Origin of the sequence: Nonomuraea purpurea, from assembly GCF_042650645.1 — a bacterium.
Classification (GTDB): domain Bacteria; phylum Actinomycetota; class Actinomycetes; order Streptosporangiales; family Streptosporangiaceae; genus Nonomuraea; species Nonomuraea purpurea.
The window spans coordinates 1-109549 of record NZ_JBHSBI010000036.1; the positions used below are offsets into that span (position 1 = coordinate 1).

General features: G+C 69.5%; 116 protein-coding genes and 1 pseudogene (1 of these 117 cut by a window edge). 56 read left to right on the forward strand and 61 right to left on the reverse strand.

Annotated elements, in window-relative coordinates; all coding sequences use genetic code 11:
• From ACFOY2_RS45645 to ACFOY2_RS45680, 8 genes and pseudogenes are all read left to right on the forward strand, one after another.
• Nucleotides 1-4356, forward strand: a pseudogene (locus ACFOY2_RS45645) (hypothetical protein); the annotation flags it as partial.
• A gap of 24 nt (nucleotides 4357-4380) precedes the next feature.
• Entirely contained in the window at nucleotides 4381-6630 is a 2250-nt protein-coding gene (locus tag ACFOY2_RS45650) for a fibronectin type III domain-containing protein (protein ID WP_379534409.1), read from the forward strand.
• Between the two features lie 136 nt (nucleotides 6631-6766).
• Nucleotides 6767-7105 (forward strand): hypothetical protein, encoded by a 339-nt coding sequence (locus ACFOY2_RS45655; protein ID WP_379534410.1) that lies wholly within the window; start codon nucleotides 6767-6769, stop codon nucleotides 7103-7105.
• A gap of 225 nt (nucleotides 7106-7330) precedes the next feature.
• Nucleotides 7331-7813: a hypothetical protein gene (locus ACFOY2_RS45660; protein ID WP_379534411.1), complete on the forward strand. Its 483-nt coding sequence runs from the start codon at nucleotides 7331-7333 to the stop codon at nucleotides 7811-7813.
• Complete coding sequence (locus tag ACFOY2_RS45665; protein ID WP_379534412.1) at nucleotides 7813-8280, forward strand: hypothetical protein; 468 nt, start codon at nucleotides 7813-7815, stop codon at nucleotides 8278-8280. The genes ACFOY2_RS45660 and ACFOY2_RS45665 overlap by 1 nt, the downstream gene beginning before the upstream one ends.
• A gap of 70 nt (nucleotides 8281-8350) precedes the next feature.
• Nucleotides 8351-10354: a fibronectin type III domain-containing protein gene (locus tag ACFOY2_RS45670; protein WP_379534413.1), complete on the forward strand. Its 2004-nt coding sequence runs from the start codon at nucleotides 8351-8353 to the stop codon at nucleotides 10352-10354.
• An 86-nt stretch (nucleotides 10355-10440) separates the two neighbouring features.
• Nucleotides 10441-12987, forward strand: coding sequence for a fibronectin type III domain-containing protein (locus tag ACFOY2_RS45675; RefSeq protein WP_379534414.1), 2547 nt, complete (start codon nucleotides 10441-10443; stop codon nucleotides 12985-12987).
• A 9-nt stretch (nucleotides 12988-12996) separates the two neighbouring features.
• Nucleotides 12997-13422 (forward strand): hypothetical protein, encoded by a 426-nt coding sequence (locus ACFOY2_RS45680; protein WP_379534415.1) that lies wholly within the window; start codon nucleotides 12997-12999, stop codon nucleotides 13420-13422.
• A gap of 34 nt (nucleotides 13423-13456) precedes the next feature.
• On the opposite strand, the gene ACFOY2_RS45685 is transcribed toward ACFOY2_RS45680, so the two are convergent.
• Nucleotides 13457-14191: a hypothetical protein gene (locus ACFOY2_RS45685; protein ID WP_379534416.1), complete on the reverse strand. Its 735-nt coding sequence runs from the start codon at nucleotides 14189-14191 to the stop codon at nucleotides 13457-13459.
• 136 nt (nucleotides 14192-14327) lie between these two features.
• Here ACFOY2_RS45685 and ACFOY2_RS45690 point away from each other — a divergent pair, with 136 nt between their 5' ends.
• A complete protein-coding gene (locus ACFOY2_RS45690; protein WP_379534417.1) occupies nucleotides 14328-14687 on the forward strand; it encodes a hypothetical protein in 360 nt (119 codons plus the stop codon).
• Between the two features lie 88 nt (nucleotides 14688-14775).
• Complete coding sequence (locus tag ACFOY2_RS45695; RefSeq protein WP_379534418.1) at nucleotides 14776-15216, forward strand: hypothetical protein; 441 nt, start codon at nucleotides 14776-14778, stop codon at nucleotides 15214-15216.
• A gap of 219 nt (nucleotides 15217-15435) precedes the next feature.
• Here the strand turns inward: ACFOY2_RS45695 and ACFOY2_RS45700 are convergent, their stop codons facing one another.
• Nucleotides 15436-15897 carry a hypothetical protein gene (locus ACFOY2_RS45700; protein ID WP_379534419.1) on the reverse strand — a complete coding sequence of 154 codons (462 nt, stop codon included), beginning with the start codon at nucleotides 15895-15897 and terminating at the stop codon, nucleotides 15436-15438.
• A gap of 427 nt (nucleotides 15898-16324) precedes the next feature.
• Between ACFOY2_RS45700 and ACFOY2_RS45705 the strand changes: the two genes are divergently transcribed.
• From ACFOY2_RS45705 to ACFOY2_RS45740, 8 genes are all read left to right on the forward strand, one after another.
• Nucleotides 16325-17134 carry a hypothetical protein gene (locus ACFOY2_RS45705; RefSeq protein WP_379534420.1) on the forward strand — a complete coding sequence of 270 codons (810 nt, stop codon included), beginning with the start codon at nucleotides 16325-16327 and terminating at the stop codon, nucleotides 17132-17134.
• Nucleotides 17131-17802, forward strand: a complete 672-nt coding sequence (locus tag ACFOY2_RS45710) for a hypothetical protein (protein ID WP_379534421.1) — start codon at nucleotides 17131-17133, stop codon at nucleotides 17800-17802. Before ACFOY2_RS45705 ends, ACFOY2_RS45710 begins: the two co-directional genes overlap by 4 nt.
• Nucleotides 17802-18101 (forward strand): WhiB family transcriptional regulator, encoded by a 300-nt coding sequence (locus ACFOY2_RS45715; RefSeq protein WP_379534422.1) that lies wholly within the window; start codon nucleotides 17802-17804, stop codon nucleotides 18099-18101. Before ACFOY2_RS45710 ends, ACFOY2_RS45715 begins: the two co-directional genes overlap by 1 nt.
• Before the next feature lie 167 nt (nucleotides 18102-18268).
• Nucleotides 18269-18430: a hypothetical protein gene (locus ACFOY2_RS45720; protein WP_379534423.1), complete on the forward strand. Its 162-nt coding sequence runs from the start codon at nucleotides 18269-18271 to the stop codon at nucleotides 18428-18430.
• Nucleotides 18427-19854, forward strand: coding sequence for a zinc finger domain-containing protein (locus ACFOY2_RS45725; RefSeq protein ID WP_379534424.1), 1428 nt, complete (start codon nucleotides 18427-18429; stop codon nucleotides 19852-19854). Before ACFOY2_RS45720 ends, ACFOY2_RS45725 begins: the two co-directional genes overlap by 4 nt.
• Nucleotides 19855-19887: 33 nt before the next feature.
• On the forward strand, nucleotides 19888-20040 hold the full coding sequence (locus ACFOY2_RS45730) for a hypothetical protein (protein WP_379534425.1): 153 nt from the start codon (nucleotides 19888-19890) through the stop codon (nucleotides 20038-20040).
• A complete protein-coding gene (locus tag ACFOY2_RS45735) occupies nucleotides 20033-20629 on the forward strand; it encodes a hypothetical protein (protein ID WP_379534426.1) in 597 nt (198 codons plus the stop codon). Before ACFOY2_RS45730 ends, ACFOY2_RS45735 begins: the two co-directional genes overlap by 8 nt.
• A complete protein-coding gene (locus ACFOY2_RS45740; RefSeq protein ID WP_379534427.1) occupies nucleotides 20626-20883 on the forward strand; it encodes a hypothetical protein in 258 nt (85 codons plus the stop codon). The genes ACFOY2_RS45735 and ACFOY2_RS45740 overlap by 4 nt, the downstream gene beginning before the upstream one ends.
• 88 nt (nucleotides 20884-20971) lie before the next feature.
• On the opposite strand, the gene ACFOY2_RS45745 is transcribed toward ACFOY2_RS45740, so the two are convergent.
• The gene (locus tag ACFOY2_RS45745) at nucleotides 20972-21190 is read right to left on the reverse strand and encodes a hypothetical protein (RefSeq protein ID WP_379534428.1); all 219 of its coding nucleotides are present in this window, start codon (nucleotides 21188-21190) and stop codon (nucleotides 20972-20974) included.
• A 252-nt stretch (nucleotides 21191-21442) separates the two neighbouring features.
• Here ACFOY2_RS45745 and ACFOY2_RS45750 point away from each other — a divergent pair, with 252 nt between their 5' ends.
• Nucleotides 21443-21904: a hypothetical protein gene (locus ACFOY2_RS45750; protein ID WP_379534429.1), complete on the forward strand. Its 462-nt coding sequence runs from the start codon at nucleotides 21443-21445 to the stop codon at nucleotides 21902-21904.
• Between the two features lie 3 nt (nucleotides 21905-21907).
• On the opposite strand, the gene ACFOY2_RS45755 is transcribed toward ACFOY2_RS45750, so the two are convergent.
• Nucleotides 21908-22591: a GntR family transcriptional regulator gene (locus ACFOY2_RS45755; RefSeq protein ID WP_379534430.1), complete on the reverse strand. Its 684-nt coding sequence runs from the start codon at nucleotides 22589-22591 to the stop codon at nucleotides 21908-21910.
• 177 nt (nucleotides 22592-22768) lie between these two features.
• Between ACFOY2_RS45755 and ACFOY2_RS45760 the strand changes: the two genes are divergently transcribed.
• The 4 genes from ACFOY2_RS45760 (at nucleotide 22769) to ACFOY2_RS45775 (ending at nucleotide 27967) form a co-directional block, all read left to right on the forward strand.
• Nucleotides 22769-23035 carry a hypothetical protein gene (locus ACFOY2_RS45760; RefSeq protein WP_379534431.1) on the forward strand — a complete coding sequence of 89 codons (267 nt, stop codon included), beginning with the start codon at nucleotides 22769-22771 and terminating at the stop codon, nucleotides 23033-23035.
• Nucleotides 23032-24195 carry a hypothetical protein gene (locus ACFOY2_RS45765; protein ID WP_379534432.1) on the forward strand — a complete coding sequence of 388 codons (1164 nt, stop codon included), beginning with the start codon at nucleotides 23032-23034 and terminating at the stop codon, nucleotides 24193-24195. The genes ACFOY2_RS45760 and ACFOY2_RS45765 overlap by 4 nt, the downstream gene beginning before the upstream one ends.
• A gap of 49 nt (nucleotides 24196-24244) precedes the next feature.
• Entirely contained in the window at nucleotides 24245-26419 is a 2175-nt protein-coding gene (locus ACFOY2_RS45770; RefSeq protein ID WP_379534433.1) for a hypothetical protein, read from the forward strand.
• A 150-nt stretch (nucleotides 26420-26569) separates the two neighbouring features.
• Complete coding sequence (locus ACFOY2_RS45775) at nucleotides 26570-27967, forward strand: hypothetical protein (RefSeq protein ID WP_379534434.1); 1398 nt, start codon at nucleotides 26570-26572, stop codon at nucleotides 27965-27967.
• A 95-nt stretch (nucleotides 27968-28062) separates the two neighbouring features.
• Here ACFOY2_RS45775 and ACFOY2_RS45780 read toward each other — a convergent pair whose 3' ends face one another.
• Both ACFOY2_RS45780 and ACFOY2_RS45785 read right to left on the reverse strand, forming a co-directional pair.
• Complete coding sequence (locus ACFOY2_RS45780; protein ID WP_379534435.1) at nucleotides 28063-28293, reverse strand: hypothetical protein; 231 nt, start codon at nucleotides 28291-28293, stop codon at nucleotides 28063-28065.
• A gap of 28 nt (nucleotides 28294-28321) precedes the next feature.
• Nucleotides 28322-29074: a hypothetical protein gene (locus ACFOY2_RS45785; protein WP_379534436.1), complete on the reverse strand. Its 753-nt coding sequence runs from the start codon at nucleotides 29072-29074 to the stop codon at nucleotides 28322-28324.
• A 110-nt stretch (nucleotides 29075-29184) separates the two neighbouring features.
• Here ACFOY2_RS45785 and ACFOY2_RS45790 point away from each other — a divergent pair, with 110 nt between their 5' ends.
• The 5 genes from ACFOY2_RS45790 to ACFOY2_RS45810 all read left to right on the forward strand — a co-directional run bounded on the left by ACFOY2_RS45790 (nucleotide 29185) and on the right by ACFOY2_RS45810 (nucleotide 31649).
• Nucleotides 29185-29523 (forward strand): hypothetical protein, encoded by a 339-nt coding sequence (locus ACFOY2_RS45790; RefSeq protein WP_379534437.1) that lies wholly within the window; start codon nucleotides 29185-29187, stop codon nucleotides 29521-29523.
• A gap of 55 nt (nucleotides 29524-29578) precedes the next feature.
• On the forward strand, nucleotides 29579-30139 hold the full coding sequence (locus tag ACFOY2_RS45795) for a hypothetical protein (RefSeq protein WP_379534438.1): 561 nt from the start codon (nucleotides 29579-29581) through the stop codon (nucleotides 30137-30139).
• A gap of 53 nt (nucleotides 30140-30192) precedes the next feature.
• Entirely contained in the window at nucleotides 30193-30450 is a 258-nt protein-coding gene (locus ACFOY2_RS45800) for a hypothetical protein (RefSeq protein ID WP_379534439.1), read from the forward strand.
• A gap of 13 nt (nucleotides 30451-30463) precedes the next feature.
• Nucleotides 30464-30886 (forward strand): hypothetical protein, encoded by a 423-nt coding sequence (locus ACFOY2_RS45805; protein WP_379534440.1) that lies wholly within the window; start codon nucleotides 30464-30466, stop codon nucleotides 30884-30886.
• 67 nt (nucleotides 30887-30953) lie between these two features.
• Complete coding sequence (locus ACFOY2_RS45810) at nucleotides 30954-31649, forward strand: hypothetical protein (RefSeq protein ID WP_379534441.1); 696 nt, start codon at nucleotides 30954-30956, stop codon at nucleotides 31647-31649.
• A 17-nt stretch (nucleotides 31650-31666) separates the two neighbouring features.
• Here the strand turns inward: ACFOY2_RS45810 and ACFOY2_RS45815 are convergent, their stop codons facing one another.
• Nucleotides 31667-32221 carry an HNH endonuclease gene (locus tag ACFOY2_RS45815; protein ID WP_379534442.1) on the reverse strand — a complete coding sequence of 185 codons (555 nt, stop codon included), beginning with the start codon at nucleotides 32219-32221 and terminating at the stop codon, nucleotides 31667-31669.
• A gap of 182 nt (nucleotides 32222-32403) precedes the next feature.
• On the opposite strand from ACFOY2_RS45815, the gene ACFOY2_RS45820 reads away from it, so the two are divergent.
• Nucleotides 32404-33192 (forward strand): ParA family protein, encoded by a 789-nt coding sequence (locus ACFOY2_RS45820; protein WP_379534443.1) that lies wholly within the window; start codon nucleotides 32404-32406, stop codon nucleotides 33190-33192.
• The gene (locus ACFOY2_RS45825; RefSeq protein WP_379534444.1) at nucleotides 33189-34025 is read left to right on the forward strand and encodes a hypothetical protein; all 837 of its coding nucleotides are present in this window, start codon (nucleotides 33189-33191) and stop codon (nucleotides 34023-34025) included. Before ACFOY2_RS45820 ends, ACFOY2_RS45825 begins: the two co-directional genes overlap by 4 nt.
• A 55-nt stretch (nucleotides 34026-34080) precedes the next feature.
• Here the strand turns inward: ACFOY2_RS45825 and ACFOY2_RS45830 are convergent, their stop codons facing one another.
• The 6 genes from ACFOY2_RS45830 to ACFOY2_RS45855 form a co-directional block, all read right to left on the reverse strand.
• The gene (locus ACFOY2_RS45830; RefSeq protein ID WP_379534445.1) at nucleotides 34081-34335 is read right to left on the reverse strand and encodes a hypothetical protein; all 255 of its coding nucleotides are present in this window, start codon (nucleotides 34333-34335) and stop codon (nucleotides 34081-34083) included.
• Between the two features lie 74 nt (nucleotides 34336-34409).
• Nucleotides 34410-35003, reverse strand: coding sequence for a hypothetical protein (locus ACFOY2_RS45835; RefSeq protein ID WP_379534446.1), 594 nt, complete (start codon nucleotides 35001-35003; stop codon nucleotides 34410-34412).
• A 281-nt stretch (nucleotides 35004-35284) separates the two neighbouring features.
• On the reverse strand, nucleotides 35285-35788 hold the full coding sequence (locus ACFOY2_RS45840; protein ID WP_379534447.1) for a hypothetical protein: 504 nt from the start codon (nucleotides 35786-35788) through the stop codon (nucleotides 35285-35287).
• A 60-nt stretch (nucleotides 35789-35848) separates the two neighbouring features.
• Complete coding sequence (locus tag ACFOY2_RS45845; protein ID WP_379534448.1) at nucleotides 35849-36571, reverse strand: helix-turn-helix domain-containing protein; 723 nt, start codon at nucleotides 36569-36571, stop codon at nucleotides 35849-35851.
• A gap of 107 nt (nucleotides 36572-36678) precedes the next feature.
• Nucleotides 36679-37146: a hypothetical protein gene (locus ACFOY2_RS45850; protein ID WP_379534449.1), complete on the reverse strand. Its 468-nt coding sequence runs from the start codon at nucleotides 37144-37146 to the stop codon at nucleotides 36679-36681.
• Complete coding sequence (locus ACFOY2_RS45855) at nucleotides 37143-38537, reverse strand: phage major capsid protein (protein WP_379534450.1); 1395 nt, start codon at nucleotides 38535-38537, stop codon at nucleotides 37143-37145. Before ACFOY2_RS45855 ends, ACFOY2_RS45850 begins: the two co-directional genes overlap by 4 nt.
• 204 nt (nucleotides 38538-38741) lie before the next feature.
• Here ACFOY2_RS45855 and ACFOY2_RS45860 point away from each other — a divergent pair, with 204 nt between their 5' ends.
• Complete coding sequence (locus ACFOY2_RS45860; RefSeq protein WP_379534451.1) at nucleotides 38742-39239, forward strand: LGFP repeat-containing protein; 498 nt, start codon at nucleotides 38742-38744, stop codon at nucleotides 39237-39239.
• Nucleotides 39240-39582: 343 nt separating this feature from the next.
• Complete coding sequence (locus ACFOY2_RS45865; RefSeq protein ID WP_379534452.1) at nucleotides 39583-40290, forward strand: HNH endonuclease family protein; 708 nt, start codon at nucleotides 39583-39585, stop codon at nucleotides 40288-40290.
• 85 nt (nucleotides 40291-40375) lie between these two features.
• On the opposite strand, the gene ACFOY2_RS45870 is transcribed toward ACFOY2_RS45865, so the two are convergent.
• The 14 genes from ACFOY2_RS45870 to ACFOY2_RS45935 all read right to left on the reverse strand — a co-directional run bounded on the left by ACFOY2_RS45870 (nucleotide 40376) and on the right by ACFOY2_RS45935 (nucleotide 66795).
• Nucleotides 40376-41905, reverse strand: a complete 1530-nt coding sequence (locus ACFOY2_RS45870) for a 2'-5' RNA ligase family protein (protein WP_379534453.1) — start codon at nucleotides 41903-41905, stop codon at nucleotides 40376-40378.
• Nucleotides 41906-42072: 167 nt separating this feature from the next.
• Entirely contained in the window at nucleotides 42073-42549 is a 477-nt protein-coding gene (locus ACFOY2_RS45875) for an IPT/TIG domain-containing protein (protein ID WP_379534454.1), read from the reverse strand.
• 185 nt (nucleotides 42550-42734) lie between these two features.
• The gene (locus tag ACFOY2_RS45880; RefSeq protein ID WP_379534455.1) at nucleotides 42735-43013 is read right to left on the reverse strand and encodes a hypothetical protein; all 279 of its coding nucleotides are present in this window, start codon (nucleotides 43011-43013) and stop codon (nucleotides 42735-42737) included.
• Nucleotides 43010-43204: a hypothetical protein gene (locus ACFOY2_RS45885; protein WP_379534456.1), complete on the reverse strand. Its 195-nt coding sequence runs from the start codon at nucleotides 43202-43204 to the stop codon at nucleotides 43010-43012. Before ACFOY2_RS45885 ends, ACFOY2_RS45880 begins: the two co-directional genes overlap by 4 nt.
• 13 nt (nucleotides 43205-43217) lie before the next feature.
• The gene (locus tag ACFOY2_RS45890) at nucleotides 43218-57278 is read right to left on the reverse strand and encodes an SNF2-related protein (protein ID WP_379534457.1); all 14061 of its coding nucleotides are present in this window, start codon (nucleotides 57276-57278) and stop codon (nucleotides 43218-43220) included.
• Nucleotides 57279-57356: 78 nt separating this feature from the next.
• Nucleotides 57357-59717 carry a phage portal protein gene (locus ACFOY2_RS45895; RefSeq protein ID WP_379534458.1) on the reverse strand — a complete coding sequence of 787 codons (2361 nt, stop codon included), beginning with the start codon at nucleotides 59715-59717 and terminating at the stop codon, nucleotides 57357-57359.
• A gap of 15 nt (nucleotides 59718-59732) precedes the next feature.
• Nucleotides 59733-59954, reverse strand: a complete 222-nt coding sequence (locus ACFOY2_RS45900) for a hypothetical protein (RefSeq protein ID WP_379534459.1) — start codon at nucleotides 59952-59954, stop codon at nucleotides 59733-59735.
• Between the two features lie 87 nt (nucleotides 59955-60041).
• Nucleotides 60042-60479, reverse strand: a complete 438-nt coding sequence (locus tag ACFOY2_RS45905; RefSeq protein ID WP_379534460.1) for a hypothetical protein — start codon at nucleotides 60477-60479, stop codon at nucleotides 60042-60044.
• A 316-nt stretch (nucleotides 60480-60795) separates the two neighbouring features.
• Nucleotides 60796-62514 carry a hypothetical protein gene (locus ACFOY2_RS45910; protein WP_379534461.1) on the reverse strand — a complete coding sequence of 573 codons (1719 nt, stop codon included), beginning with the start codon at nucleotides 62512-62514 and terminating at the stop codon, nucleotides 60796-60798.
• A gap of 175 nt (nucleotides 62515-62689) precedes the next feature.
• Nucleotides 62690-63964, reverse strand: coding sequence for a DNA-directed RNA polymerase subunit alpha C-terminal domain-containing protein (locus tag ACFOY2_RS45915; protein WP_379534462.1), 1275 nt, complete (start codon nucleotides 63962-63964; stop codon nucleotides 62690-62692).
• 124 nt (nucleotides 63965-64088) lie between these two features.
• Complete coding sequence (locus tag ACFOY2_RS45920) at nucleotides 64089-64586, reverse strand: RusA family crossover junction endodeoxyribonuclease (RefSeq protein WP_379534463.1); 498 nt, start codon at nucleotides 64584-64586, stop codon at nucleotides 64089-64091.
• 431 nt (nucleotides 64587-65017) lie between these two features.
• A complete protein-coding gene (locus tag ACFOY2_RS45925) occupies nucleotides 65018-65581 on the reverse strand; it encodes a hypothetical protein (RefSeq protein WP_379534464.1) in 564 nt (187 codons plus the stop codon).
• Between the two features lie 17 nt (nucleotides 65582-65598).
• Complete coding sequence (locus ACFOY2_RS45930) at nucleotides 65599-66255, reverse strand: hypothetical protein (RefSeq protein ID WP_379534465.1); 657 nt, start codon at nucleotides 66253-66255, stop codon at nucleotides 65599-65601.
• 6 nt (nucleotides 66256-66261) lie between these two features.
• Nucleotides 66262-66795, reverse strand: coding sequence for a hypothetical protein (locus ACFOY2_RS45935; RefSeq protein WP_379534466.1), 534 nt, complete (start codon nucleotides 66793-66795; stop codon nucleotides 66262-66264).
• 352 nt (nucleotides 66796-67147) lie between these two features.
• Here ACFOY2_RS45935 and ACFOY2_RS45940 point away from each other — a divergent pair, with 352 nt between their 5' ends.
• Nucleotides 67148-68533: a hypothetical protein gene (locus ACFOY2_RS45940; protein WP_379534467.1), complete on the forward strand. Its 1386-nt coding sequence runs from the start codon at nucleotides 67148-67150 to the stop codon at nucleotides 68531-68533.
• A gap of 1 nt (nucleotide 68534) precedes the next feature.
• Here the strand turns inward: ACFOY2_RS45940 and ACFOY2_RS45945 are convergent, their stop codons facing one another.
• On the reverse strand, nucleotides 68535-70484 hold the full coding sequence (locus ACFOY2_RS45945) for a hypothetical protein (RefSeq protein ID WP_379534468.1): 1950 nt from the start codon (nucleotides 70482-70484) through the stop codon (nucleotides 68535-68537).
• Between the two features lie 265 nt (nucleotides 70485-70749).
• Nucleotides 70750-71007, reverse strand: a complete 258-nt coding sequence (locus tag ACFOY2_RS45950; RefSeq protein ID WP_379534469.1) for a hypothetical protein — start codon at nucleotides 71005-71007, stop codon at nucleotides 70750-70752.
• 241 nt (nucleotides 71008-71248) lie between these two features.
• Between ACFOY2_RS45950 and ACFOY2_RS45955 the strand changes: the two genes are divergently transcribed.
• Nucleotides 71249-72259: an NAD-dependent epimerase/dehydratase family protein gene (locus tag ACFOY2_RS45955; protein ID WP_379534470.1), complete on the forward strand. Its 1011-nt coding sequence runs from the start codon at nucleotides 71249-71251 to the stop codon at nucleotides 72257-72259.
• Here the strand turns inward: ACFOY2_RS45955 and ACFOY2_RS45960 are convergent.
• A complete protein-coding gene (locus ACFOY2_RS45960) occupies nucleotides 72256-73629 on the reverse strand; it encodes a hypothetical protein (protein ID WP_379534471.1) in 1374 nt (457 codons plus the stop codon). The genes ACFOY2_RS45955 and ACFOY2_RS45960 overlap by 4 nt on opposite strands.
• A gap of 230 nt (nucleotides 73630-73859) precedes the next feature.
• On the opposite strand from ACFOY2_RS45960, the gene ACFOY2_RS45965 reads away from it, so the two are divergent.
• From ACFOY2_RS45965 to ACFOY2_RS45975, 3 genes are all read left to right on the forward strand, one after another.
• Complete coding sequence (locus tag ACFOY2_RS45965) at nucleotides 73860-74540, forward strand: SAM-dependent methyltransferase (protein ID WP_379534472.1); 681 nt, start codon at nucleotides 73860-73862, stop codon at nucleotides 74538-74540.
• On the forward strand, nucleotides 74537-74833 hold the full coding sequence (locus tag ACFOY2_RS45970) for a hypothetical protein (protein WP_379534473.1): 297 nt from the start codon (nucleotides 74537-74539) through the stop codon (nucleotides 74831-74833). The genes ACFOY2_RS45965 and ACFOY2_RS45970 overlap by 4 nt, the downstream gene beginning before the upstream one ends.
• A 1155-nt stretch (nucleotides 74834-75988) precedes the next feature.
• The gene (locus tag ACFOY2_RS45975; protein ID WP_379534474.1) at nucleotides 75989-77215 is read left to right on the forward strand and encodes an MFS transporter; all 1227 of its coding nucleotides are present in this window, start codon (nucleotides 75989-75991) and stop codon (nucleotides 77213-77215) included.
• On the opposite strand, the gene ACFOY2_RS45980 is transcribed toward ACFOY2_RS45975, so the two are convergent.
• Complete coding sequence (locus tag ACFOY2_RS45980) at nucleotides 77212-77910, reverse strand: class I SAM-dependent methyltransferase (protein ID WP_379534475.1); 699 nt, start codon at nucleotides 77908-77910, stop codon at nucleotides 77212-77214. The genes ACFOY2_RS45975 and ACFOY2_RS45980 overlap by 4 nt on opposite strands.
• 68 nt (nucleotides 77911-77978) lie before the next feature.
• The gene (locus ACFOY2_RS45985) at nucleotides 77979-78722 is read right to left on the reverse strand and encodes a hypothetical protein (protein ID WP_379534476.1); all 744 of its coding nucleotides are present in this window, start codon (nucleotides 78720-78722) and stop codon (nucleotides 77979-77981) included.
• Between the two features lie 253 nt (nucleotides 78723-78975).
• Here ACFOY2_RS45985 and ACFOY2_RS45990 point away from each other — a divergent pair, with 253 nt between their 5' ends.
• Both ACFOY2_RS45990 and ACFOY2_RS45995 read left to right on the forward strand, forming a co-directional pair.
• Nucleotides 78976-80334 carry a hypothetical protein gene (locus ACFOY2_RS45990; protein ID WP_379534477.1) on the forward strand — a complete coding sequence of 453 codons (1359 nt, stop codon included), beginning with the start codon at nucleotides 78976-78978 and terminating at the stop codon, nucleotides 80332-80334.
• A 541-nt stretch (nucleotides 80335-80875) separates the two neighbouring features.
• Nucleotides 80876-81286: a hypothetical protein gene (locus ACFOY2_RS45995; RefSeq protein WP_379534478.1), complete on the forward strand. Its 411-nt coding sequence runs from the start codon at nucleotides 80876-80878 to the stop codon at nucleotides 81284-81286.
• Nucleotides 81287-81641: 355 nt separating this feature from the next.
• On the opposite strand, the gene ACFOY2_RS46000 is transcribed toward ACFOY2_RS45995, so the two are convergent.
• The 6 genes from ACFOY2_RS46000 to ACFOY2_RS46025 all read right to left on the reverse strand — a co-directional run bounded on the left by ACFOY2_RS46000 (nucleotide 81642) and on the right by ACFOY2_RS46025 (nucleotide 86009).
• The gene (locus ACFOY2_RS46000; RefSeq protein ID WP_379534479.1) at nucleotides 81642-82091 is read right to left on the reverse strand and encodes a hypothetical protein; all 450 of its coding nucleotides are present in this window, start codon (nucleotides 82089-82091) and stop codon (nucleotides 81642-81644) included.
• A 1159-nt stretch (nucleotides 82092-83250) separates the two neighbouring features.
• Nucleotides 83251-84420 carry a tyrosine-type recombinase/integrase gene (locus ACFOY2_RS46005; RefSeq protein WP_379534480.1) on the reverse strand — a complete coding sequence of 390 codons (1170 nt, stop codon included), beginning with the start codon at nucleotides 84418-84420 and terminating at the stop codon, nucleotides 83251-83253.
• A complete protein-coding gene (locus ACFOY2_RS46010; RefSeq protein WP_379534481.1) occupies nucleotides 84417-84551 on the reverse strand; it encodes a hypothetical protein in 135 nt (44 codons plus the stop codon). Before ACFOY2_RS46010 ends, ACFOY2_RS46005 begins: the two co-directional genes overlap by 4 nt.
• Nucleotides 84551-84808 carry a hypothetical protein gene (locus ACFOY2_RS46015; RefSeq protein ID WP_379534482.1) on the reverse strand — a complete coding sequence of 86 codons (258 nt, stop codon included), beginning with the start codon at nucleotides 84806-84808 and terminating at the stop codon, nucleotides 84551-84553. Before ACFOY2_RS46015 ends, ACFOY2_RS46010 begins: the two co-directional genes overlap by 1 nt.
• Entirely contained in the window at nucleotides 84805-85617 is an 813-nt protein-coding gene (locus ACFOY2_RS46020; protein ID WP_379534483.1) for a hypothetical protein, read from the reverse strand. The genes ACFOY2_RS46015 and ACFOY2_RS46020 overlap by 4 nt, the downstream gene beginning before the upstream one ends.
• Nucleotides 85614-86009, reverse strand: coding sequence for a hypothetical protein (locus ACFOY2_RS46025; protein WP_379534484.1), 396 nt, complete (start codon nucleotides 86007-86009; stop codon nucleotides 85614-85616). Before ACFOY2_RS46025 ends, ACFOY2_RS46020 begins: the two co-directional genes overlap by 4 nt.
• Nucleotides 86010-86270: 261 nt before the next feature.
• On the opposite strand from ACFOY2_RS46025, the gene ACFOY2_RS46030 reads away from it, so the two are divergent.
• The 3 genes from ACFOY2_RS46030 (at nucleotide 86271) to ACFOY2_RS46040 (ending at nucleotide 87310) form a co-directional block, all read left to right on the forward strand.
• Nucleotides 86271-86567 (forward strand): type II toxin-antitoxin system Phd/YefM family antitoxin, encoded by a 297-nt coding sequence (locus ACFOY2_RS46030; protein ID WP_379534485.1) that lies wholly within the window; start codon nucleotides 86271-86273, stop codon nucleotides 86565-86567.
• Complete coding sequence (locus ACFOY2_RS46035) at nucleotides 86564-86812, forward strand: hypothetical protein (RefSeq protein ID WP_379534486.1); 249 nt, start codon at nucleotides 86564-86566, stop codon at nucleotides 86810-86812. The genes ACFOY2_RS46030 and ACFOY2_RS46035 overlap by 4 nt, the downstream gene beginning before the upstream one ends.
• A 222-nt stretch (nucleotides 86813-87034) precedes the next feature.
• Nucleotides 87035-87310: a hypothetical protein gene (locus ACFOY2_RS46040; protein WP_379534487.1), complete on the forward strand. Its 276-nt coding sequence runs from the start codon at nucleotides 87035-87037 to the stop codon at nucleotides 87308-87310.
• A 93-nt stretch (nucleotides 87311-87403) separates the two neighbouring features.
• Here the strand turns inward: ACFOY2_RS46040 and ACFOY2_RS46045 are convergent, their stop codons facing one another.
• Nucleotides 87404-89026, reverse strand: a complete 1623-nt coding sequence (locus ACFOY2_RS46045) for a hypothetical protein (RefSeq protein WP_379534488.1) — start codon at nucleotides 89024-89026, stop codon at nucleotides 87404-87406.
• Between the two features lie 138 nt (nucleotides 89027-89164).
• Here ACFOY2_RS46045 and ACFOY2_RS46050 point away from each other — a divergent pair, with 138 nt between their 5' ends.
• The 7 genes from ACFOY2_RS46050 to ACFOY2_RS46080 all read left to right on the forward strand — a co-directional run bounded on the left by ACFOY2_RS46050 (nucleotide 89165) and on the right by ACFOY2_RS46080 (nucleotide 93756).
• A complete protein-coding gene (locus ACFOY2_RS46050; RefSeq protein WP_379534489.1) occupies nucleotides 89165-89866 on the forward strand; it encodes a hypothetical protein in 702 nt (233 codons plus the stop codon).
• A 44-nt stretch (nucleotides 89867-89910) separates the two neighbouring features.
• Nucleotides 89911-90417 carry a hypothetical protein gene (locus ACFOY2_RS46055; RefSeq protein WP_379534490.1) on the forward strand — a complete coding sequence of 169 codons (507 nt, stop codon included), beginning with the start codon at nucleotides 89911-89913 and terminating at the stop codon, nucleotides 90415-90417.
• A complete protein-coding gene (locus ACFOY2_RS46060) occupies nucleotides 90417-91487 on the forward strand; it encodes an MAB_1171c family putative transporter (protein ID WP_379534491.1) in 1071 nt (356 codons plus the stop codon). The genes ACFOY2_RS46055 and ACFOY2_RS46060 overlap by 1 nt, the downstream gene beginning before the upstream one ends.
• Nucleotides 91427-92062, forward strand: a complete 636-nt coding sequence (locus ACFOY2_RS46065; protein WP_379534492.1) for a hypothetical protein — start codon at nucleotides 91427-91429, stop codon at nucleotides 92060-92062. The genes ACFOY2_RS46060 and ACFOY2_RS46065 overlap by 61 nt, the downstream gene beginning before the upstream one ends.
• A 10-nt stretch (nucleotides 92063-92072) precedes the next feature.
• Nucleotides 92073-92195, forward strand: coding sequence for a hypothetical protein (locus ACFOY2_RS46070; RefSeq protein WP_379534493.1), 123 nt, complete (start codon nucleotides 92073-92075; stop codon nucleotides 92193-92195).
• A gap of 456 nt (nucleotides 92196-92651) precedes the next feature.
• Complete coding sequence (locus ACFOY2_RS46075) at nucleotides 92652-92915, forward strand: hypothetical protein (protein WP_379534494.1); 264 nt, start codon at nucleotides 92652-92654, stop codon at nucleotides 92913-92915.
• 571 nt (nucleotides 92916-93486) lie between these two features.
• Nucleotides 93487-93756 carry a hypothetical protein gene (locus ACFOY2_RS46080; RefSeq protein ID WP_379534495.1) on the forward strand — a complete coding sequence of 90 codons (270 nt, stop codon included), beginning with the start codon at nucleotides 93487-93489 and terminating at the stop codon, nucleotides 93754-93756.
• Nucleotides 93757-93775: 19 nt separating this feature from the next.
• Here ACFOY2_RS46080 and ACFOY2_RS46085 read toward each other — a convergent pair whose 3' ends face one another.
• On the reverse strand, nucleotides 93776-94108 hold the full coding sequence (locus ACFOY2_RS46085; RefSeq protein WP_379534496.1) for a DUF2829 domain-containing protein: 333 nt from the start codon (nucleotides 94106-94108) through the stop codon (nucleotides 93776-93778).
• On the reverse strand, nucleotides 94105-94881 hold the full coding sequence (locus ACFOY2_RS46090; protein ID WP_379534497.1) for a peptidoglycan recognition protein family protein: 777 nt from the start codon (nucleotides 94879-94881) through the stop codon (nucleotides 94105-94107). The genes ACFOY2_RS46085 and ACFOY2_RS46090 overlap by 4 nt, the downstream gene beginning before the upstream one ends.
• Before the next feature lie 483 nt (nucleotides 94882-95364).
• On the opposite strand from ACFOY2_RS46090, the gene ACFOY2_RS46095 reads away from it, so the two are divergent.
• On the forward strand, nucleotides 95365-95496 hold the full coding sequence (locus tag ACFOY2_RS46095; RefSeq protein ID WP_379534498.1) for a hypothetical protein: 132 nt from the start codon (nucleotides 95365-95367) through the stop codon (nucleotides 95494-95496).
• 351 nt (nucleotides 95497-95847) lie between these two features.
• Here the strand turns inward: ACFOY2_RS46095 and ACFOY2_RS46100 are convergent, their stop codons facing one another.
• The 13 genes from ACFOY2_RS46100 to ACFOY2_RS46160 form a co-directional block, all read right to left on the reverse strand.
• Complete coding sequence (locus ACFOY2_RS46100; protein WP_379534499.1) at nucleotides 95848-96033, reverse strand: hypothetical protein; 186 nt, start codon at nucleotides 96031-96033, stop codon at nucleotides 95848-95850.
• The gene (locus ACFOY2_RS46105) at nucleotides 96030-96443 is read right to left on the reverse strand and encodes a hypothetical protein (RefSeq protein ID WP_379534500.1); all 414 of its coding nucleotides are present in this window, start codon (nucleotides 96441-96443) and stop codon (nucleotides 96030-96032) included. The genes ACFOY2_RS46100 and ACFOY2_RS46105 overlap by 4 nt, the downstream gene beginning before the upstream one ends.
• Nucleotides 96444-96493: 50 nt before the next feature.
• Entirely contained in the window at nucleotides 96494-96892 is a 399-nt protein-coding gene (locus ACFOY2_RS46110; RefSeq protein WP_379534501.1) for a hypothetical protein, read from the reverse strand.
• A 74-nt stretch (nucleotides 96893-96966) separates the two neighbouring features.
• Nucleotides 96967-97653, reverse strand: a complete 687-nt coding sequence (locus ACFOY2_RS46115; RefSeq protein ID WP_379534502.1) for a hypothetical protein — start codon at nucleotides 97651-97653, stop codon at nucleotides 96967-96969.
• Nucleotides 97654-97776: 123 nt separating this feature from the next.
• Complete coding sequence (locus tag ACFOY2_RS46120; RefSeq protein WP_379534503.1) at nucleotides 97777-98307, reverse strand: hypothetical protein; 531 nt, start codon at nucleotides 98305-98307, stop codon at nucleotides 97777-97779.
• Between the two features lie 102 nt (nucleotides 98308-98409).
• Nucleotides 98410-98916, reverse strand: a complete 507-nt coding sequence (locus ACFOY2_RS46125) for a hypothetical protein (protein ID WP_379534504.1) — start codon at nucleotides 98914-98916, stop codon at nucleotides 98410-98412.
• A gap of 69 nt (nucleotides 98917-98985) precedes the next feature.
• Nucleotides 98986-99300, reverse strand: a complete 315-nt coding sequence (locus tag ACFOY2_RS46130; RefSeq protein ID WP_379534505.1) for a hypothetical protein — start codon at nucleotides 99298-99300, stop codon at nucleotides 98986-98988.
• Between the two features lie 56 nt (nucleotides 99301-99356).
• Nucleotides 99357-99743, reverse strand: a complete 387-nt coding sequence (locus ACFOY2_RS46135; protein ID WP_379534506.1) for a hypothetical protein — start codon at nucleotides 99741-99743, stop codon at nucleotides 99357-99359.
• An 85-nt stretch (nucleotides 99744-99828) separates the two neighbouring features.
• Nucleotides 99829-100164: a hypothetical protein gene (locus ACFOY2_RS46140; RefSeq protein ID WP_379534507.1), complete on the reverse strand. Its 336-nt coding sequence runs from the start codon at nucleotides 100162-100164 to the stop codon at nucleotides 99829-99831.
• 267 nt (nucleotides 100165-100431) lie between these two features.
• The gene (locus tag ACFOY2_RS46145; protein WP_379534508.1) at nucleotides 100432-100896 is read right to left on the reverse strand and encodes a hypothetical protein; all 465 of its coding nucleotides are present in this window, start codon (nucleotides 100894-100896) and stop codon (nucleotides 100432-100434) included.
• A gap of 148 nt (nucleotides 100897-101044) precedes the next feature.
• Entirely contained in the window at nucleotides 101045-101185 is a 141-nt protein-coding gene (locus tag ACFOY2_RS46150) for a hypothetical protein (RefSeq protein WP_379534509.1), read from the reverse strand.
• A gap of 213 nt (nucleotides 101186-101398) precedes the next feature.
• Nucleotides 101399-101953 carry a hypothetical protein gene (locus ACFOY2_RS46155; protein WP_379534510.1) on the reverse strand — a complete coding sequence of 185 codons (555 nt, stop codon included), beginning with the start codon at nucleotides 101951-101953 and terminating at the stop codon, nucleotides 101399-101401.
• Nucleotides 101954-102021: 68 nt separating this feature from the next.
• Nucleotides 102022-102969, reverse strand: coding sequence for a hypothetical protein (locus ACFOY2_RS46160; protein WP_379534511.1), 948 nt, complete (start codon nucleotides 102967-102969; stop codon nucleotides 102022-102024).
• A 175-nt stretch (nucleotides 102970-103144) separates the two neighbouring features.
• Here ACFOY2_RS46160 and ACFOY2_RS46165 point away from each other — a divergent pair, with 175 nt between their 5' ends.
• From ACFOY2_RS46165 to ACFOY2_RS46190, 6 genes are all read left to right on the forward strand, one after another.
• Nucleotides 103145-103417 (forward strand): hypothetical protein, encoded by a 273-nt coding sequence (locus ACFOY2_RS46165; RefSeq protein ID WP_379534512.1) that lies wholly within the window; start codon nucleotides 103145-103147, stop codon nucleotides 103415-103417.
• A gap of 96 nt (nucleotides 103418-103513) precedes the next feature.
• Nucleotides 103514-103762, forward strand: coding sequence for a hypothetical protein (locus tag ACFOY2_RS46170; protein WP_379534513.1), 249 nt, complete (start codon nucleotides 103514-103516; stop codon nucleotides 103760-103762).
• Between the two features lie 80 nt (nucleotides 103763-103842).
• On the forward strand, nucleotides 103843-104577 hold the full coding sequence (locus ACFOY2_RS46175; RefSeq protein ID WP_379534514.1) for a DUF6573 family protein: 735 nt from the start codon (nucleotides 103843-103845) through the stop codon (nucleotides 104575-104577).
• Nucleotides 104578-104633: 56 nt separating this feature from the next.
• Nucleotides 104634-105476 (forward strand): hypothetical protein, encoded by an 843-nt coding sequence (locus ACFOY2_RS46180; RefSeq protein WP_379534515.1) that lies wholly within the window; start codon nucleotides 104634-104636, stop codon nucleotides 105474-105476.
• Nucleotides 105477-105549: 73 nt separating this feature from the next.
• Nucleotides 105550-105984, forward strand: a complete 435-nt coding sequence (locus ACFOY2_RS46185; RefSeq protein WP_379534516.1) for a hypothetical protein — start codon at nucleotides 105550-105552, stop codon at nucleotides 105982-105984.
• A gap of 211 nt (nucleotides 105985-106195) precedes the next feature.
• Nucleotides 106196-106366, forward strand: a complete 171-nt coding sequence (locus tag ACFOY2_RS46190) for a hypothetical protein (protein ID WP_379534517.1) — start codon at nucleotides 106196-106198, stop codon at nucleotides 106364-106366.
• 232 nt (nucleotides 106367-106598) lie between these two features.
• Here the strand turns inward: ACFOY2_RS46190 and ACFOY2_RS46195 are convergent, their stop codons facing one another.
• From ACFOY2_RS46195 to ACFOY2_RS46225, 7 genes are all read right to left on the reverse strand, one after another.
• A complete protein-coding gene (locus tag ACFOY2_RS46195; protein ID WP_379534518.1) occupies nucleotides 106599-106757 on the reverse strand; it encodes a hypothetical protein in 159 nt (52 codons plus the stop codon).
• Nucleotides 106758-106836: 79 nt separating this feature from the next.
• Nucleotides 106837-107382 (reverse strand): hypothetical protein, encoded by a 546-nt coding sequence (locus tag ACFOY2_RS46200; protein WP_379534519.1) that lies wholly within the window; start codon nucleotides 107380-107382, stop codon nucleotides 106837-106839.
• A 53-nt stretch (nucleotides 107383-107435) separates the two neighbouring features.
• Nucleotides 107436-108077: a helix-turn-helix domain-containing protein gene (locus ACFOY2_RS46205; protein WP_379534520.1), complete on the reverse strand. Its 642-nt coding sequence runs from the start codon at nucleotides 108075-108077 to the stop codon at nucleotides 107436-107438.
• 19 nt (nucleotides 108078-108096) lie between these two features.
• Nucleotides 108097-108846, reverse strand: coding sequence for a 6-pyruvoyl trahydropterin synthase family protein (locus ACFOY2_RS46210; RefSeq protein ID WP_379534521.1), 750 nt, complete (start codon nucleotides 108844-108846; stop codon nucleotides 108097-108099).
• Nucleotides 108847-108952: 106 nt separating this feature from the next.
• Entirely contained in the window at nucleotides 108953-109120 is a 168-nt protein-coding gene (locus ACFOY2_RS46215) for a hypothetical protein (protein ID WP_379534522.1), read from the reverse strand.
• Entirely contained in the window at nucleotides 109117-109413 is a 297-nt protein-coding gene (locus tag ACFOY2_RS46220) for a hypothetical protein (protein WP_379534523.1), read from the reverse strand. Before ACFOY2_RS46220 ends, ACFOY2_RS46215 begins: the two co-directional genes overlap by 4 nt.
• A gap of 63 nt (nucleotides 109414-109476) precedes the next feature.
• Nucleotides 109477-109549, reverse strand: the end of a protein-coding gene (locus ACFOY2_RS46225; RefSeq protein WP_379534524.1) for a hypothetical protein. The gene runs 167 nt beyond the window's last position; only the last 73 of its 240 coding nucleotides appear in the window; its start codon lies beyond the right edge, outside the window — the gene reads right to left on this strand; it ends in the stop codon at nucleotides 109477-109479.

Genomic DNA, 109549 nt, shown 5'->3' on the forward strand with positions numbered 1-109549 from the left:
TTGGCGGCGCTGATCGTCGGCTTCTCCGGGGTGGGGACGGCGTTGGGGGCGCTGTCGCAGGCAGACAAGCAGTCGGCGGCGTCGGCATCGTCGGCGGCGCAGGCCCGCGAGGCGGCCGCCGAGAGGATCAAGAACGCTGAGCGGGCGATTCGGGACGCGGCGCACGCCCGCATGCTGGCGAACGAGCGGGTCGGCGACTCCCGCGACGCCACGGTGGAGGCGGCCAAGGCAGTCGAGCAGGCCGAGGCCCGCGTCCGCGAGGCGGTCGAACGGGTGGCCGAGGCACGTCAGCGGGTCGCGGACGCGGTTGCCGCGGCGGCGGACCGGCAGGAGCAGGCCGCGCGCCGGGTCGAGATGGCCGAACGCCGGGTGGCCGAGGCGCAGCGCGCCACGCAGCGGGCCACGGAAGACCTGAACGAGGCCAGGAAGCAGGCCAAGGAGCGGCTTGAGGATCTTGCTCTGGCGGCGCGTGGCGGGGCTCTGGATGAGGAGTCCGCCAAGATCGCCATCGAGCGGGCCAAGGAGCGCTTGGAGAAGGTCAACAAGGACCCGTTCGCCAGTGACCTGGACAAACGCGAGGCGGATCTTGCGTACCGTCAGGCGCTGCTCCGGCTGGATGAGGTCAAGGAGCGCAACGGCGACCTGGCCGAGGAGAAGGCCGAGGCGGACGCCCGAGGCGTTGAGGGGTCCAAGGAGGTCGAGGCGGCCAAGGAGCGCCTGGCCGCCTCGATCCAGGCTGAAAAGGACGCCGAATACGAACTTTCGCAGGCGCGCAAGGACGCGGCGAAATCGGCTGTGGACAGCGCCCGCGCCATCGCCGACGCGCAGCGCGGCGTGGCCGACGCCATGCAGGGGGTGAAGGACGCCCAGGACGGCGTCAAGTCCGCGCAGAAAGCGCAGGTCCAGGCGGCACGCGGTCTTCGCGAAGCCTTGTGGGACCAGATGCTCGCCGTCGAGCGGCTGAAGGACGCCGAGGCCGAGCTGGCCAAGGCCCGCAAGGCTGCCAAGACGGCGGGCCAGACCGGCGGCGGTGGGCCGGATCCGGTCGCCCAGGCTCTGGCCGACCTGTCCCCTGCGATGCGCGAGCTCGTGTTGTACATCCACCGCGAGGTGCGGCCACAACTGCGCGACCTCAGATTGGACGTGCAGGAAGCGCTCGCGCCCGGCATCCAGCGTGGGGTGAAGGCGGCCCTGCCCCTGCTCGGCACCCTGCGCTCCGGCCTGTCTTCCTCCGCCACCGTGGTGGGGGACCTGGCCGAGGAATTCGGGGAGTTGCTCGGATCGCCCGCGTTCTCCGGCTACGTGTCACGGATCATGGGCCGCAACACCGAGGTCATCCGCCTGTTCGGCAAGGCAGGCATCTCCGCGTTCAAGGGCGTCGTGCGGATCATCGACGTGTCGATGCCGTTCGTGATCAAGCTTGCGGACGGGATCGCCCGCGGCGCCGACACCTTCGACAAGTGGACCAAGCGCGTCCGTGAAAACGGCGACATGGAGGAGTACTTCGAGGGGGCTTGGCTCGCCGCGTCCCGGGTGTGGCGGATCATCAAGAACGTCGGCGGCGCCATCGCCGGCATCTTCCGGCCGGGCAAGCAGGCCGGGGGCACGATGCTGGAGGACCTCGCGCAGGCGGCCGAGCGGTTCCACAAGTGGATCGATCAGCCGGAGACTCAGGAGCGGCTGAAGAGGTTCTTCGACGGGCTGATCCCGGTGATGCGGGAGGCTGGCGGGCTGATCAATGACGTCGCCACGTTCCTGGGGAAGATCACCGAGGCGTTGGTCGATGACGGCACCCTGACGGATTTTCTGGCGTTCCTGCGCGGCGTCGTCCAGTGGCTGACGAAGCTGACGGAGATCCCGTTCGTGGGCGACGTCCTGGGCTGGATTTTCGTGCTCGGCCTGGTCGCGATCGCTGTCAGCGCCCTGACGAAGAAGCTGTCGATCCTGGTGAAGGGCATCAAGTTGCTCGGCAAGGCAGGCAAGGGCCTGTCCAAGCTGACCGGCCTGTCCAAGCTGCTCGGCGGCGGCGACGATAACGACGGCAAGGGCGGCAAAGGGAAGAAGGGCGGCGGCCCGGACGTCGACGTGGACCTCGGCGGCGACGGCGACGGTGGGAAGAAGACGAAGGACGCGGCCAAGAACGCCGACAGGCTCGCCGACGCCTACGACGGTGTGGGCCGGTCGGCGGACCAGGCCGGGAAGAAGACGCGCGACCTCGGCAGCGGGATCGACGACACCGGCAAGAAGGCAGACGGCGGGGCGAAGAAGACCGGCGTCTTGTCCAAGGCTCTGGACGGGCTGCGGGGCGTGGCCGGGAAGGTCGGCGTCGGGCTCGGCGGCCTGGCCGGCGTGCTCGGCCTGGACAAGCTCGGCGATATCGGGACGAAGCTCAAGGCTTCCCTGTCCAAGGTGGACCTGACCGGCTCGTTGAAGAAGGTCAACCCGACCAGCCTGATCGCCAAGCCGACCGGGCAGATCAGCACCTCCTCGTGGTTCTCGAAGCTGAACCCGAAGAACCTGATCAGCACGGCCGGGGAGAAGATCAACCCGTCCGGGTGGGTGTCCAAGCTGAACCCCAAGGGGCTGGTGGGGGACGTCGGCGACAAGAAGATCGACCCCGGCGGCTGGATGCAGAAGGTCCGGCCGGACAGCGTGTTCGACACGAAGAAGAAGATCGACGCGTCGAGCTGGTTCACCAAGCTCAACCCGGCGTCGCTGTTCGACACCTCCGGCGGCGGCAAGTCCAAGACCGGTGCGACCGGCACGCCCACCCCCACCAAGACCGGCAAGACCGGCAAGGCGGGCACCGTCGCGAAGGTCGGGGGCGGAACGGCGGCTGTTGGCCTCGCCGTGGCGTCGATGTTCGGCGGCGACTGGATCGACGAGGTCCTGGCCAAGGCCGAGGAGCATCTCGGCAAGACCGGCGCGGGCGCGGCGAAGGGCGCGATCGACGGCGGCCTGATCGGGCAGATCGCCGGGCCGATCGGGTCGTTGATCGGCTCCGTGTACGGCGCCGCGAACGGCGCGGTGAAGGGCGGCGGCGGCAACACGACCGCGGCCGCGCTCGGCTCGGTCGTGTCCGCTCCGATGGCGCTGGCGGCCGGCTTCCTCCCTTCTCCGGAGGAGCTGTCCAAGAAGCTGGGGCCCGCGATCGCGGCGGTCAAGAAGGACTGGGCCGATATGTGGGCGTCGCTGACCGGCCAGTCGAGCACGTACTCGACCACTCTCAGCTCCAAGATCGGAGCCTTCACTACGGGGACGACGGCCAAGTTCGTCACCCTCAAGCAGGACGCGCCCCAGCACGTGAAAGACGCTTGGGCGGCCATCCAGGCGGACATTAACGCAGGTCTGCCGCCCAGCCAGGCTAAGATCGACGCCTTCGCCAAGGCCGGCGGGGCGAAGTTCCTGGACTTGAAGAAGGAAGCGCCGTCGGCGATGCGAGGCATGCTCACCGACATCCAGGCGCACGCGGCCGCGTCACTGCCGATCACCGCGCAGAAGTTCACCGACTTCGCCAAGAACGGGAACCTCAAGTTCGCCGAACTCAAGTCCGGGGCGCCCAAGTCGCTGCAGGAAGCTTGGAAGTCGATCCAGGCGGACGCGGCCGCAGGTCTGCCGCCGAGCAAGGCCAAGATCGACAAATTCATCTCGGACGGCGGGTTGGCGTTCGTCAAGCTCAAGAAGGAAGCGCCCGCGTCGGCGAAGGCCGCGTGGAAGGACGTGACCGACTCCACAACGTCCGGGTTGAAGCCAGCCGAGAGCGGAGTGACCGGCTTCCTGAAGCGGGTGCGCGAGTTCTTCGGAGAAGCCAAGGGCAAGATCAGCTCGGCGTGGTCCGGCGTGGCCGAGGCGGTCCGTCAGCCCATCCAGGGCGTGATCAACAGCCTCTACAACAACGGCATCGTCAAGCTGTGGAACTCGGTGGCGTCCAAGCTGAAGCTGCCCATCCTGCCGACGCTGCAGTTCGCGCTCGGCGGTGTCGTCCCGGGCGGCGGGTACGGGGTGATGCCCGGCTACTCCCCCGGCCGCGACACGATGCTCGCCGCCGTCAGCCCCGGTGAGGCGTGGCTGAGGCCGGAGGCGGCCCGCTGGCTCGGCACCGGCTGGATCAACGCCATCAACACCGCCGCCCGCCGCGGCCACCTTCAACGGTTCGCGAATGGCGGCGTCGTCGGCACCACGGCGGCGGACCTGTATCAGGCGTCGCGGTCGGCGCCGCGGGCTCGCGCGGTCGAACAGCAGCAGGCCACCGGGGTGGGCGGGTCGGCGACGGTGATCGTCAATCCGCAGCCCGGCCAGGACGAGATCCAGATCGGTAACCAGGCGGCGCGGCGCCTCGGCGCGCTGATCCGCTGAACAACTCGAACGAGGGGGGATCAGATGGGGCGCATCTGGCAGAACACCAGTCTCGGCGCCGGCCAAAGCACCTACGAGGTGTCGTTCCCGCAGGCGGCAACGGCCGGGAACCGGATCATCGTCGGCGTCGTGTCGCTTTTCGGCGAAGACGTTCTCTCGTCTGGCTACGAGTTGGTGGCGCAAAGCTTCGGCTACGCCGAAGTGTCCATCTACAGCAAGATCGCGGACGGCGGCGAGACGAGCTTCCGAGTCGATGGCGGCGAGGACAGCGACGTCATCTTGTACGCGGAGGAGCGGGACGACGCCCGTGACCTGCTGTTCCAACACAACGGATACGTCAACGGCGACACGGTCACGCTGAACAGGGTGACGGTGCCGCAGGTCTCGGCAGGCTACGTGTTCGCGGTGGAGGGCAGAATCCCGCCCGCCGTGCAGGGCGGCACGTGGACGCCTGCGCTGGCGGCGGCAGCAGCATCGGGCGGCTACTCCAACACCTTGACGCGCGCCCAGTTCTACGGAGCCGCGATCGGCGCCGCCGGCAACCGCACATACCAGGTCAATTACAGATCAAGTGGACCGACCGGGGTCACGCTCGCGGGGTTCGGCGTCACCGACCCGACCCCGCCGAGCATGCCGCCCGGCCTGCACGCCACCGACGTAGCCGACACCAGCGTGAGCATCGCGTGGAACCCGGCCACCGACAACGTCGGCGTGACCGCGTACGGGCTGTACCGCAACGGCTCCAAGGTGGGCGCCGACCAGACCGGCCGCACCTACACCTTCACCGGCCTGACCAAGGGCACCGTGTACGAGCTCGGCGTGGACGCCCGCGACGCCGCCGGTAACCGCTCTGAACGCTCCACCATCTCCGTGCTGGCGATCACTGACCTCGCGCCGCCGACACCGCCGGAGAATGTGCGGCTGGTCGACCTGGCGCACACCACCGCCACCCTGGCGTGGGATGCCGCCGCAGATGACGTCGGCCTGGCCGGATACGGCCTGTACGTGAACGGCAGCAAGGTAGGAGACGACCATTCCGAGCTGCAGCACACATTCACCGGCCTCGGCCGGGGCCGCGCCTACACGGCAGGCGTCGACGCGGTGGACACCAGCGGCAACAGGTCTCCGATCGTCACCCTCGACTTCACCACGATCGCCGACACGCTGCCTGGCGCTCCTCCCGGCCTGACCGCCACGCCCGGGGTGGAAGAGGTGACGCTGGCGTGGCAGCCCGCCACCGATGACCTCGGCATCGCCCGCTACGAGGTGCTCCTTGACGGGCAGGTGACCGCCGCGACCGCGACGCTCGGCTACGTCATCGAGGGCCTGAACCCGGGCGGCACCTACACAATCGGGGTGCGGGCGGTCGATGACGGCGGCGGCCGCGGCCCGATTGTGGAACTCGAGGTTTCGACGCTGGCGGCGGACTGGACGCCGAACGCAACGCCTGTCTACCGGCTGGAGGGGTGGACGGGCAATGCCCGCGATGCCTATGGCGTCGACTGGGTGGTCGAGCGTGAGGAGGGGTGGGCGTCGACGGCCGATGTGACGCCGTTGGAGGCGGAGTCCGATTCCAGCGACGGCGGGTTCTCCGGCCCGGGTAGCTTCGGCGCGCGGCGGATCACCCTGTCCGGGAAGGCGGTCGCCAACTCGCGGGCGAGCATGCTGGCCGCTCAGGACCGGATCAAGGCCGCCTTGACGCCTCGCGAGCTCGGCACGCTGCGGGTGCAGGAGGGCGGCCTGACCAGGCAGGCGCAGGTGCGGCTCACCGGCGGCGTCGAGATCAGCGACCGGGGCTCGATCGCGTTCGGGTGGGTGCTGCCGCTGCTCGCGCCGAACCCGCGCCGCACGGCTGTGCGCCCGATTTATGACGAGGTGGCGGTCGAGACGCTGCCGGGGTCGGCGTCGATCAGCATCCATATGGCCGGGGACTACCGGTGGATTCCGGCGCAGATCCGCGTGTGGGGGCCTATCAAGGATTTCACCATCACGCATCAGGAGTCGGGGTTGGTGATCCGGACGAAGCCGGGCACGGCGCTGCCCGCCGATTCGCGGTACAGCCTGGACATCGACTTGGCGACGCGGGTGGTGCTCGCGTACGTGCCGCCGGACGTGTACCCGGAGCCGCGCCCAGGCCGTGGCGCGCTCGGCTCGTTCCCGGCCCGGTTCGCCCTGAAGAACGGCCCGAACACGCTCATCTTGGCCGGCGATCCGGTGCCGGGGGCGGCGGGGAGCCCGCGCATGGTGGTCCAGGCGTGGGACTCCTGGCGCTAATCGGCAAGCGAAAGTTCCGCGCCCGCTTACGCAGCTCTGCGCGAGTGAGAAACATCGTGCCATGACGCTATGTAAATGAATTACTACACTGTGTAATATCTTGCTGTCTCGCCGCCTCAACGAAGGAGATCCCCCGATGCGTCTACCCACCGTCGCTGCCGCCGCTCTCACGGCCGCAGCCCTCCTCGCCGGCACTGCCCCCAACGCCTCCGCCGCCCAAGCCGCCGGTGTTCTGAACCTTTGGTCCGGCCTCAACCAGACCGGCCAGGTACAGCCCGTACCGGTACCCGAACGAGAAGGCTGCGTGACCCTCGACTCTCCGTTCCGAGCCCGATCGGCTGGGAACCGCAGCCAGAGCATCGCGGCGCTCTACACCAACGAAGACTGCTCCGGTGAACCAGCAGAGCTTGTCTCACCGGGCCGCCGGACCAGCTTCGCGCGGAATATCAACGTCGAGTCGGTTTCCTTCTCGTGAATCCCATCGGATGATGCCGCCAACGGCTCAGTGGGCGGCGATGACCCGCTGATCCAGTAACGCGCGGGTTTCCAGGTCCTTGGCCCTCGCCGCCCCCTGCTGGCGGCGAGGGCCTCTTCGCATTCCACTTACACCCTGCTGGTCCCTTCGTCTCCCGAGGTGCCCGCGACGTTAGCGGCCCTGCTCGGCATACTCCCTCACCGAGCCAAGCATTCGGGGGGATACATGGCCAAGTACACCGCGCACGCCGACGACGTCGCGTCCGGCACCGCGCAGAAGACCGTCCTGCAGATCGCCAACCCGGTCGCCAACCCTGGTAGCCACCGGATCGCCGTCTACGGCTACCGGATCTCCTACCGGGGCACCAACAGCGCCGCGCAGCCGGTCCGGTCGCTGGTGGCCCGGCAGACCACGGCGGGGGGCGGCGGCGCCGTCCCGCCCATCTCCGTGCCGGCGGTCAAGCTCGATCCGGCGACCCCGGACTCGACCATCACCGCGGTGAAGGGTCCGGCCGCCGTGTGGACGACGGAGCCGACGCTGGGCGACATCGTGATCGGGCAGCGCATCCACCCGCAGGCCGGAGTCAGCGAGTTCATTCCGTTCGGTGACGAGGTGATCGTCGCGCCGGGCGGCTGGCTGGCCGTCGTGGTTGTGGCGGCCGCCACGGTGGACGTGACCGCGCAGCTCTACTGGCGTGAGGGCCACTGATGGGCGAGCTTGTCGAGGACTTCAACGACACCGCGTACGTCGTCAGCATTTCCGGCAACTGGGCCCGATCCACGGTCACGCCGAGGCAGGGGGCGGGCTGTTTCAAGTCCGCCACGATCGGCGACAACGGAACAACCGACTGCACAGTGATCGTCCCGGGCGGGGCGAGCTCGGTCCGGTTCTGGTACCGGGTGTCGTCGGAGGCGAGCTACGACTGGTTCCGGTTCCTCATCGCCGGCGCCGAGAAAACCGAAGTCGCGGCGGCGGGGACGGTCCCCTGGACGCAGTCGCCCGAGTTCGCGGTGACGCCCGGCCAGACGCTGACCTTCCGATACACGAAGGACACCAGCGCCTCATCGGGTGAGGACTCCGCGTACATCGACGACCTCACGTTCACGATCGACGAGATGCCGCCTCGGCCGGTCTCCAACTGGGCTGCGGCAGTCACCCGCGCGTCCCGCTTCTAACCAGAACCCAACCCCCCTCACCCCCCGGCTTTCTGCTGCTCAACCCCCGGATTGGTGAGGTGACCCCGTCATGGCTCGATACGGTCGCGGCTACCCGGTGCCAGCCAGGCGCGTAGCGCCTCCTGTCTCGACGCTGCCGCCGGGGCCGCTCAATGTTCGCGTCACCGATGTCGGCCCGAACTCGGTGACGGTCGCGTGGGACCCGCCCGAGGCGGGCGCGCTCGGGTACGGCATCTACCTCGACGGCGTGAAGGTCGGTATCGACCAGACCGGCACGACGTTCACCTTCACCGGCCTGGTGGAGGGCCGGGCATACCTGATCGAGGTGGACGCGGCCGCCGCCGATGGCCGCTCCGACCGGCTGCAGCTCCAGGTCACCACCCCGGACGTCACCGCGCCCACCGTCCCGGGCGGGCTGACGGTGACGGGCAGGACCAGGACCACGCTGACGGTGTCGTGGCAGCCGTCGAGCGACAACGTCTCTGTGGCCGGGTACGGCATATGGCTGGACGCGCAGCAGCAGGGCGGCGACCAGGGCGGCCGCACCTACACGTTCACCGGCCTGACCGCTGATACCGCCTACCTGGTCGAGGTGGACGCGGCCGACCCGACCGGCAACCGCTCGGCGCGAGCCGAGCTCCAGGCGCGCACCGCGCCGGACATGCCGCCCTCGACGCCGCCGAACCTGCGGCCCACGTCGGTGGATTACACGGCGTTCTCCGCGGCGTGGGATGAGTCGTCCGACGAGGACCCGATCACCGGGTATGACGTCGCCCTCGACGGCGATGTGGTCGCGGTCAACCAGGCCGGGCGGACCGCAACGTTCACCGGCCTGGTGGAGAACAGCGACCATCAGGTGCGGGTGTGGGCCGTCGACCGGCTCGGGCAGCGCACGCTGGTGCCGGCCGAGCTGATCGTGCGGACGCTCGACGACACCCCGCCGACCGCCCCGACGCTCACGGTGGACGCGGCGGAGGAGTCGATCACCGTCGCGTGGAGTCAGTCGAGTGACGACTTCGGGGTGGTTGGCTACCGGGTCGACGTCGATGGGGAGGCGGTCCACTCCACCTCTGGCATGGATTTCACGGTGGACGGGCCCGTGCTGCGGCGGCATACGGTCACGGGGCTGACGGCTGGCCTCGAATACGGGGTGCGGGTCGCCGCCCTCGACACGCTCGGCCAGGAGTCGGCCGACAACACCGTGACTGTGGGCACGCCGCCTGTCCCGTACTCGGCGATCGAGTCGCCGGTCTACCGGATCGGCGCGTGGGCGGGCAACGCGCGGGATGCGTGGGGTGTGGACTGGGTGGTGGAGGACGCGCAGGGGTGGGCGTCCACCCCCGATGTGCGGCCGCGCTTGGCGCGGCTCGGCGGCGTTGATGGGGCGTGGGCGGGGGCTGGCCAGTACGCGTCCCGGGTGGTGACCCTGTCGGGGGTGGCGGTTGCGCCGTCCCGGGCGGCGATGCGGGAGGCCAAGCAGCGGTTCCTCGCGGTGCTGGAGCCGCGCGAGATCGGCGTGCTGCGGGTTGAGGATGTCCTACGCACCATGCAGGCGCGGGTGCGGCTGAGCGACATGCCGCCGCCCCAGGATGACGGGTCGTTGGCGTTCCGGTGGTCGCTGACGGTCAAGGCGACCGACCCGCGCCGGTACGCGGTCGCGCCCGTGTCGGCGACGGCCGTGGTCGCGTCGCTGCCGGGCGAGGCGTCGCTGACGCTGACGATGGCGGGCACGTACCCGCAGATCCCGGCCCGCATGAGGTTGTACGGGCCGATCAAGGATTGGACGATCACGCACGAGGAGTCGGGGACGGTGATGCGGGCCATGACCGGCTCCAGCCTGCCCGCGGACCCCCAATACAGTCTCGGTTTCGATCTGGCGACGAGGCAGGTGTGGGCGTACGTGCCGCCCGAGATCTGGCCAGTTCCTCGGCCTGGCCGGTCGGCGGTGGCGCATCTGCCTGCCTGGTTCATGCTCCTGCCCGGGGCGAACACGCTGACGTTGGCTGGCCAGCCCATCGCCGGGGTGTCGGGGAGTCCGCGACTGGTGGTGGAGGCGTTCGACGCCTGGGTGTGACCCGCCGGAGCTGAGACGACGTTAGCCCCCAGATTCGGGATGATCCGCCGCGCATCTACCCACATCAGCCATCGGGGGGCGGCGGTATGGGATTGGTTCGGATGGCGACGCCGTACACGACGCAGTCGGCGTCTACGTCACACACCTACTCGTTCGGGTCGGTCGGCTACGGCAACCGCATCGTGTTGTTCGTCAACTCGTACGCGGGCGTCAACAGCATCTCGGGCGGCTACACCGAACACGAGTGGACCAGGCACACGTTCGGTATCCGCATGCTGTCTAAGATCAGCATGGGCAGCGATTCGTCGGTCACGGTCAGCGTCTCCGACAGCACCGACCGCATCAGCATATGGATGTATGAGCTGTCGGACGCGGATGTCTTCTACGGCTCCAGTACCGGGTTGACGTCCAGTTCCGCCTATTACGGCGCGTCTGATTTGCCGGACGGGTGCGTGTCGCTCATCGGCTGCGCCGTCTACGTGGCGGGCAGCGACACCTCCACGGTGTCCTGGCCGAGCGGCTACTCCCACAAGGGGTTCGCGTTCCGGGACTGGAACGATGGCGCCCCAAGAAGGGTCTACTCGACCACGGCCGTGAACGAGTACGCGTCCGGGTCGGTGTCGTGGTCGCAGAAGCTCATCAACGGTCTGCCGTCCGCCACGCCGAATTACGCGTGGGCAGCGGGCACGTGGGGGCCGAACCCGGACGAGACCCCGCCCTCGGTGCCGGGGAATCTGCGGCTGACCGGAATGACGCCGACGTCTGTGACGGTGGCGTGGGACGCCTCCACGGACGACAGCTCCGGGGTGGCGGGCTACACGACGTACATCAACGGCGTCGAGAAGGGCACCACCACCAGCCGCACGGGCACGTTCAGCGGGTTGACGGCCGGCGTGTCGGTGACGGTCCAGGTGGACGCCTACGACTATGAGGGCAATCGCTCGGAGAAGGCCGAGCTGGTCGTCACACCGATCAACGACACCACGCCGCCGGTCCCCCCGGTGGTGAAGGTGACCGGGCTCGCCGCCGGGAAGATCACGATCGGGTGGGATACCCCGTTCGATCAGTCCGCGGTGGTGTCGTACGGCGTCCACCTGAACGGGGTCAAGAAGGCCGAGCAGGCCGGTAGGACGTACACGTTCTCCGGGTTGACGGCCGGCGCGGTCTACACGGTGGCAGTGGACGCGCTCGACCTGCTCGGCAACCGTTCCGCCAAGGGATCGCGGACGGTGAAGGCGCAGGCCGACACCACGCCGCCGACCGTGCCCGGCGCGGTGGCCGTGGTCGCCACCTCCAAGACAGCCATCACCCTCACCTGGAACCCGTCCACGGACGACAACGTCGGCGTCACCGGGTACGGCACCTACCTCGGCGGGCTGCGCATCGCCGAGGTCCCCTCCCGCGTCTACACCTTCACCGGGCTGACGCCGGGCGTCACCTACTCGGTCGGCGTCGACGCGACCGACGAACTCGGCAACCGGTCCGCCCGGGTCATGCTCCAGGCCACCACCCTCCAGGACCTGTCCGGCGCGGCCCCGCCATACGAGTACGTCCTGTACGACTGGGACTCTCATCTGCCGCTCGACTCGCTGCCGCTCCAAAACGTGTCGTTCGAGATCACGCTCGGCGGCACCGGCACCCTGTCGGCGGACATCCCGCTGTTCGACGCCGCGTACACGATCGGCCGGATCGCCGCGGCGACAAGGCCTGAACGGACCATGATCCTGGTTTATCGCGGAGAGCAGCTCGTGTGGGGCGGCCGGATCGTGGACCCGCAGGACTACGACAGCGAGTCCGGGGTGTTGAAGATCTCGGCCGAGGAGGTCATCGGCATCTACGGCCACCGGTACGTGGCGTTCACCGGCCCGCGCGCGGGGACGAGATCGGACACGGAGGTGACGTGGCTGCTCGAACACGCTTCCTCGGCAGCCGACCGGCGGTGGCTCACCTACGAGGGCGTGGCCGGCACCGGCACCCCCGTCGACCGCGAGTACCGGTCGGAGGACTTCTCGACGATTCTCGACAAGGCTGCGGAGGTGGCGGCGGCGCCGGGCGGGTTCGACTGGTATGTGAAGCCGGGCTGGGATGCCGTGGCCGACCGGCCCCGGTTCATCCTGCGGCGCATCAACCGTGACAGCCCGCCGGACACGGGCTTGACCCTCGAGTTCCCCGGCAGCGTCAGGAGATTCCGAAGGTCTACGCGGCGTGGTCTGGCGACGAGGACATGGGGGCAGCTTCGCATCCCGGACGGCGGGGTTCTGCTGTCGTCAGTGACCCGGCAGGATCTGCTCGCGGAGGGGTGGCCGCTGATCGAGCAGGCGTGGACGTTCGACGGTTTGACGAGTCAGGCCGCGCTCGACGCGGAGACGAAGCGCGCCTCGGACGCGTCGGGGGGCGCCAAGCAGCTCCTTGAATTCGACTTGGCCATCACATCCGACGTGAGGTGGTGGCAGTGGGAGCTGGGCGGCATGGCACGGGTGGTGGTGACGGACCACCTGTATCCGGCGCTGCCGGACGGGTCGCCGGGCCTGGACCGGAACATGAAGATCGTGTCCTTGAAGGTGCAGCCGGACTCAGATGAGGGCGAGCTGGTGACTGTGACGACCGGCGAACACACCGTCGCCGCCGACTGAGGAGGGCCCATGGCGAAGATTGCGGCGGGTGACCTGCAGCAGGCCGACCTCGTGCGCATGATCTCGGATCTGCGTGCGCGGGTGAAGGCGCTGGAGTTGCAGGCGGCGGTGCGGACCATCCCGTTCGTGCCGGTGGCCGACAGCGTCACCTCGACCACGCTGACGCGGGTCGCCTGGACGACGTTCCCCCGGTCGGGCAGCGCGGTGACGGCGGACGTGTCGCTCACCTTGTCGGGGGCGTCGTCGGCCGAGGTGCAGTTGCGTGCGGACGGAGCGCAGATCGACTCCAAGACCGTGACGGCGTCGGGGACGGTGACCGTGAGCGGCTTCCTGCCGGAGCAGTGGGCGTTCGGCTCGCGGAAGGTGGTGGACGTGCAGGTGAAGGTCAACGCCGGGTCGGCGGCAGTGGCCGTGGTGGGCGGCTCACACCGATAAACCGGTCCGACGCTGGACTTCCCGCGCGGCAAGTTCAGCGTCGGCGACGGGTGGGGCCGCGGACTTCTGGGGTGCGGCCGCGGACGTCACGGCGGGTCCGGTGCGGCTGCTCGTGGATCTCCCAGGCGTAATTGACGGCGTCGAGGATCATCTTCTCCACGTCGCGGTCGGCGTGCTTGTCGATGGCCATGCGGGCGATGACGCCGCCGGGGACGCGGGGCGGGTGTTCGGGGAGGTTGTTGGCGTGGAGCCGCATCCAGAATATGTACGCGCGCTCCCGCTCCTGATCCGGGCCGGGGAACTCCTTCTGCACCTGCGCGCGCAGGGCCTTGACGAACTCTCTCACGGCGGGCTCGGTGGCTTTGCGCAGTGCCTCCCATTCGGTGGCCACGTCTTCGGGCAGGTAGACGCTGACTTTCTTGTGCACGGGCGAATCGGGTCCGGCGCCGAACCGGCCGACGTCGAGCAGCGCCTGCCTGCTGACGTGCGCGTATCGGGCGACGTCGAGCGCCTTGGGTGGCCGCTTCATGAACCGGATGACGGCGGTGGCGATGACGTCACTCAGTGAGCACGGTGGCCGGTCGTCCAGGTTGAAGAACGTGCGCAGCGGGCCGCCCTTGTGCCGGATGCCGGGCAGGGGCCGGTCCTCGTCCAACCGGTCCCGCCACCGGTTGATGGCGGCAGCCTGCGTGCCGGTGAGTTGCCCGGTCGTGTAATGGAAGAGGGCCGGTTTCGTCTCTTCGTCCGGGCTTTGATCGGGACTTTCCACGTGGGAAGTTCACTCCGCCGGCGCGCGGCCGCGCAAGGGGAATCGCCGAATTGGTGGCCGGCGTGGCGACGTAAGCCCGGTTTGTCCCTATCGTGCCGCCCCGACGTGACGGGCCTGACGGTAGTGGGGGTGCGGGATGGCCGACGAGCAGAGCGAGCAGGCTTGGGTGGCGGGACAAGTGGCCGAGGTTCGGCGGATCGCCGAGGTGGGGTTCACCGACGTACGCGGCCAGTTGGCGTTGATCTTGCAGCGGACTGAGCACGGCGAGCGGCGGCACGCCGAGTTGGCCGACACGGTGGCCGAGAACCACCGCGCGGTGTCGGAACGGCTGGACGAGCACGCGAAGGCGATCCAGGCGGCGGCCGAGGAGCGGGCAGCCGAGCGATCGCGGGTGCAGACGATGGCCGACAACGCGAAGCGGTTCTCGACGTGGGTGCCGATCGCCGTGTCGCTCGTGTTTGGCGTGCTCGGCATCGTACTCAAGACGTGGGCCTGACAGGGCTCTGACCTGGGCCGGGCGACGTTAGCCCCCTGCTCGTGCACCATCCCGCCCGGACAGTCCAATCCTTCCGAAGGAGCCGATCATGGTTCACCGTCTTCCGGGCATCCCCGAGGCGCTGCTGCGCGGTGCCCGATCTCTTCTGCAGAACCTGCTCTCCGTTGCGGTCGTGGCCGGCGGCGGCGCGATCGTGACGGCGGGCGACGCCGTCGACGCGGGCACGCTCGGCGTGGTCGGCGGTCAGGCTGCGCTCGCCGCGGTGCTCGCCTACGTGTACAACCGGTTCAAGCCTGCGGGTGCGCCGGGCGTGGGTGAGGTGCCGCTGCGCGCCAACCGGTCGCTGTGGCAGAACGTCCTGTCGGGTGCGATCGTCGCCGGCGGCGCGGCTGCGGCCGGAGTCGCTTCTGGCGATCTGAAGACCATCGGTTTCGCGGTGGCGCAGGCGGCCGGAGCTGCGGTGATCTCCGCGCTGTACAACGTGGCGCGGCCTCTGAAGGTGGAGGACGCCAAGACGGCGGGAATGTGAACCCGTCTTGGGCCGCTTATGATGTGCGACAGACGTGTGGTCCTTTTCCTGGGGCGCCGTCTCGTGCGCGTCCGCCGGACAGGGGTACCGCCTTCGGCCCTTTCGGGGGTTGACTGCCCGCCGGAGTCACGGGCGCGCACACTGATCTTGAACGCGAAGGGCCCTCTCCCTGTGGCTGTGGGGAGAGGGCCCTTTCGTGTGCCCCGGGGAGGGGTCACGTCATAGGCGCGCGGACACCGGGTGTGTGGGGGCCGGCGCGGCTTCGCGCGGGTCGAGGTGGCGGCTCATCCACTGGTCGAGGTGGTGGGCGGCGGTGGCCGGGTCGTCCGGGCATGAGTCATGGATTTCGGCCGGGCAGGTGGGCCGGAGATCGCCCCATAGTCCTTGGGGGTTGTCGACCATGTGGGTCTTGTTGAGGTGGCCGTACTGGCGGACGAAGGTGAATTCGTCCACGCCGAACAGGGCGGCCAGGTCCTCATCGAGGGTGCCGCGCATCGTGTCGGTCATGATGCAGCGGGCGACCACCTTGTTCATGGTCTTGAGGGCGTTGAGCGCTTCCCGGGTTAAGTCGCCGGGTTCGCGGCGGTCGTCGTCCACGGTGGAGACGAGGTTGAGGAGCCGGTTGATGGTGTGCGCGGCCGCGTTGGAGACGCCGAGCCGGGCGACCTGGTCTCCGGTCATGTCCGCTGTGGTGAAGCGAAGTTCAAATCCGTCAGGTGGCTGAGACATGGGAAGAGGGTCTCCTGTGCTTCGGCGTTGGGGGTCGCGTCAGCGTGGTGCGGTGGCACTGCGCAGTAGGCGTTGGTGGTTTCTTGGTGAAGCGTAGAGATCTTATTGCCGGTTGGTAACCCCTTCGCTTATTTGCCCTGGTCGCGGGTCGGCTACTGAGTGATCGTTCAGGAGTTGCGAGACGGCGGGGGCGGGTGTATTGACCGGGTTCGCGTTGGGCTATAGTCTGATCAGACAATAAATGACCCTTATATTTTAAGTTGCTAGAGAGGGAGTAGTTTAGTGTGCCCCGCGCCTCCCCGGCGCGGCTCGAATTCACGGCAGCGGCGGCGGGAGCGGTCCCAACGCCCTGGCGTAGCCCCAGGAAACGGAGAGCGTCTTGACCAGCACCACCCCGCCCAACCCGGTCGTGATGACGCCCGAGGTCGCCGCGAAGCTCCGCGAGCCTTTCGCGGAGGCGAAGATCGGCAAGCTGCCGCGCGTCACCTGCCGCAACTGCTCGAAGAACTACGGGCAGTGCGACCAGCACCAGAAGACTTGGTGCGACGCCTGCAACGGCAAGGTGTCACCGCAGCACATCCACCTCGACTACGTCGGCCACGCCGACACCACCGACCGGTTCCTTGAGGTGGACCCGTCGTGGAACTGGGAGCCGCTCGCGTACGACCAGCGCGGCCTACCCGCATTCGATGAGCACGGCGGCTTGTGGATCAAGCTGACCATCGCTGGGGTTACCCGGCTCGGGTACGGCGACGCGCAGGGCAAGACCGGCGCGAACGCGGTCAAGGAGGCGATCGGTGATGCGTTCCGCAACGGCGGGATGCGCTTCGGTGTCGCCCTCGACCTGTGGCGCAAGGACATGCCGGAGGCCGAGGAGGGCCACCGCCGGGGCGGCCGTGGCCCTGCGGCCGCGCCCCCGCCGCCGCAGGGGCCTGACCCGGTGTGGCTGGTGAACATCATGGCCGAGATCCACGCCGCGACGACCTACGACGAAATGAACACGATCGGCAACCGGATCGACGCTGAGTTCCGTGCTGGTCGGATCGTGCAGGGCGACGACGTCGCCACCGCGCTCGGCGCGGTGTTCATGCCGAAGCGGCAGGAACTGCTCGACCAGCGGAACGCCTCCCGCGCGGCGAACCGCGACGCGGTGGAGACCGAGGCGGTTGCGGAGGCGTTGAGCGCATGAGCACCAACGACGTCAAGGCGGCGGGCTCCACGCCCGCCGCCCCGGCGGCCCCGTCCGGCCGCGCCATCGCCACCGAACTGGCCATGGCCCGCTACCTGGAGAAGCACAAGATCGGCGACGTCATCAAGGACCGGATCGCAACCTTGAAGACCTCCACCGACGATGGCATGCCGCTGCTCGCCCCGGGCGGCACGGAGATCGCCCACATCGCGGGCCAGATCTTCGCGACCGTCACGCAGCCGAAGGTCGGCTACCAGTTCCGGGTCACCGACTCGCCTGCGTTCCAGGAGTGGGTGGAGCAGAACGCGCCCACCGAGGTCGGCCGCACCGTCACCGTGGAGGTGACGGGGAGGGAGACCGACCGCGTGATGGCCGCCCTCGAAAAGTTGCTCGGCCCCGGCCGCGCCCAGCTCACGGTAGAGGTACGGCCCGCGTTCATCACCCTCCTCGGCGACGCCGCAGCCAAGCACGGCGTGACCGCCGATCCCCGCACAGGTGAGTTCGTGGACATCCCCGGCGTGACGATCGTGCCGACCAACCCGTCCCCGACCGTCAAGTTCACCCCTGACGCCGACCAGGTGATCGCCCACGCCTACCGGGCGGGCCTGTTCAGCGGCTCCCGTCTGGCGGCGATCCTCGCCCTCCCGGCCGCCGAGGGCGGCGAGTGATGGCCAGCCGGATCAAGCGGGCCCTGATCTTCCCCGAGTGGCACACCCGGGCCGCCTGCCGTGGCGTGCCCGGCTGGGTGTTCGTCAACGACACCGAGCCGCTCCGGGGAGGCCGCCCCCGCCCCTCGTACAACGAGGCCAAGGCGAAGGCGTACTGCAAGGGATGCCCCGTCCGTGAGCGGTGCCTGGACGAGGCCATCGCCATGGGCGAAGAGGACACCGTCCGAGGCGGGCTCAATTCCGACGAGCTCCGCAAGGAGCGGCAGCGCCGCCGGGGCCTGGCCAGCGCCGCCGCCTAACAGGCTGCGACACGCCCGGGATGCACAAACCTGCTGGGCGTGACCAGCCAAAACACACCGCAGATCTTCGCCGTTGGACGTAAGTCTCGCGACCTGTTTGGGTCCGCGAGCCCGGCAACCCACGCCGGACACCTTCGGTCCCCCACCGAGAGAAAGACCTCCGCAGCATGCTGTTCGACTTCTGGAAGCGCCGCACCACGGCCGCCTCCACCCTGCCCGAGCCGTTCGCCGCGCCCTCCGACACGGAGCTGGCCGGCTGGCTCGCGCACCTCACCGCCGACGACGTTCCCGCCGGACGCCACCCCTACGTGCAGGTGGGCGCCCGATGAGCGACTACTCGGACGGCGGCCACATCGAGATCGACGGGCCTGACGGGTTCCGGATGATCCCGGACACGCTGATCTTCAACAGCGTAATCAAGGACGTCGACGTCCGCCTGTACGGCGTCCTGCTGTGGCACGGCCGCTCCGGCAACGGCATCTTCCCCGGCCGCAAAACCCTCGCGCTGGAGTTGGGCAAGTCCAGCGTCCGCACCATCGACAGCTCGTTCGACCGGCTGCAGGAGCAGGGCTACCTGACGATCACCCCGCAGTGGGACGAGACCGGCGGACAGGACCGCAACCGCTACCGGCTGCACTTCCACCCGCTCCCGCCCGCACAGCGCCAGAAGCGGGAAATCACGCCCGCCATCGACACCCGAACCCTGAAAGACCAGGTCGGCACCGGGGCGCAAAAAATTGCGCGGGGGGTCGGCGAGGCGGCGCAGCCTCATGAGGGGTGCGCAGAAAATTGCGCGGGGGGGAGCGCAACAGATTGCACGGGCCCTGCGCAAAATTCTGCGCACCACAAGAGAAAGGAACCTAAGAGAAAAGAAGAGGAAGGGAAACAAGATCTTCCTCCCGCCGTAGGCGAACTACAGGTAGGTGGGGAGCCGGGCGGCGCGGGCCTGCGGCCCGGAGCAGAACCCGGATCCGCCACCCCCAAGGCAGCAACGACGACCCATCCGGCCGCCGCCGTGTTCGAGCACCTGCCCGAGGAGCTTCGCCGCCGCATCAGCCGCGGGGCGTCCGGCCGCGTGCTGGCCGCGATCCAGCGGGAACTGGCCAACCGCAGCGTCGACCAGCTCGCCGAGCGGATCGAACGCCGCTGGACGTGGTGGCAGCACAAGGGCGAACGGGTCCACGACGCGGTCGCCGCCGCCATCACCATCGTCCAGGCCCGCGTCTGCGCGAACGCCAGGTGCGAGGACGGCCAGGACCTCGACCACGGCGGGGACTGCACCGCCTGCCAGGGTGGGAAGCGCCGCACCGACACACCCCCACCGTCCACGCCGCCCAAAAGCGCACCGGCCACCCCGGCGGTCACGCCTAAGGGCGCCGCGACGCCGACGCCGCCCACTTGGGAGGAGCGCCGCACCGAGCTGGACGAGCTGGCCGCCGCCTCGGCCGCCAACGAGGAGCCCCGCCGCGAGCCCTCCAAGGCCCCTGCGGCGCGCGGAGAGATCGCCAGCAAGGCGATCAAGGACCTCCGGGCGTCCCTGCGCCCCAAGAAGCTCTCACCGCGCGATAAGGAGCTCCAGGCGGCCAAGCAGGTGTACTGCGAGACGTGCGGCGCCGACCAAGGGTTCTGGTGCCTCGACCGCGACCAGCAGGAGATGCCGCACCCGAGCAAGCTCCACCCCGCCCGAGTCCTGGCCGTCCGCGCGAGCAGCCAGCCCGCCGAGCAGCCCGACGCCGAGGAGAACGCCGCATGAGCGCGCCCACGACGCGGACGGTGCGGGTGTGCGATGGATGACCTCGAATTCGCCCGGCTCCGCGCGGAGGTCGCTGACCCCCGGACCGGCTACCGCGCCGGCGTCGACGCCGCCAGCCAGGCCGTCGCGGAAGCGCTCGACAATCTCCGCTACTCCAACCCGAGGAAGGGCCCCATCCGTGACTGACCGGATAGAACTCGTCGTGAACGCCGAAGGGCTCGCCCTGCTCGTACCCGGCGACGACCCAGCCGAGGCCTACCGCCAAGCCGTCGAGTTCGCGGCCGACGACGACGTCACAGTGGACGGCTCCCCGGCCGACATCTTCACCCGGTCAGTGCGCGGCCTGCCCTCGTGCGGGCCGCTGTGCTGCGGGTGCGGCGATGACGTCCACTACGTGATAGCACAGGACGGCACCGAGGGCGCGTTCCGGGCCGCGTTCGTCGCCTGCCACGTCTGCACCGACGAGGAGCGCGCCGAGCGGGAGGCCGCCGCCGAGGCGATCCGGTGCGAGACCAAGATGAGCTGGATCGGCATCGACCTCGGCCAGTGCCACGCCGCCGGAGTCGCCATCATCGCGTTCACGTGCGGCCACGGCTGCGAGCGCGCCCCGCAGCGCGTCTGCGCCATGCACCGCGACGGCGCCATCGAGACCACGAAGGGCACCAGCGACATCTCCATCTGCCGCTCGTGCGAGGAGGCCGGCCGCGAAGACGTGCCGATCCGGCTCCTGTCCTGCAAGCCCCTCACCACCGAAGACCAGGAGGTCACCCGATGACGATCACCATCCCCGAGCAGACCGCCCCGGCCACCGAGCCGGCCGCACCCGCCGAGCAGGTGGCCGGGTACGTCGTGGTCGACGCCAACCAGATCGGCGACCTGTCGGGCTGGATGACCCCGCGCATGCGCGCCACCGCCGCCCAGGCCCAAAATGACCTCGACTTCTGGAGCGACTCCGGCCGCACCGACACTGATATGGATCTGCGCGTGGCCAAGCTCGTGCTCCTGGACGACCAGGAGCCGCTGTCCTGAAACACAGCTCCCATCCCCTCCGCAAGATCTCGGGGGATGGGAGCCGACGAGCTAGAGATGTCGTAGCCGAGTTGCGGCTGGACATCTTCTAAGGGGTAGGGCCCTTGTCCTGCGGCGAGGACGGGCCCTCCACAGCGGGCGGGACAATCGCGTTGAAGAACGGGATGGCCAGCCCGAAAGCTCCTCCGCTGTACAGGAAAGCCATCTGCCAGACGGTTCCAGCGGACAAGGTCAACGCGAACGCAACGGCCGCGACGAAGGCCGCGGCCATAACAATGACTGCGGCTCGGACGGTGAGCAGGTACATCGCTTCTCCCATCGGGGGATGCGGGCACGTCGGTCGTACCTCGCTTCGAGCAGTCCGTACTGGGGCGCCGACCTGCTCTGAAACCAGCTTCGAGCCCCGCCGGAGCAGTTGATCCTTTTAGTTGAAGCGGTTTTCGGGGCGGTAAACAGCAAGATCACCGCGTTCTGGTTACGTCATTCGTTGTTCAAGGTTGTCGAAAGTAGGGTTTCCTGGTTCTGACATGCCGGAGGTTGTCGAAGGAGAGCAGCCCACATGGTGAGAGCGATAGCCATGCCCTCCAAGGATCAAGTACCCGAGGGCCCTCATCGCGATCTGTTGATCGTCCTCTTCCAGATGTACCGAAGTGCGGGGCGCCCCCCGCTCAAGCAGATCGTTGATGTGGCGAAGGAGATGAATCTGTCAGGCACCGCCAGCCAGGAGACGGTCCGCCGCACCCTCCACGGAAAGGTCATCCCAGAGCGGTGGGAGACGGCCTATGCCGTTTACGCTCCGCTATGTCAACTCGCCGACATCGACCCTAACGAGGAGTACTACAAGGACAACGAGTACAACGGGTACGACGAGCCGCCCACGTCAACGCACAAGGAGCTGTTCCGGCAGGCATGGAGCGCTGCTTTCGACACGGAGGAACTGCCGCCGTCGCCCCTCGGCTCGCGAGTCGAGAGGACCGCCCAACCCGCTGCCACGGACTTCTCGGATGAGCCCCCGTTCTGACTTCTACGCCTCCGGCTTTTGGAGTGGGGCGAGGTCGTACTGCAAGCTGGTCCGGTCGCCGGGATACACCTCGACCCGCATGCCCACCAGTCGCCGATCCACGGACAGCCACACCACGTGCTCAAGTACAGGCGTCCCTCGGACGAGGTCCAGCAGCGTGGATTCGTCATGGGTCGGCATGCGCGCGACCACGTTGGCCGTCCCCCGTATCGGGGTCATGCCAGCCTCCATGAGCAGCAGCAGGTCCGCTCTTTCCAACGGGGCCGGGCTGGTCAGCGCGGGGATCTCGCGGGTGACGGTGCGGGCCCAATAGGTGTCGCGGATGCTGTCGCCGACCACGCGCCGCCGGAACACCCCCGGCTCGGCGTCTGGGTCTTCCAGCACGGGCGGCGTCTCCACGACGGCGACCTCCACCGTAGCGCCGAACTCCCGGTTGATCGTGTCGAGCTCCACCGCCCGCACGGTGCGGTCGTAGCCGCGCACAAACACACCCTTCTTCGGAATGGCCACGGCCAGGCCCTCGGCGACGAGGTCCTCCATCGCCCGCTGCACCGTCACCCGCGACACCCCATACCGCTCACGTAGCGCGTTCTCGCTCGGCAGCAGATCACCAGGCTTCAACTCATGACGCAGGATGCGTGACCGCAGGTCCTTGGCGATCTCCTCGAAGGGGTGCCCTGCGGCCATGAGTATCCATCCCGTCCCTGTTGGTGGTGTGCCGACACCCAGCGTGCCAGCGATTCGTGCCACCGGGATACCGGTCGTGGCAGTCAACGTCAACAACCCCCTCTTGGCTATCTACACCTCTCAAGCTAGCTTGTAAGGTGTAGATAGCCAAGAGACCGATTGGAAGGGGCGGAGGAGATGAAGGTTCTGATCCCGCCGCGCGAGCCGTGCCCCCTGTGCCAGGGCCGCGGCTCCATGACCTACAGCGGGGCGTTCATCGCCTGCTGCTGGGGCTGCTCCGGCACGGGGCGGACCCGCGACTGGCACACGTTCCAGGTCGTCGCCCTCCAGGCGTTCGCTCTCCTGGCCGCGTCGGCGGCCGGCGGCGCGTTCGTCGCGTTCCTGACCGGTGACCTCGCCGCCATCGCCGACGCCATGGCCGCGTTCGTGGCGGTGACCCCATGACGTACGTGAAGGTCGAACGACCCGAGGAGCCCGCCGACGACGGCGACGAGGTCACCGTGGAGGAGCACATGCCCGCCCCGGCCCCGGCCGAGGAGGAGCCCGAACCCATCACCGACGACGGCGGGGCCTCCCCCGCATTCGCTCCCGGCCGGACGCTGCTCGTGGGCGGCCTGGCCACGGCGACGCTGCTCGTCACCGGCCTCTACCAGCTCGCCGGAGTCGGCGGCCTGGTCGGCGGCGGCGTGGCAGCCGCCGGGGCGGGCGCCGCATACGTGGCCCACCGCCGCGGCACCCTCTTCCGCAAGCGGCCCGGCCGTGGCGGAAGCGGCGAGTCGGCCAGCACGGAAGGCGGCCGCCGGTCGCGCCGGAGCGGGAGCGGCTGGGCCGGATTGAACTTCCCACGCGGGAAGTCCCATTCGTCCGATCGCCGCTCGGCGCCCCGGGGCGGCACCGGCCCCGCTTCGGCGGCGTCCCGCCACGGCGGCAGGCAGGAGCGGTTCGACCGCGTCCGCCGCGCGGGCCGCGACGTCCGCGCCTGGGTGAACCGGCGCACCGGCCGTCGAGGCGGCTGGCGGCGCCGGTTCGGGCATGCGTGGGACATCGCCACCCGGCTCGGCTTGCACGCCCTGTTCACGCGGCTGATCGCGCGGGCCCGCCGCCTGCTCGGCAAGACCCCCTCCCCCGGCTCGGGCGACCAGCCCGGCACCGACGACAAGCCGCAGACCTCGACCCCCGCGGACTCAACCCCCGCAGACTCCACCCCACCCCGCACCGAAAGGACAACCACCGTGAGCGGCAGCCGCATCATCGCCACCAGCACCGCCGACAACCCGCTCGTCATCATGTCCGCCGAGATGATCGGCGCCGCCTCCAGCTACGCCGTCCCAGACATGATGATCGTCGCCGAACACCTGGACGCCCTGCACCAGGTGGGGCAGAACCTCACGCTCGCCTACCAGCGGTTCGGCGCACGCCTCCAGGCCGCATACCCGATCCACGCGGCAGTCGTGGAGCACTTCCAGCACCTCGTCAAGGGCTCCGCAGCCCTCATCCCGCCCGCCCAGCAACTCGCGACCACCTTCCGGCTGGCGCACGCCGACGACATCGCCCGCCGCGAAAAGCCCCGCACCAACGAACACCTGTGGAACATGCCGGCCTGACCCTGCCCGCCCCAACCCCCGCACCTGCACGACACCGAAGGAGAAGCACGTGGCCACCACCACCCCACAGCGCAGCCGCCGGCAGCAGCCGACCGCGCTTCAGGGTGTCCTCGCCTCGGCCGTCCAGGCGACCGGCGCCCTCGCGGCGACCGGCTCCCTCGGCGACGTGTTCGGCCTGCACCCCGTGTGGGGTGCGGTCGGCACCGTCGCGGCCGCCGCCACGACCGTGGTGGCCAACGCCCGGCACGCCTCCCCTTCCGCGCTCCTGTACCGGCTGTCGTGCTGGTGCGGCGCAGGCACGTGGCTCACCTGGGTGCTGTCCACCGGCCTGTGGCAGACCGGCAACTTCGCCGCGCTCGGCATCGGCGCGCTCGCCGCCACCCTCGCCGCCCCGCTCGCCTACCGCGACCGGCAGCGCCTGGAGGTGGCCGCCGGTCGCGGCGCGCTCGTGCTGCGCTCCACGTCCCGCCTCGCGCAGGACTGGGAGCGGCGCATCGCCCGCGTCTGCACCATGAACGTCCTCGTGGAGGACCTGCGGTTCTGGCCCGGCCGGACCGGCTACGACCTGCTCGTCCGGCTGCCCGGCGGCGGCCGTACCCGCTCCGACCTGGAGCGCGGCGCCGACGCGCTCGCCGCCGACGCGCGCCTGCCGAACGGCTGCGGCGTCGAGGTCACCAAGGGCCCCGACCGGGGTTCGGCGTGGCTGCGCGTCGGCACCGTCAACCGGCTCGCCGAGACCGTCCCCTACCCGGAGGACTTCACCGCCACGAGCTTCTTGGACCCGAAGACGCTCGGCGAGTTCCGCGACGGCTCCCCCGTCGACGTCGTCCTGCGGCAGAAGGCCGGCCTGTTCACCGGCCAGCGCGGCAGCGGCAAGACGGGCCTGCTGCACGTCACCACGGCCGAGGTCGGCCGGTCCCGCGACGCCGTCGTGATCCACATCGACCTCAACGGCGGCGGCGTCTCCCAGCCGTGGCTCGACCCGTGGATCGAGGGCGAGATCGAGCGGTCCCCGCTCGGCTGGGCCGCCTCCAACATCGAGGAGGCCGTCCTGGTGTCGCGGGCGATGCTGGCCATCGCCAAGGACCGCAAGAAGTCCACCCGGCGGATCAAGAAGGCCGCGAACTCCCAGCTCCTGCCCATCTCGGAGAAGCTGCCCGCGTACGTGATCCTCATGGACGAGTCCGCCGAGGGCATGGCCGCCTCGGCGCATCCGCTGTACGCGGAGTTCCGCGCCAACATGGAGGAGGTCCAGCGCATCGGCCGCAACGAGGCGGTCGAGGTGTACTTCTCCGCGCTGCGCGCCACCTCCGACGTCATCTCGCCCAACGTCAAAAAGCAGTCCACGCTGCGCATCGGCATGTTCGTGCAGGACGCGGAGGAGATCGCCTACCTGTTCGGCTGGAACAAGGGCATCAGCATCGAGGACCTCGACGGGCCCGGCTGCGCCTTCATCCAGCACGACCAGGAGCGGCCGCGCCCCTTCAAGGCGTCGTACATGGAGTTCCTCCAGATCGGCCGCGCCGCCGTGGCGATCTCCCGCATCCGGCCCGAGTTCGACCCGGCCGCCGCCCGCGCCGCCCGCACGTCGATCGGCGACCTGTTCGACAGCCGGTACGACCGGATGCGGGCCGCATTCACCGACCTCGACGTCGACGACGACGAGTACGGCGACGACGACGGCCAGGCCGCCGCGCTCCCGGCCGTGCACACGCCCGCCCCGGTGCCGGTCGTGCCGCAGCAGCGGGGCGACTTCGCGCTGCAGTTCGGCGCGAACATGGCGGACTGGCCGCACCCGATGGACATCGCCGCCGCCCTCACCGGCCACCCGCCAGTGTCGTCGGCGAACATCCGTGTGACGGCCGCGCTGCCCGCCACGGTGCAGGCCCCGGAGCTGATCGCGCGAGCGCTGGCCGTCTTCCAGGCGGCGGGCGACGACCGTATCCACTCCGAGGACCTGGCCGCCGCGCTCGGCTTCCCCGGCACGACGGAGCTTGCCGCCGCGCTGGCCCCATACGGGATCACGGCGCTGAAGAACGCGTTCGAGCGGAACGGTCAGCGGCGCCGCGGCTACGACCGATCCCACTTCGTTGCCGCCACGCAGGGTGACCGGCAGGAGGGGGCGGGAGAGGGCGGGGACGGCCCCGGAGACCCCCACACCCCCCACGTGGGGGACCCCCACACCCCCACACCCTCCCACGTGGGGGCCACACAGCAGCAGTGACCAGCGAAAACAGCGTCCGGTGTGGGGGGTTGTGCGACCCCCACACCCCTCCCCCGGACGCGCTGGAAACCCCGCCTACCCCTCCCCTCCCCCGGCTCCCACACCCCCACAAGCACCCCGCTCAAGACCCTCCGTTGAAGGTGACTTAAAGTGACGACTCCCCCGTTTGAGGAGACCCCCAAGCGCAAGCTGCACGAGGGCCACATCGCGGCCGTCCTGTTCGCCGTCATCGCGGGCGGCTACCTGCTGTACAACAGCGTGGTCGCCTCCTACGAGGCATTGGTGCAGCTTGCGACCCGCATCGGCGTGGCCGAGCCGTGGCGTGTCGCGCTGACCGGCGAGATATCGCTACTGGTCATCGTGGTGTGGGACATCGTGTTCACCTGGTGCCGCTGGCAGGCGCCGATCCTACGATGGATTGCCCGCGCGCTGACCCTGCTGTCCGTCGTTATCAACGCGGCGGCCGGCTGGCCCGACTTCCGGGCGATGCTGATCTTCCTCCCGGCGCCCCTGGTCGTGCTCGGCATTGTCGAGTCGGTCCGCCACGTGCTGTTGCGCAAGCACGCGACCCGGGAGCCGATCCCCTGGGCTCGCCGTGTCCACCACCGCAAGGAGTCCCGGGAACTGCGCAAGTTCATGGTCAAGTGGGAGATCGTCAGCTACCGGCTGGCGCTGGACATGCAGCAGCAGATCATGGCCGCGCGCAAGCGGCTGGAGGTGGCGCTCGGCGCTGACTGGCGTGTGCTCGCTGACGCTGACTTGGTGTGGATGCTGGACGACGCCGCCCCGGCGACGCTCGATCTGGCGCTGACTCGGGTCGCTGAGATCTACGACGCGTTCCAGCGGGCCCGCGCTGAGTCCGCCGCTGACGCTGAGGCCGACGAGATCGTCGCGGCGCTGACTGGCGCTGACTCGGCGTCGGGTGCTGACGCTGACTCGGCGCCCAACGCTGACCCGGCGGCGACCGCTGACCCGGCCCCCGGCGCTGACCCTGTCGAGCCTCCGGCGCTGACTCCTCCCCCGCCCCCGCCGAACTCAGCGCCCAAGCGCAAGGCCAAGCCCGACCCGGTCCCGGAGCCCCAGAACGGCGACAGCGCAGGTAAGGGCGGCAAGAAGGCGCTCGGCCGCGCCCTGTGGAACAAGCGGATGAGCGCTGGCGGCCCGCCGCCGGACACCGCCGAACTCGTCGCGCACACCGGCGCTGGCGACTCCACCGCCCGCGCCTGGCGCGCTGAGTGGACCGCCGAACTCGGCGACTCAGCGGTGGCCCCCGACCGGGCCGGCGCCGACCCGGACGCCGAAGTCAGCGCCGACGCGGACGGTAGCGAAGTCAGCGTCAGAGCTGACACGCCGCCCGCCGTCCCGACTCAGCGCCAGTCCGCCGCCGCTGAGTCGAACGCTGACAGCCGATCAAGCGCTGACCCTGCCCCGCTTCCCAGCGCTGACTCTGGCGCTGGCTCCGATCACTTCAGCGTCGATCTCGGCGCTGACTCCAGCGCTGACCCGAGCGCGCTGGACGACATGTACGCCAACGCCTCAGCGCGCTGACCCAACTCTCAGGGCGGCTCATCGACCGAGTCGCAGTTCCACGTCAGAAGGAGGCGGCAGCCGAGCGCAGCGCCGCCCCTTCCTGATGTCCCAGTTCAGGCGGAGTTCTCGACGATTCTCTTAAAGATCATCAAGCTCCCTGGGGAATGCCGATCGAACTCCACCGTCTCATCCTGTAGCTCGACCATCGGCGTGAACCCCGCGAACTCCCACCCCTGCGCGCCAAGCTCGTCGAATTGCTGCTGCAACTTCGATCGTGTGATCTTGTTGCCAAGCCGCTTCATCTTGTACTCCCACACCGCGTTGCTCGCCTGTTGCGCATCCATACGTCCAGAGAACCCCAAACCTGCCGTCTCATGCCACTGCCGCTACGACACGAACCGTCACCCCTGCATGCTCCAGCGCGGCCCGCAGCCTTCGGACGCTGCACCCCAGCTTCGCGGCCGTGGCGCGGCCGCCCGACATGCGCACCATCGCCTTCAGCTCCTCCGCCTTCGGCAGACGTTTGATGCCATCTCGCTCCAGCGCGTTCTTCACCCGCCCCGCCGAACACCCCAGTTCGGCGGCCAGGCGGCGGATCGAGCCCGCCCGGTCGTACGCCATCGCCAGCTCCTCCCCCTCCGGGATCGCCTTGCGGCCGTACCCGAGGGCGCGCAGCTCCCGCCGCACGTGCCCCTCCGAGAAGCCCGTCAGGATGGCGATCGCGGCCGCCGGCCACTCCTGCGCGGCGAGCGCGGCCGCGCCCTCCCGGTCGAACCGGCGATGCCCCGCCAGCGTCGAACCGCCCCGCCGGAGCGGCACCCCGCCCTCGGCCACCACGTTCCGGATCGACTGCGCCGACACCTTGTGCCGGGCGCGCAGCACGGCCACCCGCTCCCCCGCCACGTACCCGGCCACGATCGCCGCCCGCGTCGCCGCAGGGATGCACTTCGCCCGGGAGCCGCGCGGGCGCAGTTGCACGCCCGCGCCCACAAGCAGCTCGTGAATGGTGGTGTGGGAGTAGCGGAGCCGGGCCGCGATCTGGCGGACGGTCAGCTCGTCATCGACGTACAGGCGGATGGCAGCGGCCACGTCGAGCGGGCGCCGCGACGGGGAGGTGTCGCTCATGCCCGGCACCATCCCGAATCCGGCCGTTAACGTCGCATCGCCCTCACAGCCTCGGGACGATCCAGCGTTTCGGCACGTGTGCCCCGCACGTACGGCGTAGCCTCGCGGCCATGACCAACATGGGGTACATCCCTCAAGGTGAGACGCCGTTCGAGGCTCACGTGGACAATACGGTTCGGCAGCTCCTCAGCAACTGCGCCAGGGACGGGTACGAGCCCGAAGAGATCGACCTCGTGGTCAGGGTTACCGACCTGTCCGACTGGCAGGTGGAGATCGTGCGCGGCAAGATCCGCGCTGCCGGGCTCGGAAGGGTCGCCCTGGTTGACGAGCAGAAGCCCGCCCGCCCGGGGACCGTAACCGGTTCGTCCATTTCGCCCGGGGCGACGGCGTTGATGGATCAGGTGAGCGCGATGCGCCGCGATGGAGATGCCGCCCAGCATCGGCGCTGATCCGTCAGACTCCCTGAAGAGACCCAAGTTCGCCATACGGCTACGGTGCACGGCCATGGCAACCCGCATCAACCGCGGCCTCTCCAAGAAGGTAGCCGCCATGGTGGCCCGCCGCATCGACCAGGTCGCCGACGACGTCGCCCGAGGCGTCCGCGACAACGCACCCGCGGCGAAGACGTGGCAGACCGACGCCGACGAGCAGGTGCGCCCCTCCCACGCCGAAGCGCACGGGCAGACGATCCCCGCCAACCTGGACTTCCGGCTCCAGGCGATGGAGTACGTGCGCAAGGGGCGCGGCCGAGACGGCAAGGCGGTCAACCGGAGCGGCGGCTGGAAGCTCCTGAAAGGCGTGTGGGACCTGGCCGACCGGCCGCGCGACGAACGGCTCCCCGTCCACCAGGTGGCAAACTGCCGATGCCAGGCCGTGGACGTGCCCGGGGCGATCGCGTCCAGGGTCCGCTCCACCCCGGCCCAGCCGCGCGGCAACGCCATCGCCGCGACCGTCAGCGTCTCGTTCGAGCGGGTCGCCGAGTCCGAGCACGCCGAACGCGGCGGCGGCTGGCTCGCCGAGGCCGTACGCGTCGCCGCCGCCCGCAGCAGGGCGAGGCGACGTTAACGCTCCGGCCCGGCACCATACCCGGCGACCGGCCACCGATTCGGGGGAGAACCATGTCCGAGCAGTACGTCACCTTCACCCTGGCCCACCCGCTGCGCACCGAGGACGCCGAAAGCCTCGGCATCGAGCCGCGCATCTACAACGTCCGCGAGCAACTCACCCTCCTGCGGCGGGACGCCGAGCGGCTGGCCGGCGCCGGGCTCGTGCTCGGCGCGGACACCAACCACCGCGCCACCTGGGCGGCCGCGCTCAAGCCGGTCAAGTCCACCCCGGCCACGGCCACCAAGCCCGCCACCGGCAAGGCCGAGTAGGCCCGGAGCCCTCATGTACTCGATCGCTGACGCCGACCCGACCCCGCCCGCCATCGACCTCCTGACCGGCAGCGCCCGCCTGGCGGCCGAGCTGGGCGGTACGGGCCGGGTCGGCGCCGCGCATATCCCGCCGTACCCGCGCCTGCGGGTACGGCCAACGCCCGGCGGCAGCGAGAACTTGCAGACGGGGGAGATGCGGGTCCTGCTCAAGCTGGAGGCGCTCGACTCGGTCGAGGCGCCGGTGGGGGAGTTTCAGCTTCGCCGCATCCTGTACGTGGCCGTGGAGGAGTTGACCGCCCTCCCGGCCCGGCCGCACGAGGACGGCCAGGTCGTCATCACGGAAGTCGAGTCGTCGGCCGGCGGCGGGCCCGTACCCGAGGCGGACGGGCGTGGCCGGTACGTCGGCACGGTGGCGATCCACTGCCACCCCGGATAGAGCCAGCAAGACCATGCATACCTTGAAGTCTGGGACGGGACCGGGTGGAATGCCTATCGTTCGTCATGTGAAGGGTGCCGAGGACACGCAGCGCTCAGGACGACAACTCAGCCAGACAGGTTGGAGGCTCATCCGGATCGCTCTCCTGCTGGTAAGCACGGCAGGGGTCATCTGGATCGGCCAACGGGTCCTGTGGCTGTCCCTCCTCCTCGGTTTTGTGCTCCTGCTCGTGGCGGGGCTCGTGGGCTCCGCGGTCAGGCTGGGTCCGGACGAGCCTAGTGATCGTGAATCGCATGACAGCGCCTCCAGTGGTGGTCGTCCCAATGGTTGGGACGACCACATTGGTCGTCCCAACGGTGGTCGTCCCAATGGTGGTCGTCCCAAGCAACATGTCGGGAGGGTTACCGATCTCATCCCGCCGAGCCGTATCTGGCTGATGGTTCTCCTCTCCGCAGGTGCTCTGACCTGGGTGATCCACAGCTTCAGCGGTAGGAGCACGCCATCACCACCCACGCCACCCGTCGTAGTGACTGTCACCGTCACTGCCGCCGCCCCTACCGCCAGCCCTCAACCTGCGGCGGCTGAGCAGGCAAGCACGGCCAAGCCAACCGACTGGATTGCAGCATTGGCCGGGGCTCTCGGGGCGGTCGGAGGGGTCGCAGGTGGAATCGGCGCGATCTTGGCAGCACGCGGCTCGATGATGTCCGCGAAAGCAGCGCTCCTCACCGCGGAAGCGCAGCAACGACAGCCGCCAAAGCCGTAGCAGAGGGGGAGCAAGCCTTACAGCAGTACGAGCTGTTCGCCGGTCCCGCCCGCCGTGGCCACCTCAATCGCGAGCGCCAACTGCCGCCGCAGCCGCCGACACGCCTTGCACTCCCGGTGGTCCGGCCGGTCGGCCCGCACGATCAGGTTGTCGCCCGTGAGCGGATGCCCGCGGATGCACTCATCCTTGCGGGCGTTGACGGCCGTTGGCGACCCCGATCGGAGGTTGTTCTCCATGCGGGGGACAGCCCGCCAGTGACCCGGGTTGCCGCAGCGGCGGTGCGGGCACGAGTCCTTCTTCTTGCAGTAGTCCGGGTGGTGGCACAGGTGATCGACCTCCCACCCGGGCGGGATCGGCCCGTACACGGCCGGATACACCACCAGGTGCAGGAGCGTTGTCTTCCCGCCGGCCGAGATGATCGGGTAGCCCTTGCTGTTCGTGGGGCCGTCCGTAGGCCAGCACGGGCCCAGACTCGGCGCGTGCTCGGGCACCGGCCCGGCCATGTCCACCCGCTTGAGCCAGCGCGTACCGACGCCCGGGACGACCAGGGACGGCGACGCGAGAACGCTCATGCATCCGATGGTGATCTATCAGCGGGCCAGGAACCAAGCCTCACGGGGTTGTTTCTCGCCCGTTTTAGGGTGTCGGCATTACCAGGAGGCGCGGAGACAGATAGCGTTTCGGGCGCCCGCCTCTTCGTTTCGACGGCTAAGAGGCGGGCGTGAAACAACTACCCGACGAGAGGCTACACGCCATGGCTGTCACCACCTTCGCCAACCACAAGGGTGGCGTCGGCAAGACCGACGAGGTGGAGGGAACCGCCGCCGAGCTGGCCATACGCGGTCGGCGCGTTCTCGCTGTTGACCTCGACCCCCAAGGAAACCTGTCCCGGCGTATGGGCTACCAGGAACACGAGCTCGCCGAACGGCCCACCATCGCCGAAGCGCTCCGAGACCAGTCCGAGCGCACCCTCCGCGCCTCGTTTCTGCCGTGCCAGTGGGAACCGGAATGGGCAGGGAGGATCACCCTCGTACCGTCGCGGATCGAGCTGGAGGAGCGCATCGCCGAGGCCGGAGTACCGCTGTCGTGGCAGCGCCTCGCGAACTGCCTGGGTCCCGTGGCCGCCGAATTCGACGACGTCCTCATCGACACCCCGCCCACCATCGGCCACCTGCTGCACCTCGCTCTTGTGGCTAGCAGGCACGTCGTCGGCGTTACCACCCCGACCTACGACGCGGTCCGCGGCATCTACCGGCTGAAGGCGTTCATCGAGAACGAGAAACAGCGGGCCGGCCTGGGGCTGGAATGCCGGATGATCGGCGTCGTCATCAATATGAAGCGCACGAACGTCGTGACCCACGAGGAGCGAACCGACGCGCTCATCGGCAGGTTCGGAGATCTCGTGTGGCAGCCTGCCCTGCCGCTGCGGGCGTCCGTCGAAGACGCGGGGGAGCGGGCTGAGCCGCCCCAGAACGCGGGCAAGGAGATTCGCGACATCTTCACGGCACGCGTGGACTCCTACCTGAAGGCAACTGGGGCATGAACGCCCGGACGCGCCGCCCTCTGCCCGAGGTTGAGGAAGACATCCCCCTCGACCACGGCGTCGGCCCCACCGCAGAGACGAAGCTGCCAGCCGTTCCGGAACCGGTCGAGTCGCTCCCCTCCGAGCAGGAGCCGAAGATCGGCGTGATCGTTGACCGTCCAACCGAGCTGTTCGAGTCCCCCTCGGGACCGGAGTTCAAGCCCGCCCCCGAGGGCATCGGCGAGGAGGAGGAGCGGGCTCACTACGAGCGGATCGTGCGGGATGCCCACGCCGCCCACGAGTCAGCTCAGCAGCGGGCAGACCGGTATCTGGCGCTGTCGGCCGGCCAGGCGCTGCGCGAGATTCGGGGCAAGCGCCTGTACGAAAGCCTGGGCTACCAAACCTTCGAGGAATACACGGATAACCACCTTGAGATTTCCCGGATGCACGTCTACCGGCTCATCCGGGGGGTGCGCGTGTATCTCGCGCTGCCGAAGGTGCATGAACTGTCCTTCCGGCAGAAGGACGTGCTCGGGCGGGCCAAGGACGCTGAGGCGATTCAAGCGGTCTGGGACAAGGCATCAGCGGCGGGCGACACCAGCCCGTCCGGGTTGAAGGCAGCGCGCGACGAACTCGCGATCGAGCTGGCGCCCACCGATAAGCCGGGCAGCCCGGAGGCGGGAGCAGCCCCTGCGGTGACGCTGCCGAAGGTCCGCAAGGCACTGGAGAAGTTCTTCAACGTTGAGGCACTCGAACGCGTCGCGGCATCAGCGAAGAAGCCTGAGGATGTCGAGGAGATTGCCGCCGCGCTGGAGGTAGCCGCAGCGAAGCTGCGCGAAGCTGCCGGCCACTGAGAGCCACGTACAAGGTCGTGTAACACGCCGTGTTACACGACCTTTCGCGCGAGAATCACACGTCTGCCGGAGACGCCTCGACACGGATGTAGTCGATGGCGGGATCGAAGTCGCTCGGCCGCAACGACGCACGGATCACCGCCCACGCCTGGCCGCCGCCTTGTACGGCTACCTGGTCGGCGGCGGCTATCGGCCACCACGACGCGTCCACGGCCAGCACCCAGATTCCGGGCCCAGTGTCCCCGTCCCCGTCCACGTCCGGGCGGGCCACGATCCGGCCCGGCTTCCATTCGCCAGCCTCACCGAGCACACCAGCCACAGCAGTCCCATGCGGATCAACGCCGGCTGTACGGCGGCGTAGCCCTAGCGTCAGGTTGGCGCCGATCACAGCCATGCGGCGCCCGTCTCGATCGGGTGCGGGCCCCTGCCCGGCCGCTGATACACGGTGTAGGTCACCCACTCGTCCAGGTCGGCCAGAGTCGGGGGAGCCCCCGCAACCCCCGACCCTGCCGCGGCCTGGCCCGACTCGTACGTGACGCCCTGGCCCTCCACGTTGACGCTCGTGACAAGCCGGATGCCCTTGGCCTGGGCGACGCGGCGGACGATCGGATTCGCCACTGCCGACCAGAGAATGAAGCGACGCAAGGTGCGCCCGTACCGGCGGTTGCCGTCCGGGTCGAGCCCGGCCCGGTAGACGATCGTGAACGCGTCCGTAGTCACGCCGGTCACCGGGTGCGTCTCCGGCGTGGCCAACAGGACCTCGATCAGCGGCTCGTGGTCGAGCCGCCAACCGCCCCGCCCGTCCGGGACGACCCCGCGCTGCGTGAACGTCTCGGGTACGGGGGAGCAGCACAGGTAGGTGGCCGCCTCGTCGAACGCGTCCTCGATCGCTTCCTCGACCGCCGCCCGAACGTCCGCATCCAACGGTGTCGACAGCCCGGCGCGCACCGCGACCTTCTCGGGCGTAACCAGATCCATGCCGTTCCCCCATGATCCCGTGCCCGCCAGGCTGCCAACGTCTCTCCGCTCCCAGGCCGGTCAACCAGCCCCGCGCCACCCGAGGAATCAGGCGCGTTCGGGGTCCCCCACCGTCGAACGCTGGAGTCCCTCAGTTCGGCTCGTCCGCTGGGACCAAGCCTGGGAGCGGTGTCTTTCCGCGCGGGCCCGGCCCGTTCGGCGCGAGCGCGAAACTTGGTGCCACCCCCCAGAGACACCAAGCCGTGCTGCTCGTCGCCGTCAGGCCAGGCCCGCGCGAGCTTCTACTCGGCGGCGCGGATCGCCACCAGGTCCTCGCGGATCTTCCGCGCGTGCCCCTTGTCGACCGGCACGTTCTTGCCCTTGAAAAGCTGCTCGCCGAGCATGCTGCCGTCACCGCCAGGCATGTGGAACAGCCTCACCAACGGGCGCGCGACGAGCATGTAGGAGAACTGTTCACCCGGGTCGATGAACAGGTCGTCGGGCTGAGCCTTCTCCTTCGGCCTGCTGGGGTCGTTGTCGCCCCACAGCAGGTCCACGAACTCGGCGCCCGGCGTGGCCAGCATCCGAATCTTCGGCGCCGGCCCCGGGTCCGGGGCGGGCGGAGCAGGCTGGGCGGGCGGGTCGAGCGGCGCGGCCTGCGCCGGATCAGCGGCAGGGCCCGCCGCGATGGGCTCGTCCGCCTGACCCTGATCGACGCCGGCCTGGTCTGGGGCGGCCTGGTCTGGGGCGGCGGCGGTCGCCTCCGCGTTGCTGCTGCGTGCCTTACGGCTCGTGCTCGTCGTCACCGCTGCCCTCCCTGACCTGTTCTGCTCGAAGTCGCCGCCGACTCAAGCACAAGCCGGGCTTTACGTCGCATCGGCTTCGGCCGGGACGGCGTGGGCGCGACGGCGGCCGCGCCGCACGTACGACTTGAGGTGGCAGCCGTTGACGATCGTCCACACGTACTGCGGGGTTGTGCCCTGGTCGGCGGCGACGGCCGCGAGCGTCCACCCCTCCACGTGACGGAGCCGCTTCATCCGGTCGTGGTCATACTTGCGGGTCTGGCGGCGCGGTTCGAGCCCGGCGTCGCTGACAACGCGGTGGATCGTGGCCGTTGTGGTACGAACCTGGGCGATGATCTCGGCGTGGGAGCGGCCCGCCCGGAAGCCCTGCAGAATGGCCCGCCGCTTCGCCGCGGTGATGCGGGAGGCGCGCGGATGCTTGGTGGTGCGCATTTCGACGCCCGCGTCCGTCAGGAACACGTGCACACGCGACCGGGAGTAGCCGGTCTTGGACGCGATCTGGCGCAGCGTCTTCCCGGCCTCGTACATGGCGGTGGCCTTCTCCAGCGGGAAGGGGCGGCGGGGCCGTGGCTTCGGCGCCGAGCGGGGCGGCTGAACGGCACCGGCGGGGGCGGGGGAGGTGCGGGGGCGGCCGCGTGGCCGGAGCGGCACGCCGGCGTCGATCAGCCCGTTGCGTACGCGGCCGTAGCTTTCGCCGAGGGCTTCGGCGATCGCGCGGATGGAGGCGCCCGACTGGTAGAGCACGGCGGCGCGGGCCCGAGCCTCGGGTGGGAGGGTTGTCGTCATGGCGGGGGACCGTAGCAAGATCACACGCTTACGTCTTTTCGGCCCGTGAGGTGCGGGAACGCCGAAATCCCCGCCGCGCGCACGGCGGGGATCTGGTGAGCCTTGGATCAGGCGTCGGCCTCCGGTGTGGTCTGCCCGGCGGGCACGCCGACCGGCCCGTCGAGCTCGTCCTCGAACCCGACGCGGACCCGGCGGGCGAACAGCGTCAGCGTGACCTCGCTGGCGCAACGTCCGGCCTTGACGTTGATCTGCGAGTCGGCGGGCAGGTAGACCGGTTGACCGTCGATGACGACCTTGGACGGGATGACGATCGTCGCCGGGCCTTCCCGGTCCTCGGCCGTCCAGCCGTTCCGCTCGTAGATGTCGATGCTGACCGCATTCTCGCTCGGCACCCGGGCCGCGCGGACCGGGTAGGCGGACGACATGACGCGCGCCTCGTACGTGCGGCCGCCGTCCTCGCCTCCGGCCTCCGTGACGGGCCTGGGCTTGATACAGCGGCAGTTGCTCGGGTGCTTGACGGCAGCGGCGCCCGCCCCCTCGGTGGGGACGGACGGCTGCTCTACCTGGCCGCTCATGTGCCGCTGTACGGAGTGAAGGAGCCGAACACAAATGACTCCGGACGGTCGGTTGCGAGGCCAATCCGCTCAGTGGCCTTGATCGTTACGGTTCCCTCGATGAAATTCTGGCCGTGTTCCGTCGAGGCTTGGACCACCACGGTCTCCCGGTCGAACAACTTCGCGCCGTAGCCCCACGCGCCGAGCAGGTAGCGGCCCTGCACCATGGCCGGGGTGTCGATGACGGCGAGCCGCCACACTCTCTTCTCGGCTCCGATCGCGACCGACACGGCCACCCTGTAGCCGCCCTGCTTGTCCTCCTCCAGCTCGATGTCCTCGAAATCGAGCGGATGCATCACGACGCCCGAAGGGTCGTAGTAGGACAGGATCGCCCTCGTCAGGGCGCGGCGGACCTGCGCCGTCTTCTTGTCCGAGGCCAGGCCCGTGTAGAGCTGGATGCCCGGCGTCTGGGTGATGCCGAGCAGGTTCTCGCCGAGGCCGTCACCGAAAAGGATCTGCTCGTCCTCCTTCAGCTTGACCCCGTCGATCAGGTCCCGCTCCAGAATTCCGCGCAGCCGCGACTCGTCAGCCAGCGTGTTCTTGTGAATCGTCTCGTAATGTCCGATCTCGCTGATCGGACGCGTGTACGGCTCGAACTGGATGGAGCTGCGCGGCAACTTGCCCCACGTGTCGGTCGGGCCGCCGGTCGCCGGGCCGCCATTCGCGGCCGTCCGCTCCGGCACCATGCCGGCGTTGTTGACGAAACCGGTCTGCCGGACACCACTGATGATGTTGGCCGTGGTCCGCTCAGCGGGGAAAAGGTCGCGGACACGGTTGGGGCGGCGCTGCCGCTCCGAGATGCCCACCGACTCCTCGTGGCCGAACGCGGGCGTGGTGTGCGTGCCGCCCGAAAGGGTGAACAGGTCCTTCTGCTCCTCGAACGAATACAAGCCCTGATCGATCGTGACGACGCCGCGAGGCTCACGGAAGTCGCGCGCCTTCATGTCCTGGTAAGCCTCGGACTCCAGGAAATGCTGGGACAGGCTCTTGCGCTCCAGACCGCGCTGCCGGTCCGCCGCCATCCGGCCCGCGACAGGCGTGGTCTCCGGCTCAGCCAGGTAGGACATGATGCCCGCAGCCTTCTGCTCGGTGACGATGAACGCCTGGATCTCCTCGGCGCGCTGGACACTCTTGAGATAGTCGGAGTGCATCTCCTTGGACATGACGTAGTGGCCGCGGCCCGTCTCGTCCTTCATGCTGTTCTGGATGCGCTCGATCTTCGAGCCCTCTTCGGCCAGGAGCCCCTTGAGTTCCCTGATCCGCGCATTCTCTGCGACGGCAGTCATCTGCCTTACCCCCCGGTTTGGCTGACATCGGTGTGCGGTTGTGTGCGATCCGCGCCCGGTCAGCACCGGGACACCCCCTGATCAAGACGGCAAGGTAGGCCAAACCCGCGCTTACGTCGCATTCAGCCGACAGGCGTATGTGGACGTTTCGGACCCCCCCTTGTGACGGTCGTTGGGGGCCGCCAAAGTATGCATCGCCAGAAACCGCAGAGGGCGCCACACACCCGCTGCCCGCCACCCCCGCAGGGGGCAGGAAAGGACGGTGCACGCTTGACCACCACCACTAGCGCCAGGCCGCGACGCGACAGGATCGCCGCCAGCTTGAGCGCGCTCACCCTCACCGCCAGCGCGCTCATCGCGGCGGCAGCGACGCCCGCACACGCCGACGAACCACATACCTATTGCGGCCTCAAAGTCCTGGGCGCCATCGAGCAGCGCTACGTGCAGATGGGCGGCCCCACCGGCCAGCTCGGCTGCCCCCGCACCGAAGAACTCGTCAACCCGGACGGGGTGGGCCGCCGCACCCAGTTCGAGAACGGCACGATCTACTGGCACCCCAAGACGGACGCGTGGCCGGTGTGGGGAGACATCGGCGAGAGGTGGTGCAAGGAAGGGTGCGAGCGGGGATGGCTGGGATACCCGACGTCGGGTGAGTACCGGGTGGGCAACGAAGCTCATCAGAACTTCCGGTGCGGGACGATCTACTGGCGGGCGTGGCCGGAGCGGGGAACAATGATGACGCGGTTGTCCGAAAACCGCTGCATCTGACGGTCGGCACACGCTACAGGGCGCGCTATGGTGATCAAACTCTCGGACCTGGACTACTAACTACGGCAGCTAGCCAGCCGAGCCGGGAGCCTGCCACAGGGTGCGACCGATCCGCTCCGCCGCTTCATCGCCGCGCGGCCTCGACGGGCAGTTCCACGGGCCGCGCGGCCGCCGTGCCGCGACGTCCTTCCATCCCACCGTGGTGAAGCTCCACGCGCGCTTGACCCGGGGTGTCCTGGGGGACAGGTGACTATTCCTGTGACGCCAGAGACGTCCACCCCCACCGCATGATTACTTAACGTGCATAATCGCAGCGCTAAGTAATCAACAGAGGTGGGTACACGTGCATCTCCCCCCGCGACACGCAGCGCTCCTTGCCGGAGCGCTCCTCGTCACCGCCGCCATCACCACCGCGGCCCCCGCCACCGCGGCGGCAGCACCCTCGGGTGGCGCCGCCGCAGCCTACCGAGTGCCGGCCGCGCCGCCGCCGCTGCTGCACCAAGCCGTCGCTGACCTGCCCGTCGCGGCCGAGATCCGTGACGGCTACAAACGCACCTCGTTCAAGCACTGGGTCGACGCCAACGGCGACGGCTGCTCGGCCCGGTACGAGGTGCTCATCTCCGAGGCGATCGACGCCCCCACGGTCGGCGCGCAGTGCAAGCTGACCGGCGGTGTCTGGTATAGCTACTACGACGACACGGTTGTCGACGACGCCGCCAAGCTCGACGTCGACCACCTGGTCCCGCTCGCCGAGGCGTGGGATTCGGGCGCCTCGGGCTGGGACGCCGCCCGGCGCGAGGCGTATGCCAACTACTTGGACGCGCCTGAGCATCTGGTCGCGGTCACCGCCCGCTCCAACCGGCAGAAGGCCGACAAGGACCCGGCCGACTGGCTGCCCATCGAAGCCGTGCGGTGCCGCTACATCACCGAGTGGACCGCGATCAAACGGCGTTGGGGCCTTGCCGCTGACCAGCGGGAGAAGGACACGCTGACCTCCATCGCCGCCACCTGCCCCAACGCGCCGCTGCCCACCCCACCCGCCCAGCCTTAGAGGGCGGCGGCGCGGCCAGCGTCCCACCCGGCGAGGTCGTCCTGGAGCGCCTCTGAGAACGAGACCGGCACCAGCCGCAGCACGTTCACCCCGCAGTCTCCAGGAAGTCGAGGATCGCTTGACCGGCGTGCAGCTGCTCGGCGGTGAGCGTCTTCACTTCCTCGGGCAGCGCCGAGGGCGCGGTCGAGTCGGGGTGAATCATCGGCTCTGGCGGCAGCTCCGGCGGCTGGCGGCGGGTCGGGTCGTGCTCGTCCGGGACGTCGACGCCGGCCTCCCGCATGATCTCCTTGAGGATGTCCGCAGCCTGCTGCATGCGCCGCAGGTTGCGGTCCGACAGGACGCGGCCCGCCTTCACCTGCAGGGCGGGGGAGTGCTTGACGGCCAGGCTGTCGCCGTCCTCGGGCGTCTCCAGGTCCTCCAGCGGCCCCGCAGGCTCCGGCGCGGGCGTCGGCTCGGGTTCTGGCGCGGTCTCGGCGGGACCGGCGGCGAGAGGGAAGTCCTCGTGGTCGTCCTCGACCGCGAGCGTCAGCGCGCCGAACGTGACCGGCGTGCTCTCGACGGGCTCGGGCATGGGGTCGCCAGGGGCGAGGTAGGTGAGCGTCATGTGCGGGGTGAACCCGTGATCCACCGCGTACCAGATCCCGGCCTCGTCCAGAGCGGCCACGACCTTCTGCCGCAGTTCCGTCAGGCCGGGCACGTCCACCGGCACCCACGCCGGGATGCCGTCGTCCCCCTCCGGGAAGACGCCGACACCGCCGATGATCCCGGACAGCGGGCCCGACTCGGCCGCCACCCTCTCCACCACCAGCGCCGCCTCGGCCAGCACCGCATCGTCCAGGCCCTCACCGAGGTAGGCGAGCGTCACATGCAGCTCGGCCGCCGGTAGCCCGCCCTCGACGGCGACGGCCTGGGCGACGTCGGCGGGGATGGTAAGCGACACCATGGAGCGCAGCTCGTCCACGCTGCGCGCCTCCTCGGACTCGGCCTCGGCCGTGGCGGCGGGCTCGTCGTAGCCGTCGAGCAGCTCGTCCCAGCCGTCCGCCGCGGGGTCGGCCTTCTGTTCGACCGGCGGCATGCCGGACTTCACCGACAGAGTCATGGTGTGGGAGGCGGCACCGAAAAGCACCTGCGAATACTCGAACCAGTCCAGGTCATAGATGCGGCGCACGCCGGTCTTCGTGTCCTGGCGGGCACCGCCGGGCGGCACCGAGTAGCCGATGCTCCACTCCTGCTCATTCGTCTCGGAGTAGAACGCTGCCTCCTCGTACGCCTGGCGGCCCCGCTTCGCGTTCAGGTTGTAGAACGCGCGCACAAACACCGCGCCCGCCTCCGGCGGCCACGGCTTACCGTCCTTGGTTTCCTGCGGCAGGCGCGGATCACCGGGCAGCCACTCCTCATACTCCTCCGCCCGGGACACCCACGCCTTGGTGTCGTGGGAGTGGATGCCCTTCGGCTTGCGCAGGGCGATCGTGCGGGAGAACGCGCCAGGCATGATGATGTCGCCGACGTTGTCCTCGATCCCTGTGATCGCGACCAGGCAGCGGATCGTCCCCACGGGATCGTCTGCCGCCGCGGCGATCGGCGAAACCGCCACCGACTTGTGTTCGAGCTGCACCTGCACCTTGGGCCCCCTCCCGGCGAATGTCCGCAGGGAGAGTGCCAGGCCAGCGTCTTAACGTCGCCCCGGGGTGGCCCCAGGAAGCGCGAAACCCGGCCGACTCACCGTTCGGAGAGCTGCCGGGTCCGCTTCCGCGCCGCTACTGCGCGCGCGGCATCTCTGGGTCAGGCGTACGTGAACGCGTCCGCCTTCGTCACAGCGCTCGCATTCGTGGTCACCACGACGGCCACCGCGCCGGCCGCGTGCGCCGGGCTCTTGCACCGGATGGTGGTGTCATCCACCACCACCAAAGCAGCGGCGGCCGTGCCGCCGATCGTCACGGTGGAGCTGGGTGTGAAGTTGCGGCCCCTGATCGTGAGGTCGGTGCCGCCTGCTGCCGCGCCCGTCGCCGGGAACACCGACTCGATGGTCGCGTCGGGAAAGCACCGGTCGAACACCGACTTGCGTACGACGCTGCCCGCAGGGAACCGCACGCTCATCCGACCCTCCGGGAACACCGTCCCGTCCGGCCGCGTCCCCTCGAACAGGTCCTCACTGATCTTGATCAGCGGGTCCAGCTCGACGTACGCGGCCGTCTTCGCGGTGGCCGCCGCCTTGGTGAGCTGCGTGTAGGCGTTGCCGCTCTTGGCGTACAAGGTCATCTCTTCCCCCGATTGTGGTGTGGGGGGTGGCGGACAGGTCGGCCGGCACCAGGACGACCACGCGCGGCGCCCACAGCGTCATGTAGAGCAGCAGGAGCGCCGCACCGAGCATGACGCCGATCATGAAACCGACACGCCACCAGATCCCCGAGTCCATGGGGCGGGAGGATGCCCCGCCGGACGGCTTACGTCATCTCGGCCGCCTCTACGCTGCCCGGCTCCGGCACGCGGTCAGTCCAGGCGGTGAGCGCGGCCAGCACCGACGCCGCGTTGTTGACGTCGAGTCTCATGGCGCGGCCGTGAGGGAGAGGGATCTCGTCGCCGTTGCGGACCCGCAGCAGCGACACAGCGCGGGGGGAGCCGGACACGACGCCGACCGTGTCGGCCGCCTCCGGCCTGGGCTCGCCGACCGTGACCGCGTACGCGACACCGTCGATGTAGCCGTACACCTTCTCCATGGTCACGCCTCCTGCACGTCGTCGTAGACGACCGCCCCGGCCGCAGGGGGACGCACCTGAAGGTAGGCGTCCACGAACGCGAACCGCTGCGGCCCCGCCGGGTAGGGGCAGGCCGTGATCGGCCGCCCGGCCCACGCCGTGGTGCGGCCTGCGGTGCGGGCGGCGTCCAGCGCCACCCGCGACACGCCCTCGCTCATCTGGTCAGCTCCCTTACCGGTTGAAGTCTCGTGCGCCGCGGCCCGCCTTGGCGGCCCGCTGGTCCCGTTCCCTGTCAAGCATCTGCGCCTTGAACTCGGTGAAGTTCATCCACCCATTCGCGTCGAACCAGCGGCGCAACTCCTCGGACGCGTACTTGCGGGCGCGGTCTCGGCGGCCGGAGAACAAACTCTTCTCGTCCACCCCCGCCGCCACGCCCTGCGGGTTGAGCAGGTAGCCCTTCGTATCGGCCACCGCCTGAAGGTACTGGCTGTGCAGCCACAGGTCGTAGTGCCGCCTGGCCATCTGATCGCGGGTCTCCCCGGCCATCCGGTCGCCGGCGCGCACGTCACGCTCCACCTGCTCGTACGACAGGCCGTGAACCTGCGCCCACGCCTCCAGCTCCGGCATGCCCTCGGCCATGAGCTGGTCAACGCGGGCCGACCGCTCCGCGAACGCCCGATCCTCCTCGTCCTGCACCCGCCGCTCGGCCTCCCACGCCTCCATGGCGGCGCTGATGCGGGCCACGCTGTAGTCGTCGTCCACCTGGGCGAGAAGCGACACCAGATCGCCGAGGTCCATCCGGTCGAGCTGGACGCCCGCAAGCGGGTCGTTCTTGGCCTCGACCCGATCGAGCGCGGCCATCACCTGGGCGACCTCGTCCGGGTTGCCCCACACCTGGCTGAGGAGAGCCCGCAGCTCGGCCTCCGACAGCTCCGACAGGTTCACGCCAGCGAGCGGCGACCGGCGCGGCCCATCCTGGCCGGTGCCGAGCAGCGCGAGCGCACCGAACGTGAACGCCCGATAGTCGTCGTCCTGGTCCAGGTGCGCGGAGCCGCCCATCAGCGACTCCATGCCGACCGTGAACAGCTCGAAGAAGCCGGTACTGTACTCGCGGCCCGAGTACGGCAGGTCGAACCCGCCGTCGTGGGCGTACAGCGTGTCCGCGCCGTTGTTCGTCTGGATCGTCGGCGTTCGCTCACGCTCCCCGACAGGGCCGGTAGACGTGCGAGCCCACAGGAACGCACGCTCGGCCTCCAACAGGCCCGGCACGATCTTCTCCATGTGGTGGCCGAGCTCGTGCACCGACGCCCGGGTGGCGCTGTTGTTGCCGACCATCTGGGACGCGGAAGGCTCCTCCGTCTCCCACCGGCCGTCACGCGGCACGTCGTTCGGCGTCGCCTCCCACGGCAGCGCGATCTCCGGCCTGGACCGGTCGTCGCCCTCCAGGTAGTAGCCGCGGCCGCTGTCCACCCGGATCGGGCCCGCCTCGCGTGCCCTGGCCAGCCAGTCGGACGGGTAGGAAGCCTCAGCGATCCGCATCGCCTTCACGAGCCGGTCATTTTCGGACAGCTCGCCGACCGTGTACCGGCCCCGGTATTCGAGCCCTTCCCCGCCGAGGTCCCGCACGGTGGCCAGCGCCTCCATGGCGGCGGCACGGCGGGCCTCACGGCGGGCACGCAGGTTGCCGAGCACGTCGTCGGCGGCGGCCCGGTAGGCGTTGAGCGCCGCGTCGCGCTCCTTCAGGTCGTCGGCGTATGCCGCCTCCCAAGCCTCCTTGGCCTGCCGCTTCACCTCCCACGAAGCGTCCGCGTTGAGCGCCCGCATGGACGAGTAGCCGAACTTCTTGGCCGTCTTCGTCCTGGTCCGCTTCTTCGCCGCGAGCAGGTTCCGGTCGGCGGCGAACGCCTCGCCGAGCAGTTCCTTCGCCCGGTGCTCGACGCCGGTGAAGTCCCGCACGATCCCTTCGGGGTCGGCAGCCGCGTACCGCTGCCGGTAGATCTCGTCCAGGTCGGCGCCGGCCGCGCGCAGCACGGCGAGGTGCCGCATCGCGTGTTCGCCCGGCCCGCCATCGGCGGCGACGTCGTCGGCCCACGTGGTGACCGTGTCGGCGGCAGGCGTCTGCCCGGCCTCCAGGTCGGCGAGGCTCGTCGACCGGAAGACCGGCCGCTGCACCTGCTTGCGGCCCAGGTTGGTCAGATCCTCCGGCAGCGCGGCCCGGTAGGCGGCCATCCGCGCGGGAAGGTCGGCCTCCTTCACCGTGGGCAACTCCGGCGCGGGCGCATCCGTCGCACTGCGCAGGTCCGCCTTGGCCAGGGCCTCGCCCGCCCGCGCCAGCGAGTCGGACGGCGGCATGTCCCGGTACTGGATCATGACGCGGCGCAGCGCCTGATCCCACGACTCGCCCGGCATCGGGTCGATCTCACCGATCGCCGTGACCATGTTCACGGCGGCCCGGTCCCGCACTTCGGCCATGACAGGCTCCAGGCGGCGGGTGAGCTCGTCGAACTGCTCGTCGGTAGGCGGGGCGAGCGCGTCGGCGACCTGCTCGGCCAGGCCCTCGGGCTGGCTCTGCCACACCTGCTCAAGGCGGGTGAGCGCCTGCGCATACACCTCGTCGTCGCCGCGCTCGCGGGCGGGCACGAGCGGCCGCGTGTCGAGGTCGCCGAGCAGCCGCGCGGAAACCTCCCGGTACAGGCCAGTCTCCGCGTCCGCGAGAACCCGGGTGATGGTGCGCTCCCGGTTCCGTTTGCCCTGCGCGTCCATCTCGGCGCGGATGCGATCCTCGGCCCCGGCGCCGCCCTTCGCGAGGCGGACGATCTCGCTGCCGTCGCCGTCGATCAGCGGAGACCAATCGATCTCGCCGTCGTAGCCGCGCAGCACCGCCCGGCGGGCCGTCTGCAGCCCGTCATCGTCCACGATCGCGAGGAAGTCGATGATGGTGCCGGCCACCTCTTCGCCCATCACGGTGCGGATGGCGACGCGGTCACCGATAGCGAGCTGGTCGGCGGTGACGATGCCGTCGCCGCTGCTGTTGTCGATCGCCGCGTCCCACGGCTGCGGCCTGGACAGCTCCCCACGCCAGGTGCGCACCACGGAGGGCCCGCCCCGCGAGGAGAGAGTGACGCGCTCCTGCTGGATCGGCCGGTCGTTGTCGTCCAGGGTGGCGAGATCCACCTGCCACTCTTCGGTGTCGGCGAACGGCCGCGACGTCTTGCGGATCGCCATCACCCGCCCGATGGGGGAGTTCCCGACCTTGTGGCGGATGGCGTCTCCGACCTCCAGCCGGTCGGGGTGGATGTGCTCCTCCGGGTCGAACTCGTCATCCGGGGTGGGCGGCACGTCCACGTCGCCGGGCAGGTCCGGCATCAGGTAGACGTCCACCCCGGCGGCGAGGATGCGTTGCTCGCGGCGGCCGTCGCCGTGCTCCACCGTGGCGGTCACGAACGGCATGCGCGGCGTCGGCTTCACGTCGACCACACGCACCGGCTGGATGTCGCCGCCCGCGCTGTCCGGGATGGCGATGATGTCGCCGACGGTCAGGTTCTCCGGGTAGGCCTTCTCCGGAGCGTCGCGGTGGGACTCGTGCGGCGGCGCCGGGTATCCGGCGAGCCGGGCGTAGGAGGCGTCCACCCAGGAGGCGGCCCGCTCCAGAGACCGCCGCTGAACGGCGGGCCGGTCCTGGGCGGCCAGCGTGCGCAGGTATTGGCCGAGGGCCCGCATCTGCTCGGCGCTGACCGGCTGCGAGGCCCGCAGCCGCGTGGCCGCCGTACGCGCTATCTCGGGCGCGTTCTCGTCGTCCTCGATCGCCAGGCCGAGCACCCGCTTACGAATGTCCGACCGGAGCCGGACCCGCGTGGCGGGGGTGCCGTCATCGAGCGCGGTGATCGTGGAGCGCGGCTTGCGCTCGCGCGGCGGCCTAGGCTTGCGCGGCCGCTTCATGCGCAGCCCGCGCCCGCGCGTCACCGTCTCGCCGGCGTCCGCGTCCACGAGGCTGGGCCCGTTGGGGCCGAGCACCTCGAACGTGATCCGGTCGCCGTCCCTGTCGATCGTGGTGACCTTGGAGGCGGTGCCGTCGTCGTCGATCAGCCACTCGCCCACCACGACGTCGGCGGCGGCCGCCTCGCCGATCTCCGGGGGCTTGCGGCCGCCGGACCGTTTGGTGACCTCCGTACCCTCCTTGCGGGCCCGGATCGTGCGCCGGTCCTGGCTGTCCCGCTCGGTCGTGAAGGTGATGTCGCCCGCGCGGGTGACCTCCTCCACGACGACGGTTTCGTCACCGGCCGGCGTGTCCACCCGATCGCCCGGCTGCAGGTCCTCGGCGGGCGCGGGCTCGGGTACGCCGTCATCGGCGACCCGGTCGGCGTCGGCCTTGGCCTGCTCCCATTCGGCCGCCCGGCGGCGCGCGTCACCCTCACGCCCGCCCGCCATGCGAAGCCGGTCGTTCAGGGTGGAGCGGAGCGTCTTGAGCTGCGCCTGACGCGCCCAATGCGTCGCGGTCTCCTCGGCCGACGCGAGCGCGGCGTCGGCGCGCAGCCATGCGTCCTCGATCTCCCGCCGGGACGCGCCGCTGCCGGGGGCGGCGGCAGCCTCGAACGCGTCGACGGCGTCGGCCAGGCTGGTGCCGCCCTCCTCCTCCAGCATCTGGCGGCGCCGCTCGGCCTGCTCGCGACGGTTCTGCTCGCGGGCCTGCTCGCGGCTGTCGCGCAGCCTGGCGGCCTCAACCGCCGAGGTGGCCGCCTCGTCCGTCCCGAGACGATCAACGGCGTCTGTGAGCCGCACAAGGCCGGGATCGGCCACGTACCGGGGAGGCTGACCACCTTCGGTCTCGACCACGTCGCGGAGTCGTACGGCGCTGCCGGGCCGGTAGTTGTCGGGGACGGTGCCCTCCCACACCCGGCCATCGGACTGGGCGAGCCTGGTGCCGCCGCCACGGGTGCGGACGCGGCGCACGCCGTCGCTGGTGCGGACGATTCGGATGCGGTCGCCCGGCATCAGGGCCTCGGGGTCCACCGCCTCCGTCTCCCGCACGACGTCGGCCGCCGGCTCGTCCAGCGGGGCGGGCTCATCCACGTCTGCGAGCGCGCTGTCCGGCTCGTCCACCGGGACCGGGGGCAGTTGCCCGGCCGTCTCCTCTCGGGGGGCAGGCTCGCTGACCGCACCATCCGCCCCCTGCTGCCGGTCCCGGATAATGCCGCGGATACGCTCCCAGTTGCGGGCACGCGGGTCCGCCTGCTCGGCCTCATCAATGAGCGACAGCGCGCCCTCGTGGTCGCCCTCAGCCGATCGGGCCTGCGCCTCTTGGGACAAGGCAATCGCCCGGTCACGGTCGCGTGCCTCACGCTCGGTACGCTCCCGCCGCAACTGCTCACGCGCCCCGGCGGACAGTTCGCGCACGTCCGGGTTGGCGGCGAGGTAGTCGTCCACCCACCGCTCCACGGCAGGGTCGGAGTCGCCGTCGAACCGGGCGCGGCCGGTCTGCTTGGCGAACAGTTCAGCGATGTACCGGCTCGGCGACCCCGTCCAGGCGTAGGCGGCAGCCTCCTCGCGGATCAGCGACTCCAGAGCGCGACCGTCAGCCTCACTCAGCCCTTCGGGCAACCCCTGACCGCCCTCGGGCGCGTCAGCCGGGACCGAGCCGGACTCTCCCGGATCATTTGAACTTCCCGCGCGGGAAGTTCCATCCGGCTCGGGCGCGTCCGCCTGGTCGACGTCACCGCCCGGCGCCGCGTCGGCGTCGGGCACGGCGGGGACGGCGAACCCGTCGTCGTCGGTGTGGACTGTGGGCGTGGGGTCCTCGAACTTCACGTCTTCCGGCGTCGGCGTCGGCTCGTCGGCGGCCGCAGGATTGGGCGGCTGCAGGAGGTCCAACCGGCCCTTGAGCACCGTCAGCTCAGTCTGGGCCTCCTTGTAGGCGTCGCTCTCCGGGTCCTTGATCTCGTCCAGGTTCGACTGAAGCTGAAGGACCTCGTTCAGCAGCCGGACCCGCTCCCGGTAGTAGGAGAGCTGATCAGCCTTGCTGAACGGCTTGCCGATGTCCGCCCGCCGCTTCCCGATCTGCTCCTGCAGGGTGGCGATCCGCTTCCCGGCCGCCTCGATCGACGGCTCCAGCCCGGACAGGCGGTTCTCCAAGGCGCGCAGGATGCCGTTCCCGGAACCGTCCGTGAGCTGTTCCGGCCGGTAGCTACTGGCGCCGCCGGCGAAATCGAACCCGACCTCAACCACCCGGAACAAGCGGTCACCGACGTAGCGGCGGTCCTTCCACGCGTACACGGGGTGGCCGCCAAGCTCGCCGATCTGAACCTTGTGGCCCTCAGCGGTGACGCCGTCACGGACCTCACGCACCGCCGCAAGCAGCGGCTCGTAGACGTCGGCCCGCTTGCTGGTCTCCAGGTCGCCGAGCCTCATGGTGAAGTCGTCGCCGCGGGTCTCTGTCCGCTGGGCGATGGCTTCGCGCCACTCGGCGATGTCGGAGGTGAGGTCTTTGATGGTGCCCTCGGCCTGCTTGATCTGCTGGACGAGAGTGCCCTGGGTGCGCTGGTGGGCGCGCTCCAGCCGGTCCAGCCGCTCCCGCTCGGTGTTGGCCTTGGCGTGGTCGAGCAGGTACGGGTTACCGGTCGCGAGGGCCTTGACCTCGGCGAACGACAGCGCCGAGTCGCCGATGTCCTCGATCTCGCGGATGTCGAGGGTGCCGCGCTTCATCTGCGCGATGAACTTCTGCTTCCTCTCGACCGTTTGCCAGGAATAGCCGTCAAACGTTCCTTCCGTCACGTATCGGATGATTCGGACGTCCTGGTCGTGCAGGTCCTTGTTCAGGTTTCCCTGCCGCTCCACGCGGCCCTCGCGCTGCGCGAGGTCGGCCGGCCGCCACGGGCAATCCATGTGGTGCAGCGCGACCGCGCGGGCCTGGACGTTGGTGCCCGTGCCCATCTTCTCCGTCGAGCCGAGCAGGACCGCGATCTTGCCGGTGCGGGCCTCCTCGAACAGCTTCGCTTTCTGGGCGTCGGTGTTGGCCTCGTGGATGTAGCGGATTTTCTCGGCCGGGATGCCGCGAGCGACAAGCTGCGCCTTCATCTCGTCGTAGGCGGCCCACGTCGAGGTGTCCCCGTCACCGACCGGGGCGTCCAGCGCCTCCTGGTCGCCGTCCTTCTTCGCCCACGTGTCGGGGTCAGGCACCTGGTTGAGGAAGCTGCTCGGGCCGACCTCGATCATGTCCGGGGTGCCGCCGGGGCTCTCCAGATGGATCAGGAGCTGGTCATCCTCGCCCGCTTCGATCCGGGTGATCTGGTGCGGCACTTTCCGGTCGTCCATCAGCCAGTCGCCCACCTTGGCGGTGTTGGCGCGAACGCTGGTCGACTTCGGCAGCAGAGACTTGGGCTTCTTCTTGGGCTTGGGGGTGCCCTGGTCCATGAACACGATCTGGAGCGCGCCCGTGGTCGGGTGCATCTCGTCGGAGCCCTTGGCGACCGGGTACTGCCAGTCCTTGGAGTGCTCGAAAATCTCGGCGATCTTGTCGGCGGCGACCTCAATCTTCCCGCCCGCCTGGTCCGTGGTCGGGTCGATGAGCCGCATGTCCAGCGCGGCCCGCTTGCCGTCGCCGGAGATCTTGAGCATGTTGTCTTCGTCCGGCTCGACCGCACCTCTGCGGACCTTTTCGGCGCGTTCGCCGAGCTCCTTGATGTAGTCGAGCTGCTCCATCGACGCCGGGACGACGACCGTCTCCCCGCGGTTGCCGTTGGCGTCGCGCCGCACCTTCGGGGTGGGCAGGCCGAGGTCTTCGGCGGTCTTGACGTCGGCGAACACCCGATAGATGCGCAGCAGCTCGGGCACGTTGCGGAACTTCGCGAACCGGGCCTTGGAGCGGAAGCCGTTCCCGTCCGGGTTCAGCTCCACATCCACGATCACGTCACCGAACGTCGCCGCCCACGTGTCGAAGTCGTCGATGCCGGCCTCGCGGAGGAGGTCGGGGCGCAGGTAGCGCATCATCACGTACGCCTCGGTCACCGAGTTGGCGATGTCGGTGCCCGTAGCGAAGGTGACCACGCGGCCGCTTCTGGAGTTCTCGCGCAGGTGGTGCAGCTTCATGTGCAAGTCGCTCGCGCGGCCCGACCCGTCGATCGAGGCGCCCTCGATCCTGCTCGCGGTGCGCAGGTTCTTGTACATGTGGGCTTCGTCAACGAACACGTAGTCGATGCCCGTGTGCTCGAAGTAGACGTTGCCCTCGTCCTTCTTGGAGTCGAGCTTCGCCTTCAGCTTCTCCTCGGCCTGGACGAGCTGCCGCTCAAGGCGCTTGAGCAGGCGGGAGTCCTCGCCGAACTCCCTCGCCTTGGCGATCGACGCGCGCAGCTTGTTCAGCTCGCTGTCCCGGTAGTCGCGCTGCTTGTCCGGGTGCATGTCGATCTTCTCGAACGCCTTCTGCGTGAGGATGACGCAGTCGAGGTCGTTCGTCGCGGCGCGGGCGACGAATTCGCGCCGCTTCTCCCCGGTCAGGTCCGCCGACCCGGCGGCCAGGATGTTCGCGTTCGGGTACAGCTCCAGGAACTCGCGGGTGAACTGCTCCAGCATGTGGTTTGGCACCACGATGGTCGGCTTGCTGGCCATGCCGGTCCGGCGTAGCTCCATCGCGCCCATGACCATCTCGGCCGTCTTGCCGGCGCCGACCTCGTGGGCGAGCAGGGTGGCGGGCTCGTTGATGATGCGGGCGACGGCCGCCTTCTGGTGGGTGGCGACCTTGCCCTGCCAGTCGGCGGCGATGCCGGGCAGCGCCGGTTCGGCCCCGTCGTAGGAGCGCAGAACGATGCTGTTGAACTGGTCGTTGTAGACGCGCGCCAGCCGGTCGGCCCGCTCGGGGTTCTCCCAAACCCACTCGGAGAACCGCTCGGCCATCTCCTGGGCCTTCTGCTGGACCTCGATGGTCCCGGCCGGGTCGGGCACGGTGACGCCGTCGCCGATGCTCTTGCGGACCTTGATCGTGGTCTGCTTGAGCAGCGCTTCGGCGATGCCGAGGGCGGTCCAGTTGTCGCGGTTGGTGCCGTAGACGTGCCGGGCCTCGTAGCCCTGCTTGTCGCCTAGGACCTCCCACAGGGAGCCGCTGGCGTGGTTGACCCGCACCGAGGAGTCGCCGAGGATTTCGCGCAGGAACTCCTGCACCACGTCGGCCGAGATCCAGGCGGCGCCCATCTTGGCGTCGATCTCGCCGGGCGTCAGGTCGCGGGGGAGAACCCGTTCCAGCGCGGCGACGTTCAGCATGAACCGCGGGTGGTTCTCGGCGGCCCGCTGGGCGGCTATGAGCTTGTGCCGCACGTTCCCGGACAGGTACTCCGCGGCCGGGACCAGTTTGTCAGGCTCGCCGGTGTCGAGCACCAGGCCGTCCTTGACCACGAAGCTGGGCGCGTCGTACACGCGGTCGCCCAGCCGCTCCCGCGCGGTCTCCTCATCCACCCGCAGCAGGCGGGCAATCTCGTCCAGGCGGAGCTCGCCGAACTGATCGAGCACCACCGCGAGCGCTTCGCCGGGGTCGTCGGTGGAGGTGAGCGGCTTCTTGGCGCCGATCACCCGCCGCTCCAGCATGTCGGCCTTGCGCGCCGTGTCGCTGTCGGCGTCGTAGTGGTCCAGGCCCTTGAAGACGATCGCGCTGGCCGGGTCGGACTTGAGCCACCCCACGGCGGTCGGCGTCATGTCCTTCGCGCCCGGCTTGCGGCCCTCGGCGACGGCCTTGGCTCGGGCCTCTTCGGAGGTGAAGCGGCGGTTGGCCTTCTTGGACGGCGACCCGTACTTGGCGGTGTAGGCGTCGTAGCGGCGGTTCAGCTCGGCGCGCAGCTCGGCCAGGCGCGGACTGTCGGTGTCGCTGCGGGACTCCTCGGCGAGGAGTTCGCGGGCGACGTCCCGCAGTCCGACCAGGCCGGTGAGCTGCTCCACCTGGGAGGGGTGCACGGCCGCGGGCTGAGCCTGCCCGTCGCGGACCTGGGTGAAGGTGCCGTCCGGGGTGAGGGTGAGCGCGCCGTCGTGTCGTTCGTCGCGGGCGGCCAGCCGTATCGGCGCGGCAGCCTGCGCCCTCTGCTCGAACGTCTTCCCGTCCTGCTGGGCGTCGGCCACGACCCGGGCCAGCGCCTCCCGCAGCGCGGGCGCGGCGTCGCGCTCGCCCTTCACGATCAGGTCGTGATCGGAGAACTGGCCGCGCCCGGTCGTCTGCTCGCCGAGGATGTTCTCTGGGTGCTGCTGGAAGTAGGTGTTGACCGGGTGGGGGTGGCCGTTGACATCCATCTTGGGCGCGTCGATCCAGGACGTGTCGGCCGGCTCCTCACCCTCGTCCCGTTTGCGGAAGATGAGCAGGTCGGTGACGACGTCCGTACCGGCGGCCTTGCGGTGCGCGCCGGATGGGAGCCGGACAGCGCCGACCAGGTCGCCCATGGCGGCCATCTCGCGGCGGGCCGCGCTGTTCTCCGAGTCCATCGTGTAGCGGGAGGTGACGACCGCTACCAGACCGCCGGGCCGGGTCAGCGCGAGGGACTTGAGGATGAAGTGGTTGTGGATCGAGTGCTTCTCGCCCGGGTTGTGCTTCTTGTCGACGAGCCAGTAGTCGCCGAACGGCACGTTGCCGATGGCCAGGTCGAAGGTGTTGTCTGGGGCGCGCGTGTCGGCGAACGACTCGTTGCGCACCGTGGCGTTCGGGTAGAGGTGCTGGGAGATCGCCGCGGTGGTCGAGTCGAGCTCGATGCCGGTCATGTGCGCCCGCTCGGGCGCCATGCCGATGAACGTGCCGACACCGCTGCCGGGTTCGAGGACGTTGCCGCCGTTGAACCCGAGCTGCTGGACGGCGTCCCACACCTCGCCGACGAGGGAGGCGTCGGTGTAGTGCGCGTTCAGCGTATTGCGGGAGGCCTCTCTCCACTCCTCGTCGGAGAGCATCGCCCGCAGCTCGTCACGCTCGGGGGCGAAGGACTCCCACCGCTTGACGGCCCGCTCGTACTTCTCGCGGTTGACCGACCCGTCCGGGTTGCGGAACTCCTTGGCTCGCTCGGACGGCCGGGTGTCGAGCACGACCGGCAGAGACCCCCACCCGGACCAGCGGGCCAGGATGCGCTTCTCGTCCTCGGTCGCGGGCCGGTCCTCGGCCTGGAGCTGTCGCAGCAGGCGGACGGCGGCGATGTTCGCTCTGGCCTTGGCCTTCTCACCGGAGGGGGCAAGGTCGTCCTGCGACGCCGGCCGGAACCCGCCGGCGTCGGCGTCGGCTACCGGGGCGGAAGCTCGGCGTCCTCCAGACCCGGTTCGGCGGGCAGGAAGATCTCTTCCTTCATCACTATCTCCCGCGCCCCGCGCTGCGCGGTCGCCAGCCTGCCCAGCCTCTCCTCGAACGTCTCCCCGTCCGGCGCCGGCCCGGCCATCTCCTCGGCCAGTTCGTCGATCCTGTCCTCCACCTGATGCGCCAGAGCCGCGAAGTGCTCGTCCGGGTCCTCCAACTCGCTCAGCGCTGTCGGCAGGTACGTCTCCCAGTGCCTGCGCGCGATCGCCGCGTAGTCCATCGTCGTCTCCCTCGTCCGGCGCGGGCCCGGTCTTGGGGGCGCCCATTGTAGAACTTACGGTAACACGATCATCACGATTCGTGTCAACTTGTGCCGGTTCGTCCTGCCTGCGCTCTCCCTCAGCTCGCCGGCGGCTCTCCTCGTCGGTCACCATCGTCAGGATTTGCTGACCGAAGCCGGCCCCCATCGGCGAGTTCCGCGCCCGCCACGCCAGCTCATCCAACTCGGCTTCGCTGAGCGTGGTCATGTCGAGCGTGCGCGGGTCAGGCAGGTCGTTGTGGGACATCGCCCACTCGTGCCGAGCGACCCCAACCGCACGGTTCGTCTTCGTGATCTCGTTCTGCGCGATGTCCCGCCTCGGCATGTGGCGGGGCAGCCCCTGGTAGGCGGCGTTCAACTCCCGCTGGTAGTCGGAAGCGGCCTGCTCGACGGCGCGGTAGTCGTTTCCGCCGAGGGTCTCGATCAGGCGTCCGCGCGCTGTCGCGAGGCGCTGCTCGACGTCGCGGGGCAGCAGTCCCGGCCGGACGGACAGGTTACGCTCCAGCCGCCGCGTGTCGTCCGGCCCTGCCTCGGCCGTGCCATCATCCTTGGGCAGGGGCTCCCAGCCGCGCAGCACGGTCAGGCGGGCGTTCCACGAACGGGCCTCAGTCCCGCGCCTCCCGTCCCGCATGATGTAGGAGATGCGGCCCCGCGCCCGCGGGCCCGTCCCCACCTTCTCCGGAACGCCGAGGATGATGACCTCTCGGCCGCCGCGCCCGCCCGGGTTCGGCAGGAACACGCGGTCGCCCCGGTCCAAGTCCTTCAGTAACGGCGTGACCTCATCCGTGTCCGGCTGGCCACGCAGCTCCGTACGCGCCCACCCCGCCAGGTCCTCGTCACTGCCCTTGCGCCGCCAATGCGACTGGATCACCTGCCGGTTGCGGTCCATTCGCGCCCGGGTGGCGTCGTTCATGTCCGGCCACGCCTCGACGGCTTCACTGTGCAGCCGCAGCGCGCGGCCGTAGTCGCCGGCCTCGAATGCCTGCTTGGCCTGCCGGGACAGCTCCTTGGCGCGCTCCTCACCCCCGGCGTCCGCCACAGCGGTGTCCGGGGTCGTCTCGGCCTGCTCCTCGGGCTCGTCGGCGCGCTCCCGCTCCCGCCCGGCGTCTTCCTGGGCGGCACGGTCGCGGTCGCGTCGCTCGGGCTCGGCCTGGGCGCGCTCACGCCGCTCCGGCTCAGCCTGGGCGGGCCTGGCCGCTGGGCTCGGCTCGTCCTCTCGGTCCCGATCGCGCTCGTGCGCGGTGAACATGTCCTCGGTGCCCTGCGCCTCGCGGCCCACATCCGCGAACAGACCACCCTGCGGTGCAGTCCGAACCGGCGCGGCACTACCACCACGGCGCTGCTGCGGGGCGTCGGCCTTGCCTGTCTTGTGAACGGCGTGGTCCTCATCCAGTGGCCAATCAAGCCCGTCACCGTCCAGTCGGCCGCCGCCGCCCGCCCCCTGCCACTGGGCACCGTCCCGCCGCAGATGCACGGTGGAACCGCCGAACATGTCGGTCTCCACGCCCTCGACCACGCCGCGCACGGTCACCGACGCGCCCGGTCTGGGCGGGTTCTTCGCTCCCGGCCCTGCGAAGCGCTCGACGTTCGCCGCCGTGACGGGGATGTCGAACGTGACCCGATCCCCGGTCTCGAGGTCGCCCGGCACCACGGTGCGCGGCGTGGCCGGTGTCCTGGCGGGCTTCGGCTGCTCGGCCTGGCCGCCCGGCTGCCCTTCCCGGATCTCCCGGTGGGCGCGGTCTCTGGCAGCGCGGGTGAACGCGTCGCGGAATCGGGTGTCGTTGGCGAAGTACGCCTGACCGAGCCCGCCGGTCAGGTCGATCTCGTCGGCGATGCGGTCTTGCAGGACCTCGCCGAACAAAAGCCCGAAGTTGCCGACGTCGGTGTTGGCGGTCGCGGCCTGCCGGACCCGCTGATCGCCGGTGGTGCTGTCGTAGGCTCGTTGAAGGTCCTCACTGGCGGCGTTGATGCCGAACTGCTCGTTGAGCTCGGCCGCCCACTCGTCCCATCCGGCGTCGGGGGAGAGGCCCTGCCAGTCGGCTTCCCGGTCGTCCTGGTCGAGCGCGTCGGCGAGCAGGGAGCGCGCCAGGTCGGCCGCCTCCGGCTTACCGTCGTGGATGGCCTGCGTCAGCTCGGCCATCTTGTCGGCAGGTAGGACGCGGGCGACCGCGTTCCGGTCGCTGATCCCAACATCGACGGGCTTCGCGGTCTCGTCCGCCTCGGCGAGCCGGACTGTCCAGCCACCGTTCTGGCCGGGCCGCACCCACCGCACCGTGCCGACGTGCTGGCGTACGTCATCGCCCGGGTCGGTCTCACCGGTCGGGTCGCTGGCACGGCCGTACACGATGACGGCCTGGCCGCTCTTGAGATTCCGGACCGGGGTACGGCCGTCCGGGGTGTCCGGAGTGAAGTCGGCCGCGTCCGCACTGGCCTGCTCGACCTTCATGGACGCCGGGTTGGCACTGGCCTTGCTGGTCGGCTTGCTACCGTCCGGCCGCTTCTGCACCGTCAGGTAGTTGCGGTGAATCCGCTGGACGCTGCCGTCCTGCATGCGAACTTCAAGCCGACCGCCGCCCACGTTCTTGACGACGGTGCCTCGGCCACCGCCCCACACCGACACGAGAGCGTTGGTCTCGATGAACCGGCCCTTGCGGTCGCGCGGGTGCAGGTCGTCATCGAACTTGGCGCCGAACCCGCGGCGTGCCTTGACATCCCAAGCGTCGTAGTCGGACAAACCAGCCCCCATGCCCCCGGCGTGTGCGTGCGAGGGTGCAGGGTGCCGACTTCGAGGCTTAACGTCGCGCCGGGATGGTCAGGCGGGGGAGACGACCCAGCGCAGGCGGCACCGGCAGTGAGCGGTCTCCTCGATCGGGCCGTCGAAGTCGCCCGGCCATCGCAGCAGCGCCTCACCCACCTCGAACGGTTCGCCCCCGCGCCGGACCTGCCCGTCCGCCTCCCGGTGCGTCGGCCGGACGTCGCCGTCTTCGCGGGCCCGCCATGTCGCCGACACCATGCCGTTCGGCCCGGCCGCGTCCATCACGACCACGTACTCCACGGCGTGCGTCAACGCGGTAGCGGCCCGGGTGCTCGCGCGGGCCGCCCACGTCTCCAGTCCGGGAAGCTGGGCGCGCACTTCGGCCACGAGTCGATCAATGTCATCCCCGGCGATGTCGCGTTCGCGGATCAGGTCGCGTAGCCGCCCGGCGGCGGCGACGATCTGGGAGACGAGCCAGTCGCGCGCCTGCAGGAGCGGCGCGGCCACGCTCACCCACGGCGACGCGACAGGCCCGGCCGCCGCACCGGCCGCCGCCGTCAGGACGGGCGTGAGCACGGCGACGGCTTCCTCCTGCCAGTGGGCGACGTCGGCCACCCGGTCGACGTCCAGAGGTTCGGTGCCGACGCGGGTGTCGGCCTTGTATTCGGGGGCGAAGTGCCGGGTATGCTTGCGCGTCTTGGGGGATGCGGCGCGGGCGGCGGTGCGTTTCACGAGCCTGCGCACGAGCCCTTCCAGCGCCTCGTGGATGTCGTGCTCGATCCGGTCGCGCACGTCGTCGGCCTGCGGCCCGACCGGGGTGAGGGCCTTCGTCTCCCGCGTCCGTGCCCGTCGCCGACCCCCCAGCTCCTCGTCGGGCTCGTCGTCCTCGTCGTCCTGGCCCTCGCCGGCGGGGGCGTCCTCGTCGGGTTCGTCGTCCTCGTCGAGCAGCCCCTGAAGCATCGCCATCGCCTGCCCGGTGGCCGGATCGGAGTCGTCCACCTCCCCGCCGTCCGGCGCGGCCTGCCCCTCTGGCAGCTCCTCGCCCGGCGGTAGTTCCTCGCCCGAGGCGGCTTCCTCCCCGGGCGGGGGAGCAGCAGCCGCGTCAGGGGAGGCCAGTCCGAGCGCTTCGGCGTCCTCCGGCCTGGTCGGGATCGGCGTCTTGCCCTGCGCGATGTAGATCGCCCTGGTGTGGGGCAGGTCGTACGGCTCGTATTCGGCGATCGTCCGGTACTCGTCCGGGCTGATGAGCCCTTCCTTGACCTCGTCGCGCGCCTCCCGGCGGCGGGCCTCGGCCGTCCGACGCAGCACCTCCACCGTCGAGGTGTCGAACTCGCCGCGCACGCCCTTGGCCGTGTCGGGCCCGAACCCGGTCGAGACGATCCGAAGGTGCCCCTTCATGGTGATCGTCCAGAACGTGAAGAGTTCCTGCTCGGCGTTATCCCAGGTCCGGCCGGACGAGTTGCCGAGCACGGTCTCGCCGACGCCGTACGCCGCCAACACCTCTTCCTTGGCGCGGGCGGCCATCTCCCCGAACGCCATGTCTCTCGGTGTCGCGCCCAGGTCGACGTACGAGAGTTTGCCGCCGCCGATCACGGTCAGCTTGCCCGCCTCGACAGGGCCGCGCCCGAACCGCTCCTCCAGCTTCGCCGCCTCGGCCGGATTCGTGCGACCCTCCACAGAGACGATGCCAGCGGGGCGGCCGTCGTTGAGCATGAACGACGAGTTGTAGATTTTCGCCAGGAAGTCCTGGTCAACCGCCATTCCGGCCGCCTGCAATGGGGTGATGCCCATGTAGGCGTCGGTCGGGTGAGGCTTCCGGAACCATCTGACGCGCTCGGCCGGTACGGGCACGCGGATCCCGTCCGGGGTCATCGTCTCAAAATGGCTGAGCAGCTTGCCGTTCAGCCCAGGGACTGGCCTGGTGCGGCCCGGCGGCAACAAGTCGAGCCTGATCGGCCGACCCCGCCGATCACGCGTGACCTCCACAAACGCGCCCCGCGGGCTGAGCAGTATCTGCGCCGACAGCCGATAGCGGAACTGCCTGCCGGTCTCCAACTCGTTCGCCTGCTCGTCGTTCAGCAGGTCGAGCAGCGGGTCATCCTCGACCAGCTCGCCCGACGTGCGGTGACGCAGCACGAAATCGAGGTCGGCCTGATGCTCCGCGATCGAGTCGACGGACTTGAACACCCACACGGTGCGCTCGAACGCCTCCGCGACCGCCCGGTCCACCGGCCAGGCGCGGCGCGCGGCCGCCGACAGGTTCGACGACCAATCGGACACCGCCACGGTGCCGAAGTCGGGGACGAGCGCCTTGAGCTCCATCTCCATCAGCGCGCGGCGCTCGCCCTCGGAGAGCCCGGGGGCCGGTAGGGCGGACGTCTCGGCGGCCCGGATACCGGGCAGGAATCGGCGTGCCATCAGGGCGCCCCCGGCCTACTCGGACGAGTCGGAGGCGACATACCAGCCACCGACCATCAGATAGGCGCCGGCCAAGCCCACACCCACCAGCGGATGCCATCCGGCCACGGCGACCACGGTCGCCAGCGCGCCGAGGGCCAGCATGATCAGACCGGCGAAGTCGCGCCGCACCCGGCGCAGCTGCGCCCCCTGCTCGGCGCCGCGTTCAGGGTTGTGCTCGTTCGGGTCGTAATACACCTGGGGCCCCTCCGTGCCGGTCGCCGCCCCGGTGTGGTGGCGGGCTCCGGGGCACGGTAGGGGCCCGGAAGGTTTACGTCATGCGGGCTAGCTGAGCCCGGTGATGCGGCTGCCCTGCATGAGGGCGACCAGTTCGCGCGACTGCCGCCGCGTGCGAGCAGCTTCGCGTCGCTCGCGTCGCTCCCGCGCGGCTGCCTGCTTGGCGGCGATCTCCTTGGCGGTGGTCCCCGGTTTCGGCCTGCTGCGGCCGGCGCGCTCGTTGTCGTCGCCGCCGCGCAGGTGGTCCCCGTTGGTGGTGTCGGCTTCGCACGCCTGCCAGACGCACAGATCGAAGCGCCGCCAGCACTTCACACACAGCCGGTCTAGTACCTCGATGACCAGCCCGTTCTCCGCGTAATCGGGGAAGTGCTGCAGGTCGTCGGGCAGAGTTACGTAGGGTTTGTCGGCCAGCCGCCACATGAGTTCCGTGTCGGCCGGTTCCAAGATCAACGCGAGCCCCCACACGTGGCCCGGCGGGTATTTCATATGGTTATCTCTCCCAGCGAGGACATGGCACGTAGCTGGGTCTCTGGCAGGCACGCCCCCGTTGAGAGCCCCGAGGCGGCGGGGTGCTCTCCGGCGAAACAGGCCAGTTCGACAGTTACATGCGCAGACGGTCGGGAAGCATTTCAATCCTCAACTTTTCGGCTGAGGACGGCTCAAAAGGTAACGATCACTGTCTGCGCCGGTAAAGGGTTTTAGGCCACTGAGAGTGACACCCGCCGCGAAGCATTGGACGGTAACAATCTGGCATACGGGCAAACCGAAACCCGCCGGTAAGCGTCCCTACCTGAATCTCTAGTCAGGCCAGAATGCGCCACTCATCCTCTTCGGCAGGCTCGTACACCGAGAGCAGCACCCCCTCCCCGCGGTCCGGCGACGAAACGCCCCGCTTGCGCATCTCCTTCTTCGACTCCACCACGCTGTGCCCCGACGAGCGCGTGGACAGCTTGGGTGCCGAAAGCTGCCCGGCCGTCATCTCGTCCACCCGCAACCGGAGCCGCGTCATCCCGTACTCGTCCGGCCGCACCAACGCCCGCGTGGCCAACCACATCTCGTCACGCTTCAGGAACGGGCGCAGCGTCGCCTCGTCAGGCTCCCGGCCCGGCGACTCCGACACCAGCACGGCCACGATCTCCGCGCCGTGCTTCCCCTCCCGCCCCCACGCCGCCAGCAGCCCGGCCACACCCCAGCCGAGCCCATTACCGTCGATCTTCACCCGCACCGGATGAGGACTGCCGAGGGCCTGCGCGAGAGCTTCGGCCCGCAAGATCTCCTTCAAGATGACGCCGGCCACCGCCACCGGGTCGGCGTTCTCCGGCCCGGAACTGGTGTGCTCCACGGTGGCCAGGTCGCCCACGAGCCTGGCCACCACGAGCTCGTCGCCGCCGTCACTCGCCACGTCGACGCCGAGCCGCACCCACGCCCGCGACTGGACCAGCCACTCGCCGTCCTCGTCGGCCAGGCCGAGGTCTCGCAGCCGCGCCCACCCGGGAGCAAGCTCGGGCTCGTCCATCTCGACGGCCGCCTCGACCCACTCCGCGGGGATGACGACGTTCGTCAGCCCCTTCGGGAACTTGGCGTCGATCTTCGCGCGGACATAGTTCGACTTGGGCCCGTGCACGCGGGTGGTCCGCTCTATCCACGCCCTGTCCACCATGTGCTTGGCCGGGCTGTGCCCACTACCGGGGCATGACTGGCACTCCCCGAAGTTCTCGCCGGTCAGGTTCGGCGTCTCCCACGCCGGGATGGGGATCGTCAGCACCTCGGGGTCGCCGCACAGCTTCTCAAACCAGGTGTTGACCTCGTCCGTGGGCGGGTTCCCGATCGCGATCATCCTGGCGCCCTCGCCGACGAGCAGACCGGCCAGGTTGTTGCCGATCGTCGGCGCGATGCCGCCGGCTTCCTCCACCACCAGGAGCAAATTGGCGCTATGTATACCCTGAACTGCGGCTTCGTTATGGGGGGCGGCGGCGATCCCGTACGCCACCACGGTGTCGAGCCCGTTCTTGTCCGGCAGCTTGTACTGGGCCGTATCGATCGTGCCTGGCAGACCGGCGCGGGTGTGCGCCGCGCGGACCTCCGGCCAGAGCTGGCGGGCAACCTGCCTCCACAGAGGCGCGAGCGTGACCACGATGTTGGTGCCGACCGGGTACACCAGAGACGCCCAGAGCACGAGTTGCCCGCAGGAGAACGTCTTGGAGCTGCCGAAACAGGACGGGACGGCCACCTGCTTGTGCTCGGTGAGCGCGGTCATGAACCGGCGCGGAACCGACCAGACCGCCGCACCGAGCACCTGCTCCACGAACCCGACCGGGTCGTCTTCCCAGATCGCGAAGCTGGTCCCGGCCACCCGGTACGCAGCCGCGTACACCTGGCGGGCCTCGGCGTCGTCCAGGTCCTCCAAGACCAGCCGCCGATCCTCTGGCGGCAGCGTCATCAGCTCGATGAACATGTTGTTCGCGAGCAGCGACTTCGCGTCACCCGGCGGGTTGATCGCGGTCGGGATCGTCAACGCCACGACGGCCGCCCGGCGGTGACGGCCCCGGGCGCGGACAACTCGGCGGCGCCCGCGCCCGTTTCGGGCACCAGGTGGCGAGAACAGACATGCGTGTCGGGGCTGGTGATCACGGCCCGGCATGGTGAAGCCCCGGCAGACTAACGTCCAACCGGGGCTTCAGCCTGGCCAGCAGCCGCTACACGAATACCCACCCAGCCTCCGACACCTTGCGCTCGATCGTCTTCACCGAGGCCGCACCCAGGCCCGGCAGCTTCGCCAAGTCCTCCGGCCGGCGCCGGAGGAGCTCCTCCACCGTGCCGATCTCGTTCTCGCGCAGCGCGTCGACTACTCGCGCGGTCAGCCCCAGCGCGGCCGGGCTCTGGCCGAGCTGGTCGGTGTCGAGCCCGCGGAGCTTGGCGACGAACGGCAGCGGCTCGAACCAGCGAGAGCCGCGCTCGTCGATAACGTGGGCGGGCAGGTCGCCCTCCTCGCGCCAGCCGCGAACCGTCCAATCCACCTGGTTCTCCGACAGGCCGAGCAGCGCCATCATGCCCGCGATGTTGCGCCGGCCATGCTCGTCACAGCCGTGCAGCACCGCGTCCTCGTACTTCGCCACGGGGTCCCACCAGGCGGCGACCGCCTCTGGGTCGTTGAGCGTCAGCCCACCCAGTACGTCGCTGGTCTCCCACTCCAGACCCTTGGCCCGCGCGGTGCGAAGCCGACTGTAGAAGTCGTGGAAGGAAACGCCCCTGCTATCGGCGAACTCGGCCAGCGTCACCCAGTGGAGGCGGTGGCCCCGGTACCAGGCCGGGAACGCCTCGACGTCGAACAGCATGACGCGGCCGCCGGGGTTCACGCTCGTGCCCTCGATCTGGATGCGCTGCCGCCGGGCGGCGTCGAGCCTGCCCATGAGCTGCTTAACCGTTGTGCCGAGGCGTTCCGCCATGGCCGCCGCAGGCACGGCCTTCGGCTCGGCCGCCTCGATGTCGTCGTCTGGGCTGTAGTCGCGCTCCTTCGCGGTCTTCAGGTCCTTGCCAACGAGTTGGGGCGACAGACCGGTCAGGCGGGCGATCTTCGCGTTGGTGAGGCGCTTGCCGTCCACCTCGGTGTGGGACAGCTTGAGGATGCCGCGGATGCGCCGCTCGCGCGCCTCGTCCTGCTCCAGCGCCGTGTCGGTGACCGCCTTAGCCGAGGTGGTGATCATCTCCTCAGCCGCCGCAAGGGTCATCTTCGGCAGCATGTTGGGGACGGGCGCATCGCGGACCATCTCGTTGAACGTCATCGCCTGGATGCCAGCGAGTTGGTTGGCGGTGGCCACCGGCTGCTTGTGTGTCTTGGCGAAGACGAGCGAGGCGAGGTTGCGCTCCTGCACGGCCTTCAGGTTCTTCTTGACGGCCTCGGTGACGCCGTCGTGGGCGCGCTTCGTGGCGTCGACCGTGGCCTGGACGTCCTTTGGGAGTGTCGTGTTCATGCTGGTCCTTACTGTTCCTGGGGCTTTGCTTCCTCCCGTTCACAAAGATCGGGCGGTGTGCACTCCGCTGCGCACACCGTCGATTGTAAGGGTTGTTTATATCGTTGGGAACTCCGAAACGGGATCAGCCCGCTCGCCGCTTCGGCCGCCGGTACGGCTTCGGCACCTCTCCTACCTGGTAGATGACCACTTCGCTGCGGGCGTTCTCGGGATTGGCCAGGTCGTAAATCTTCCGACCGGAGAGCTCGACCACCTGGGCGTCGTCGTGCCATGCGATCTTGTTGAGCCCGTCGAGGACCAGCTTGAGCAGGTTGTCCACGTCGCGGACCTTCCGGTTGCCGACGCAGAACACGGCCAGCAGACCGTACGTGTACTCCTTGTCGGGCTGGTGGTGGGGGACCGCCGCGCGGAACGCATCCGCGACAACCGCCTCGGCCTCAAGGGTATCCGCGGGGGTGTACGTGCGGACGCCCTTGCCGCGTCTGGCGAAGCGGGGCCTGCCCTTGGTCACGGCCTCACCGGCGATGGTGAAGCGGGCCACGATGTTGCGCGCCTGGATCTCCTCGTGGGCGATCAGGCGCGGCACCAGGACAGCGGGGGAGTCGATGGGCGTGAGAGTCACTGCGGGCCTCTTCCTGTCGGTTGGAGGGCTCGCGGGCGGCGGGGTCGAGTCCGGCGCCGCCCGCGAGCCAGCTCAGGTGATCGAGACGAATTGGACTTACCGCGTGGGAAGTTCAATAGCCCGGAGTCGCGCCGGGTGGCGAAGCGCGACCGTGGTCGGTGCCGACCGGAGGTTCAGCGAGGTCTGACCGTCGATCACGGGGATCGGAGTTGCGCCGGACGGGTGGAGGTGGGCGCATCGGCAGCCGCACGAGCCATCGCACCGCGAGCCGTCGCGACCGCACCGGCCGCACTCGCCGAACGCGTCGTACCAGTCGGCGTCCGTGCCGAACTCGACGTGGTCCAAGCACGGCCGCACCTCAACCGAGGCACGGCACAGGTTGCACACCAGGCCGGCGCCGGGGCGTTCCCCGTCAGGGATGGGCTCGTACTTCACCAGTCGGCCGCCGCGTCATCGGGGATGCCGTCGCTGTTGGCGTCGACGGCCGGGGCGCCCTCGACGCCGGTCATCGTGCAGTCGTACTCCTCGGCGTAGCCGACCGGGTAGACGTACACCGGGTACCAGCCGACGTAGCCGGGGTACTGCCGGTAGGTACCGCGCCAGACGGGCGGCTGCTGGGCGGGGTAGCTGTAGAAGGGGTTGCGCGTGTAGGGCGTGGCCGTCTTCGGCTTGGCGGGCACGTACTTCGGCACGATGCTGGTCGTCGGCACCGGCCGGTACGGCTGGCTGGTCGGCGGGGTGACGGGCTTGACCGTGGCCGGCGGCTGGACTGGCGTCCGCGTCTGCGGCTGGGTCCGGCCGGTGCTCGTCCGCCCGGTGTTCGTGCTGCTGCTGGTGCTGGATCGGGAACTGCTGCTGTTGCTGCTGGACGATCCGGGCGGCCCATACGCCACGGCGGCGCACGCGGGCGCGGGGTCGCTGGAGCAGGCGACCATGAACGCGGCCGCCGTGGTGAGCACCACGGCGGCGCGGCCAGCGTTGGTGGTGAGCGGCATCGGTTCTCCTTCGGAGATCACGCGGCGCGGGTACGCCGCTTGTTGGCCTGGTAGAGGTTGCGGCGGTAGGTGCTTTCGGCGTCCCGGCACGGGTCGCACAAGGGCTGGCGCTGGTCGCGGTGCCGCTTCGCGGTCGCGGGCGTGGCGGGCACGCGACGGGTCACGCACAGCGGGACCCCAGTGGGCACGGGAACGCCGGGGATGGGGCGGCCGTGCTCGTCCCACGTGATCCACTCCAGGAGTTCGTCACGGGGACGGTCCACGGGCACGAGCGCGGCAAGGACGTACGGCAGGGCCGCCTGCTGATCGCGGGGGAGCGACTGGACGAACGCATGGCACGCGGCGGCATCCTCGTCTCTGATCATCACGGCCATGGTGAGGGCGGCCTCCAGGGTGCGCTCAGCGAGCCCTTGGCGGCGGCGCAGGCTGAACCTGGGCGTGGTGGCGGGCACGGGTGGAGGCTCCTCGGTCGGTGCGGGGGAGGGGTCGGAGGCGGGGGAGCGGGAGGATGCGGATCGGTAGCGCTCGACAGTCCGTATGGACGTGCCGAGTTCGCGGGCGATGCTTTCGGCCTTGACGCCGGGCCGGTCGAGTTCGAGGAACCGCCGGTAGCGTTCGGAGGCCGGGCCGCTGGTAGGCGGCGCTCCCGCCACGGCGGAAGCGCCGCGCACCATCAGGGGCTACCTGGTGGTCGGAGCAGCCGGTACGGTGATCCGGAGCACGGCGTCACCGCAGGCGCACGTGATCTCCGGCCAACGCGGGTCGTGCGTCCACCCGCCGTGCTCGCCGTGCCCGGCGGCGTCGAGCAGGTTCCAGATGACGGCGGGGTCGAGCTCGATCACCTTGGCGGCGGGGTTCCGGCCGAGGTCGTGGGCGGCGTTCGCGATCTCGCGGGCCTGGCGCTCGGTGACGGCGATGTTGATGTCGCCGAAGTCGGCGGTGGCGGCCGCCAGCATGGCGTGGAAGTGGAGCAGGTGGGACTCGCGCCGTTCGGCGTCCTCGGGGGTGCCGTCGAATCCTTCGTCGAGGTCCCTCTCGATGGCGAGGTTGGCGAGCGCGAGCGCCTCCAGGCGGATGCTCTCCGGGCTGTCCGGCATGGTCGCGGGCACCGCGTAGTCGGCGAGCCGGGGGAGCTTTACGCCCGGAGGGAGTGACAGCAGGCGGACGGCGTCGGGGTTGTCGTCGTCGGGCGCGGCGATGGCCGTGATGGTCACAGGGGGACCCTTTCTTTCCTGGGGCTACGTGCCTGATCGTGATCCGACGAGTTACCGCTAACTCGTCGGATCACATTTAGAAGTATAAGGGTCATTTATTGATCCCTCTACCCCTTGACGGCCCCGAGTTCGGCGATCTTCGCCCGACACCCCGGAGAGGGAAGCACATTCGAGCGCTAACGTCGCGCCCGGCGAGCCAAAGATCGCAAAACGCCCAAATCGGACAGTAATTCATTGCATCTCATTACATTAATTCGTTACACCATGAACGAATTAATGTAATGAGATAAATTCCGGCGCGCCCGGCGGCAACCAGGAGACACGCGGCCCGAACTGCGGAAGGATGTGGCGCATGACCACCGAGCCAGCCGCGGAGGCCGCCCCCGAGGCCGAGGCGACAGAGACGTGCAACTTCCCGAAGTGCCCCGCCCCGCCGGAGGAGAAGCCGCCCAACCAGCCCGGCCCGAAGCCGAAATACTGTGTGAACCCCGGGCACAACGCGCAGAGCGCACTGCGCGAACGGGTACGGCTCCGCAAGGAGGAGGCCGGCATCGCGACCGAGCCGACGCCCGAGGACTTCAACCGGCCGGTCACCATGGGCCTGACTCGGCTCGGCGAGCTACAGCGCGGCATCGTCGCCGGCATGGGGAAGTTGCAGGAGGACCTGGCCCGCTACCACGTCGAGTACCGCACGGTGACGGACTTGGACGCGGCAACTGTCGAGGTGGACGCGGTCCGTGCCGACACCAACAAGGCAGTCGCGCAGGCCGAGGCGGCAACAGCACAGGAACTTCAGCGGCGCCGCCTGGCCGAGCAGCGCCAACACGCCGCCGAGGCGCAGCAGGCCGAGGCCGAGTCGATCGCGGCGGACGCGCTCACTCGCGCCGACGCGGAATCCGAACGCGCCGCTCAGGCCGAGCAGGAGAAGGAGACCGCACAGCGGGACGCCGCCGAGGCCATCGAGACGGCCGCGCGGGACGCGAACGCCAAGGTGGCCGAGGCTCAGCGTCTTGCCCGTGAGCAAGTCGAACAGGTCCAGCGGGCGTCGGCCGCACAGGTCGAGGCCGCCCGTAAGGAGGCGGCAGAGGCCATCGAGACGGCCAAGACCGAGGCCGACGCCACGCTTCGTGCCGCCCGGCACGAAGCCGACCAGCAAGTCGGCGAGGCAAACGCACGAGCGATCAACGCCGAAGACGAGACCCTACGCGTACGGGAACAGGCGGACGCCGACGTGCAGCAGGCCCAGGAGGCCGCCGCCGCCGCTCGCGATGAAGCCGAGCAGGCCAAGACGAGGGCGGCCGACGCGGTCCGCACTGCCCAGAAGGAAGCCGACCGGCACGTCCAGGAGGCCGACCTCGCGAAGACCCGCGCCGAACAGGCTGCGGCCAGCACCCGCGAACAGCTCGAACAGGCCAAGACCGAGGCGCGCGAACAGCTCGAACGGAGCGAACGGAACGCCGAACGCGAACGGGCGTCGCTCGCCCAAGCACACCAGGCCGAGGTCAACGCCCTCACCCTGGCCAACGACGCGAACGGCAAGCGCGCCGACAACGCCGAGCGGGACGCTGGCCGGGAACGCACCGCCCGTGACGGCCTGGCCGCCGAGCTGACAGGCGTCCGCACGAAACTGGACGACGAGCGCACCGCGCGGGACGGACTCGAACGCCGGGTGCAGGAGCTGAGCACCGAGTTGGAGCAGTTGCGCGCCGAACGCCGCGGCGGCGGAAAGAAGGGGTGAACTACCGGCGCGGCGGCCCGTGGGGTTCGAGGATGGTCCAGCGGGGCGGGCCGAGCGTCGCGTACACCTCGTCCGGGAAATCCGGTTCGTCCTCCTCGACCTCGGGCGGGAAGTTCGCCTCGACGATGTCCAGGAAGATCTTGTAGAGCCTTCGGTCCTCCTTATACCTCTTCATGATCTTGTCAATCGTCTCCGGTACGCCGAGCTGGTCGGCGACCGCGCCCGGGTCGGCCGGCCCGCGTACCCAGCCGTCGCGGATGCGCACGGCCATGCCGTGCTCCCCGAGCGCCCGCAGGCCGTCGTTCACCGCCGTCGTGCCGAGACCGGCCAGGCCGGGCAGGTCGAACGTGCGGATGGGCTCGACCCCGAGCACCTCGTACACGAACGCGGCCGACGCCCCCAAAGCCCTGAAGACAGGATGGATACCTCCGAGCCTGCCAGGCACCCATCGCCGCCACGCGGCCGCCTCTGCGTACGCCTGGGGGACGATCAGCCCGTATATGGCCGCTCGCTCGCCACGGTGTTCGGCTATCCAGTCGATGAAGGGGTCGGGCTCCTCTCTGAGCATGCGGAGCGTCCGCGCCACGGTCGTCTCATCCAGGCAGGCCAGCAGGGCAAGGTGACGAACGCCGAACGCGATCGTCATGCACCTTTTGAGCTGGGCGGCCTTCAGCATGGCGAGCAGCACCCGCCGTACGGTGACGCCCTTCTTCCCCTTCCACCTGCCTGCCCGAACCGCCGCATACAGGGCGGAGTACCAGCCGCGAGACTTCTGCAGCTCCCCGACCGCTTTCTCCCGGTCAGTGGTCGGGTCTTTCACGTCGATCGGCACCCCCTCCACCGTGATCTTGGTGACCCCCCCGTGAGTTCTCTCCCTTGTGTGGTGCTCGCGGCCAAAGCTCCGCTCAAGCAGCCAGATCACGGCGTTTTCCCAATCCGCCTGCAGGGCCTTGGCGCGTGCCTGGTCATCTCGGTATCGGGCGTAGAAGTCGACTAGGCCGGGCCAGCGCCCGGAACGCATGTGCTCGGCGACGTGGCCGAGTTGCCACCCGCAGGTGGCCGCCCCGGCGATGATCGCCTGGCGGGCTTCCGAGGGGCTGTCGTACTGGCGCCGGTCGTACCGGCCGGTGCAGGCGATCTCCTCCAGGCGCGGCGACAGCCGAGGAAGCGGGCCGTCCGGGCGGGGCAGCCAATCATGCCCGTGCTCATCGGTCGCCCAGTCGGCCCGTTGAGGCTTCACCTCGGCGTCGGTAACGCCGCTGTCACCAGGTACATCCGGCGCGGCTTGGAGCTCCAGGGACTCGAGTTCCGGGGCGAGCGCGTCGTGCAGCGCGTTCCACACGTCGGGCCCGTTGGGGTTGTCGCACACCCACAGGGCGTGCTCCACCGTGGTGGTGAGCCGCCGGTAGCCGCCGTGGCGGTGCCACGATCCGGGCGGGGTGATCAGCCCTTCCCGCTCGTTCTGCGCGGGCTTCGGGTCGAACGTGACGTACCGGACGGCCAACGCCTCGGCGAGGCGCCGCATCTCGTGGGCGTAGCGCGGCGTCGACCACGGCACCAGGACGTGGCGGCCGCCGGCGGGGGCGACGTCGGCGATGCAGTCGCCGCTAAGCCGGGCGAGCAGCGCGATGAAGTCGGCCGCCTCCTGCTCGACCAGGGCGGCCGGGTCGGCGGCGCCCGCAGTGACCGCCTTGGCGATGTCGAAGTCGCCGGGCAGCCAGCGCGTCATGCCGTGGTGGTAGACGTACACCGCGGCGACGTTCGCCGGTTGGCGGACGGTCAGCTTCCGCTCGTCGCGGCGCAGGTAGTCGCGGCCGTTGACGGCGAGCCGTACACGGTCGTTCGGCGCGATCCGCTTCGCGAACGTCGCCCAAGTGTTGGCAGCGTCCAGGACGCCATGTCCCGGTTGCGCCCCCCGTGGGGCAGGTATGAGGTTGTTCGGATCGGCCATGCCAGTTTCGCCCGAATAGGACACGCCGGATTCGGGTATGAGTGGCAGAGCCGAGGGCCTGTTGATACTCTGGCTCCTGGCTTCTTAACCGGCTTCAGGCACGCCAAAGGCGGGCCCTCAGCCGGCGGGCTATTCCGAGGGTCCTTGCGCGAATCTTCCTGGACAGTTGATAAGCGCGCAGGGGCCCTCGTGGCGTTGTAGGACGCCGTCCTCGGCGTCTACCTCTCCTCGTCTAAGCGTTCCTCCGGTGAGCTTCGTAGCGGTGCTACGCGGCGTTCGTCTCGATGAGTGGCAGCGTCGCCTGCTCGCCGGCGTACGCCTTGTGGCGCAGGTGCGGCGGCGGTACCTCGGCGCCGTCCTGGAGGGCGAACAGGAAGTCCGTGGCCTCCTGGCGGTTCTTGAAGCCGTACTCCTCCCACTTGCCGTACGCCATGTTGAACATGAAGTCGGCGTAGGCCGAGAAGTCGTCAAAGCCCAGCTTCGCCCACACCTCAGTGGCGTGCTTGTAAGCCTCGGCGTTCATGAACCGAATGCTGCGCTTGGTGCCGCCCTTCGCGGGGCGGCCAGGCCCTCGACGGGCAGTCTGCAGTCCACTCATGCGGCCAGACAATATCGGATTCCGAATCCCCAATGGGAGATCTTCCGACCGACACGCCGACCGAATCTCAAACGCCTCACCGTCCCCCTCCGTTCCTCCTCGCCAGCCTGAAATGGATCATCGCGATCCCCTACCGGGGCACGCGGCCGTAGGCAAGGATCAGGCCATGCGACTGCTGATCCTTGGGGGCGGCTGGTTCCTCGGCCGCGCCGTAGCCGAGCAGGCTCTCCAGCGAGGCCACCAGGTGACCGCCTTCACCCGAGGCAAGTCCGGCCACGACGTGCCCGGTGCCACGGCGATCCGCGGGGACCGCGCCAACGCTCGCGACCTCGCCGACCTGGCGCAGCGCGGCCCGTACGACGCAGTCGTCGACACCAGCGGCATGACACCCAACCTGGTCGAGACGTCCGCGTCCGCCCTCCGCTACCAGGTGGACCACTACGTGTACGTGTCCACCGTGAACGTCTACCGGGGCTGGCCCACGGAACCGCTGACTGACGAATCGCCGGTCCGCCGCTGGTCGCCGTCCAGCCCGCCCGGCGAGAGTCCCGCCGACCAGTACGGGCGGGAGAAAGCCGGATGCGAGGAGACGGTCTCCCGCATTCTCGGCGCCGACCGTACGCTGCTGCTCAGGCCAGCCGTCATCATCGGCCCCCACGAGTATGTCGGCCGTATCCCGTGGTGGCTGCGCCGCATCGCCGAGGGCGGCATGGTGCTCGCACCCGGCACCCCAGACTGGCCGATTCAACCGATCGACGTGCGCGACGTCGCCCGCTTCGCACTCGATTCGGCTGAACGGCAGATGGCGGGCTCTTGCAACCTGGCCGCTCCGATCGGGTCTGCGACGTTCGGCAACCTGCTTCAGGCGTGCCAGGACGCAACCGGTGTCCCCGTCGTTCTGGAGTGGGTACCCCACACCTTCCTCCAGACCGAGGGCGTGCGCGAGTGGACGGAACTGCCGCTGTGGCGGCCGTACCCAGGAACGTGGCGAGTGGACGCGGCCCGCGCCCGCGCCGCCGGCCTCGCGTGCCGCCCCCTCGCCGAGACGGTGGCGGACACATGGGAGTGGCTCCGCTCCGGCCCAACGCTGGACCACGAGCGCGCGGCCGAGCTGGGCATCACTCCGGAGCGGGAAGCGGCCGTTCTGGCGGCGTGGGCCAACCATCGCGCAGGTTAGCTGTCGGCGGCGGGAAGAGCACGGATGGCGGCCGCCTCCATGAACGCCGTCAAGTCGGCGCCGAGCGTCCGCGTCTGCTGCGTCTGCTGCGCCAGAGACAACTGCGCGTGCAGCCCCCGCATCCGGTGCACCACCGGGAACGTCCTCATATCCGACGGCAGCCCCAGCACCGCATCCATCGTCTGCCGCGCATTCACCAGGTCCCCGAGGATGACGAATGCGGTCGCCATCTCAATCAGGATGGTGGACTCCACCACCGTTGACCGCAGATGCTGCGGAAGCCCTTGAGCGACGGCGAGCGCCGCACGTGTGTGCTCCAGCACCCGCGACGTGAAGCCCTCCACGGCCGCCGGCTCGAAGTCGTTGCGGCGCAGTTGGAGCAGTTGCAGCAGCGCCGACCCGAAACATCGCTGCTCCCGGACAGGATCCCAGTCGAACACTCCGCCGATCTCCTGGAGTTCGTCTCCGCCCTCGTCAGCCGCGCGGGCGTCCTTCGCCGCGCGGATCGCTGCGATCGTCCGCTCGGTGTCTCCAAGGTGGGAGTAGGCGCGGGCTGCGATCGAGTGGACGCGCGCCGCCGCGATCCCCACTGGGTGGTGTTGCTCTGCGCGGATGATGGCGGTGACCGCGTCGCGTGGCTGTCCGGACCAGTAGGCGCTTGTGGCCATCATGCCGCGCGCCCACACCGCGAGCGGCGCGTGGTCGATCGAGTTCGCGTACGACCAGGCCGCGCGAGCGTGCTCAACGGCTGCGCGGGTCTGCCCGAGGTCGATTGACGCTTCAGCCAGGAGCACGGACGCGACGCCGACCAGGAAGTTCAGATCCTTGAGCTGGTCAGGCTTATGGGTCTCGTCTCTCTTTTCCAGGATCTGGTCCCGCTTCACCACCAGGAGCGGAAACACCTCCATCGGCGAACGCAGCAGGTACGTGCGTGCCAGGTCCACGACGTCGTCCTGAAGCTGCTCCATCGTCGCCTGGCCGAGTTCGAGTTCTGCTTCCGCCGCAGCCTCTCGCGACTGGTCGGCGGCCTCCATCATCATCTGGTACATCCCCCTGGGGCGTTCGACGGACGCGATAAGCAGGCGGGCTCTCTGCTGCGCCTGGCCTGCCTGTGATGCGTCGGTGCTCGATGCCGGCGCGAACAGTTCCTCAACCGGCCGTTTGAACATGCTTTCCAGCACTTCGCTGGCGGTCGGGTACGGCTTCTTGTTGCGGAGGTCCCCTGCGAGCCAGCGTTTCCACTGCCGTTGGCCGATCCACAGGCAGCCGAGACCGAGGCGTTCCCCCTCTTCCTGATAGGCGCGAAGGAACCGGCTGTGGGGCAGCAGCCCTCGTTCTTGAGCGAGTTGCCTCAGCACAGTCTGATCCATGCTGGCCTCCTGCCGGACGCGACAGCTCCTGCTCTCACGGTAGGGCCGTCCAGGCCACGCTGAAAGCAGCCAGTTTCCTGCGGCAGCGTGGAAGTCCGGACAAGTCCGGCGAAAAACGCGGGGAAGTCCACGATGACCCTGCTCGGCTCGTGGTGATGTCCCTCACGGGGCGGAGACGATGCTGAAGCCAACCTGTCCGTCTCTCACCTTTGTGAAGGGTCCCGACCACCATGGATTCCCGCACCAGCATCACACTGACGGGCAAAGCCCATGACTGGGCGGCCCGCGCGAACCTGGAATTCGTCACCCGTGGCACGGAGGCAGCCGCGCAGGGCGGCACCACCCAGTGGTTGAACCTCGGATGTGGTCTGCCGCAGGAGGGCGTGGAAACCACGCTCGACACGGCGCGGCGCTTCCACGAGGACGCCCGCGTGGCGTACGTGGACAACGACCCCGCCGTCACGGTGTCTGGCCGGGCGCTGCTCACGGTGCCGGGCGTGTCCATGGCCTTGCATGCGGACGCCCGCCACGTTGATGTGGTTCTGTCACACGTCAGGGGGCTGCTCGACGTCAAGAAGCCTGTCGGGATCGTGGCCACCGCGCTCTGCCACGTTTGGCCGAACGAGGACGACCCGGGCGGCGTCCTGCGCCGCTACATGGCCGCGTTCCCCGCGGGCTACCTGATCTTCTCCCACGCCCGCGATGACCTCCTGATCTCCGCGTACACGCGGCCGCTCTGGCAGATCCGGTCGATGTTCCTCGCCGGGTTGCGCCTCTTGCAGCCGGGCCTGGTCGAGGCGTCCGACTGGCGGCCCGCTGATCCGATACCGCGCCAAGTGGGCCGGCCGCACTTCGTCGCCGCGGTGGCCGGGTTCGGCTCGTACGCGGCCACCGCAGAGGAGGCAGCGTGAACCTGGTCACCGACCTGGCGACCGGCCGCTGGTGGGCGGCCACGATCGAGGAGGCAGTCGGGCACTGGTGGCTGGTGATGTGGGGGGCCAGCGGGCAGCACTTGACCGCCTTCTACTGTGGCCACTGGGACGAGGGCGGCGTCTACCGCATGGGCCGGACGCCGCACGAGTTGTGGCCGCTCATGCGCGAAACCCAGCACGAGGGCCGACGCCTGGCCATCGCCGAACGCGTCCCGGCGCCCCCTCTCCTCGCGGAACAGCTCCCCGACGCCCTATGGAGGGCGGGCGGGTGATGAGACGAGACGCGGACAGGGCCAGGCCAGGCAGGCTCACGGCTCCTCCGTGTCTTGGTGCGGCCGGTCGGACCTCGCTCACACGTGGTGGCTGGCCGCGCGCTACTGGGCGGGCCTTGCGCGTCGGATTCGCCGCCATTGTGGCCCGCCTGGTCCGGTACTCGTCGCCCACGGCGGGACTCCCGTTTGTGGGCGGCGAGCTCCATGTCCCCTGGCCGCGCGCCTTCCCCGGCGGTGTGCCCGGCAGGGCTGGCCGCTCTTGCGTGGCGGTCAGGGGACCGCACCCCTCGCTCTCGAACGCGCGGCCGGTCCACTACACGAAGGCACAGCGATGAATGCCGTCTTTCAGGCCTACCTCAATTGTCGGAGACGAAAAGCCCCCAGCAGCGGCAACGTGTTGGAGCTGGCGGCTCCCGCTGCGGTGCTGGAAATCCGCATCACGAACGAGCGGAAAGCGACGTCGGCACCCAGCCCGATTGAGCCCTCTGCCGCCGCAGATCCCACCGCCGCACCCCTCCTTTGAACTGCGGTATCCGACCTCATGGCTGCCTGGTTCCGGGTGGCCATCCGCTGTGAAGCGGCGAACGATCATCGTCGTCCCACATCTGCCCCACGACCATGACCTACAGGAAATCCTCGTGATCAAGCTTCTCATCGTCCTCAGCGATGTGGTCATCATCGTCTGGGCCGTGGGCACCATGAAAAGCTTGCCCGCCACAGAAGCGGCCTGGGCACGCCTCACCCAGAGGGACCCAACCCGCATGTGCGCAGGCTGCCAAGCGCGTCGGCGGAAGCACGAACTACGGACCGCTCAATGGGGCAGCGACGCAACCGGGCACATGCTCCTGGCGGCGGCCGCATGCTGGCCCGTCGAACTGGTGCGTCCCTACCTGCCGTTCATGCCAGGCACCGGCACACCTCCATGTGGCGGCCCAAGCTGCGTCGCCCACGAGGCGTACCCGCCCAACTGATCTTCGCGCTGTGGTGTGCCCACCCTTGCGAGCCCACAGCGCTTCCCTGCCCCGGGGTCCGTCCACCCTGGGGCGCAGGCCGTGAGGCGGCGAGGGCCCGGCGCCTCACGGCCTGCAAAATTCCCCACAGCGCGAGTAGGCGTTTCACTCATCCAAGTGGCTTCCACCACCTACAGTCACGCCAATGGGGTACCTGAGACTGCTGAGACACCGGCCCGTCCTGGTGTTGTGGCTCGCCGAGACGCTGAGCGTGTTCGGGGATCGGTTCTTCACCCTGGCCCTGACCTGGACGGCGTGGCAGCAAGCCGGAGCCGTGGCGATGGGCCTCGTGGTCGTGGCCGAATACATCCCCCACGTCGTCGTCGGCGTGTTCGGCAAACGGCTCATCGCCAGATTCGCTTCATACCGGGCTCTGGCCCGCGTGGAGTTCGCCCAGGTCGCCGTGGTGGGGTCGATGCCATGGCTGTGGGACTCCATCGGGTTGTACGGTGTCTTGGCCGTCCTGCTGCTCCTCGGCGGTGCCGACGCGATCACCAACCCGAGCCTCAGCAGCCTCGTCCCCGACCTGGTCCCCGCCGATCAGGTCCGGCCGGTGGTCGGGCTGATGAATCTGACGCAGCAGCTCACATGGGTACTCGGCCCCGGCAGCGCCGCCGTGCTACTGGTGTGGATGCCCGCCGAGCACCTCTTCCTGCTGGACGCGGCCACCTTCCTCGTGTCCGGGGCCGCGTTCACGTGGCTGGCGAACCGGTTCCGGCATGCCACGGCACCCGCCGCCGCGCCACCAGACGAGGACAACGGCGAGGCGCGGGCGCGGACGATCCTGCGCCTCCGGCCCCGCCTGGCCTACGCCTTGTCGCTGTCAGCGCTCGGCGAGTTCTGCGCGACGGTGGCCACGATTGGGCTGCCGATCTGGATCACCTCCCGCCTGCACGCCGGCCCGGCCGCCTACGGGATGGTGTTGACCGCGATGGGCGCAGGTGCGCTCGCCGGGAATCTGCTGTCGTCGCTGCCGAAACTGTCCAGCTTCCCCACCGGCTACTGCCTGATCTGGGCGGCGCGCGGTGCCCTGCTGTCCACGTATGCGGTGACGGACCAGGTGTGGCAGGTCGTGGCCGTCACTGTGCTGGCCAGCCTGCTCACCCCGGTCAACTCGGTCACCCTCACCGAGAGGATCTCGCTCCTGCCCGGCCCGGAGCGGCTGCGGATCTTCTCCGTCGAGCTGACTGGCCTGCACGTGGCCGGCATGAGCAGCATGCTCGTGCTGCCCGCGTTCATCGCCGCCGCGCCGGCGCTGGCGTTCACGGCCGCTGGCGCGGTCCTCGCGGGCGCTGGCCTGCTGGCATGGCTGTTGTGTAGTTTGCGCGCAGATCGCCCGGCATCCGTGGAAGCCGCAGCGGTGCACGCCTAGTTGTGGGGGCGGCGGGCGGTGACCACGAGCGTCTTGTACGGGCCGCTCTGAGGTGCGGTGACATGGACGAAGCTGATGTCGGTGAATCCCTGCGCGAGCAGGAGTTGCCGCCACTCCTCGGCGGTGTGCGTGTAGTAGATCACCGGCAGGCGCATCCCGTTGATGGCGAGGTTGTCGGCACGCTGCCCGGACGGCTCGCCGGCGCGGGGCGCGTTCGCGGAGAACGCCAGCAGTCCTCCCGGCATCAGCCGGGCGTGGATGGCGGGCAGGACACGGGCGGGCGCGGCGTACCACAACGCCCCGTATATGGAGTAGCAGACGTCCAATGGGGGCAGGCCGCCCAGAACTGCGGGCGCGTCCCCGCTGAGCCACATGATGCCCGGCACGTGCCGCCACCGCCGGCGGGCCTGCTGGATGCGCGCGTCGGCCACGTCCACGCCGTACACCTGGCGGGTTCCGTGCCGGGGCAGGAGTGCGGCGTGTTCACCGGTTCCGCAGCCGAGCTCGGCGACGCGGGCGCCGGTCAGGTCGCCAAGGATTTCGAGCCCGGGGCCGCGGCCTGGCCAGCCGGTCCACTCGAATCGGGTCAGTCCGTCTGGTGGCGGGCTGGTCGCCTCGTCGAGGGCCACCGCGTTCCAGGCGGTCGCGTTGGAGGCGGCATCCACCGGCAAGGGGCCGGCAACGCACCGTGCCATGGGGATCTCCTTCCAAGGGGAGGGCCGGGTGGAGCCCCCACAAGGGCCCCACCCGGCGGGTTGCGAGGCTACGGGCGCATGGCCAGGATGCGGTCCGTCCAGACGTCGTCGAACGCCTCCAGGTCGGCCCGGAAGCCGTCCAGGTCGGTGCCGTAGGCGAGCACGCAGCCGCCCTTCATGCTGGGCTGCGCCTGGCAGCCGTGCACCAGCCGGCCGCCGAGCGCGGCGTGCGCGAGGATGCTCTCGCGCCGCCGGTACTCGTTGAACCACGCGCCGTGGTACAGCTCGTCCAGGGCCTCGGCCTCCTTACGCGGCAGGCCGTAGACGACTTCGGTGGCGATGGGGAAGAACCAGCACGGGCCCACGTTCGAGATGTGCCCGTTCAGCTCGACCTTGTTGAGCGCCATGATCGTGGTGGACTCGCGCAGGGCCTTGAGCATGGCCGGGGTGATGTCCAGGTCGGGCTCGTTCAGGTACGCGTCGCGGAAGATGTGCGCGGCGACCTGGTAGCCGATCTTGAGCACGCGCGCCGGGTCGCTGGTCTGCTCGGCGTGAGCGCGGACGAAGTCGAGGGCGAGCTGCTCGACGGCGGTGTCGGTCCGCTCGACCGTCGTCAGCAGCTCGTCGCGGACCTTCTCCCAGGGGATGACGAGCCAGGTCGGGTTCTCCAGGCGGAAGAAGTACCGCTCGGGGTCGACGGTGACGCGGTTGCCGTCGACCGTGATGCCGTCGATGCGGTTCCACTCCGGTGTGAACTCTTCGCCGAGTTCGACACTGAACGTGGCCAGCGCTGAGCTGGTGGTCGGTGCCATGTGTCCTCCAGGACTTGGGGGGTGGCCGCCCTGCCGGGCGGGGCTGTTTGCGAACCGGTCCGTCCCGGCGGGTTCCTCCGTTGCGGACCGGCTTGCTCCTCAGGGTCAATGGTCGGCCGTTGCAAGGGAAGGGCTGAGGTGTTGCCTTCAGTTGCCGACCTGTTGCCTCCTGTTGCCTTTCGGCCGGTAGGCCTTCCCAAACCCAGCCGCGCCGGAACACACTGAAGGGTGACCCGACCGGAGGGGTCGCCTCGTGGAAACCGTACGAGAACGTCACCCGCTGACCGTGGTGCTGAAGCACCGGCGCTGGACGGCCACCTCGTTCCTCCGCCAGGTGGCCGACCGGCACAGCAAGCTGGGATACGGCGGGATGGCGAGCCGACGAGAGAAGGTGTCCCGCTGGATCTCCGGGACGGCGACGCCGGGCATCACCAGCCAGTACGCGATGGCCCATCTGCTGCAGGTTCCCAGGGGCGAGGTGGACGCCCGCGGCTGGCCGGACTGGCTGCTGCTGGCGATTCGCGACGATCGCACGATTTTGGAGTCGCCGTGGACTCCGGCGGGTAGCGTCACAGTGTTGCGGGAAGTGGGAGGGCCGGTGGATCGTCGGGGCTTTCTGATCGCGTCAACGGGCACGCTGGCCGCCATGGTCGCCCAGTGGGGGACCGCCGAGCCCGCCTCGGCCGCCACGCAGGTCGGCCGCCGGATCAGCTCCGAGGTCGCCACCCAGCTCGATGTGCGTTTAGCCGCGCTGCGTCACTTGGACGACGAACTCGGCGGCGGACACGTCTACGACGCGGCCACCACCGAGATCCGGATCATTCGCCGCCTGCTGGCCGAGACCACGCACAGCGAGCAGGTCGGCCGCCGCCTATACAGCGCGGCGGCCGAGGCATGCCGCCTGGCCGGGTGGTGCGCCTACGACAGCGGTTACCACGCCGAGGCCGAAAGGCAATTCGTCGCGGCGCTGCGTGCTGCCGGCAGCGCCGGCGACACTACGACCGGAGCAACTGTCCACGCTTTTTGGGCCAACGCCAGATACACGGGCGGTGACCCGCGTGGTGCGCTGCATCTTCTTGAAGCCGCGCTCGCCAGCGCGGGCGTGATCAGCTCTCCGCGCGTGATCGCGATGCTGTATGCGCGTAAGGCCCGCGCTCATTCCGTGGCGGGAGAGGCGACGGCCTCCTACCGGGCGGTCGACCAGGCGCTGGCGGCCTACAGCAAGGCTGGGGCGCCGGCCGAGGATCTGCCAGCCGTGTACTGGGTGACGGCCGGAGAGCTGCATCAGGCCGCTGGAAGCGCCGCGCTGGCGTTGGGCGAACCGAAGCGGGCACTCGTGCATTTCGGTGAGGCTGTCCGGGACGCCAGCGCAGGGGAGATAGGGACGGGCGGGCACCGGGGTGACAGCGCCATCCATCTGGCCCGTCGTGCTGAAGCGCATCTGGCGCTCGGTGAACTCGACGCCGCGGTGGAGGTGGCCGAGCGGGTGCTGGAGCTGATGGGCGGGGTGGAGTCGGCGCGTGGCAGCAGCACGCTGGCGGAGTTGCGTGGCGGGTTGCGAGAGCATCAGGATGCTGCGGTGGTGAGGAGCTTCCTGGGCCTGACGGCCTAGATGGGCTCTGCGCGAACGGCGACTTCGCTCATGCGGGCAGGCTCCTCATCGTGTTCGGCTGCACGTCCGCAAGGGGGCCGTGCAGGTTCGTGTATCCGGGCCGAACGTCGGCTCCAGCGCGGCCGCCGGCAACGCCGTCCGCCCGCCTCGCACGTCGATCCGCAGGTCGCTCATGAAGGCGTAAATCGGGGACAGCCCACTGAGCCCAAACCCACATTGGGATGATCTTGAAGTGGGGGCGGGCGCAGTCACCGGCCCGACTTCATGTTCTTGACGGGCGTGAGGGTGAGGTTGGTCATCCCTCCCTTCCAGGCAAGCCGTCACGGCCGTCCCGTGGCCAGGTAGCGGCTGTATCAGTGCAGGCCAGCCAAATCCGACCGAAATTCCCACCGGACTACAGGAACACCTTTACCGCGCGCCTTGGTCACTTTCGGTACCCAAAAAACTACATTAAGTGCTGGCTTCGGATGGCCGGGCGATCATCGTCCGGCCCGATGAGAAGCCTGTACCCGTACAGTCCCTTGTTCGAAAGAGAACCAGCATGCCGCGCATCAAGAAGACCACCATGACCATCGCGGTGTCCCTGACCGCCTGCGCCGCCGGGCTCGGGGCGTTCGCCGCCCCGGCACATGCCGATCTCGGCGGCGCCTCCGGCCCAGGTGTCCGCGCCGCCGCCGTCGTCAACGCCGACGGCACCGTCGTGCGCTCCAAGGGCGTCGTCGGCGTCCGCAGGATCGCGGTCGGCCAGTACTGCATCCGACTCGACTCCGACATCAACGCCGCCAGCACCGTCCCGGTCGCCACCGTCCAGTGGCAGAGCGCGCCCTGGGACTCCAGTATCTTTGTCCGCCCCGACAACGTCGCCTCCTGTGGGGACGCCCGCGATGTGTTCGTCGGCACCGGCGCCGCCGCCGGCGCTCGCGACATCGGCTTCCACGTCATCGTCCCCTGACCCAAACCACTCTTGGGACGGTCGGCCAGTTCGCCCAGGCGGTCCGCCGCCTGGGCGACGATTTCCAGCGCCGGACGCGGCCTGTGTGCAGATCGCGATCTAAGAAACAGGGTTCCGCCCTGGACGTGTCCGGCCGTAGGGGCGCTGTTTCATCGGCGACCGTACCTGCAGGGTGTGGCGATTTGGCAATCACAGTCCGCTACTTCAACTGCACAGAGTTACTTTGGGACCGGTCGCGCGGGGCGGTGAAGGGACCGTCGGCTGCCAGCTCGCATCCCTGCCACCCATCCATGAGCGCGTGCTCAGCCCCGAACATCCCGGCAACGTGAAAGCTCCCCATGCTTCACGTACGGCATCAGCGGTTCCTGCCCATCTGCTCGTCGGGCGCGTGGCGCACCACGGACACCTTCCGGCCGTCGTCCAGAGTCGCCTCGAAGATCAGGCGCTGCGGCACCCGGACCGGCACGGTCGGCGACTCGGGCGACGGGACGGCCACGGCGTCCGGGGGCGGGTCAAGGTGAACCCAGATCTCGCGGACGTGGGGCGGGGCGGGCGCGGCGGGGACTCCTTGCGCGAAGCTGTCGGCCAGCTCCTCCAGCCAGACCCGCGCGGTGGCCGTGGCCTCGGCATAGGAGGGAGGGTCGGGGATGGCCATCAGGAGCGGCCCTCTTCGTCGGCCTGGCCCTCGGGGGGCGTCGGCGTCCGGGCTGGTGGGCGGCGCGTCCAACGGGGCTTCGTCCCAGTGGTAGCCGCACGACGTGCAATGCCGGGCGAGCCGCTCCGGCCTGGCCACGTCCACAAGCACGTCAGGGTTCCACGGCAGGACGAGCGGGCCGCGCGCCGGCCGGAATTGGAGGATCGCACCGATCCACCCGCACTTCGGGCAGACGGGGCTCAAGGCCGCTGTACGGCGGGAGCGCCACGGCGACGCCGGGGGGGTTGAACCATGGGTTGTGCTTCCTCTCGCTACAGGGGCGAGAGGAAGCTAGACCATCAGATCGTTAACGTCTTATCCGCAGGTCACGGCCTCGGGACAGGGGTACAGGGAGGTCGCGCGGCTGGCCGGTAGCGGCCGCTGTCCTCCGCTCATGTCTTCAGCGTGGTGGGTTATGGGTTGGGCCGGGACCTATAACGGCAATGCGGACATAGAAGTAGATGGCTGAAAAGCTGGGTGGGAATGAAACCGTGAGCGGAGAGTCCCAAGAGGTTGCTCTATCAAGAGAGTGGGCCAAAGGCTCGCTCTACCAAGAGAGTAAGCTCAAGGCTCGCTCTACCAAGAGAGTAGGCCAAAGGCTCGCTCTACCAAGAGAGTAAGCTCAAGGCTCGCTCTACAGTTTTCCAACCGATGTAAGCACAACTACGATCCGGCGAGTACAGTGCTAAGTACATGCACACTTCAGTCGTGGTAAGTCCGCGAGGCTTCCCAGGGCAGCATGTGGAAGAGGCCCCGTACCGCCGCCGGTCAGCGACACGGTACGAGGCCCCGGGACCGGTCCTCCTTCCACGGAGGTGGGGGCCACCAGGCCGGAGGCTGGGTCAGGAGCTGGTACCTCCTGGGTCAGCCGCCGAGCCGGAAGAAGATCGAGACCGCGAGGTTGACCGCTACCAGGACGACCTCGTGGAACTCGGGCAATTTACGGCTCCGCCACCACTGTTTGAGCTTGTTGTCCTTCTTCATGGCCTTTGACTCTTTCTTTCCGATTCGTCGGCCAGCCCCTTTTAGCCGGTCGACTCTGCAGAGGCCGGCCGACCTGCCGGGGTGAAGAAGTTATCTACAACGTTAGGTCACGCACGCACGCCGTGCGCGCCAAAAGTCATATGACATCGCCGTTTTACCGGCCGCTACGTAATGCCTGTACCTGTCGAGCGCATAGGTCGTGGTCGGGGACATGCGGCTGACGTTCAGGCCGACGCTAAACACCTAATTGTGATGCACATCACACGATGGCGACCGGGAATTCGGGCTACCTGTCTCGTTTTCGCACAGCTCCGGGCAACGGTATCGCCTCGGGGGTGGCGAGCTTGTCCACGGCCGCGCGGCGGGCCCGCTCCGGCCGCCGGTCGTACCGCGCCGTCGTTGCCGGGGACGCGTGCCCGAGCAGGGCTTGCGCGGTGGCCAGGTCCACGCCGGCGTCGAGGAGTTCGCCGGTGAACGTGCGCCGGAAGTCGTGCGCGTCGGGCGCCTCGGTGAGCCCGGCCTGTTCGGCGCGGTTGGCGATCACGTCCCCAACCGTCTGGCCGCTCATGTGCGCCACGGTCCCCGCCCGGGTGCGGCGTACGTGGCCGCCTCGCGGGGTGAACGGCGCGAACAGGCCGCCCGGGTCGTTGCCGCGCACGGTCAGCCACGCCTCGATCCGGGCGATCGCGCTGGACGTGAGGTAGACGAGCCGTTCCTTGTTCCGCTTGCCGAGGCGGATGTGCAGGGACCGGTCGGCCGGGTCGTAGTCGGCCAGCGCCACCCCGCCCAGCTCGGAGCGGCGGGCGCCGGTCGAATATAGGGCTGCCAGCAGGGCCGCATCCCGCAGCGCCGTACGGCGTAGCCGCTCGCGGTGCGCCTCGTCCTCGACGTCGTCCGGGTCGGGGTCAAGGTCGGTGTCACAGGCGGCGAACAGCGCGCCGACGCGCTCGACGGGCAGGTGCTTCCCCTTGGGGAGGCGCGTCCCCGCGAACTGGTCGACGCGCTGGGCGCGGTCGCGCTCGTCAGCGGTCATCAGGCCGAGCAGCCACGCCCGGTCGAGCACCTGCCGCAGGGCCACAATGTGCTTGTTCCGGTACGCAGTTGACCACGGCTCCGGGTCGGCGTCCTTATCGGCGCCCTTCTTCCGGATGGTCGCCGCGGAGATCAGGGCGCGGATGTGCTGGGTATGCTCGGGCCGCAGCAGATGCCAGTGCACCGACTCGCCAGTGATGGCGAGCGCGACCAAATCCGACTTTCCCTCGGCGTTCAGGCCGGCGGGGTCCTTGCCGGCCATCAGACGGGCGATCCGGTCGAGGCAGCCCTTCATGGCGCGGCGGGATTCGGCGCTGTCGAGGCTGGCGAGGTACGCCCAGTACGGGTTCTTCGCTCGGTCGGGCGGGGCCGCCACGGCGGGCAGCGCCCCCGCCGTGACTGCCTCGGGGAGGTACTCGCTCACCGGAGCTCCAGCCGGAACGTCACCTGCAGGAGCCATGTCCGGCGGATGCCGCCCTGGTACGGCCGGTCGTGCATGATGCAGGTGAAGAGGGGGGCCGCCCCGTCCGAGACGGGGCGGTCGCTGGTGTCCATCAGGAGGTTGCTCCGTTGCTCGCGGCGATCAGGGCGGCCTTGACCTTGTCGAGGCGGGACGGGCCAAACTGCGAGATCTGGACGAGCGTGGCGTCGGTCCAGTCCTTCAGGTCGCCGATCGTCGTGATCGGCGGGTCGTTCTTCTCCAAGGGCTTCCAGACGTGGAAGGTCAGGCCATCCAGGTTCGCGATGGGGTAGCCGTCGGCCAGTCCGGACGCGGTGGCCAGGTCGGCGATCTCGGTCATCGTCGTGTTCATTCGGGTTCCACCTGTCCGGATGCGATGAGGGCGATGGGGCTGCCGGGCTCGGCAGCCTGGTAGATGGCCACGAAGCGGTCGATGACCTCGTAGTGGGTCTCCACCGGCAAGCGGAGGGCAATGGCGTTGATGGTGTTGGTCGCCTCGGCGAGCCTGCCCATCAGGAAGTCGCCGCCGAGGTGCTGGTCCAGATGCGAGGCGGGGAAGTTCACGATGACGCTCATGGCGCGGTGGCCGTAGATGTCGTTTACGACGGCGCGGTCTGCCTGCCAGGCGAGGTAGTCGGGGCCGTAGGCGCGGCTGGTGTGGCGCTCCCAGTGCGGGCTGGCGTCGAGGTGGGCTATCACCTCGTCCCGGTTGGCGTCGGGCCGGATGAGGTTGACCGGGTTCCCCTCAGCCTGCTCCGGCTCGGCCTGCTCCTCCTCGGCGAGGCTCACGGCGTCAGCGTTCACGCACGCTTCGCTCCAGCGATGGAGGGCTGTGTTCTCGCCGAGGACCGCGCACAGGCGAAGGTACAGGTCCGGGAAGTGGGCCGCGTCGGAAAGGTCGGTGTCCTGCAACAGCGTTTCGGTCAGCGCACTCACCGTGGTCGGGAGGTCGGCCGGGTCGTCGTGTGGGAGGGACGAGTCGTGGGGGGCGATCTCCCACGTGGTTCCCTCCGGCATAACAGTGCTGACCTTCGCCATGTCCAGCGTGGAGATCCACTGCTCGGCCTGGTACCGGAAGGGGATGGGGCCGATGCGTACGGTGTCGTAACCGGGCTTGGCGATGACGACGGCCAGGTTCGCGCCAAGGTTCATGACGCTCATCGGGTGGCCTCCCGCCCGGTCGCCACGGCGTGGATGTCGGCGAGGGATCGGCGGGCGTACCACATGTCCGGGTCGCGGTCGCTGCTCAGGTTGATGATCTCGATCAGGCGGCGCACGGCCTCGCGCGGGGTGCCGAGGGGAAGCCCGAGCTGGAAGGCGTTGATCTCGGTGGCGGCCGTAGCGCACATCTCGCGGTCCTCTTCGACGTAGGCCGGGTCATCGTCGGCAGGCAGGTCAACGAGGGAGGCCAGGGTCCTCTTGCTGTCGAAGCTATAGACGACGCGGTCCCGTCCGGTGGTGACGAGGCTCCACGGCGGGGTGGCGTCGAGGAAGGCGATGAGTGTCGCCCGGTCGGCGTCGAGCGCCACGAGCCGGATATCCTGAAGTCGCATGATTGAGTCCTTTACTACTTCCTGGGGCTTATGTCGCGGTGAGTCCGGAACCGCTTCCGAACTGGCCACTCCCAAGATCATAGCGGTTTTATCGGCGGGAATCGACATTCCCGCTAATAAAAATCGAGCCTGTTGAGCAACGTGTACATGTTGCTCTTCCTGTTCGGGCTGTCCAGATTCCCGTATGGTGGAGAGAGATTCCACCAAGCATCAACCCATGAGCCGGAATAGAGCGACGCCGGCCCGGCAGGAGAGACCAGCATGACCACCACGCACGACGCGCTGGGCATTTCCGAAGCCCGCAGCCAACTCGGAACCCTCGTAGCCCGCGCAGTCCATGGCCACCGACCCACCACGATCAGCCGTTCCACCACGGAACGTGCTGTGCTCATCTCAGAGGAGGAATTTGAGGAGTATGTACGACTCAAGCGGGAGCGCGAGGCCGCCGGCCTCCGCGCCAGGATCGATGCCGCCGCCCGAGGTGAGCTCGAAATGACGACCTACACATCGCGTGAGCAGGCGTACGCCGACCTTGGGCTGGGTGACGCCGCCAAGTGAAGATCCCCGTCCAATTCGCCCCCGACGTCAAGGTCGCTCTGCGCCTGGCGCCGATGACCCTGCGCGCGTCGATCGTTGACGCGCTGCTGGACCTGGGCGACGACCCCATCCCCCCCGAAGCCGTACCGTATGCCGAGATCCCCGGCGCGTACGAGCTGATCACCCCTACCTTCCGCGCGCTCTACACGCACGGCCCGGAGGACCTGGATCACGTGTCGATCTGGGTCCTCCACATCAACACCTGAGCAGCGGAAATCGCTGAGGGCGACCAGGAGCGGCCCTCCCCGCTCCTGTGAACCTCTACCATTCGGCGATCCGAGTTCGCCCGCCAGCGTGCGCTACAGAGAGATCATTTAGCGAAGATCACGAGACGCGAACCGGACACAGGCCACTATTGCCCCGATCGGCGCATGTCGGACTCGAACAGGTAGACGACTCCCGCCGCCCGGCGTACTACGCTCGACCCCATGGAGCAACCCGCCGCCGAGGAGCCCCGCGCGCTCACCATGCCGCCCATGGTGCTCCTCGCCCGCACTCGGGTGGGGTTCCTCCTCGCCCGCGCTCACCTCGTGGCGAACAACCGTTCGGAATGGTGGGCCAAGGTCGCCATCCCCCTCGGCTCCGACGTGACCAACGGCCCACCCAGCATGGACCACCGGTGGGTGAACTTCACGATGCTGACCAAGCTCGACGGCGTCGACTACAGCAACGTGCCGACGCTCCTCGAACGCGACGATCAGTAGATGCTTGCCCCCGCCCTCCCTGGCGAGGGAGAACAGGGCTGCCGCACCAGCTCCCGTTCAGGGCGGGGGCAAGCCGTTCAGGGGATTGACCTGCTAGTACCACCAGCCCGGCACCGGCCGCAGCGCCACCGCCGAGGCAGATCCTCCCGCCCCCGCGGGAAGGATTGCCGGAAGCAGTTCCTCGACTGGAACGCTCCCATACTGGGGCTGCTCGTCGCCGGGGCTGGATGGCGCGGTCGTAGGCTCCGGGCCTATCGTCTTCGTAGGCGCGGGTGCGGGCGTCGGCTCCTTCGTCGGGCCCGACGTGGGCGGCTGCTCGGTCGGGGAGCTCGATGGCGGCGGCTCCGGCGTCGTCGGCTGCTTGGTCGGCGTGAGCGATGCCGTGGGGCCCGGCTCCGGGATCGTGGGCGACCTCGTCGGCAGGGGCGTGGGCGCGGCTGTCGTGGGCGATGGTGACGGTGCGGCTGTTGGCGTGCTGGTCCGCACGACGGTGGGCACATCCGACGTGCGGGTCGGCTGCGCCACGGCGGCGGACTGCCTACGGTTCTGCGTGGCCGTCGCCGTGGGCGTGGCGGTTCGCGTGGCCGCCGGGGTGGTCGGAACGGCGGCGGCCATCGTCGGCGCGGCGGCCCGTATGGTCGCCGGCGGATGCGCCGCCGACGACGTGGGCTCGGGCGTCGGCGTGCCAGTGTGCGGCGGCTCCGTCTCATCCACGGTCGGCACCTGCGTATCCAGGTAAGGAGGCGCCTCCTCCCCCGTGGGCATCAGCAAGGCGGGCAACGCCGCGAGCATGTCGGGCACCGGGTCGGGGACCGGCGTCGGGTCGGGCTGGCGGATGCCGAGCGCCACGGCGATCGGCTTGGCGGCCTCCTCGGCGGCGAGTACGACGGGCGTGCCCGCCGCGGCGGTGAGGGCGACGGCGGCCGGGGCCGATACTCCGGCGGTGGCCTGGACGCCGATGACCGCGCTCGCCATCACCTTGCCGACGACCGTGGTGACCGGGCCCGAGGCTTGCGTGGCCGCGCCCGACGCGCCGGACGCGGACAGCATGCTGGACAGGCCGCCCGCACTCAGCGGGTCCAGGCCGGGCATGGGGGTGAGCGCCCCGTTGCTCATGAGCGCTGTCTGCACAGTGCTGGTGTAGCTCTCGGCTGTGGACTTGACCGCCAGGTAGGCCGGGCCCGCGATGGCGGCCGCACCGCCGAGGAAGCGGCGAAGCTGCCGGTAGAGGAGGCTCCGGCGGGCCGACTCGTGCGGGGGCACGGGCCTCTTGGCGTGGGCGGTGATAGGGATGACGCTGCGGTCGCTGGGCGGCGGGGTGACGGGTTCGGCCCGGGCGTTGATGAACGCGTCGCGCTCGGCGGCCTCGGCCTCGGCGTACATGTCGATCAGGTCGTCGACCAGGTCCTGCGGCATGGTGTGCTGGAACGCCCAGGTGCGGGAGCGCTGGCCGGCGCGGTGGCCGATGCGTTCGTACGGCATGCCCTGCACCTTGGCCATCCGGTAGACGGCCAGGTCCTCCAGCATGCGATACACGGTCATGCGGCGCTTGTGCTGCTCGGCCTCGGCGTCCATCGCCTCTCGGATGGCCTGCCAGAACGCGAGTCCCTCGTTTCGCGGCCCCTCCCCGCGGATGTCCTGTGTCGCCTGCTCGTACAGGTCCGCCGACAGACGCAGGAAGAGCTCGCGGCCATCGCGGTCCAGCTCATGGGTCAACGTGGCTCTCCCGAATCGGCGACTGTCTGAACTCCACATTTCCACCCGCTAACAGTTGTGAGCGGGCGTGGCTCGTGTATGGTTCCGGCTAATGTCCCCATATGTCAACTACTGTTAGCGCGTGATCGGAGATCAAGGATGCCGCTTAAGTCGCGGCTGAAGCGTCTTCGCGAAGAGTCGGTCAACCCCGCAACCGGGGAGCCCTATTCCCAACGCGAGGCCGCTGCCGCGATCACAGCAGCCGGAACACCCATCACGGGCGCCTATCTGGCCATGCTCGAAGGCGGGGAGCGAACCAAGCTCAGCCTCGACAAAGCCCTCGGCGTCGCGCGCTTCTACGGCGTACCAGTCGAGTACCTCAGCACCAGCGGCGATAACGCCGAACACACCGCCACGAGCGAACCGCAGCTGCTCCTGCTCACACAACGGCTGAACCGCCTCTTCGACGTGGTCGTCGATCCCGTGAACCGCAAACCGTATCCGCTCGACAGGGCCGCCGAAGCGATCACCGCCACCGGCAGCCCCATCACGGAGGCTCAGCTTGCCGAGCTGCGCACCGGCGAGGAGCACCTACTGACAGTCGCCCAGGCCGCCGCCATCGCACGGTTCTTCGGCGTGCCCGGCGAGTACCTGACCGCCAGCGCCAGCGCCCAGCATGCGGCCCTCGTGGAACGGGTCGATTCGCAGTTGGACCTGCTGCAGGCGATCCTCACGAGCGGCACGCAGGATCTCGCGCTGCGGTCGGCCGAACTGTCGTCGGAAGGGCGAAGGAAGATCGCACGGCTGATCGAGAAGACACGGGCCGAGGAAGGGCTCCCCGCGGACAGAGAAGTTCCTTGATCTTTGTAAACTTTCCGAACCATGTCGGAAAGGTCCCCCTAATCATGCTCGCCCGTTTCCGCCTCCCCAGCCCAGTGCGGACCGCCTTGGACGCCGTACGCCCTCCACGCCCCTTCAACGAGGCCACATACCTGGCCCGCGTCGAGGCGTACCGCGGCCGCCCCCTCCGTCTGCACGAGGAAGACCTCCCCCTGGACGTGTGCGGCATGTGGCGACTCAACGGAGGCGTCGACCACATCCACGTGCCGCGCGGCGCAGTCGGCGCTCAACGCTGGCAGATCATCGGCCACGAGGTCGGGCACATGCTGATGGCCAAGCCCGGCCGGAACCTCGGGCACGGCCTGCATGATGAAGACCGCAACGACCTGGCGCGGCTACTACCGGACCTCGACCCCGAGCGGCTCGCCATGTACCGGCTACGGACGAAATACGACGAAGAAGAGGAACGGATGGCTGAGCTGTACGGCACCTACGCGGTCGCCGGCGTGGAACCCGATGAGCCCGGAATCGGCCGGATCGGCCGGATCCGGCAGGCGATGGACGGCCTGTGATGGCAGGCTGGCTCGCGACGGCCGCTTTATGGGCGGCCGTGACCGTCCGGTTCCGGCAGCGCTCTACCCGGCAGGACTGGGGCCTACTGGTCATGTTCACCGGCATGGCAGTCGGGTTCACCCTGGCCCGCCCAGAGATCGCCCAGTTCATCGACGTACCTGAGATGGCGCTGCCATCGCTGCTGAAGCGCTGCACGGCGATGCTCGGCGCGGTGGGCGTCGCCCTCTACATGTCCGCTGTGGCGGGCCGGCGGGGCTGGACCCACATCACCGCCACGGTGACGGTCATCTGCCTGCTGATCGTCACCCACTTCGCCGGCGCGTACCGATGGGCGGAGACGGACGTGTTCTTCGCGGATCCCGCCCGGTTCACGCTGTCCAACCCGGGGGTGTGGGCGGGGTGGGCGCACTTCCTGCTGTGGTACCTGTACGTCGCGTTCGTGACGCTCGCGCTGGCCACGACGTGCATCGCGGTACTCATCCAGGTGACAGGGGTGCTGCGCACCCAGTTGGGCGTATTCGCGCTCGGCGCGATCTGGTGCGCTGTGTCCCCTGTCTACGCGCTCGCGGGCATCGCGGGCCTGATCCCCTACGACCTGGATGTGGACCGCACCTTCCTGCTGATGCCGAGCATCCTCCTCTTGGTGATCGGTATGGGCTGGCAGGCCATCCACCGCGGCCGCGCTTCCGGCCGCGCCTGGTGGCTGTATACACGGCTGCGCGGCCTGTGGCGGATGCTGGTGCAGGCTCAGCCGGAGGTGGTGCTGAACGTCGAGGGCGGCCCGTGGCGGGTGCGGCTGCACCGGCGGGTGGTGGAGTGCCTGGATGCGATGCGGCAGCTCTCCGCGTACCTGCCCGAGGGTACGTTCGCGACCGGCCGCGTGGACGCCGACACCGCGGCGCTGCGGCTGCGAGAGTCGCTGATCGCCCGCAAGACGGGCGACAAGGCTCGCGACATCAGCGCGGGCGCCCCCGCTGCGGCGGGCGAGGACATTCCGAAGGAGGCGACATGGCTGGTCAGCGTGTGGTGGGCGTGGAAGCGGCTGGAGAGGTCCCTCGGACCGGTCTGACACGGGCGGCGTGGGCGGTCACGGAGGTGTTCGCCCCGCAGTACCTGATGCTGTCCATGCCGCCGGTGGTCGGACTCCTCGCGGGCGGCTGGCTGGGCGGCGCGTGGGGTCTGGCCGTGTCGGCGGTGTGCGGCGGCATCCCGGCAACGGTGATCGCGGTGGGCGTTCGGCGGGGCCGGCTGGATTCGCGGCAGATCGTGGACCGGTCGAGCAGGTTCAAGCCGATGCTGGCCGCGCTGGCGGCGGTCGTAGTGACGCTGGCGGTGCTGTTGGCGGCCGACAGCGACCCGGTGGCGTTGACTGCGATGGTGGTGGTGATGCTCGGCTGGATCGCGGTCCTCGGCGGGATCACGCTGGTGTGGAAGGTCTCGTTCCACACGGGGGTTACGGCGGGGGTCGTCGTCATGCTCGCCTACCTCCTGCCGCCGGTGCCGACGCTGCTGGTGGGCACCGTCTTGGTGGCGGTGATCGGGTGGGCCCGTGTCCGGATCTCGCACCATACCCTCGCCCAGACGCTGGCCGGCACGGCGGCGGGTGCCGCGGTGGCGTGGGCCGTCATGGCTGCCATGCTTTGAGCTCCGCGCCGTGGTGGTCGCGCTGATCGGGTGGGCCCGCGCGGAGATCCGCGACCACACGCCCGCCCAGGCGCTCGCGGGCGCCTTCGCTGGAGCCGCCGCCACGGCGGCGACCCTGGCCCTGATGCTGTAGGCGGGGCGCTTACCGAAAGGTAAGGCCGCTTCTACCGGGACACTGTGTCCCTCTCTGACACGAGGTCACGCGCGTAGCGTGGCCTCGTTGGCGTTGGAGCGGCTGTATCCGAGCAGACCCGTACACCGAAAGGGGGCCGGTGTCTACCCCCAACAATTTGTTGGGTTCGACCCGGGTGTGTGCCCGTAGCGTTGCCTCGTTCGCGTTGGAGCGGATGACGTCCGAACTCGTCATTACAACCTCGGAGACGATCTGCTCTAGCGTTGATCATGACGAAGGGGCCCAGGCCGTTGGCGCGGCCGAGCCCCTCGTCACAGTCAATGCCGACCCCCGGGAAGGAGACCCGACGTGCTGCACGCCTGTACTTTGCAACTCCAGGCTATCCACGCGCGTGGGGTGCCGCAACGACGGCGCAGCCTTCCCGAGGGCGGCACAACCCCTAGTAGTGGAGCATCATTGCCGTACCTCGTGCCGCCTGACAAGGCGCCGAACCCTCCTGAGCCCGCGCAGGCCGAGCAGCCGCCCAACAGCGCTGCCGACACCCCCACGGGCAGTAGTACCGGCGTCATCGTGTCCGACAAGGCGGTGGAAAGCATCACCAAGATGGTGGTGACCATCGGCGTGACCGCGCTCATCGTGGGCGGCCTGATCACGCTCATCGCTCTCGGCTACAACCCTGCGGAGTTGCTCGGTCTGTTCGGCAAGCTCATCCCCAGGTAACCGCCGCTATCCCGTCGTCTATCGCTAGCGGCCGTCCATCCAGGGCGGCCGCCAGCGGCATGTAACGGCGGACACGGCCTGTTGGCCCGTGGTGGTGGCGGGAGATCGAGAGCGGCTCGCGTCGAGATCCGTGACCACACGCCAGCCCAGGCGTTTCGTAGGCGTCGTGGCCGTGGCCGCCGCCACGGCGGCCACGCTGGCCATAATGCTATAAATCGTACAAATCGGAAAAAGCGGAAATATGAAATACGTTCTTTTTCCGGCTGGCATTTTTCTGAACTTCCACAGCGAGCACACCCACTCGCCGGGCGTTTCCGCAGGTCAACGCGGTTACTACAAAAAACGCGAGGAGTACCGGTAAACTAGCTACAACGACGAAAGCCCCAGCCCGGCAAGGCTGGGGCCTAGTCGTAAGGCCGGACCTCCAAGAGGCCCCGGGCGCTTAGTACATGCTAAATGGTTGCACGTTTAGAGTACGCGGCGCCCTGGTCCAGGCGCAACACGGACGCCCCGTGACCTGGGCTTCTTGGAGTCCGGCCAGTCAGGTAGCACCTACTGGTTAGGAGTTCAGGTGTTCGATAGAACGCCCCCTGGTCCACCCCCGGACCGACGCGATGACCAAGCGTGGGTCATCGCGGCCATCCCGCTCAAGACGCTGACGGACGCCACGACGCCGGCTCCCCCGCCGCCCGACGAGGGGTTCCGGATCTCTCCCAAGGCCCTCGGAATACTCGCGAAGTGCGCCTTCGGGATCGTCGCGCTCTGGGCCGCCGTTGAGCTGGCCAAGCTGGGTGCCGACCCTGCGGTCCTCGGCCCCATCCTGAAGCTCTTCAAGTTCTGACTTCAGGAAGCCCCGCCGTCTAGCGCTGGCGGCCGTCCCCCAGGGCGGCCGCCAGCGGCACGTCAGGCCCGCATGCCGGGCCGCCCACGATCTCCCAGTCGTCGGCGTCCATGTCCGACTGAGATGCCACCCACGGGACGATCTGGCCATCCGCGGTGAACATGTCGAGGTGGGGCCGGTAATCGATGGTCTGGCCGACGAGCTCGGGCGCGGCCTGACCGAGCGGGCGGTGCGCGTCGACGGTGATGGTGGAGCCGGGCACGTGGAAGATCCACATGCCCTTGCCGTTCCAGCCGGCGCGAGTGAGCCTGTGACCGGCTTTCAGGGCGTTAAGAGCGTCAGCAAAGTTCACTTGCTCGCCGCCTTCTGGCCGGCCTGCCACGTGGTCTTGTCCACGGTGCCGGTAACGAGCAGCTTGGCCTTGGTCTGGAACTTCTTGGTCGCCGTGGTGGAGCCGGGACCGTACAGGCCGTCCACGTCGACGTCGTAGCCCAGCTCATCGAGGAGGGCCTGCCAGGTTTCGACGTCGGCGCCCTTCATGTACGCCTTGCCCTTGGTGTAGACGAGGGTCCGCGACCAGGTGACGGGTTTGGCGGGCTTGCCGTCCACCTCGGCTCGCACGAGCGCGAGGAACCGGTCCCATGGGAAGCCCTTGCCGGGGTCGGTGTGGGAGCCGGTGCCGGGGTACGCCTTGGTGACGTCGACGTGGGCGCAGAATCCCTTCTGCCCGGCCCGCACCTGAGCGGGGGTCAGGTGGCGGATGGGGATGTTGTACTTCTTCACCCAGGCCGCGGCGACCTTGGCGGCGTTCTTAAGGGTGGCGAGGCTGAACGCGTCCAGCCACTGGGCTCGGGTCTGCCGGGCGTAGCCGGTCAGCTCGATGTGCAGGCCGTCCGCGTTGGCGTTCGGCGCCGCCCATGCGGTGTCGCCGTCGTCCACGCACCGGACGGTGCTGTTGTTGTCCACGCACACGTGTGCCGAGGTCTTCGGGCTGCTGGTGGCGAACCAGTTGGCGACGTTCTCGGCCGTGGTCGGCTTCTCCGGGGCCTCCATGGAGTGCATGACGATCAGCCGGACGGGCCGGACGCGGCCGTTGTGGTAGTAGCGGGCCTGAATCTTCTTCATCGCTCCCCCGGCGGGTCGGTGGTAGGTCGCCGGGGAGGATGCCGGGTTTCGGCGTTAACGTCGTGTCGGCTGTTGGTGGCGGTTAGGTTGGCTGCATGGGAGGGCGGGCGAGGCGACGAGGCCCCCAGAGACGACCGAGCCGGGGCACGCTCGTCGTGCTGTCGGCGAGCACCATGTTCGCCGGGGTGGCTGCCAACTTCAGCGAACAACCGACGATCTCACAGGTGGTGTTCGGCGTGCTGGCGGTCGCCGGAGCAGCGGCTCTTGGAGCAGCCGAGGAACCTTTTAAAAAAAGCGGCGGTGAGCGTATGCGCTCACCGCAGGTCAGGAGGTGTAACACCTTGCCTGGGCTCCGTACGCCTCTCAAAAAATCCTTCGCCGTCTTTCAGACCGGCAGAGCCGCTGTGGGCTTCCCAGCGCGCTGATTAGGGGGCTTAACGTCGCGCGGCCCTGGTCGTACGCTCGCGGCAGGGAGGTCGAGGCATGAGGCGTGGCACCGAGGATGTCGAGTTGACCGGGGTCGAGTGCGGGGAGTTGGTCATGACCTACTCCGCCGGGGAGACGGAGGACGACTCAGCCGAGGAGGTGCCGGCGGGGTACGGGTGCGAGCGGTAGTCGTGTTCGATCTGGGGGAAACGCGACGGTTGGGGTAGGCGGGACGTTACTTTGGTCGTGTGGGAGGGCGGGCACGACGCCAACGCGACAGCGATCCGGGGCGCGGCCCCCGCGTGCTGGTGCTCTTGTCCGGCGCGACGATGCTGTTCAGCATCGGTTCTAACTTCGCCGAGCCGCCTGCGTGGCATCAAGTCCTGTTCGGCGTGGCCGCTGTAGCGTGTGCCGCTGTGGCCTCGGCCCCAAATAAAAAAATCCCCAAACCGATCTCTTGCCTACGCTCGGTAGCGATTCTTTGACCAGTAGATACAGGGCGCCACTCCGGTCCGGGTGGCGCCCATCTGTGCTGTCTGGTCAGTAGGGGCGGGCGGCGAGTTCGGCCTTGGAGGTGAGCCGGGCCCGCCCGACGACGGTGAGCCCGCGCTTCGCGGCCTCGGCCTCCAGCTCCTCCAGGCCCTTGTCGGTGAAGACGTGGCCGAACACCTCGTACTCGCCGGTGGCCGGGTCCTGGACGATGATGACCTGCTTGCCCTTGGTCACGACTCCACCAACTTCAGGATGCGGACGTTGTCGAGGTGCGTCTCGTCGTCCACAACGTCGCGCACGTCGGGGTCGAACTGCTCGAACCAGGCGTCTTCGTGCACGCGGAGGAAGGTGGTCACCTCGGACACGTCGTCGGCGATGGTCTCGGGGACCACGACGCGGGCCGTCACGTGGTGGGTGGCGGTCTCTTCGTAGTCGAACGCGACGGCGATGGCGAAGTGGCCGGGCTCGATCTCCTCCTCGTCCTCCTCGGCGTGGGCGAGCGTGGTGAGGCGGGCCGCGAGGCTGTCGAGGGCGGCCTTCTGCGGTTCGGTGAGGATGTCGTCGTCGCCGTAGTGCAGCCACAGGATCGCGGCGGCCTGCTCGATGACGGTGGCGTCGGTGTACTGGTCGGTGGTGGTGCTCACAGGCGGTGTCCTTGGGATGGGCCCGCCCCTGTGCGGGGCGGGCCGGTGGGCTATCGGGAGGGGTTGCCGCACTTCTTGCAGGCGTCGCACTGGTCGCAGCAGTCGGTGGCCGTGTCGCAGTGCTCGCAGTTCCGGCGCGTGTTGGTGGTGGCCTCGCCGCATTCGTTGTCGCAGTAGGTGCGCTCGGCGGGCTCGCGGCAGTTGTCGGCCTGCTGCTCGGCCTCGATCTCGTCAATGGCGCAGCCATCGATCTCCACCAGCTCGTCGGCGCTGACGATGGAAATCCCCGCGATGGTCACGTGGCCCTGCTTGTGGTCGATGTCCACGCTCTGGATTTCGGTGGCCTGCGCGCGGGCCTCTTCTACGGTGGCGGCCTTGATGAGGGCGTAGCCGGAGATGGTGACGTCGATGCCGAACACGTGCAGGGTCGGCTCGTTGGTGGTGGTCAAGGTGGGTGCGCCTTTCCGGGCGTGGTGGACGAGAGGAAGGGGGCCCGCCCCTGTGCGGGGCGGGCCGGGGTGGGTCAGGGGGTGAGCAGCGCGAGGAATTCCTCCACGCGCGGCGGGACGGCGGCGGGCACCTTGGCCTCGACGGCGATCCGGGTCAGGCCGACCATGCGGGCGCGGTTGGCGGCGAGGGTGCGGATGACGTGCACGGGGGCGAACTGCCACGAGCCGGGCAGGTCCTCCTCGTGCACGACCTCGGCCATGGCGGCGTCAACGTCGTCGCCGATGCTGAGTTCGATGGTGCACGACGCGGTGTGGTCGCCGATCTCGTCGCACTGCTCGCACGCCACCAGGTCGGGGAACGCGCTGTTGTATCGCTCTTGAGCCCTGGCTATGATGCCGCCGAAGTCGAGGCGGGGGCCGCTGCCGTAGGCGCACTTGGTGAGCCAGCCGCGCAGGGCTTTGACGGACACTACGGTCGCGAGGTGGGCGGGGAAGTCCGCGCCGATCGCGATGGTCATGATGTACGGGTCGTCGATCTGGTTGAGCCAGCTCTCCGCGAACCGGCGGAGGATCTTGCGCTCCTCCAGGCCCTTGGGGTCGATCCCGGCGAGGGTGGCGGCCTCGTGGTAGGCGTCGGCGGCGCGGCCGATCAGTTCGGCCATCTGGCCGTAGCGGGCGGGGACGGCCGGGATCGCCTCGGCGAGGGCCTTGTACTCGTGGCCGGTCATGTAGCGGGAGGTGATCCTGGCGAGGGTGGTCATGGTGTGGGCCTCCTGGGGCTGGTTGGTTCCTGCGAGCCGATGACCGCTCATAGACTAACAAGTAAAAGCATATGGGTTGTTTATATAATTGGCAAGCTGATCAAGCCCCAAGATCCGCAGGTTCTACACCAGGCGGGCGTCCGACATGCCGTTGAGCCTGGCCAGCCTGCGGGCCCCCGCGCGGAGACTGGCCGAGGTGCCGACCGACCGGCGGGTGTGGTCGGCGTACACGCGTACGCGTCCCTCGCGGCCGGTCTCCTCAACGGTGCCGCCCCAGCTCGGGCCGATCACCCGCCATCGCGACGTGTCCGCGCCGACGATGCGGCAGTACACGTGCGGCTGGAGCAGCATCAGGCCGCGCTCCCGCTGGTTGATCAGGACGCGCAGCGAGTCGGCGGCGAGACGCGCCTCGTGCAGGTCCGGCCACGCTGCCACGTCGGCGATCTGCCCGGCGTCGGCGTCCCAGCGCAGCGTCAGGAACGGCGCCCTCTCCAGGGCGGCGGCCGCGATGCACGCGGCGCCGTTCCGCTCGATCACGACGGCAGTCGCCGGCGGATCGGCCAGGGCGGGCGGCATGACGCTGCCGGGCAGGGCGAGCAGCGTCCCAACGATGATCTCGGCAGCGCTGGCGGGGGTGTTGATCACGTTGCCCATGGTGGGCTCCAATCGGGTCGTAGAGGGGCGTTCAGGGCCGTGCACAACCCCCGGCGGCCGAGGGCTGGGGCGGGCCCGCGTCGCTCGGGCCCGCCGAGGGGGCTACCAGGTGGCGGCTTCGGGCCGGTCCCGGAGGGTGGCGATCACGTAGGAGGCGTTCACGTCGCCGTGGCCGATCTGCTCGGCGAGTCGGTGCACGGTCGTCTCCAGGCGGGCGGCCGTGAACCGGTCGAACGGGGCGCTCGTGAGGATGCCCACCAGGCGGCGGACGCGTGCCACGGTTGAGGCGATCGGCTCGTTGGTGTTGGCGTCGGTGTCGAGCACGTACCCGATGAGGACCTCGGTGCGGGTCCACTGGCCGCGCACGTCGTCGTGCTGGAGTCCGGCGGGGATGTCGTAGGCGCGGGCGGCTTTGGACAGGCATGGGTGGAGGATCGTGTTACTCCACCGCATCGTCAGGTGGCTGAGGTCGGTGACGCTGCCGCTCCAGTCGCCGGGCAGGTAGTAGTCGTACATGGGGCACTCGATGTGGTGCGCGGTGGGGGCGGTCGAGTCGGGGCCGAGGACGACGGCGAGCAGGCTGGGGACGAACGGGGCTTCGGTGGTCACGTGGGGCCTTCCTGGGGCTTGAGAGGGGCGCGGGCCCGTACCGCACGGGCCCGCGCCGGGGCGGGGTGGTCAGGCGGGCAGGGGGAAGCTGGCGGGGCTGGTGGCGTCGGCGAGCGCCTGGTACTTGGCGGGCAGCAGCCAGGCGTCCGGGCTGTGGGGGGTCTCGCAGTGGAAGGAGGTGCGGCGGCCGATGCTGCCGTTCTTGCGGAGGCGGTAGCCGACGACGGTGATCCATCGCTGCCAGCCCTCGGAGGGCGTCCATTCCCACTTGATTTCGGCGATGGTGGGGGTGAACTCATTGCCTGCGCGGTCGGCGAGGTTGGGTGTGGTGGCGGAGTCGAGGGCGATCTCGACGGTGTAGCGGGCGCGCTCGGTGACGTGCATCCAGGGTCCTTTTCTCGGGGAGGGCGGCCCGCCCGGTGCGGGCGGGCCAGAGGCGGTTAGCGGCGCTTGGGGGCGTTGGCGATGCCGAGGAAGACGCGGCCCTGCAGGACGACCCATTGGCGGTCGTTCGCGGGGTCCGACCATGCCCGGCTGAGCCAGTCGATCGCGTCAAGCCAGCGTTCGGAGCGGCCTGCGGTCCCCAGCGCGCAAAGCTGCGCCCATGCGACTTCCCAGTCCTTGTCTTTGATCGGGCCGTCGTCGATGGTCTTGAGGGCGGCCAGGCGGCCCGACACGTTCATGCGTGGCGCGGGCGGGGCGTAGGGCAGCTCCCACGCGGGCGTGGTCTCGCAGTCGTGGGTGAAGTAGCGGCGGTTGTTCTTGACGCGGTCGGGCTCGACGGCGACGCGGCAGCCGGGGCAGAGGGCGGCGAGGACGTAGCTCACAGGTTCTCCCTGATGGGTGTGGCGCGGGTGCGGAGGGCGCGGGGCCCGCCCCGGGCGGGGGTGGGCCGGGGTGGGCCGGGGTGGGCTACTTGGTGGCGACGGCGGCGAAGCGGGTGATGCCGTTGCCCCACTGGAGGAGCAGTGCAGGCATGACGGGCTTGCCCTTCAGGGGGCCGTCGGTGTGGTCCCAGACGCGGCGGGCGAGCCCGTAGCGGGCGCGGTAGCGGCCGTCTCCGAGGATGTCCCAGATGTTGCCCTGGCCCATCGGGTCGGCGTCGCGCCAGATGCGGACGGCGGTCTTGCGGTCAACGCCGCCGATCGACTGGAGCGCGGGGATCGCGGCGCTCTCGTCGAATTCGCCGGTGGCGATGGCGACGCGGAGGTCTTCGGCGAGCAGGCGAAGCAGGTCGGGTGTGAGCATGTGGTTCTCCTGGGGCTTGGGGTCGGTGACCGCTCACCGACTCACATGTAAAATCGTAAGGGTTATTTACATCCTTGGCAAGTGGGACGAGCGAGAGAATCCGCAGGTCTACGCCCCGCTCACAGGGGCAGGGCAATCGCCGGCGGGCACAAAACCGCCCCCGCCGGCGCAAGGCCAACGGGGGCGGCGCCGCCCCGCTCGTTCGGGTAATCAGCCCGAGGGGCGGCGGCATGTCCTAACCAGGAAGCGATCAGGCACACCTGCAGCTTAGGCGGTGGCGCGGGGGGCGATCTGCGAAATCCGCTGGTGCGACAAGCCCAGCACCGTGCCCGCGTCCCGGGTGTTCCAGCTCTTGCCGATCAGCGTTCGGGCCGCGTGGCGGACGGCGTCCCGTTCGGCCTGCTCGGCCTGGGCGCGGGCGATGCGGGCTTCGGTGACGGCCGTTAGGACGTCCGCGGCTTCAGGGTCGGCGGGGGCAAGGTGAAGGGCGACGGTGCCGGGTTCGGCCTTGAGGGCGTCCAACAGGAGGGAGCCGAGGTTTCGCCTGACGTCGGTCCAGTAAGCGCCCTGCGCCTGAACGGCGCCGCCGCCGGGCAGGTCGGTGACGGTGGCGGTCCACTGCTTGCCGGTGCGGGTGACGGTGGCGAAGTAGGTGGTGGCTTTGGGCAGGCTTTCGTCGGCGTCCTGCAGGAGGTCCGGCTCGTCGAAGATCGCTTCAAGGTGGTTTCTCATGACCAGTAATTTAGGGCTTTCGCCCACTCCTGTCTAGTAAGCATTTCTGGAAACTGTCTAGTTGTCATAGACAAGCGGAGAGGGATGGGGCTCACGCCGGGAAGGGGGCGAGCGCCCCACCTGGAGGGCGGGGCGCTCGCTTCTCACATCAGCCAGCCGCTCCGGTCTTCTGGCCCTTGGCCGGGCACGGCGTCCCGTTCGGACGGTCGTGCTCGGGGGCGGGCTTGCCGGGCGGCGTGTCCGGGAAGTACGTGCCGCACCAGCGGCACTCACTGTCCGTGGCTGCCATGTGAACCCCTTCCTGGTTAGCCCCTCCGGTTGATGAGGCCGGAGGGGGCTTGCGAGAGCTACTCTCCCGCTCACAAGTAAAAGCATATGGGTCGTTTATACTCTTGGCAAGGGGTTGGGCGTGCGAAGATGGGCGCTCACCGCGCCCCCGTGGGCCTGGATTGGCCGGGGCGATTCTCGGGACATGCCGCCATCCGCCCGCCCGCTTGCCTGCTCAGATGAGCGCCGCCACGTCCTTCTCGCAGCAGTCCGTGACGATCGCTCCCGTCTTCCCGGGCGTGGTCACAGGCGGGTCGGTCCTGCCGCAGGCCGGGCAGGCGTCCAGGTAGCCGGTGCCCGGCTCGCGCGCCGCCTCGGCGGCGTCCTCGGCCGCGTCGAGCACGTCGAGCAGGGCGTGATCGGCCGCCACCGACACGCGGAACGGGAGGAAGAATCCGTGCTGGTCGCGCAGCACGGTGTCACGCCGCTTCTTGACGCGGGCGTTCAGGCCCGCGTCCCGCAGGCGGGCGGCGATCATGTGGGCGTCGCCCTGGTGGCGGAAGTCGCCGGGTGTCAGGGCGCGGGCCGTGATGACGCCGTTCCGGTGCTGGGCGTAGATGACGTACCGGGGGCCGGCGAATGCGGGCAGCGGCTCCCCGCGCTGGTTGGTGCCCGGACGCCACGCGGTTTCGTCTTCAGGGACGTGGACGCCCCACAGTGCGGTGAACCCGGACTCGGGTTCGACGGGGTGGGCCTGGAGCGTGGAGCGGACGTAAACGGAGGAGATCATGGGTGCCCCTTTCTGGGCTGTGGCTGTGGGAGGGGTGCCCCCCGGCTTGTGGCCGGGGGGCGGGGCGGTCAGCCCTTGTAGGGGGCGTGCATGGCGGTGGGGGCGTCCGCGTCGGCGGGGATGCCGTCACGCTCCGGTGCCGGTGCCGGGGTGGCGGCGGGGGCGGTCTTGCGCTGGCGGATGACCATCAGGGCCCAGACCAGGGCTGCCGTGCCCGCGATGGGCAGTAGGCCGTCGATGAGGTCGAACATGGTGGAGATCACGGAGGTGTCGCCCACGGTCTTCATGCCGACCGCGTTGTCTGCCGGGGCGGGGGCGGGGGCGGCGACCTGCGGGGGGATCTCCTGCATGGTCGGCTGGGTGGCCGGTGCCTCGATCTGCGGGGCGGGTGCCTGTGCCTGCGGGGCGGCGGCGGGCCGGTCGATGTAGACGGTTGCCGGGGTGACCGGGGTGGTGGCCGTCTTGGGCTTGGCTGTCGCCTTGGCCGTGGGGGTGGCGGTGGCCTTCTTGGTGGCCTTGGGGGTGGCCGTCACGGTGACCGTGGGGGTGGGGGTCGGGGTGACCGTGATCGTGGCGGTGGGCTGGGGCGTGGCCGCCGGGGTTTCCGTGCCCGTCTCGGTGGGCGTGGGGGTCGGCGTGGGGGGCGGGGTGGTGGCGGTGACGGTGACGGTGATGGTGTCGATCACCGCGCCCTTGCCTGCCGCGAGTGTCAGCGTGTAGTCCCCGGCGGTGGCCGGGAGGTACTTGCCGCTGAAGGTGGTGGCCGCGCACAGGGGGTCGCGCGGGGCTGAGGCGATGGGCTGGGTGTCGCCGTCCGGGGTGGTGACGGTGATCTTGGCGTCGCACACGTTGGTGACGTTCGCGTCCACTGTGAAGTGGGTTCCGGCCTTGACGGTGTTGCCGTTGGCCGGGCTGGTGATGCTGCCAGCGTCGCCCGCGTGGGCGGCGGTGGCGGGAGCGAGCACTGCCGCGAGGGCGGCGATGCCTGCGAGGGCGTAGGCCCTGAGCTTGACCATTGAGGTCCTTTCCTGGGGCGCCGCCGGTGACCGCTCACCGGCTGACATATAAAAGCATATGGGTCGTTTATATTTTCGTCAACATGATCAGCCGAGTAGACAGGATCATAAATAACCCTTATTCTTTTCCTTATGAGTCGGTGAGCGGTCGCCGACAAAGCCCCAGGAGGTAAGCATGACCATCGTCGCCACCCGCCCCGCCATCATCGCGGCCACCCTCTCCCCCGAGGCCGTCGCCGACGCGAAGGAACTGCTGGACGACCGGGGCTGGTTCGCGATCGACGGCGACGCGACCGGCGCGGAACTGCTCGACGTGATCGACGACGCGCTCGGCATGCGCGACGTGTTCCTGTGCGACGTCTGCCACGCCCGGGTCACCGACAACGCCCACACCGACAGCTACAGCGAGGAGACCGTGGCCGTCTGCGAGCACTGCGGCGACCGGTAGCCGCCCCCGGTTCCGGGCGGGATGAGCGGTCATCCCGCCCCGGAACACCCGCGAAAGCCCTCAAACGCCCCAGGAAGCCCCGGAAGGACCATCCCCGTGTCGATCACCCTGCCCGCCGCCCTCGCACCCTCTACGCCTGGTTTCCGGCCGTTCCTTGATCCCGCGTGCACCACGTGCGGCAACACGGACGTGAACCTCCTGGAAGACCTGAACGGCAACGCCTACACCGACTGCTGCCCCGGCAACCCCGTCGCCTGGATGTGCCCGGTCGCGTACGCGAACGTCTACCTCTCCCCCGGCGGCGACGAGCCCGAGCAGTGCCCCCACTGCCCCGGCTGCGTCTGAGCCCCAGTCCGGGGGCGGCGCGCACCGCGCCGCCCCCTCCCCTCCCCTGACTTCACCCTCTCGCCTCTGGAGGCAATTCCGTGATCTCCACCGCCATGACCGACCTCGGTGCCGTCTGGGTCGTCCCCGCCTACGTCGCGCACTACGCGGGCACGTTCGACCGCACCATCGAGATCACGCACGCCGTGTGGTCCGGCCTGGTCGAGAACCGCGACATCCGTGAGGGCGGCGACTTCGACGACCGGCTCGACCTGCTCCTGCGGGACGCGTACGAGGTCGCCAACCTAACGGGCGACGACGCCAAGCGCATTCCGGTGAGCGTGGCCCGCCACCGCAACGACGGCGAACGGTTCGAGACCGGCCTGACGATCCAGCTCAACGACGCCGACGACCCGCGCAGCCGGATCGTGCTCGCGCTCGCCGAGGAGCTGCCCGTGGACGCCCCGACCCGCGCCGACCGCATCGCCTCCGGTGACCTGGTCGAAGTGCCCGCCGACCTGTCCCGGGAGGCGAGCCTGCGGTTCCCGGTCGCGCTCACCCGGGCCGCGTGGGAGGACTGCGTGGCCTGGACGGACGCCGACAACCGGCGCAAAGGCACCGTGCAGGACGAGACCGGCCGCCTGTGGGACGTGCTCTGGATGACCCGCAGCGCCCTCGGAGGGATGCCGCGCGGGCACCGCCGCACGCCCGTCTTCCTGCGGCGGACGCCCCGGGATCGCCGCATCCGCAAGGCGCACCCGGCCACGCTGCACGCCGCCGTGTCCACCGAGAACGGCCAGCAGGTCATCACCATCTCGCACCCCAGCGAAGCCTGACCCCCTCCGGCGGGCCCGCACGGGCCCGCCCCTCGACACCCTTGGAGAACAGCATCATGAACGCTCAGGTCCCCACCCTGGAGGAGATCCGCGCCCAGTTCCGGCGCGAGGACCAGGCCGCCCGGCTCGGCTGGACAGTCGCGCACGCCGACGCCGTGGCGTGGGCAGTCGCCGGCGACTTGCACGCCGACGCGAAGGGCTTCTACCGCACCGGCCGGAAGGGCGGGCGCGGGCGCGCGGTGTCCCGTGACCGCGTGCGGGCGCTCATCTCGGCGGGCTTCCTGGAGCTGGACGGCGCGGCCGTCGTCGCCACGGCGGACGGGCGTGAGGCCCTGGCCGCGTGGGAGACGGTCCGGCCGGTCCCGGCGGCCGAGGACCCGAAGGAGCCGCTGCGCCCCCTGTACCAGGGGGAGGAGGCGACGCGCCGCCACCGCGCGTGGGAGGCCCGCATGGAGCGGAGCCGGGCCGAGTCGAACGCCTTCTGGAAGGTCGCACAGGCGCGGCTGGAGGCGGCCGAGGAGGAGGAGCGGCAGCGCCAGCGTGAGCGGGCCAACCGCCCGCTCAGGAGCGCGTGGGACGCGATCAACGGGCCCCGCCCGGACTACACGTACGAGGCGGACGGCACGGTGACGCTGAACGACGTGGACGTCACCCGGTACGACGACGCCGCCGAGGTGGCCGCGCCCGCCGAGGTGGCCCCGGCTGTCGAGGTGGCCCCGGCTGTCGAGCGCCAGGCCGTCACGCCCGCCGCGCCGCGCCACCCGGTTCGCCGACTGGCCATGCAGCGCGGGCCCGCACGGCGTCGCCCGTCCTGGCCGCGCCCGGCGTCGGCCCCGGTTGCCCGGCGGCTCGACCTGGCCAGCCACGGCCGTCAGCGCCGTTCGACCTTGACCCACTGACCCGACATCGTGCGGGCCCGTGCGGTACGGGCCCGCGCCCCTTCCCTCAAAGCTCCAGGAAAGGAAGCCCCTGATGCAGCTCCTCCAGGTGTCCCGCATCCTCCGCGCCACCGCTCCCGCCGACGACACCCTCAAGTACCACGTGTACTTCAGCGCCTACCAGCGGTCGGTCAAGGTGTGCCTACAGCCCCGGCCCGAGTCGAGCGGGGTGGGCCGCGCCTGGTTCGACGTGCTCGCCGAGCAGATGCCCCGAGACTGGCGCGTTGAGGTGGTCGCCGCTCTGGGCGACCCTGTGACCAGGACACTCAGCTACCTGCGGCTCGCCGCCCCGGCCGTCGAGGACGACGGGAACCCGCCGAACGGCTGCCGCATGTGCGGGATCGAGCAGCGCGACCACTGCAGCCGGTACAAGACGGGGACCGGCTGGCACTACTGGGTGGACCCGGGGGACGCGCTGCGTAAGGCCCGCATGCTCGCCCGCCGCGGCCGCGCGACCGCCACGGCGTAGACCCAGCACGCGGAAAGGCCCGAACCAGAGGAGGTCCGGGTCTTTCCGCGTTTCCAGGCGTATCCGCCACCGGTCGATCTACGATGGCCGCATTCCACCAAGCAACGGCAACCCACCGCAAGCCAGCCGACAAGGAAGAGGAGGTCTGAGGCTCGGAGGGGGTCCGGGCGCGTCTTCCCCTGTTGTTCGTTGCGCTTTGGTGAGAGTTGAAATGTCTGAAGAACGGGTTCTCATGGTCGCGCTCGCTGTCGTGGCCGCTGTCAGTATCGCGACCGCCCTCATGCTCGCGGACGGCAAGACGTGGCCCGCCGCCATCCTTGCCGGGCTCGCCGCCGGCGGGGCCACCCTGTGGGGCCTGCTGGCCTGGTTCAGCCATCCATAGACGACGAAGGGCCCAAACCCCCCTCTGCCGGGGTTCGGGCCCTTCTCTGTCTACCCGGCTTACCAGCCGCCCATGTGGGCCCGCATGCCGCCCATGTGCCGCATACCGCCCGTGGTACGGCGGACGCCACCGCCCACGCTCGCCGTCCAACCGCCTGTGTCACTCCCGTGTCTGATCATGGCCGTGAGCCTGCCAGCGCGGCAGGCCGGCGGCAACCCCCCGAGGACGACGCTCACAGCTCGGCCACGCGCACCTCCAACGCCTCAACCCGCCCGGCCGCTGGCACCTCGGCCGGTCGCTCGATCGGCATGGCGGGCTCCGGCGGAGCGAGCCATGGGTGCGACTGGAAGAAGACGCCCGTCAACGCCCGCCCGACGGGGTGCCGCCGCATCGACGCCTCACGAGCAGCCTCGTCAGCGTGAAGGGCGTAACGCTCCGTGCCAAAGTCTCCGGAATCCCCCGGCCCATGACTACCCACCGTGTTCCTCCCCCGAATCTTGCTGCTTGGCCTGCTCAGCGCGGGCAGCCTCGGCCGCCCGACGCTCCTTCGCCTTCCGCACCCGCTCCCGGATGCCCTCGATCACCTCCGACTGCGCCACCTCCACCGGGCCCGCGTTCGGGCCAGACACCTCCAACGCCTTCCGAGGCTGCCAATCGTCTGGATCAAGCTGCGCCAGAGCCTTCAACGCCACCACCCCATTCGGCGGCGTCACCTGCACCTCCTCCGACCCGTCCGGCCGGACCGTCCGCTTGATCTCCACCCCGCCCACCGCATCCTCAAACACCGCGTTCACCAGCCGGCCAATCGCTTTCGCGCCCGCGCGCGTAAACCGGGCCGAGAAGTCCGAGTAGATCGGGTCTGGGTCTTCCCCCTCTTCCCCTTTGGAGAGCCAGAGCTGGAGGGTCGATCGGCTGATGCCGCAGGCTGCCGCGGCTCCTCGGGTTCCGTGCCCGTTGGCTCGTGCTTCGCATAGGAGTTCGGCTAGTTCGGGGGTGAGTTTGGTGGGGCGTCCCATGGTGGTGTTCCTCCTCTCGTGGGGGTTGTCGGGGGGTGGGCGGTCGGGGTGGGTTATGCGGCTGGCTGGGTGGGCTTGGTGGTGCCGATGGTGTCGATGTAGGCAAGGGCGCCCTTGCGGTGGATCATGATGGCGTTGCCGACGCGGCGGCCGTCGAGTTCCTTGGCGTCGACCAGTTCGCGGATGCGGGAGGGGGCCAGGCCGAGGGCGTCGGCGGCCTCTTGGACGGTGAGGTCGTGGTTGGGGATGCGGCTGCGCATGGCGTTGATGACCGTCTTGCGGTGTTCGGTGGCGTACCAGCGGACGACGCCGTGGCCGGTGCGGAAGACGCGGCCGTGCTGTTCGAGGGTGCGGATGGCTGAGTGGACGCGGCCTTGGTTCTGCCCCGCGCTGGTGGCGAGGTCGGCGGTGGAGGCGCCGTGTGGGCCGGTGGCGTGGATCTGCTGGTAGAGGTGTTCGCGGTAGGCGACGGCTTCGGCCTGGGTGGCTCGGCTCTTGACGGGCGCGGGCTCGACGGCGGCGACGGGCACGGGGAGAGCGGTCTGGTCGCGGGTGGGGGCGGGGGCGGTGAGTGAGGAGGCGAGCTGCTGGGCGGCGCGGCCGAGCTGGTCGGCGAGCGAGGTGACGCGGGTGAGTTCGGCGATCGGGACGACGGTGTAGGAGTCGGCAGGGAAGCGGTTGGGGGCGGTGGCCATCGTGGTCTCCTTCGGGGGGTTACTTGTTGGGGTTGAGGAATCGGGCGATCGCGGCGTTGAGCTGGGCGTCGTGTTCGGCCTGCCGTGCGGCGACCGTTTCGGCGTTGGCCTGGTCGACGAAGTAGCGGGCGACCCCAATGGGAGTGCCGGACTCTCGGGCGAGCTCGATGGCCATGCGGGGCGCCGTCGAGGTGAGGAGGTCGCGCAGCACGTCCGGCGGCACGTCGCGGAACTCGCCGGGGACGTTGACCCGGACGGCCGCCGGGCGGGTGGGCGGGTCGGGGTTGTGCCAGGTAGCCGAGTTGTGGTCGGTCTCGCGGACGGTCACCTGCTGGACGTAGACGTCGCGTCGGGTGGTGGACTGCTCCAGCCAGGCGTGAGCGTGATGGGCGAGCAACTGCGCCACCCCTTCTACGGAGGGCCATAGGACGTCCGGGAAGTCGCGGCCGAACACGAACAGGCGCTGCTCGCGGGCGTTGAACGCCTGGGTGAGCGCCGAGGAGGTGCCGTCCGGGACTGGTTCGAGGAGGGGGAGCAGGTTGTCACCGGCGCCAAGCATGAGCGCGTGGTCGAGGCGGGCGTTGATCCAGCCGCGCATCCGCCGCTTGAAGGGGGTGAAGTCGACCAGGACGCCGTCAGCGCCGAGGTGGGGGCCGGCGATGGTCACCGATACCCGCCAGGTGTGGCCGTGGATGCTGGAGCACTTCCCGCCGAGGTGCGGCAGGGAGTGGGCGGCGTGGAACGCGTGGTCGATGGTTTCGGTGAACACGGCTGCGGTGGGTTCCTTCGGTGGTCTGGTTGTCGAGCGCCGGGAGTGTGGCACATCGGCGCCTTAACGTCCTGCCGGGGCGGGTTTGGGCTGGTGGCCTGCGGGTTTAGTCGGCGGCGAGGAGGATGAGGCCGAGGATGACGGAGCCGGCGAGTGTCCAGCACAGGAACGACAGAGCGGTGATGTCGGTGGTGGTGCCGGACCAGATGAGGGCGGCCAGGGTGGCGGCCTGCATGAGGAGGACGAGGCAGCCGTCCCCGCCGCGCCGGCTCATGAGAGGGTCCCAATGATGCGGACGGCCGCGTTGGGCTGCTGTACGGAGAGCGCGACCTGCGACATGGCGAGGATGTTGGCGATGTCGCGAAGGCCGGGTGGCGGCGTCGGCTCGACGCGGGCCGGGGCGGGCTCGAGTTCGCTCGTGGGCTCGGGCTCGGTGGGCGTGAACCAGTCGCGTGGCTTGTCGGCGGCCGCGGGCGTGATCGTCGCGGCCTGCCGGAACGGGCGGGTGGCCTGGTGCCGGTCGGCGTACTCGGCGGCCAGGCGGTCATAGATCGGCGTGTCTGTCACGCCGGGATGGGTAGCAGGTCGTTTCGTTAACGTCGCGCCGCGCTGGTCGGCGGCGTGATCGGCCTACTCGGCGGGCTGCCCTTTGCGGGGCCGGCCTCGGCGGGCCTTGGGCGCGTGGGCGCAGATGCCGCACCCG

Excerpts from the sequence above, each read along its gene's own strand:
- ACFOY2_RS45650 (WP_379534409.1), top strand. The coding sequence starts at position 4,381 with ATGGGGCGCATCTGGCAGAACACCAGTCTCGGCGCCGGCCAAAGCACC.
- ACFOY2_RS45655 (WP_379534410.1), top strand. The coding sequence starts at position 6,767 with ATGCGTCTACCCACCGTCGCTGCCGCCGCTCTCACGGCCGCAGCCCTC.
- ACFOY2_RS45660 (WP_379534411.1), top strand. The coding sequence starts at position 7,331 with ATGGCCAAGTACACCGCGCACGCCGACGACGTCGCGTCCGGCACCGCG.
- ACFOY2_RS45665 (WP_379534412.1), top strand. The coding sequence starts at position 7,813 with ATGGGCGAGCTTGTCGAGGACTTCAACGACACCGCGTACGTCGTCAGC.
- ACFOY2_RS45670 (WP_379534413.1), top strand. The coding sequence starts at position 8,351 with ATGGCTCGATACGGTCGCGGCTACCCGGTGCCAGCCAGGCGCGTAGCG.
- ACFOY2_RS45675 (WP_379534414.1), top strand. The coding sequence starts at position 10,441 with ATGGGATTGGTTCGGATGGCGACGCCGTACACGACGCAGTCGGCGTCT.
- ACFOY2_RS45680 (WP_379534415.1), top strand. The coding sequence starts at position 12,997 with ATGGCGAAGATTGCGGCGGGTGACCTGCAGCAGGCCGACCTCGTGCGC.
- ACFOY2_RS45690 (WP_379534417.1), top strand. The coding sequence starts at position 14,328 with ATGGCCGACGAGCAGAGCGAGCAGGCTTGGGTGGCGGGACAAGTGGCC.
- ACFOY2_RS45695 (WP_379534418.1), top strand. The coding sequence starts at position 14,776 with ATGGTTCACCGTCTTCCGGGCATCCCCGAGGCGCTGCTGCGCGGTGCC.
- ACFOY2_RS45700 (WP_379534419.1), bottom strand. The coding sequence starts at position 15,897 with ATGACCGGAGACCAGGTCGCCCGGCTCGGCGTCTCCAACGCGGCCGCG.
- ACFOY2_RS45710 (WP_379534421.1), top strand. The coding sequence starts at position 17,131 with ATGAGCACCAACGACGTCAAGGCGGCGGGCTCCACGCCCGCCGCCCCG.
- ACFOY2_RS45715 (WP_379534422.1), top strand. The coding sequence starts at position 17,802 with ATGGCCAGCCGGATCAAGCGGGCCCTGATCTTCCCCGAGTGGCACACC.
- ACFOY2_RS45720 (WP_379534423.1), top strand. The coding sequence starts at position 18,269 with ATGCTGTTCGACTTCTGGAAGCGCCGCACCACGGCCGCCTCCACCCTG.
- ACFOY2_RS45725 (WP_379534424.1), top strand. The coding sequence starts at position 18,427 with ATGAGCGACTACTCGGACGGCGGCCACATCGAGATCGACGGGCCTGAC.
- ACFOY2_RS45730 (WP_379534425.1), top strand. The coding sequence starts at position 19,888 with ATGGATGACCTCGAATTCGCCCGGCTCCGCGCGGAGGTCGCTGACCCC.
- ACFOY2_RS45740 (WP_379534427.1), top strand. The coding sequence starts at position 20,626 with ATGACGATCACCATCCCCGAGCAGACCGCCCCGGCCACCGAGCCGGCC.
- ACFOY2_RS45745 (WP_379534428.1), bottom strand. The coding sequence starts at position 21,190 with ATGTACCTGCTCACCGTCCGAGCCGCAGTCATTGTTATGGCCGCGGCC.
- ACFOY2_RS45750 (WP_379534429.1), top strand. The coding sequence starts at position 21,443 with ATGGTGAGAGCGATAGCCATGCCCTCCAAGGATCAAGTACCCGAGGGC.
- ACFOY2_RS45755 (WP_379534430.1), bottom strand. The coding sequence starts at position 22,591 with ATGGCCGCAGGGCACCCCTTCGAGGAGATCGCCAAGGACCTGCGGTCA.
- ACFOY2_RS45760 (WP_379534431.1), top strand. The coding sequence starts at position 22,769 with ATGAAGGTTCTGATCCCGCCGCGCGAGCCGTGCCCCCTGTGCCAGGGC.
- ACFOY2_RS45765 (WP_379534432.1), top strand. The coding sequence starts at position 23,032 with ATGACGTACGTGAAGGTCGAACGACCCGAGGAGCCCGCCGACGACGGC.
- ACFOY2_RS45780 (WP_379534435.1), bottom strand. The coding sequence starts at position 28,293 with ATGGATGCGCAACAGGCGAGCAACGCGGTGTGGGAGTACAAGATGAAG.
- ACFOY2_RS45785 (WP_379534436.1), bottom strand. The coding sequence starts at position 29,074 with ATGAGCGACACCTCCCCGTCGCGGCGCCCGCTCGACGTGGCCGCTGCC.
- ACFOY2_RS45790 (WP_379534437.1), top strand. The coding sequence starts at position 29,185 with ATGACCAACATGGGGTACATCCCTCAAGGTGAGACGCCGTTCGAGGCT.
- ACFOY2_RS45795 (WP_379534438.1), top strand. The coding sequence starts at position 29,579 with ATGGCAACCCGCATCAACCGCGGCCTCTCCAAGAAGGTAGCCGCCATG.
- ACFOY2_RS45800 (WP_379534439.1), top strand. The coding sequence starts at position 30,193 with ATGTCCGAGCAGTACGTCACCTTCACCCTGGCCCACCCGCTGCGCACC.
- ACFOY2_RS45805 (WP_379534440.1), top strand. The coding sequence starts at position 30,464 with ATGTACTCGATCGCTGACGCCGACCCGACCCCGCCCGCCATCGACCTC.
- ACFOY2_RS45815 (WP_379534442.1), bottom strand. The coding sequence starts at position 32,221 with ATGAGCGTTCTCGCGTCGCCGTCCCTGGTCGTCCCGGGCGTCGGTACG.
- ACFOY2_RS45820 (WP_379534443.1), top strand. The coding sequence starts at position 32,404 with ATGGCTGTCACCACCTTCGCCAACCACAAGGGTGGCGTCGGCAAGACC.
- ACFOY2_RS45825 (WP_379534444.1), top strand. The coding sequence starts at position 33,189 with ATGAACGCCCGGACGCGCCGCCCTCTGCCCGAGGTTGAGGAAGACATC.
- ACFOY2_RS45835 (WP_379534446.1), bottom strand. The coding sequence starts at position 35,003 with ATGGATCTGGTTACGCCCGAGAAGGTCGCGGTGCGCGCCGGGCTGTCG.
- ACFOY2_RS45845 (WP_379534448.1), bottom strand. The coding sequence starts at position 36,571 with ATGACGACAACCCTCCCACCCGAGGCTCGGGCCCGCGCCGCCGTGCTC.
- ACFOY2_RS45850 (WP_379534449.1), bottom strand. The coding sequence starts at position 37,146 with ATGAGCGGCCAGGTAGAGCAGCCGTCCGTCCCCACCGAGGGGGCGGGC.
- ACFOY2_RS45875 (WP_379534454.1), bottom strand. The coding sequence starts at position 42,549 with ATGACCTTGTACGCCAAGAGCGGCAACGCCTACACGCAGCTCACCAAG.
- ACFOY2_RS45885 (WP_379534456.1), bottom strand. The coding sequence starts at position 43,204 with ATGAGCGAGGGCGTGTCGCGGGTGGCGCTGGACGCCGCCCGCACCGCA.
- ACFOY2_RS45895 (WP_379534458.1), bottom strand. The coding sequence starts at position 59,717 with ATGGCACGCCGATTCCTGCCCGGTATCCGGGCCGCCGAGACGTCCGCC.
- ACFOY2_RS45905 (WP_379534460.1), bottom strand. The coding sequence starts at position 60,479 with ATGAAATACCCGCCGGGCCACGTGTGGGGGCTCGCGTTGATCTTGGAA.
- ACFOY2_RS45915 (WP_379534462.1), bottom strand. The coding sequence starts at position 63,964 with ATGAACACGACACTCCCAAAGGACGTCCAGGCCACGGTCGACGCCACG.
- ACFOY2_RS45925 (WP_379534464.1), bottom strand. The coding sequence starts at position 65,581 with ATGCCGCTCACCACCAACGCTGGCCGCGCCGCCGTGGTGCTCACCACG.
- ACFOY2_RS45930 (WP_379534465.1), bottom strand. The coding sequence starts at position 66,255 with ATGGTGCGCGGCGCTTCCGCCGTGGCGGGAGCGCCGCCTACCAGCGGC.
- ACFOY2_RS45940 (WP_379534467.1), top strand. The coding sequence starts at position 67,148 with ATGACCACCGAGCCAGCCGCGGAGGCCGCCCCCGAGGCCGAGGCGACA.
- ACFOY2_RS45945 (WP_379534468.1), bottom strand. The coding sequence starts at position 70,484 with ATGGCCGATCCGAACAACCTCATACCTGCCCCACGGGGGGCGCAACCG.
- ACFOY2_RS45950 (WP_379534469.1), bottom strand. The coding sequence starts at position 71,007 with ATGAACGCCGAGGCTTACAAGCACGCCACTGAGGTGTGGGCGAAGCTG.
- ACFOY2_RS45955 (WP_379534470.1), top strand. The coding sequence starts at position 71,249 with ATGCGACTGCTGATCCTTGGGGGCGGCTGGTTCCTCGGCCGCGCCGTA.
- ACFOY2_RS45960 (WP_379534471.1), bottom strand. The coding sequence starts at position 73,629 with ATGGATCAGACTGTGCTGAGGCAACTCGCTCAAGAACGAGGGCTGCTG.
- ACFOY2_RS45965 (WP_379534472.1), top strand. The coding sequence starts at position 73,860 with ATGGATTCCCGCACCAGCATCACACTGACGGGCAAAGCCCATGACTGG.
- ACFOY2_RS45975 (WP_379534474.1), top strand. The coding sequence starts at position 75,989 with ATGGGGTACCTGAGACTGCTGAGACACCGGCCCGTCCTGGTGTTGTGG.
- ACFOY2_RS45980 (WP_379534475.1), bottom strand. The coding sequence starts at position 77,910 with ATGGCACGGTGCGTTGCCGGCCCCTTGCCGGTGGATGCCGCCTCCAAC.
- ACFOY2_RS45985 (WP_379534476.1), bottom strand. The coding sequence starts at position 78,722 with ATGGCACCGACCACCAGCTCAGCGCTGGCCACGTTCAGTGTCGAACTC.
- ACFOY2_RS45995 (WP_379534478.1), top strand. The coding sequence starts at position 80,876 with ATGCCGCGCATCAAGAAGACCACCATGACCATCGCGGTGTCCCTGACC.
- ACFOY2_RS46010 (WP_379534481.1), bottom strand. The coding sequence starts at position 84,551 with ATGGACACCAGCGACCGCCCCGTCTCGGACGGGGCGGCCCCCCTCTTC.
- ACFOY2_RS46015 (WP_379534482.1), bottom strand. The coding sequence starts at position 84,808 with ATGAACACGACGATGACCGAGATCGCCGACCTGGCCACCGCGTCCGGA.
- ACFOY2_RS46020 (WP_379534483.1), bottom strand. The coding sequence starts at position 85,617 with ATGAGCGTCATGAACCTTGGCGCGAACCTGGCCGTCGTCATCGCCAAG.
- ACFOY2_RS46025 (WP_379534484.1), bottom strand. The coding sequence starts at position 86,009 with ATGCGACTTCAGGATATCCGGCTCGTGGCGCTCGACGCCGACCGGGCG.
- ACFOY2_RS46030 (WP_379534485.1), top strand. The coding sequence starts at position 86,271 with ATGACCACCACGCACGACGCGCTGGGCATTTCCGAAGCCCGCAGCCAA.
- ACFOY2_RS46040 (WP_379534487.1), top strand. The coding sequence starts at position 87,035 with ATGGAGCAACCCGCCGCCGAGGAGCCCCGCGCGCTCACCATGCCGCCC.
- ACFOY2_RS46050 (WP_379534489.1), top strand. The coding sequence starts at position 89,165 with ATGCCGCTTAAGTCGCGGCTGAAGCGTCTTCGCGAAGAGTCGGTCAAC.
- ACFOY2_RS46055 (WP_379534490.1), top strand. The coding sequence starts at position 89,911 with ATGCTCGCCCGTTTCCGCCTCCCCAGCCCAGTGCGGACCGCCTTGGAC.
- ACFOY2_RS46060 (WP_379534491.1), top strand. The coding sequence starts at position 90,417 with ATGGCAGGCTGGCTCGCGACGGCCGCTTTATGGGCGGCCGTGACCGTC.
- ACFOY2_RS46065 (WP_379534492.1), top strand. The coding sequence starts at position 91,427 with ATGGCTGGTCAGCGTGTGGTGGGCGTGGAAGCGGCTGGAGAGGTCCCT.
- ACFOY2_RS46090 (WP_379534497.1), bottom strand. The coding sequence starts at position 94,881 with ATGAAGAAGATTCAGGCCCGCTACTACCACAACGGCCGCGTCCGGCCC.
- ACFOY2_RS46095 (WP_379534498.1), top strand. The coding sequence starts at position 95,365 with ATGAGGCGTGGCACCGAGGATGTCGAGTTGACCGGGGTCGAGTGCGGG.
- ACFOY2_RS46115 (WP_379534502.1), bottom strand. The coding sequence starts at position 97,653 with ATGACCACCCTCGCCAGGATCACCTCCCGCTACATGACCGGCCACGAG.
- ACFOY2_RS46120 (WP_379534503.1), bottom strand. The coding sequence starts at position 98,307 with ATGGGCAACGTGATCAACACCCCCGCCAGCGCTGCCGAGATCATCGTT.
- ACFOY2_RS46130 (WP_379534505.1), bottom strand. The coding sequence starts at position 99,300 with ATGCACGTCACCGAGCGCGCCCGCTACACCGTCGAGATCGCCCTCGAC.
- ACFOY2_RS46140 (WP_379534507.1), bottom strand. The coding sequence starts at position 100,164 with ATGCTCACACCCGACCTGCTTCGCCTGCTCGCCGAAGACCTCCGCGTC.
- ACFOY2_RS46145 (WP_379534508.1), bottom strand. The coding sequence starts at position 100,896 with ATGAGAAACCACCTTGAAGCGATCTTCGACGAGCCGGACCTCCTGCAG.
- ACFOY2_RS46150 (WP_379534509.1), bottom strand. The coding sequence starts at position 101,185 with ATGGCAGCCACGGACAGTGAGTGCCGCTGGTGCGGCACGTACTTCCCG.
- ACFOY2_RS46155 (WP_379534510.1), bottom strand. The coding sequence starts at position 101,953 with ATGATCTCCTCCGTTTACGTCCGCTCCACGCTCCAGGCCCACCCCGTC.
- ACFOY2_RS46160 (WP_379534511.1), bottom strand. The coding sequence starts at position 102,969 with ATGGTCAAGCTCAGGGCCTACGCCCTCGCAGGCATCGCCGCCCTCGCG.
- ACFOY2_RS46165 (WP_379534512.1), top strand. The coding sequence starts at position 103,145 with ATGACCATCGTCGCCACCCGCCCCGCCATCATCGCGGCCACCCTCTCC.
- ACFOY2_RS46180 (WP_379534515.1), top strand. The coding sequence starts at position 104,634 with ATGAACGCTCAGGTCCCCACCCTGGAGGAGATCCGCGCCCAGTTCCGG.
- ACFOY2_RS46185 (WP_379534516.1), top strand. The coding sequence starts at position 105,550 with ATGCAGCTCCTCCAGGTGTCCCGCATCCTCCGCGCCACCGCTCCCGCC.
- ACFOY2_RS46190 (WP_379534517.1), top strand. The coding sequence starts at position 106,196 with ATGTCTGAAGAACGGGTTCTCATGGTCGCGCTCGCTGTCGTGGCCGCT.
- ACFOY2_RS46195 (WP_379534518.1), bottom strand. The coding sequence starts at position 106,757 with ATGCGGCGGCACCCCGTCGGGCGGGCGTTGACGGGCGTCTTCTTCCAG.
- ACFOY2_RS46200 (WP_379534519.1), bottom strand. The coding sequence starts at position 107,382 with ATGGGACGCCCCACCAAACTCACCCCCGAACTAGCCGAACTCCTATGC.
- ACFOY2_RS46205 (WP_379534520.1), bottom strand. The coding sequence starts at position 108,077 with ATGGCCACCGCCCCCAACCGCTTCCCTGCCGACTCCTACACCGTCGTC.
- ACFOY2_RS46215 (WP_379534522.1), bottom strand. The coding sequence starts at position 109,120 with ATGAGCCGGCGCGGCGGGGACGGCTGCCTCGTCCTCCTCATGCAGGCC.